The sequence below is a fragment of the Billgrantia bachuensis genome (assembly GCF_011742165.1).
GTDB lineage: Bacteria > Pseudomonadota > Gammaproteobacteria > Pseudomonadales > Halomonadaceae > Halomonas > Halomonas bachuensis.
The window spans coordinates 1-113562 of record NZ_JAAQTO010000043.1; the positions used below are offsets into that span (position 1 = coordinate 1).

At 64.6% G+C, this 113562-nt stretch carries 105 protein-coding genes, 1 tRNA gene and 1 pseudogene (1 of these 107 only partly in view); 66 read left to right on the forward strand and 41 right to left on the reverse strand.

Going from position 1 to position 113562, the window contains the following annotated elements; translation table 11 throughout:
* From HBJ55_RS15170 to HBJ55_RS15185, 4 genes and pseudogenes are all read left to right on the forward strand, one after another.
* Nucleotides 1-1646: pseudogene (locus tag HBJ55_RS15170) on the forward strand (FtsX-like permease family protein); the annotation flags it as partial.
* 156 nt (nt 1647-1802) lie between these two features.
* Entirely contained in the window at nt 1803-3218 is a 1416-nt protein-coding gene (locus tag HBJ55_RS15175; protein ID WP_167116653.1) for an aq_1923 C-terminal domain, read from the forward strand.
* A gap of 114 nt (nt 3219-3332) precedes the next feature.
* Nucleotides 3333-4598, forward strand: a complete 1266-nt coding sequence (gene glyA, locus HBJ55_RS15180; protein ID WP_167116656.1) for a serine hydroxymethyltransferase — start codon at nt 3333-3335, stop codon at nt 4596-4598.
* A gap of 213 nt (nt 4599-4811) precedes the next feature.
* A complete protein-coding gene (locus HBJ55_RS15185) occupies nt 4812-5678 on the forward strand; it encodes an MBL fold metallo-hydrolase (RefSeq protein WP_167116659.1) in 867 nt (288 codons plus the stop codon).
* Between the two features lie 37 nt (nt 5679-5715).
* On the opposite strand, the gene dsbG is transcribed toward HBJ55_RS15185, so the two are convergent.
* Nucleotides 5716-6471, reverse strand: a complete 756-nt coding sequence (dsbG, locus tag HBJ55_RS15190; RefSeq protein ID WP_167116662.1) for a thiol:disulfide interchange protein DsbG — start codon at nt 6469-6471, stop codon at nt 5716-5718.
* A gap of 201 nt (nt 6472-6672) precedes the next feature.
* Between dsbG and HBJ55_RS15195 the strand changes: the two genes are divergently transcribed.
* From HBJ55_RS15195 to lon, 10 genes are all read left to right on the forward strand, one after another.
* Nucleotides 6673-7143 (forward strand): copper chaperone PCu(A)C, encoded by a 471-nt coding sequence (locus tag HBJ55_RS15195; protein WP_167116665.1) that lies wholly within the window; start codon nt 6673-6675, stop codon nt 7141-7143.
* A gap of 147 nt (nt 7144-7290) precedes the next feature.
* Nucleotides 7291-7773 carry a transcriptional regulator NrdR gene (gene nrdR / locus HBJ55_RS15200; RefSeq protein WP_167116950.1) on the forward strand — a complete coding sequence of 161 codons (483 nt, stop codon included), beginning with the start codon at nt 7291-7293 and terminating at the stop codon, nt 7771-7773.
* Nucleotides 7774-7789: 16 nt separating this feature from the next.
* Complete coding sequence (ribD, locus tag HBJ55_RS15205; RefSeq protein WP_167116668.1) at nt 7790-8926, forward strand: bifunctional diaminohydroxyphosphoribosylaminopyrimidine deaminase/5-amino-6-(5-phosphoribosylamino)uracil reductase RibD; 1137 nt, start codon at nt 7790-7792, stop codon at nt 8924-8926.
* Between the two features lie 287 nt (nt 8927-9213).
* Nucleotides 9214-10368 carry a bifunctional 3,4-dihydroxy-2-butanone-4-phosphate synthase/GTP cyclohydrolase II gene (ribBA, locus tag HBJ55_RS15210; RefSeq protein WP_167116670.1) on the forward strand — a complete coding sequence of 385 codons (1155 nt, stop codon included), beginning with the start codon at nt 9214-9216 and terminating at the stop codon, nt 10366-10368.
* Nucleotides 10369-10476: 108 nt separating this feature from the next.
* Nucleotides 10477-10980 carry a 6,7-dimethyl-8-ribityllumazine synthase gene (ribH, locus tag HBJ55_RS15215; RefSeq protein WP_167116673.1) on the forward strand — a complete coding sequence of 168 codons (504 nt, stop codon included), beginning with the start codon at nt 10477-10479 and terminating at the stop codon, nt 10978-10980.
* Nucleotides 10977-11483 (forward strand): transcription antitermination factor NusB, encoded by a 507-nt coding sequence (gene nusB / locus HBJ55_RS15220; RefSeq protein ID WP_167116676.1) that lies wholly within the window; start codon nt 10977-10979, stop codon nt 11481-11483. Before ribH ends, nusB begins: the two co-directional genes overlap by 4 nt.
* A gap of 11 nt (nt 11484-11494) precedes the next feature.
* Nucleotides 11495-12448 (forward strand): thiamine-phosphate kinase, encoded by a 954-nt coding sequence (thiL, locus tag HBJ55_RS15225; protein ID WP_167116679.1) that lies wholly within the window; start codon nt 11495-11497, stop codon nt 12446-12448.
* Nucleotides 12445-12918, forward strand: a complete 474-nt coding sequence (locus HBJ55_RS15230) for a phosphatidylglycerophosphatase A family protein (protein ID WP_167116682.1) — start codon at nt 12445-12447, stop codon at nt 12916-12918. Before thiL ends, HBJ55_RS15230 begins: the two co-directional genes overlap by 4 nt.
* Before the next feature lie 57 nt (nt 12919-12975).
* Nucleotides 12976-14214, forward strand: coding sequence for a DUF945 family protein (locus HBJ55_RS15235; protein WP_167116685.1), 1239 nt, complete (start codon nt 12976-12978; stop codon nt 14212-14214).
* A 120-nt stretch (nt 14215-14334) separates the two neighbouring features.
* On the forward strand, nt 14335-16770 hold the full coding sequence (gene lon / locus HBJ55_RS15240; RefSeq protein ID WP_167116688.1) for an endopeptidase La: 2436 nt from the start codon (nt 14335-14337) through the stop codon (nt 16768-16770).
* Between the two features lie 23 nt (nt 16771-16793).
* Here lon and HBJ55_RS15245 read toward each other — a convergent pair whose 3' ends face one another.
* Nucleotides 16794-17522: an SDR family NAD(P)-dependent oxidoreductase gene (locus HBJ55_RS15245; protein WP_167116691.1), complete on the reverse strand. Its 729-nt coding sequence runs from the start codon at nt 17520-17522 to the stop codon at nt 16794-16796.
* Nucleotides 17523-17670: 148 nt separating this feature from the next.
* Between HBJ55_RS15245 and HBJ55_RS15250 the strand changes: the two genes are divergently transcribed.
* The 5 genes from HBJ55_RS15250 (at nt 17671) to HBJ55_RS15270 (ending at nt 24341) form a co-directional block, all read left to right on the forward strand.
* Complete coding sequence (locus tag HBJ55_RS15250; protein ID WP_167116693.1) at nt 17671-18648, forward strand: TAXI family TRAP transporter solute-binding subunit; 978 nt, start codon at nt 17671-17673, stop codon at nt 18646-18648.
* A gap of 54 nt (nt 18649-18702) precedes the next feature.
* Nucleotides 18703-20511 (forward strand): TRAP transporter permease, encoded by a 1809-nt coding sequence (locus HBJ55_RS15255; protein WP_167116696.1) that lies wholly within the window; start codon nt 18703-18705, stop codon nt 20509-20511.
* Nucleotides 20512-20533: 22 nt separating this feature from the next.
* Complete coding sequence (locus tag HBJ55_RS15260; protein WP_167116699.1) at nt 20534-21079, forward strand: amino acid ABC transporter substrate-binding protein; 546 nt, start codon at nt 20534-20536, stop codon at nt 21077-21079.
* Between the two features lie 258 nt (nt 21080-21337).
* Complete coding sequence (gene ilvD / locus HBJ55_RS15265) at nt 21338-23182, forward strand: dihydroxy-acid dehydratase (RefSeq protein ID WP_167116701.1); 1845 nt, start codon at nt 21338-21340, stop codon at nt 23180-23182.
* Between the two features lie 73 nt (nt 23183-23255).
* On the forward strand, nt 23256-24341 hold the full coding sequence (locus HBJ55_RS15270; RefSeq protein WP_167116704.1) for an oxidoreductase: 1086 nt from the start codon (nt 23256-23258) through the stop codon (nt 24339-24341).
* Nucleotides 24342-24358: 17 nt separating this feature from the next.
* Here HBJ55_RS15270 and nudE read toward each other — a convergent pair whose 3' ends face one another.
* Nucleotides 24359-24946, reverse strand: coding sequence for an ADP compounds hydrolase NudE (gene nudE / locus HBJ55_RS15275; protein ID WP_167116707.1), 588 nt, complete (start codon nt 24944-24946; stop codon nt 24359-24361).
* Between the two features lie 110 nt (nt 24947-25056).
* Here nudE and yrfG point away from each other — a divergent pair, with 110 nt between their 5' ends.
* The 4 genes from yrfG (at nt 25057) to HBJ55_RS15295 (ending at nt 28954) form a co-directional block, all read left to right on the forward strand.
* Complete coding sequence (gene yrfG / locus HBJ55_RS15280; RefSeq protein WP_167116709.1) at nt 25057-25782, forward strand: GMP/IMP nucleotidase; 726 nt, start codon at nt 25057-25059, stop codon at nt 25780-25782.
* On the forward strand, nt 25772-26161 hold the full coding sequence (gene hslR / locus HBJ55_RS15285) for a ribosome-associated heat shock protein Hsp15 (protein WP_167116713.1): 390 nt from the start codon (nt 25772-25774) through the stop codon (nt 26159-26161). Before yrfG ends, hslR begins: the two co-directional genes overlap by 11 nt.
* A gap of 48 nt (nt 26162-26209) precedes the next feature.
* Nucleotides 26210-27085, forward strand: a complete 876-nt coding sequence (gene hslO, locus HBJ55_RS15290; RefSeq protein ID WP_167116716.1) for an Hsp33 family molecular chaperone HslO — start codon at nt 26210-26212, stop codon at nt 27083-27085.
* A gap of 312 nt (nt 27086-27397) precedes the next feature.
* On the forward strand, nt 27398-28954 hold the full coding sequence (locus HBJ55_RS15295) for a phosphoenolpyruvate carboxykinase (protein ID WP_167116719.1): 1557 nt from the start codon (nt 27398-27400) through the stop codon (nt 28952-28954).
* Between the two features lie 54 nt (nt 28955-29008).
* Here HBJ55_RS15295 and HBJ55_RS15300 read toward each other — a convergent pair whose 3' ends face one another.
* Nucleotides 29009-30397 carry a PepSY-associated TM helix domain-containing protein gene (locus HBJ55_RS15300; protein WP_338072033.1) on the reverse strand — a complete coding sequence of 463 codons (1389 nt, stop codon included), beginning with the start codon at nt 30395-30397 and terminating at the stop codon, nt 29009-29011.
* Nucleotides 30398-30473: 76 nt separating this feature from the next.
* Entirely contained in the window at nt 30474-30920 is a 447-nt protein-coding gene (locus HBJ55_RS15305; RefSeq protein WP_167116722.1) for a DUF2946 family protein, read from the reverse strand.
* A 157-nt stretch (nt 30921-31077) separates the two neighbouring features.
* On the opposite strand from HBJ55_RS15305, the gene msrB reads away from it, so the two are divergent.
* Nucleotides 31078-31575: a peptide-methionine (R)-S-oxide reductase MsrB gene (gene msrB / locus HBJ55_RS15310; RefSeq protein WP_167116725.1), complete on the forward strand. Its 498-nt coding sequence runs from the start codon at nt 31078-31080 to the stop codon at nt 31573-31575.
* Between the two features lie 21 nt (nt 31576-31596).
* On the opposite strand, the gene HBJ55_RS15315 is transcribed toward msrB, so the two are convergent.
* Both HBJ55_RS15315 and HBJ55_RS15320 read right to left on the reverse strand, forming a co-directional pair.
* On the reverse strand, nt 31597-33264 hold the full coding sequence (locus HBJ55_RS15315) for a methyl-accepting chemotaxis protein (RefSeq protein ID WP_167116728.1): 1668 nt from the start codon (nt 33262-33264) through the stop codon (nt 31597-31599).
* A gap of 233 nt (nt 33265-33497) precedes the next feature.
* Nucleotides 33498-34352, reverse strand: coding sequence for a LysR substrate-binding domain-containing protein (locus tag HBJ55_RS15320; RefSeq protein ID WP_167116731.1), 855 nt, complete (start codon nt 34350-34352; stop codon nt 33498-33500).
* A gap of 108 nt (nt 34353-34460) precedes the next feature.
* Between HBJ55_RS15320 and HBJ55_RS15325 the strand changes: the two genes are divergently transcribed.
* The 5 genes from HBJ55_RS15325 to HBJ55_RS15345 all read left to right on the forward strand — a co-directional run bounded on the left by HBJ55_RS15325 (nt 34461) and on the right by HBJ55_RS15345 (nt 40262).
* The gene (locus tag HBJ55_RS15325; protein ID WP_167116734.1) at nt 34461-34712 is read left to right on the forward strand and encodes a DUF1127 domain-containing protein; all 252 of its coding nucleotides are present in this window, start codon (nt 34461-34463) and stop codon (nt 34710-34712) included.
* A gap of 71 nt (nt 34713-34783) precedes the next feature.
* Nucleotides 34784-37138, forward strand: coding sequence for a Tex family protein (locus HBJ55_RS15330; protein WP_167116737.1), 2355 nt, complete (start codon nt 34784-34786; stop codon nt 37136-37138).
* A gap of 117 nt (nt 37139-37255) precedes the next feature.
* Nucleotides 37256-38872, forward strand: a complete 1617-nt coding sequence (gene gshA, locus HBJ55_RS15335; protein ID WP_167116740.1) for a glutamate--cysteine ligase — start codon at nt 37256-37258, stop codon at nt 38870-38872.
* Complete coding sequence (locus HBJ55_RS15340; protein ID WP_167116743.1) at nt 38872-39393, forward strand: disulfide bond formation protein B; 522 nt, start codon at nt 38872-38874, stop codon at nt 39391-39393. The genes gshA and HBJ55_RS15340 overlap by 1 nt, the downstream gene beginning before the upstream one ends.
* A 17-nt stretch (nt 39394-39410) precedes the next feature.
* On the forward strand, nt 39411-40262 hold the full coding sequence (locus HBJ55_RS15345) for an alpha/beta hydrolase (protein WP_167116747.1): 852 nt from the start codon (nt 39411-39413) through the stop codon (nt 40260-40262).
* Here the strand turns inward: HBJ55_RS15345 and HBJ55_RS15350 are convergent, their stop codons facing one another.
* The 13 genes from HBJ55_RS15350 to HBJ55_RS15410 form a co-directional block, all read right to left on the reverse strand.
* Nucleotides 40263-40676: a RidA family protein gene (locus HBJ55_RS15350; protein WP_167116750.1), complete on the reverse strand. Its 414-nt coding sequence runs from the start codon at nt 40674-40676 to the stop codon at nt 40263-40265. It abuts the gene before it with no gap.
* A complete protein-coding gene (locus tag HBJ55_RS15355; RefSeq protein ID WP_167116753.1) occupies nt 40669-41094 on the reverse strand; it encodes an acyl-CoA thioesterase in 426 nt (141 codons plus the stop codon). The genes HBJ55_RS15350 and HBJ55_RS15355 overlap by 8 nt, the downstream gene beginning before the upstream one ends.
* Before the next feature lie 11 nt (nt 41095-41105).
* On the reverse strand, nt 41106-41786 hold the full coding sequence (locus HBJ55_RS15360; protein WP_167116756.1) for an ABC transporter ATP-binding protein: 681 nt from the start codon (nt 41784-41786) through the stop codon (nt 41106-41108).
* A gap of 1 nt (nt 41787) precedes the next feature.
* On the reverse strand, nt 41788-42531 hold the full coding sequence (locus HBJ55_RS15365; RefSeq protein ID WP_167116759.1) for an ABC transporter ATP-binding protein: 744 nt from the start codon (nt 42529-42531) through the stop codon (nt 41788-41790).
* Entirely contained in the window at nt 42524-43564 is a 1041-nt protein-coding gene (locus tag HBJ55_RS15370; RefSeq protein WP_240936145.1) for a branched-chain amino acid ABC transporter permease, read from the reverse strand. The genes HBJ55_RS15365 and HBJ55_RS15370 overlap by 8 nt, the downstream gene beginning before the upstream one ends.
* Nucleotides 43557-44471: a branched-chain amino acid ABC transporter permease gene (locus tag HBJ55_RS15375; RefSeq protein ID WP_167116762.1), complete on the reverse strand. Its 915-nt coding sequence runs from the start codon at nt 44469-44471 to the stop codon at nt 43557-43559. Before HBJ55_RS15375 ends, HBJ55_RS15370 begins: the two co-directional genes overlap by 8 nt.
* Nucleotides 44472-44529: 58 nt before the next feature.
* Nucleotides 44530-45672 carry an ABC transporter substrate-binding protein gene (locus HBJ55_RS15380; protein ID WP_167116765.1) on the reverse strand — a complete coding sequence of 381 codons (1143 nt, stop codon included), beginning with the start codon at nt 45670-45672 and terminating at the stop codon, nt 44530-44532.
* 103 nt (nt 45673-45775) lie between these two features.
* Nucleotides 45776-47404 (reverse strand): benzoate-CoA ligase family protein, encoded by a 1629-nt coding sequence (locus tag HBJ55_RS15385; RefSeq protein WP_167116768.1) that lies wholly within the window; start codon nt 47402-47404, stop codon nt 45776-45778.
* Between the two features lie 82 nt (nt 47405-47486).
* The gene (locus tag HBJ55_RS15390; protein ID WP_167116771.1) at nt 47487-48617 is read right to left on the reverse strand and encodes an acyl-CoA dehydrogenase family protein; all 1131 of its coding nucleotides are present in this window, start codon (nt 48615-48617) and stop codon (nt 47487-47489) included.
* A 20-nt stretch (nt 48618-48637) separates the two neighbouring features.
* Entirely contained in the window at nt 48638-49447 is an 810-nt protein-coding gene (locus HBJ55_RS15395; RefSeq protein ID WP_167116774.1) for an enoyl-CoA hydratase family protein, read from the reverse strand.
* Nucleotides 49444-49914 carry a MarR family winged helix-turn-helix transcriptional regulator gene (locus tag HBJ55_RS15400; RefSeq protein ID WP_167116777.1) on the reverse strand — a complete coding sequence of 157 codons (471 nt, stop codon included), beginning with the start codon at nt 49912-49914 and terminating at the stop codon, nt 49444-49446. Before HBJ55_RS15400 ends, HBJ55_RS15395 begins: the two co-directional genes overlap by 4 nt.
* Nucleotides 49911-50663, reverse strand: a complete 753-nt coding sequence (locus HBJ55_RS15405; RefSeq protein ID WP_167116780.1) for an SDR family NAD(P)-dependent oxidoreductase — start codon at nt 50661-50663, stop codon at nt 49911-49913. The genes HBJ55_RS15400 and HBJ55_RS15405 overlap by 4 nt, the downstream gene beginning before the upstream one ends.
* Before the next feature lie 2 nt (nt 50664-50665).
* Entirely contained in the window at nt 50666-52951 is a 2286-nt protein-coding gene (locus HBJ55_RS15410; RefSeq protein ID WP_167116783.1) for a bifunctional salicylyl-CoA 5-hydroxylase/oxidoreductase, read from the reverse strand.
* A gap of 224 nt (nt 52952-53175) precedes the next feature.
* Here HBJ55_RS15410 and rsd point away from each other — a divergent pair, with 224 nt between their 5' ends.
* Entirely contained in the window at nt 53176-53664 is a 489-nt protein-coding gene (rsd, locus tag HBJ55_RS15415) for a sigma D regulator (protein ID WP_167116785.1), read from the forward strand.
* Nucleotides 53665-53744: 80 nt separating this feature from the next.
* Here the strand turns inward: rsd and HBJ55_RS15420 are convergent, their stop codons facing one another.
* Nucleotides 53745-56828, reverse strand: a complete 3084-nt coding sequence (locus HBJ55_RS15420; RefSeq protein ID WP_167116788.1) for an efflux RND transporter permease subunit — start codon at nt 56826-56828, stop codon at nt 53745-53747.
* 1 nt (nt 56829) lies between these two features.
* Nucleotides 56830-57939, reverse strand: coding sequence for an efflux RND transporter periplasmic adaptor subunit (locus tag HBJ55_RS15425; protein ID WP_167116791.1), 1110 nt, complete (start codon nt 57937-57939; stop codon nt 56830-56832).
* A 229-nt stretch (nt 57940-58168) separates the two neighbouring features.
* Between HBJ55_RS15425 and HBJ55_RS15430 the strand changes: the two genes are divergently transcribed.
* Complete coding sequence (locus HBJ55_RS15430) at nt 58169-59143, forward strand: malate dehydrogenase (protein WP_167116794.1); 975 nt, start codon at nt 58169-58171, stop codon at nt 59141-59143.
* A gap of 123 nt (nt 59144-59266) precedes the next feature.
* Here HBJ55_RS15430 and HBJ55_RS15435 read toward each other — a convergent pair whose 3' ends face one another.
* Nucleotides 59267-59923 (reverse strand): histidinol-phosphatase, encoded by a 657-nt coding sequence (locus tag HBJ55_RS15435; RefSeq protein WP_167116796.1) that lies wholly within the window; start codon nt 59921-59923, stop codon nt 59267-59269.
* A gap of 219 nt (nt 59924-60142) precedes the next feature.
* On the opposite strand from HBJ55_RS15435, the gene HBJ55_RS15440 reads away from it, so the two are divergent.
* The 11 genes from HBJ55_RS15440 (at nt 60143) to HBJ55_RS15490 (ending at nt 72079) form a co-directional block, all read left to right on the forward strand.
* Nucleotides 60143-60634 (forward strand): RNA pyrophosphohydrolase, encoded by a 492-nt coding sequence (locus tag HBJ55_RS15440; protein WP_338072034.1) that lies wholly within the window; start codon nt 60143-60145, stop codon nt 60632-60634.
* 136 nt (nt 60635-60770) lie between these two features.
* Nucleotides 60771-63032, forward strand: coding sequence for a phosphoenolpyruvate--protein phosphotransferase (ptsP, locus tag HBJ55_RS15445; RefSeq protein WP_167116959.1), 2262 nt, complete (start codon nt 60771-60773; stop codon nt 63030-63032).
* Nucleotides 63033-63042: 10 nt separating this feature from the next.
* A complete protein-coding gene (locus tag HBJ55_RS15450) occupies nt 63043-63849 on the forward strand; it encodes an NRDE family protein (RefSeq protein WP_167116801.1) in 807 nt (268 codons plus the stop codon).
* A 55-nt stretch (nt 63850-63904) separates the two neighbouring features.
* Complete coding sequence (locus HBJ55_RS22650; RefSeq protein WP_167116804.1) at nt 63905-65281, forward strand: response regulator; 1377 nt, start codon at nt 63905-63907, stop codon at nt 65279-65281.
* A complete protein-coding gene (locus tag HBJ55_RS15460; RefSeq protein WP_167116807.1) occupies nt 65278-66072 on the forward strand; it encodes a sulfite exporter TauE/SafE family protein in 795 nt (264 codons plus the stop codon). The genes HBJ55_RS22650 and HBJ55_RS15460 overlap by 4 nt, the downstream gene beginning before the upstream one ends.
* A gap of 7 nt (nt 66073-66079) precedes the next feature.
* Nucleotides 66080-66874, forward strand: coding sequence for a prolipoprotein diacylglyceryl transferase (lgt, locus tag HBJ55_RS15465; RefSeq protein WP_167116810.1), 795 nt, complete (start codon nt 66080-66082; stop codon nt 66872-66874).
* An 80-nt stretch (nt 66875-66954) separates the two neighbouring features.
* The gene (locus HBJ55_RS15470; RefSeq protein WP_167116813.1) at nt 66955-67809 is read left to right on the forward strand and encodes a thymidylate synthase; all 855 of its coding nucleotides are present in this window, start codon (nt 66955-66957) and stop codon (nt 67807-67809) included.
* On the forward strand, nt 67806-68330 hold the full coding sequence (locus tag HBJ55_RS15475; RefSeq protein WP_167116816.1) for a dihydrofolate reductase: 525 nt from the start codon (nt 67806-67808) through the stop codon (nt 68328-68330). The genes HBJ55_RS15470 and HBJ55_RS15475 overlap by 4 nt, the downstream gene beginning before the upstream one ends.
* 111 nt (nt 68331-68441) lie before the next feature.
* Nucleotides 68442-69551, forward strand: a complete 1110-nt coding sequence (locus tag HBJ55_RS15480) for a ProQ/FINO family protein (protein ID WP_240936146.1) — start codon at nt 68442-68444, stop codon at nt 69549-69551.
* A gap of 412 nt (nt 69552-69963) precedes the next feature.
* Nucleotides 69964-71058 (forward strand): porin, encoded by a 1095-nt coding sequence (locus HBJ55_RS15485; RefSeq protein WP_167116819.1) that lies wholly within the window; start codon nt 69964-69966, stop codon nt 71056-71058.
* Nucleotides 71059-71275: 217 nt separating this feature from the next.
* Nucleotides 71276-72079 (forward strand): sulfite exporter TauE/SafE family protein, encoded by an 804-nt coding sequence (locus tag HBJ55_RS15490; protein ID WP_167116822.1) that lies wholly within the window; start codon nt 71276-71278, stop codon nt 72077-72079.
* A 91-nt stretch (nt 72080-72170) separates the two neighbouring features.
* On the opposite strand, the gene HBJ55_RS15495 is transcribed toward HBJ55_RS15490, so the two are convergent.
* Both HBJ55_RS15495 and HBJ55_RS15500 read right to left on the reverse strand, forming a co-directional pair.
* Nucleotides 72171-72428, reverse strand: coding sequence for a hypothetical protein (locus HBJ55_RS15495; RefSeq protein ID WP_167116825.1), 258 nt, complete (start codon nt 72426-72428; stop codon nt 72171-72173).
* A gap of 82 nt (nt 72429-72510) precedes the next feature.
* The gene (locus HBJ55_RS15500) at nt 72511-72876 is read right to left on the reverse strand and encodes an SPW repeat domain-containing protein (protein ID WP_167116828.1); all 366 of its coding nucleotides are present in this window, start codon (nt 72874-72876) and stop codon (nt 72511-72513) included.
* A gap of 259 nt (nt 72877-73135) precedes the next feature.
* On the opposite strand from HBJ55_RS15500, the gene HBJ55_RS15505 reads away from it, so the two are divergent.
* On the forward strand, nt 73136-73885 hold the full coding sequence (locus tag HBJ55_RS15505; protein WP_167116831.1) for a Crp/Fnr family transcriptional regulator: 750 nt from the start codon (nt 73136-73138) through the stop codon (nt 73883-73885).
* Between the two features lie 108 nt (nt 73886-73993).
* Here the strand turns inward: HBJ55_RS15505 and HBJ55_RS15510 are convergent, their stop codons facing one another.
* The 3 genes from HBJ55_RS15510 to HBJ55_RS15520 form a co-directional block, all read right to left on the reverse strand.
* Entirely contained in the window at nt 73994-74929 is a 936-nt protein-coding gene (locus HBJ55_RS15510) for a manganese catalase family protein (RefSeq protein WP_167116832.1), read from the reverse strand.
* Between the two features lie 234 nt (nt 74930-75163).
* Nucleotides 75164-75370: a DUF2795 domain-containing protein gene (locus tag HBJ55_RS15515; RefSeq protein ID WP_167116835.1), complete on the reverse strand. Its 207-nt coding sequence runs from the start codon at nt 75368-75370 to the stop codon at nt 75164-75166.
* 310 nt (nt 75371-75680) lie between these two features.
* Nucleotides 75681-76652 (reverse strand): YihY/virulence factor BrkB family protein, encoded by a 972-nt coding sequence (locus tag HBJ55_RS15520; protein WP_167116838.1) that lies wholly within the window; start codon nt 76650-76652, stop codon nt 75681-75683.
* 386 nt (nt 76653-77038) lie between these two features.
* Here HBJ55_RS15520 and HBJ55_RS22740 point away from each other — a divergent pair, with 386 nt between their 5' ends.
* Nucleotides 77039-77386: a con-10 family general stress protein gene (locus tag HBJ55_RS22740; protein WP_167116841.1), complete on the forward strand. Its 348-nt coding sequence runs from the start codon at nt 77039-77041 to the stop codon at nt 77384-77386.
* 357 nt (nt 77387-77743) lie between these two features.
* On the forward strand, nt 77744-77908 hold the full coding sequence (locus tag HBJ55_RS22655; RefSeq protein ID WP_338072035.1) for a GNAT family protein: 165 nt from the start codon (nt 77744-77746) through the stop codon (nt 77906-77908).
* 80 nt (nt 77909-77988) lie between these two features.
* On the opposite strand, the gene HBJ55_RS15530 is transcribed toward HBJ55_RS22655, so the two are convergent.
* Nucleotides 77989-78065 (reverse strand) — tRNA-Arg (locus HBJ55_RS15530).
* A 59-nt stretch (nt 78066-78124) separates the two neighbouring features.
* On the opposite strand from HBJ55_RS15530, the gene HBJ55_RS15535 reads away from it, so the two are divergent.
* The 3 genes from HBJ55_RS15535 to HBJ55_RS15545 are packed head-to-tail and all read left to right on the forward strand — an operon-like array spanning nt 78125 to nt 81540.
* Nucleotides 78125-79690, forward strand: a complete 1566-nt coding sequence (locus tag HBJ55_RS15535) for an amidase (RefSeq protein WP_240936147.1) — start codon at nt 78125-78127, stop codon at nt 79688-79690.
* A gap of 33 nt (nt 79691-79723) precedes the next feature.
* Nucleotides 79724-80533, forward strand: a complete 810-nt coding sequence (locus HBJ55_RS15540) for a methyltransferase domain-containing protein (RefSeq protein WP_167116844.1) — start codon at nt 79724-79726, stop codon at nt 80531-80533.
* Nucleotides 80530-81540 (forward strand): methyltransferase, encoded by a 1011-nt coding sequence (locus HBJ55_RS15545; protein WP_167116847.1) that lies wholly within the window; start codon nt 80530-80532, stop codon nt 81538-81540. The genes HBJ55_RS15540 and HBJ55_RS15545 overlap by 4 nt, the downstream gene beginning before the upstream one ends.
* Here HBJ55_RS15545 and greB read toward each other — a convergent pair.
* Nucleotides 81510-82058 (reverse strand): transcription elongation factor GreB, encoded by a 549-nt coding sequence (gene greB, locus HBJ55_RS15550; protein ID WP_167116850.1) that lies wholly within the window; start codon nt 82056-82058, stop codon nt 81510-81512. The genes HBJ55_RS15545 and greB overlap by 31 nt on opposite strands.
* Before the next feature lie 170 nt (nt 82059-82228).
* On the opposite strand from greB, the gene HBJ55_RS15555 reads away from it, so the two are divergent.
* The 8 genes from HBJ55_RS15555 (at nt 82229) to HBJ55_RS15590 (ending at nt 89414) form a co-directional block, all read left to right on the forward strand.
* Complete coding sequence (locus tag HBJ55_RS15555; protein ID WP_167116853.1) at nt 82229-82864, forward strand: TRAP transporter TatT component family protein; 636 nt, start codon at nt 82229-82231, stop codon at nt 82862-82864.
* Nucleotides 82865-82974: 110 nt separating this feature from the next.
* Nucleotides 82975-83619, forward strand: a complete 645-nt coding sequence (locus HBJ55_RS15560) for an NUDIX domain-containing protein (RefSeq protein ID WP_167116856.1) — start codon at nt 82975-82977, stop codon at nt 83617-83619.
* A 1-nt stretch (nt 83620) separates the two neighbouring features.
* Nucleotides 83621-84070, forward strand: coding sequence for a DUF1249 domain-containing protein (locus HBJ55_RS15565; RefSeq protein ID WP_167116859.1), 450 nt, complete (start codon nt 83621-83623; stop codon nt 84068-84070).
* Nucleotides 84070-84804, forward strand: coding sequence for a phosphodiesterase (locus tag HBJ55_RS15570; RefSeq protein ID WP_167116968.1), 735 nt, complete (start codon nt 84070-84072; stop codon nt 84802-84804). Before HBJ55_RS15565 ends, HBJ55_RS15570 begins: the two co-directional genes overlap by 1 nt.
* Before the next feature lie 120 nt (nt 84805-84924).
* On the forward strand, nt 84925-85896 hold the full coding sequence (gene cysD / locus HBJ55_RS15575; RefSeq protein ID WP_167116862.1) for a sulfate adenylyltransferase subunit CysD: 972 nt from the start codon (nt 84925-84927) through the stop codon (nt 85894-85896).
* A 164-nt stretch (nt 85897-86060) separates the two neighbouring features.
* On the forward strand, nt 86061-87500 hold the full coding sequence (cysN, locus tag HBJ55_RS15580) for a sulfate adenylyltransferase subunit CysN (RefSeq protein ID WP_167116865.1): 1440 nt from the start codon (nt 86061-86063) through the stop codon (nt 87498-87500).
* 184 nt (nt 87501-87684) lie between these two features.
* Complete coding sequence (locus HBJ55_RS15585) at nt 87685-88767, forward strand: App1 family protein phosphatidate phosphatase (protein WP_167116868.1); 1083 nt, start codon at nt 87685-87687, stop codon at nt 88765-88767.
* Between the two features lie 164 nt (nt 88768-88931).
* The gene (locus tag HBJ55_RS15590; protein WP_167116871.1) at nt 88932-89414 is read left to right on the forward strand and encodes a 20S proteasome subunit A/B; all 483 of its coding nucleotides are present in this window, start codon (nt 88932-88934) and stop codon (nt 89412-89414) included.
* Between the two features lie 68 nt (nt 89415-89482).
* Here the strand turns inward: HBJ55_RS15590 and HBJ55_RS15595 are convergent, their stop codons facing one another.
* The 6 genes from HBJ55_RS15595 to hemP all read right to left on the reverse strand — a co-directional run bounded on the left by HBJ55_RS15595 (nt 89483) and on the right by hemP (nt 95544).
* On the reverse strand, nt 89483-90244 hold the full coding sequence (locus HBJ55_RS15595; protein ID WP_167116874.1) for an ATP-binding cassette domain-containing protein: 762 nt from the start codon (nt 90242-90244) through the stop codon (nt 89483-89485).
* Nucleotides 90238-91302: a FecCD family ABC transporter permease gene (locus HBJ55_RS15600; RefSeq protein ID WP_167116877.1), complete on the reverse strand. Its 1065-nt coding sequence runs from the start codon at nt 91300-91302 to the stop codon at nt 90238-90240. Before HBJ55_RS15600 ends, HBJ55_RS15595 begins: the two co-directional genes overlap by 7 nt.
* Entirely contained in the window at nt 91299-92201 is a 903-nt protein-coding gene (locus tag HBJ55_RS15605) for a heme/hemin ABC transporter substrate-binding protein (protein WP_167116880.1), read from the reverse strand. The genes HBJ55_RS15600 and HBJ55_RS15605 overlap by 4 nt, the downstream gene beginning before the upstream one ends.
* On the reverse strand, nt 92198-93256 hold the full coding sequence (locus HBJ55_RS15610) for a ChuX/HutX family heme-like substrate-binding protein (protein ID WP_167116883.1): 1059 nt from the start codon (nt 93254-93256) through the stop codon (nt 92198-92200). The genes HBJ55_RS15605 and HBJ55_RS15610 overlap by 4 nt, the downstream gene beginning before the upstream one ends.
* A gap of 13 nt (nt 93257-93269) precedes the next feature.
* Nucleotides 93270-95267, reverse strand: coding sequence for a TonB-dependent receptor domain-containing protein (locus HBJ55_RS15615; protein WP_167116886.1), 1998 nt, complete (start codon nt 95265-95267; stop codon nt 93270-93272).
* Nucleotides 95268-95352: 85 nt separating this feature from the next.
* Entirely contained in the window at nt 95353-95544 is a 192-nt protein-coding gene (hemP, locus tag HBJ55_RS15620; RefSeq protein WP_167116888.1) for a hemin uptake protein HemP, read from the reverse strand.
* A 146-nt stretch (nt 95545-95690) separates the two neighbouring features.
* Here hemP and HBJ55_RS15625 point away from each other — a divergent pair, with 146 nt between their 5' ends.
* Nucleotides 95691-96365 (forward strand): zinc metallopeptidase, encoded by a 675-nt coding sequence (locus HBJ55_RS15625; protein ID WP_167116891.1) that lies wholly within the window; start codon nt 95691-95693, stop codon nt 96363-96365.
* Nucleotides 96366-96448: 83 nt separating this feature from the next.
* Entirely contained in the window at nt 96449-97768 is a 1320-nt protein-coding gene (locus tag HBJ55_RS15630) for an erythromycin esterase family protein (protein WP_167116894.1), read from the forward strand.
* Between the two features lie 23 nt (nt 97769-97791).
* Here the strand turns inward: HBJ55_RS15630 and HBJ55_RS15635 are convergent, their stop codons facing one another.
* Both HBJ55_RS15635 and HBJ55_RS15640 read right to left on the reverse strand, forming a co-directional pair.
* Nucleotides 97792-100347, reverse strand: a complete 2556-nt coding sequence (locus HBJ55_RS15635; protein ID WP_167116897.1) for a heavy metal translocating P-type ATPase — start codon at nt 100345-100347, stop codon at nt 97792-97794.
* Nucleotides 100348-100414: 67 nt separating this feature from the next.
* Nucleotides 100415-100612: a heavy-metal-associated domain-containing protein gene (locus HBJ55_RS15640; RefSeq protein WP_167116900.1), complete on the reverse strand. Its 198-nt coding sequence runs from the start codon at nt 100610-100612 to the stop codon at nt 100415-100417.
* Nucleotides 100613-100757: 145 nt separating this feature from the next.
* On the opposite strand from HBJ55_RS15640, the gene cueR reads away from it, so the two are divergent.
* Nucleotides 100758-101186 (forward strand): Cu(I)-responsive transcriptional regulator, encoded by a 429-nt coding sequence (cueR, locus tag HBJ55_RS15645; protein ID WP_167116902.1) that lies wholly within the window; start codon nt 100758-100760, stop codon nt 101184-101186.
* A 12-nt stretch (nt 101187-101198) separates the two neighbouring features.
* On the opposite strand, the gene cmoB is transcribed toward cueR, so the two are convergent.
* Both cmoB and cmoA read right to left on the reverse strand, forming a co-directional pair.
* The gene (cmoB, locus tag HBJ55_RS15650) at nt 101199-102191 is read right to left on the reverse strand and encodes a tRNA 5-methoxyuridine(34)/uridine 5-oxyacetic acid(34) synthase CmoB (protein ID WP_167116906.1); all 993 of its coding nucleotides are present in this window, start codon (nt 102189-102191) and stop codon (nt 101199-101201) included.
* Nucleotide 102192: 1 nt separating this feature from the next.
* Nucleotides 102193-102936 carry a carboxy-S-adenosyl-L-methionine synthase CmoA gene (gene cmoA, locus HBJ55_RS15655; protein ID WP_167116909.1) on the reverse strand — a complete coding sequence of 248 codons (744 nt, stop codon included), beginning with the start codon at nt 102934-102936 and terminating at the stop codon, nt 102193-102195.
* 238 nt (nt 102937-103174) lie between these two features.
* Here cmoA and pgi point away from each other — a divergent pair, with 238 nt between their 5' ends.
* The 6 genes from pgi to HBJ55_RS15685 all read left to right on the forward strand — a co-directional run bounded on the left by pgi (nt 103175) and on the right by HBJ55_RS15685 (nt 111514).
* Nucleotides 103175-104848, forward strand: a complete 1674-nt coding sequence (gene pgi / locus HBJ55_RS15660; RefSeq protein WP_167116912.1) for a glucose-6-phosphate isomerase — start codon at nt 103175-103177, stop codon at nt 104846-104848.
* A gap of 52 nt (nt 104849-104900) precedes the next feature.
* Nucleotides 104901-105533 carry a YqiA/YcfP family alpha/beta fold hydrolase gene (locus HBJ55_RS15665; protein WP_167116915.1) on the forward strand — a complete coding sequence of 211 codons (633 nt, stop codon included), beginning with the start codon at nt 104901-104903 and terminating at the stop codon, nt 105531-105533.
* Nucleotides 105534-105617: 84 nt separating this feature from the next.
* Nucleotides 105618-107498, forward strand: a complete 1881-nt coding sequence (gene parE / locus HBJ55_RS15670; RefSeq protein ID WP_167116918.1) for a DNA topoisomerase IV subunit B — start codon at nt 105618-105620, stop codon at nt 107496-107498.
* 178 nt (nt 107499-107676) lie between these two features.
* Nucleotides 107677-109929: a DNA topoisomerase IV subunit A gene (gene parC / locus HBJ55_RS15675; protein WP_167116921.1), complete on the forward strand. Its 2253-nt coding sequence runs from the start codon at nt 107677-107679 to the stop codon at nt 109927-109929.
* Complete coding sequence (serB, locus tag HBJ55_RS15680) at nt 109926-111146, forward strand: phosphoserine phosphatase SerB (protein WP_167116924.1); 1221 nt, start codon at nt 109926-109928, stop codon at nt 111144-111146. The genes parC and serB overlap by 4 nt, the downstream gene beginning before the upstream one ends.
* Before the next feature lie 107 nt (nt 111147-111253).
* A complete protein-coding gene (locus HBJ55_RS15685) occupies nt 111254-111514 on the forward strand; it encodes a TIGR02647 family protein (protein WP_167116927.1) in 261 nt (86 codons plus the stop codon).
* A gap of 72 nt (nt 111515-111586) precedes the next feature.
* Here the strand turns inward: HBJ55_RS15685 and HBJ55_RS15690 are convergent, their stop codons facing one another.
* Nucleotides 111587-112441, reverse strand: coding sequence for an SDR family oxidoreductase (locus HBJ55_RS15690; RefSeq protein WP_167116930.1), 855 nt, complete (start codon nt 112439-112441; stop codon nt 111587-111589).
* Nucleotides 112442-112928: 487 nt separating this feature from the next.
* On the opposite strand from HBJ55_RS15690, the gene HBJ55_RS15695 reads away from it, so the two are divergent.
* Nucleotides 112929-113562, forward strand: the 5' portion of a protein-coding gene (locus tag HBJ55_RS15695; protein WP_167116932.1) for an ion transporter. It continues 200 nt past the right edge of the window; 634 of the gene's 834 nt are visible here — the first part of the coding sequence; the start codon lies at nt 112929-112931; its stop codon lies off the right edge, out of view.

The window sequence follows — 113562 nt, forward strand, 5'->3', positions numbered from 1 at the left end:
ACGCTCTGGAGCGCGCCGAGAAGTACTTGAGTCTGGCCGGGCTTGCTGCCGTGCTGCTGACCCTGTTGACGACCTTCCTGCCGCTCAGCCTGCCGCCGCCGGGCTGGTTGCCGCTGTGGCTCGGCGTGTTGACGGCGCTGGCAGTGCTGGTCGGCTTCGCCGGCCCGACTTTGCTGCGTCTCAAGCGGGTCAGCGCGCTCAAGGTGCTACGTCGCGAACTCGACCCGCTGCCCGCCTCGGCCTGGCTGGTGGTGCTGATGGCCAGCCTGGTCTTCGGCGGCCTGCTGTGGCTCTATTCCGGTGACTTCGCGCTGGCGGCGTCGCTGCTGGTCGGCGGGCTGGTCATGCTGGTGGTGCTGTGGGGACTGGGGGCGCTGCTGCTCGGCCTGGTACTGCGGCTTGCCGCTCGTCTGCCCCAGGGCGGCAGCGACAGGGGCGAGCTGTCCCAGGCCGTACGCCTGGGCGGACGCCAGCTGGCCCGGCGCCGTAGCGCCAGTTTGGGGCAGTTACTCGCCTTTGCGGTGACCTTCTTCGCCATGGCCATGATCGCCCTGGTGCGCGGGGATCTGCTCGCGACCTGGCAGGAACAGTTGCCCGAGGACACGCCCAATTACTTCGCCATCAATATTCAACCCGGCGAGCGCGATGCCTTTGTCGAAGCCCTCGAGGCCAATGCCGACGACCGTACGGCGCTCTATCCCATGGTGCGCGGGCGTCTTACTTCCATCAACGGCGAGCCGGCTCGCGAGGCCGTGCCGACCGCGTCTCGCGGCGACGGCTCGTTGCGTCGCGAGCTCAACCTCACTTGGCAGGCCGAGTTGCCGGAGGGTAACCGAATAGTGGCCGGCCAGTGGTTCGACGAGTTGCAGGATGGCGATGGGCAGCTCGGCTGGCTCGGTGCCGTGGATACCGAGCCCCAGGACGCCGCGGTGCCGATCTCACTGGAGGACGGCCTGGCCGAACGCCTGGGGCTGGCACTCGGCGACCGGGTGGCCTTTACCATCGGCAGCGAGGAGATCGTCGGAGAGGTGGCCAGTCTGCGCAACCTGGACTGGGACAGCTTCCGGCCCAATTTCTTCGTCATTTTCCCGCCCGGGGTGCTGGAGCGCTTCGGCCACAGCTTCATCACCGCCTTTCACCTCGATGCCAGTGAGGGCGAGACGCTGCGCTACCTGGTGCGGAATTTCCCCGCCGTCTCACTGCTCAATATCGAAGCGATCCTGGCGCAGGTTCGCGACGTGGTCACCCAAGTCACCCGGGCAGTGGAGCTGGTGCTGGCCTTCGTGCTGCTGGCCGGGGTGAGCGTGCTCTACGCGGCGCTGACCGCGAGCCGTCCTGCGCGGGCGCACGAGAGCGGCCTGTTGCGGGTTTTCGGCGCCGGCGGGAGTCTCATCTCGCGCGTCCAGGGAGCCGAGTTCGCCATCCTGGGGTTGGCCAGCGGGCTGATGGGCGCGCTGCTGGCCGAGCTGGCCACTGCCGGTATCTACGTCGCCTGGCTCGACCTGACGCCGCGGTTGCACCCTTGGCTGTGGCTGGTGCTGCCGCTCGGTGGTGCGCTGCTGATCGGCGCGATCGGTCATGCCCTGTCCCGTGGCCTGCGCAAGCAGGCGCCGGCGGCGAGCCTGGGTCTGCTGGGAGAGGCTTGAATCGACCCCCACGGCGCTGGCCACTGCGTTGAAGCGACATTGGTCAGCGCCGACGCGTGAACCACAGCGCCAGCGCAATAACGGTTACACTGTGTAATCGTGGCGCGGGCTGATCGCCACTGTCCTACCCGGAGTCATTCACAGGAGGTGATGTCGATGCACTCACTTCGTCACCAGGCGACTCGCCTGGGCCAGATGCTGACCTTCGCTACGCTCATGGCCGCCTGCGGTGTCGCAGCCGCGGATGCCGAGCGACTCGAGGCCGACCTGCGCGCGCTGTTCGGCGAAGGCGGCACTCTCTCGCTGGGCGAGGTCTCGAGTGCCATGCTGCGCTCGCGGACCACGGCCGAAGATATCGTCTTCGAAGCCGAGGAGGGCGAGCGCCTGCTGATCGAGCGCTACATCGTCAGCGGCGACTACGATGCTCCCGACGAGGTGACGTTGGAGGGCATTCGCATCGAGGACAGCCTCACCGAACTGACTCTGATGAGCGTCGATCGGCTGGTGCTGGGCGAGCCGTCGCGGGCGGTCTTCCCGCTGCACGCCGAGCTGGCTCCCGAAGAGGTGAGTGTAGCTAGCCTGGCCGTCGACGGCATCGTTCTGGAACTGGCCTCGGAACTTGCCGAGGAGCTCTTCTTCGATACGCCCCTGCAGAAGGGGCAGGGGCGCATGACCATCGAACGGGTGCGCGGCGAATCGCTGACCCATGACGCCATCGGCATGCTCGAGCTCACGGGTATAGACGGAGTGGCCGAAGAGCTGGACGAGATCGGCTCGGGCTCCTTCTCCCTGGCCTCGCTGCGCCTCGAGGGTTTGACCGGCATCGATACCGAAGGCGAGGAGAAACTGGCCTCGCTGCTGCTGAGCGACCTGGCCGTGGAATCCCGTGAGCTGGTAGGCAGCCTGGCGCTGCTTGATATCGATGGCGATTTCGACGACGGCAAGGGTGGCATGCGCCTCGAGCGGCTGCATGTCGACCTGGCGCGAATGATCGAGCTCGCCCCCGAGGAGGAGCGCACCCAACTGCGTATGGCCAGCAACGTGCTGACTGACGGTAGCGGCGAGTTGCGGCTGGATGCCGCCTTCCTCGGCAGCTGGCAGGAGAAGGGCGAGCACAGCGTGCTGGTCAGCGACAGCCAGATCGACGTCCAAGATGCCCTGCGCCTGCTGCTCGACATCAACCTGCCGGTGCAACTGCCGTCAGGAGTGACACCGGCCGATGCCTTTGCCGACACCGAGTGGCTGGAAAGGGCTACCTTGCTGGGCGGCGATATGCGCCTGAGCCTGTCCGACCAGGGTCTCTTTGCCCGCCTTGCCACACTTGGCGCGGCCATGGAGGGTATTACCGAGGCGCAATACATCGAGCAGGCACGCACCCAGGCTCAGGGCCTCGGCATGATGTTCGGCCCCGAAGCGCAGGCGGTCCTGCTGGGGCTGGTGGAGCTGCTGGAGGGTTCTGCCGAGGAACTCGAGGTGCGGGCGAACCTGCCTGCGGAGAGTACCGTGGCCAGTTACAAGGCCGATCCGCTGGGGTTGCCCGAGAAGCTCAATATCAAGGTCGAGACCCGCTAAACCCGGCATGAGTATTTCTGCAAGTGCCCATGACGGCCTTTCATGTGAAAGCCGTCATGGGCTGGGGTATCATGGCGCATCCCGATTCTTCCCGTGATGCGAGGTTTCCCGCCGATGTTCCGCCGTGACATGACGATTGCCGGTTTCGATGACGCCCTGTTCGATGCGATGCAAAAAGAGGTCGCTCGCCAGGAGGCGCACATCGAGCTGATTGCCTCCGAGAACTATGCCAGCCCCCGGGTGCTCGAAGCCCAGGGCAGCCAGTTGACCAACAAGTACGCGGAAGGCTACCCCGGCAAGCGGTACTACGGCGGCTGCGAATACGTCGACATCGTCGAGCAGCTGGCCATCGACTACGCCAAGGAGCTGTTCGGTGCCAGCTACGCCAACGTCCAGCCGCACTCCGGCTCCCAGGCCAACGGCGCCGTGTTCCAGGCGCTGGTCAAGCCGGGTGATACCGTGCTGGGCATGAGCCTCGACGCGGGTGGCCACCTGACCCACGGCGCCAAGCCGAACTTCTCCGGCAAGCACTACAATGCCGTGCAGTACGGCATCGACGATACGGGGCGCATCGACTACGAGGAAGTGGCACGGCTTGCCCGCGAGCACCAGCCGAAGATGATCATCGCCGGCTTCTCTGCCTACTCTCAGATCATCGACTGGGCCAGGTTCCGCGAGATCGCCGATGAGATCGGTGCCTATCTGCTTGTCGACATGGCGCACATTGCCGGCCTGGTGGCCGCCGGGATCTATCCGACCCCGCTGCCCCATGCCCATGTGGTGACCACTACCACTCACAAGACTCTGCGCGGCCCGCGCGGTGGCCTGATTCTTTCGGCCGAAGGCGACGCCGAGATCGAGAAGAAGCTGCAGTCCGCCGTCTTCCCGGGTGGCCAGGGTGGCCCGCTCGAGCACGTCATCGCCGCCAAGGCAGTGTGCTTCAAGGAGGCCATGGAGCCCGAGTTCAAGGCCTACCAGCAGCAGGTGGTCACCAACGCCCAGACCATGGCCGGCGTGTTCATCGAGCGCGGCTATGACGTGGTCTCCGGCGGTACCGAGGACCACCTGTTCCTGCTCTCGCTGATCAAGCAGGGCCTGACCGGCAAGGATGCGGACGCCGCCCTGGGCCGCGCTCACATCACCGTCAACAAGAACGCCGTGCCCGGCGACCCCCAGAGCCCGTTCGTCACCTCCGGCCTGCGCATCGGTACCCCGGCGGTTACCACACGTGGCTTCGGCGAGAACGAGTGTCGCGAGCTGGCCGGTTGGATCTGCGACATCCTCGATACCATGGCCAAGGGCGAGGACAGCGCCGGTGTCGAAGCCGAGGTGAAGGGCAAGGTGGAGAGCGTCTGCGCCAGCTTCCCGGTCTATCGCTGAACTCGTGAGCTGAAAAAAGCTCTTCTGCGCCCCGCGCCGTTCATGACGGCGCGGGGCGTTGCGTTCTCCACTGGCTATTTGATAGACGCAACAAGTCGTCACGTGCTGGATTTCTCGGCATGAGCTAGCCTTGTCCTTGGAATTATTCCCATTAGTATATTCTTTAAGGTTATAAACAGGGGTGAATCCTAGACATCACGAGGTGAGCGACCCATGTCCAAGCCAATCGTGACCCACTTCTTCGATGAAGCGACCAATACCTTCAGCTATGTGGTACAGGATCCCGATAGCAGTGCCTGCGCCATCCTCGACTCGGTCCTCGATTTCGATTACGCCGCCGGCAGAACCGACATACGCTCCGCCGATGATATCGCCGCTTTCGTTCGCGACAATGGGCTCGAGGTGGCTTGGATCCTCGAGACTCACATCCACGCCGATCATTTATCGGCTGCGCCCTACCTGCATGAAACGTTAGGTGGCACGACCGGCATAGGCTCAGGAATCGTCGACATGCAGCAAATGTTCGGCAAGATCTTCAATGCCGGCAGCGAGTTCGCCCGTGATGGCAGCCAGTTCGACTGTCTGTTCGATGAGGGAGATACCTTCAGCATCGGCAAGCTGGCAGGGCGCGTGCTGCATACCCCTGGCCATACGCCGGCCTGTTTGACCTATGTGATCGGCGATGCCGCCTTCGTCGGCGACACCCTATTCATGCCCGACTATGGTACGGCCCGCTGTGACTTCCCCGGCGGGGATGCGCGCACCCTCTACCGTTCCATTCAAAAGGTTCTGGCCCTGCCGGACGAGACGCGGCTCTTCCTGTGCCATGACTACAAGGCGCCGGAGCGCGAGGAGTACCGGCACGAGACCAGTGTGGCCGATCAGCGCGCGCACAATGTGCACGTGCATGAAGGCATCAGTGAGGAGGCGTTCGTCAAGATGCGTACCGAGCGTGATGCCACCCTCGACATGCCAAAACTGATCCTGCCTTCGGTTCAGGTCAATATGCGCGCCGGTCACATGCCACCGGCCGAGGACAACGGTCAGGTCTATCTCAAGGTGCCGATCAACCGTTTCTGAGGTGGCGGTACATTGCAGGGCGCCCTAGTGGTGACATTCAGGGCCCCGTGCCGCCCATCATCTCCACCAGGCGCTCTTCGCTGGGCATGCCATCCACGCGCTCCAGGCGTCCGTCAAGCTGGTAAAGCGTGGTCGGCGTAGCGTACAGGCCGAGTTCCTCGAATAGCTGATTGTTCCGGTAGACCTGATCCTCGATGGCACGGGGCTGTGCTGAAGGGGCGACATCGTCACCGCCGCTATGGTTGTGTAGGGCTGCCTCCGGGTCGTCGGCGCCCAGCAGGGCGGCTGCCTTGGCGGGACTGTCCTGTTGCAGTATGCCCACCATGACATGGCGTAGCTGGACGTCGCCGGCCTCTACCCAGGGCCGGGCGGTTTCCCAAAACTGTCGGCAATAGGGGCAGTTGGGGTCGGTGAAGGTATAAAGCACGCGAGGAGCGTCAGCGCGGCCGTCGGCGATCCAGTGGCTCTGCTCCAACCGTTGCCAGAGCTTGTTCTCCTGAGGAATGCGCACCAGTTCATCCAACGAGGCCTCCGAGACGTCATTGCCTTCGGCATCGATCATGGTGCCGACCACGGCATGTTCGCCGTCGGCGGTCACGAACACGGTCATCTCACGACCTTGATGGGTGGCGGCGTAGCCGGTCAGGCCTCCTGGTGCCTGGAATTCACCATGAATCTCGAGCCCCTCCGCAATGAGGGAACGAACGGGCGCCGGCCAGTCTTCGGCTTGCAGCACCATGGCATAGGTGGAAATGGCCAGGGCGGCAGTCAATAGGGTGAGGCGGTAAACCATGTCCGTTTCCTTGAAAGTGGGGTGGCAAAGGTGAGTGACGAAGCGCCCTTGTTACGGACTCTCCTGCTCGAGGTGCGGTTAACGCTGCGGCGAGATATCTTGTTGCGTCGGGTTGACGCATCCCGGAAACCCCAATCGGCATAATATGCTATTCGCTGCATCTCCCTGATGAATGCATCACCATACTACATGGAGTTCCCTATGAAGCTGCCCCGTTCACTGCTGCTCGCTGCCGGTCTATCGCTGGTGTCGCTGTCGGCGCTTGCCGATCCGCTGGTTGTCGAAGGAGCCCAGGTACGCGCTGTGCCACCCGGTTCACAGGCCTCCGCTGCCTTCATGACGCTGCGCAACCCGGGAGAGCGGGATGTGGTCCTGGTGGCGGCGGAATCGCCGGTCGCGGAGGTGTCGGAGCTGCATAACCACGAGAACGTTGACGGCGTGATGCAAATGCGTCAGGTGCCGCAGGTCATCGTGCCGGCCGGGGGCAGCACAGAGCTGGCCCCTGGGGGACTGCACATGATGTTGATCGGGTTGACCGCGCCGCTGGTGGAGGGCGAGCCCGTCGAGATCGAACTCCAGTTCGAATCTGGCGAATCCCAGCGACTCGAGGCACCGGTCAAGCGAATCGTCGTGGAGGACGAAGGAAACCAGGGGCATGGGCACGACCACTGAAGCCGCCCTGGCGGCCGTCCGGGATGCATGGCACGCGCCTGTGCTGGGCGGCCAGCGAGGGAGCGGGTACACTATTGGGTCAACGAGTTCACGCTGATGACCATGCGCGGGCATCCGGTCGCCCCGCTTCACGTTCGGATCGATACCATGCATTGCCCCTTCTGTGGCGCCCATGACACCCGTGTGACCGACTCCCGCCTGGTGGCGGAGGGCGATCAGGTGCGCCGCCGCCGCCAGTGCACCGACTGCGGCGAGCGCTTCACCACATACGAGACCGCCGAGCTGGTAATGCCCAGGGTGGTGAAGTCCGATGGCTCGCGGGAGACCTTCGACGAGCACAAGCTGCGCGCCGGTATGCTGCGCGCGCTGGAGAAGCGCCCGGTGAGCGCCGAGGCCATCGAAGCGGCGGTGGAGCGGATTCGCCATCGCTTGCGGGCCACCGGCGAGCGCGAGATCCAGGCGCGCGATATCGGCGAGGCCGTGATGCAGGCGCTCAAGCGACTGGATCAAGTGGCCTACATTCGTTTCGCGTCGGTCTACCGGCGCTTTCAGGACATCGACGAGTTCCGCGCCGAGATCGACCGCCTCTCACAGGAACCCGGTTTCCCGCCCGGCACCGCCGACGACTAGTGCATGCAGGAGTAATATGGCCAAGCCGACCGATGCCGCCTGGATGGCCCGGGCGCTACAGCTCGCCCGTCGTGGCCTCTATACCACCCACCCCAATCCACGCGTCGGCTGCGTGCTGGTCAAGAACCAGCACATGATCGGCGAAGGCTGGCACGTGCGCGCTGGCGAGCCGCATGCCGAGGTCCATGCGTTGCGCATGGCCGGGGAAACCGTCCGTGGCGCCACTGCCTATGTGACCCTGGAGCCCTGTTCCCACCACGGGCGCACGGGCCCCTGCGCGGTGGCGCTGATCGAGGCCGGCGTCGATCGCGTCGTGGTGGCCATGCAGGACCCCAACCCCGATGTGTCCGGGCGTGGTATCGCCATGCTGCGTCAGGCCGGCATCGAGGTGGAGGTCGGGCTGCTGGAGGAGGAGGCGAGGTCACTCAACCTTGGTTTCATTTCGCGCATGACTCGCCTGCGCCCCTACCTGCGCTTGAAAATGGCCATGAGCCTGGATGGCCGCACCGCCATGCAGTCAGGGGAATCGCAGTGGATCACCGGGCCTCATGCCCGGGCCGAGGTGCAGCGGCTGCGGGCCAGCGCCAGTGCGGTCATGACCGGTGTCGATTCGATCATCTTCGACAATTCGAGGCTGACGATCAGGGCGGCGGAATTGGGCCTCGACGATGCCGAGGCCATCGCTTCGCGCCAGCCGCTTCGCGTCGTGGTCGATACCCAGTTGCGCCTGCCCCAGGCCGCGGCCTGCCTGCGCGAGCCGGGGCGCACCCTGGTGGCCACCGTGCCGGGCCACGATCCGCAGCGCCGCGCGCATCTCGAGGCAGCCGGCGCAGAAGTGCTTGTGCTGCCGGCTGGCGAGAACGGTCACGTCGACCTGCATGCGCTGCTGCGCTATCTGGCCGAGCAGGAGCTGGTCAACGAACTGCTGCTGGAAACCGGCGCTACGCTAGCCGGCGCCATGCTGGACGCCGGCCTGGTCGACGAGATGCAGCTGTTCGTGGCGCCGACCCTGCTCGGCGGCGAGGCACGCCCGCTGTTCGCCTTGCCGGGGCTGACGCGCATGGCCCAGCAGCGCCCGCTGGAGATTCTCGACATCCGCGCCATCGGCCGCGACTGGCGGATCACGGCGCGGCCGGAGCACAGGCAGGAGTGAGCCGTGGCTTCCCGGGCAATGTGCTCCGGGGCAGGCCGCTGGGGAGGTCTTTTTCCATGGATGAAAAAGTAGCGTCCAAGGAGGGATTCACAGCGCCTCCCCAGCGGCCTTTGTCCCGGAGCGGTCAGGATGTGGTGGTATGCGCCGCGCCAATGTACTCGCTACTGGCGCCCGAAGCCGCGCCAATGTACTCTGACGCCCATTCAACGTGGTGCGATATCGGCGGCAACGTTCTGTTGCGGTGCACTATCGCCCATGACGTCGTTCGAACATTCGGAGATTCCAGCGTGCAATCTTCCCCCGGGGGCCTGGCTCCCATCGAAGACCTGATCGAGGACATCCGTCAGGGCAAGATGGTGATCCTCATGGACGATGAGGATCGCGAGAACGAAGGCGATATCATTATGGCCGCCGAGAAGGTCGAGGCCGAGCATATCAATTTCATGGCGCGTCATGCGCGCGGCTTGATCTGCATGCCGATGACCCGCGAGCGCTGCGAGCGTCTCAAGCTGCCGCTGATGGTGAGCGACAACGGTTCCGGCTTCGGCACCAAGTTCACGCTTTCCATCGAGGCCGCGGAGGGCGTCACCACAGGGATCTCGGCCGCCGACCGGGCGCGCACCGTGCAGGTAGCTGCGGCGCGTAACGCACGCGCCGAGGACATCGTCCAGCCCGGGCATATCTTCCCATTGATGGCGGAGCCAGGCGGTGTGCTGCGCCGCGCCGGGCATACCGAAGCGGCCTGTGACCTGGCCGCTCTGGCCGGCTTCGATCCCAGCGGCGTTATCTGTGAAGTCATGAACGACGACGGCAGTATGGCCCGGCGCCCCGAGCTCGAGCGCTTCGCCGCCGAGCACGGCCTGAAGATGGGCACCATTGCCGACTTGATCCACTATCGCATCCATAACGAGCAGACGATCGAGCCGGTCGAGTCCACGCTGGTCGATACGGCCGTCGGCAAGCTGATGCTGCACGTCTTTCACGACCGTATTCAGAATGCCCACCACGTGGCACTGGTGAAGGGTGAGCCGAGCCCCGAGACCCTGACCACGGTGCGCGTGCATCTGGCCGATACCATGCGCGACCTGCTGGGCCTGCAGAAGAGTGAGAGCCACAACTGGACGACCCATAGTGCGCTGGAAGAGATCGCCCGGGTCGAGCACGGTGTGTTCGTGCTGCTCGACGATGGTCGTCCGCACCAGGACTTCCGCGACCAGTTGGAAGTGTTCCTGGAGCGCCGCCGCCTGCCGCGCACCAGCGATTCCGACGGCGCCGGCAACTACCTGACCATCGGTACCGGCTCGCAGATTCTGCGGCATCTCGGCGTTGGGCGCATGCGGCTGCTCAGTTCGCCGTGGAAGTTCTCGGCGCTGTCCGGCTTCGATCTCGAAGTGGTCGAGCTGATTGCGCCGGGTGAAGAGGGGGCGGCCGCCGAGGGCTGAGCCGACTCTCTTCCTATGTACCAGGGGGCCGGCACCAGCTGCCGGCCCGCTCGACTTCAGCAGAATTCATATCGTTTTCAGCAGGATCATTTTCTTCAGGAATCAGCGATGCATACCCTGTCTCAACTGGAAGGCAACTTCGTCGACGTCGATGGTCGCTACGTAATCGTGGTGGGGCGCTTCAATCACCATGTGGTCGATAGTTTGGTCGAGGGCGCCGTGGATAGCCTGGTGCGTCACGGCGTAGAGGCCGAGAATATCGATATCGTTCACGTGCCGGGTGCCTGGGAACTGCCGCTGGCGGTGAAGCGCGCCCTGCAAGTGGCACGTCCCGATGCGGTGATCGCGCTGGGCGCGGTGATCCGTGGCGGCACGCCGCACTTCGAGTACGTGGCAGGAGGCTGCAACGCGGCGCTCGGCAATCTTCAGCTCGAGTTCGACACGCCCATCGCCAACGGCGTGCTGACGGTCAACACGATCGAGCAGGCTATCGAACGCTCCGGTACCAAGGCCGGCAACAAGGGCGCCGAAGCGGCAATGGCCGCTATGGAAATGGTCTCCCTGCTGCGCGGTTTCGGTGACAGCGACAGTCAGAACGGAGAAACCTCATGAGTGCATCGCGCGCGCAACGCCCCCCTTCAGCGGGCCAGCAAGCGCGGCGTGCGGCCCGGGAACTAGCGGTACAAGGCCTCTACCAGTGGCACATGACCGGCAAGTCGGCCACCGCCATCGAGGCGGAGTTCCGTACTCAACTGCCCGACGACGATCTCGAGGATCATGAAAACTGGGCCAAGGTGATGCAGATCGCCGATCTGGCCCTGTTCCACGAACTGTTGCACAACGTGGTGCGCTATCGTGACGACCTGGATGCCTCCATCGCACCCCTGCTCGACCGTCGCCTGGTAGAGCTGGACCCCATCGAACTGGCCATCCTGCGTCTGGGTGCCTATGAACTCAGCCGTCGGCTGGAGGTGCCCTATCGCGTCGCGATCAACGAAGGCGTCGAACTGGCCAAATCGTTTGGCGCCACCGACGGGCACAAGTACGTCAACGGCATTCTCGACAAGCTGGCCGCCCGGTTGCGTAGCGCCGAGGTCAGGGCACGTCGCGGCTGAAGGTGCCACCGGTGGCCAGTGAATTCGAACTGATCGCCCGCTATTTCACTCCCGCTGCACCCGGCCCGGATGCCGGCGTGCCGCTTGGCGTGGGAGACGACTGTGCGTTGCTCGCCCCTCGTCCCGGGCGGCGATTGGCGGTCAGCGTCGATACCTCGGTAGCCAACGTGCATTTTCCTGCCGACGCGCCTGCCGAGGCGATCGGCTATCGGGCACTGGCGGTGAGCCTGAGCGACCTGGCGGCGATGGGGGCCGAGCCGCGCTGGTGCCTCATGGCGCTGGCTCTCGAGAAAGACGACGAGGCATGGCTGGCAGGTTTTGCGGGTGGTTTCCACGCGCTCTGCCAGAGCAGTGGCACGGCGCTGGTGGGGGGCGACGTGACGCGCGGGGAGCTCGCCGTCGGCGTCACGGTGATGGGTGAGGTGCCTGCCGGCGAGGAGCTGACTCGCCGCAGTGCGCGTGCCGGCGACGTGCTGGCGGTGACCGGTGCCCTCGGCGGCGGCGCGGGTGGCCTGGCACTCTGGCAGCGTGGCGAACGTGACCTCAGCCATCCCTTGCTGACGCGCTACCTCAAACCCACGCCCAGGCTGGCGGCTGGCCTGGCACTGCGCGATCTGGCACATGCCGCCATCGACATCTCAGATGGGTTGCTGGCCGACCTGGAGCACATCCTTGCCGCTTCGGGCGTAGGGGCGCGGCTCGAACCCGAGGCACTGCCGCTGGCAGCGGGTCTGAGTGAGGCGCTGGGCGAGTCGGCGGCCTACCGCGCCGCGCTGTGTGGTGGCGACGACTATGAACTGCTGGTGAGCTTGCCCGGCAGTGTCTTGAAAGAGGCCCAGCGACGCCTGGCGGGGCAGGGCCTGGCACTCACGCCGATCGGTACGGTGTGCGTTGAAGCCGGTGTGTCAGGGGTTGAGCTCGGCGGTGCCCATGGCTGGCAGCACTTCCGCGGAGGTAAGCCATGAATCGCTGCCCTCAGAGCGTCTGGCGGCGCCCCGTCCACTTCTTCGCCTTCGGCCTCGGGAGTGGCGGTGTGCCTTGGGCGCCGGGCACTTTCGGCACCCTGGCGGCAATTCCTTTCTATTGGTTGCTGTCCGAGCTGCCGCTGGGCTGGTACCTGTCACTGGTGACCGTCTCCTTTGTCGTGGGAATCTGGCTGTGCGACAAGACTTCACGCGATCTCGGCGTCCACGATCACTCCGGCATCGTATGGGATGAATTCGTCGGCTACTGGATCACCATGGCCGCCGTGCCCTTCTCCTGGGAAGCGGCGCTATGGGGGTTCGTGCTTTTCCGTATCTTCGACGTCTTCAAGCCCTGGCCGATCCGCTGGGCCGATCGACGCGTTGCGGGCGGGTTCGGCATCATGATCGATGACGTCCTCGCCGCCATTTATGCCTGGAGCACGATGCACCTCTGGCTCTGGTTGCACTAAATTAACCACTGCTATTGAACGGGCTGGCGCAAGGAAACGGACAGGGAGGCGAAAGCTATGCGCAAGGAACGGCTCATCGTCCCGCTGCTGGTCGTACTGCTGCTCGCCTGGCTGACCGGACAGGCGGTCTCCAGCTGGCTGTTCGAGCGCGAAATGGAGCGAACGCTCACTGACCTGGAAGCGCGCGGGGAGCTCGACATCGAGCGCGTGGACGTGGAACAGGGCTGGTGGTCCTCCACCGGGCGCATTCACCTGGCGCCGCTGTTCGGCCAGAGGTGGAAATTGGAGCTCACCTATCGAGCCCGTCATGGTGTACTCAGCACGCACCTCGACGGCGAGGCGATGCTGCACCGTGGCCCCGGCGGCAAGCAACCGTTCGGCGGCTCACTGGTATCTTCTCCCCCCCAGTGGGAGGCCAGTTACCACACCCTGAACGGTACTCTCGAGGGCAGGATTCGGCTTTCTCCCTTGCGTATCACCCAGCAGGAGCGTGAACTCATCTTCGAAGGCGGACGCTTGCGCTTCAGTGGCGAGCAGGGCAACTGGCGGCTGCGTGCGCAGCTCGACTCATGGACGCTCAGCGATGGTGTCGCCCGGCTGGAAATCGGTCCCGCCACTCTCAACAGCCAGTACGCCTATACCGAGGGTGCATACGCCTTCACCCAGGAAGACCGCCTGCAGATCGAGTCGCTCTCCTGGCATCAGCCTCAGCTCAAGCTCGATGCCCATGGCATACGGCTGGCGAATCGTATGGCTCTGGACGACGAGGAGCTTCGCATGCAGCTCGACCTCGATCTGGGCGAGATTCACACTGCCGAGCAGGTCTTGTTGGTCGGGCAGATGGAAGCCGAGTTGTCGCGCCTCAATGCCGATGCGATTCGCAGTACCATGTCGCGGCTGCGCGAGCTGGCCGCCGGCGGTCGGCACGGCAACGGGCGCGATGCGTTGCTGGCCGATCTCGAGCCCTTCCTGCTGGCGACACTGCAGGACTCGCCGCGCCTCGATCTGCAGCGCCTCGAACTGGACAGCCCGATGCTGGGGCTCACCGCTCGAGTCGATGGCTCGCTGTTCTTCGATGGGCGCCAGCTGGAGGCGCTCAGCCTGGTCGATCTTGAAGAGCCCGCAGTCAAGGAGCGCTGGCGGCAACGCCTCGATGGCGACTTCACCTGGCATGAGCTGCCCACCGTGGTTGCACTCTGGCTCGGCTTGCCATTGGATACCCGCACGCTGGAGATCGACATCGGGCGAGGCCAGGTCCGCGTCAACGGCCGCCCGCTGCCTCCCCTGTGGCGCTAGCCCGTCGCTGTGACACCTTTCAGCCACGAAGTGTTGCATCCGACTTGAAGTTGACCGCGGTCGCCCGCATTGCTCAGCTCAGTGTATATCTGGCTTTCATAGCTTCAGGACGAGGTGTTCATGAGCGAGCATGATCAGGACGAACAGAACTGGCAGCGGGCGAGGACGGATTCCGACGAGATGCTGGGGTCCGATGGTGAGGTGGACGAGGTCGCCAATGCCGTCATTCCGGCCAGCGACTACTTGCCCGAGCGCATCTATCTGCTGCCGATCCACAACCGCCCCTTCTTTCCCGCCCAGGTCCAGCCCCTGGTCATCAATCGTGAACGCTGGGAAGAGACCATGCGCCGGGTCGGCAACACGCCTCACCAGACGCTGGGCGTGGCCTTCGTCGGCGACAAGGCGGTGGATGAGCTCGGTCATGAACATTTTCCCGAGATCGGTACGGCGGTAAAGGTACACAAGTTGCACGGCGAGGAGGGGCAGCTGCAGTTCATCGCCCAAGGCCTGCGCCGCTTCCGTGTACAGCGCTGGCTGTCGAAAGAACCCCCTTTCCTGGTCGAGGTCAGCTACCCGCGTGAGCCGGTCAAGGCCGACGAGGACGAGACCCGGGCCTATGCCATGGCGATCATCAACGGCATCAAGGAGCTGCTGCCGATCAACCCGCTCTATGGCGAGGAGCTCAAGCACTATCTCAACCGCTTCAGCCCACACGAGCCGGGGCCGCTGACCGACTTTGCCGCGGCCATTACCTCGGCCAAGGGGCGCGAGCTGCAGGCCGTGCTCGAGACCCTGCCGGTACAGGCGCGCATGGAGAAAGTGTTGCCGCTGTTGCGCAAGGAGATCGACGTCGCCCAGTTGCAGACCGAGATCAGCGAGCAGGTCAACGCCCAGATGCAGGAACGCCAGCGCGAGTTTTTCCTGCGCGAGCAGCTCAAGGTGATCCAGCGCGAGCTGGGCATCTCCAAGGACGACCGCGAGAATGACGTCGATACCTTCCGCGATCGTCTCGAGGGCCTGACCGTGCCACCCAAGGTACTGACCCGCATCGAGGAGGAGCTCGACAAACTCTCGGTGCTGGAGACCGGTTCGCCGGAGTACGGCACCACCCGCAACTACCTCGACTGGCTCACCGCGATGCCATGGGGCGTGCGCAGCCAGGATCAGCTCGACCTGGCGCATGCCCGGACGGTGCTCGACCGCGACCACGACGGCCTCAAGGACGTCAAGGAGCGCATCATCGAGTTCCTCGCCGAAGGCACCTTCAAGGGCGACGTGGGAGGCTCGATCCTGCTGCTGGTCGGCCCACCCGGTGTGGGCAAGACCTCGGTCGGTCGCTCCATTGCCGAGGCGCTGGGGCGGGAATTCTACCGTTTTTCGGTGGGGGGCATGCGCGACGAGGCCGAGATCAAGGGTCATCGTCGAACCTACATCGGTGCCATGCCGGGCAAGCTGGTACAGGCGCTCAAGGAGGTCGAGGTCGAGAATCCGGTGATCATGCTCGACGAGATCGACAAGCTGGGCAAGTCGTTCCAGGGCGACCCGGCCTCGGCACTGCTCGAGGTGCTCGACCCCGAGCAGAACGTCGACTTCCTCGATCACTATCTCGACGTGCGCCTGGACCTCTCCAAGGTGCTGTTCGTGTGTACCGCCAACACCCTCGACTCGATCCCCGGGCCGCTGCTCGACCGCATGGAGCAGATCCGCCTGTCCGGCTATATCGCCGAGGAGAAGGTGGCAATTGCCAAGCATCATCTCTGGCCCAAGCTGCTCGAGCGCGACAATATCCCGAAGCGGCGTATCAACCTCACCGATGCGGCACTGCGCCAGGTGATCGAGGGCTACGCCCGCGAGGCCGGCGTACGTCAACTGGAGAAACAGCTGCACAGCATCGTGCGCAAGTCCGCCGTCAAGCTGCTCGAAGGCGATCAGGAGTCGGTGCGCATTTCGGTCAAGAACCTGGAGGAGTTCCTCGGGGCCCCGCTGTTCCGGCAGGAGCAGGTACTCAAGGGCGAGGGGGTGGTCACAGGCCTGGCCTGGACCTCGATGGGCGGCGCTACGCTGCCTATCGAGGCGGGCAAGGTGCACTCGCTGACCCGTGGCTTCAAGCTCACCGGCAAGCTCGGTGAGGTGATGCAGGAGTCGGCCAACATCGCCTACAGCTACACGCTCGGCCATCTCGCCGAGTACGGCGTCGACGCGGATTTCTTCGACTCCGCCTTCGTCCACCTGCACGTGCCGGAGGGTGCCACGCCCAAGGATGGCCCCTCGGCGGGCGTGACCATGACCACGGCGCTGCTGTCGCTGGGGAGGCACCAGGGCGTCGATCGGCCGCTGGCGATGACCGGCGAGCTGACGCTGACCGGCCAGGTACTTCCGGTGGGAGGCATTCGCGAGAAGATCATCGCCGCCCGGCGCAGCAGGATCTTCGAGGTGATCCTGCCGGAGGCCAACCGTCGCGACTACGACGAGCTGCCCGATTTCCTCAAGGAGGGCATGACGGTGCACTTCGCCAAGCGTTATCGCGACGTGGCGAAGGTGACGTTCGGCATTTGATGCCGGCGGTGTCGAGGGCGGTGCTACATGGCGACGTTGGCGCCGCCGTCTACCATTAGGGTGTCGCCCGTGATGAAGGTGTTCTCGGCGGAAGCGAGAAAAACCACCGCCCGAGCCACCTCATCGGCTTCGGCGACTCGACCCAGCGGCGTCGCTGCCTGCCAGCGGCGGCGCGATTGCGATTCGGCATCCTGCATGCCGGTGCTGACCGGCCCAGGCGCCACGGCATTGACCAGAATGCCATGGGGGGCGAGTTCCACCGCCAGCGCCCGGCCAAGCGCCAGCATGGCGCCCTTGCACATGGCATAGGCGGAGCGCTCGGCCGTGGTACGCAGGCCATGGGCCGATGAGACGATAACGAGATGACCGCCACCGGTGGCAATCATCAATCGTGCGGCGGCCTGCAACGCCAGATAGGTGCCGCTTACGTTGGTCGCCAATATCTCGTCGAGCGCCGTCGGTGAGACCTCGACAAAGCGCTCCCTTTGGATCACGCCGGCGGCGTTGATGCATACGTCGAGCCCGGCGCCATGCGCCTCGATGTGGGCGAAAGCCGTCGCGATGTCGTCGGGGCTGTGCAGGTCGCAAGCAATGAAGGCGCAGCTCTCTGGCCAACGGGCCACAAGGGTGGCGGCCCTGTCTTGTGCCGGCTCGCGATCCAGCAGGTAAACAAAATCCCCTCCTGCGAGCAGCAATTCGGCAATGCTGCTGCCGATTCCTCCCGCGCCGCCCAATATGGCTGCAATTCGCATGGTCATACCCTAGGTATTCTTCGTGCCAAAAAATCGGCATTATAGACGGATGCCTGACATTTCTTTATAACGAATTCACCATTCCGGCTAATCAAAACAATGTCATCGTGCCTAGATGCGATGCTGGACACCAATAACGGAGAGATACATGTCACACCGTAAGCCCGCTTTCCCTCGTGCCCTGCTGGTATCGGCGACCGCAGTAGTGTTGGGGGCAGGTGCACTCTTCGCCCAGGCTGAGACCCGGGTCACCTACAAGTCCGCCTCGGCGGGTACCGCCTATTACCAGATGGGGGTCGAGCTCTCCGAGGCCATTCGTCGGGGCACCGACGGTGAGGTCGTGCTGACCCTGGAAGAGAGCCAGGGCTCGGTGCAGAACGTCATGGAAGTGATGGCGCGTCAGGGCAACTATGTGTTCACCACGCCTCCCGGGCTGGTCGAGCAGGCCATGGCCGGCGAGGGGCCGTTCGCCGAGCGCCGGAGCCCCCGCTTCGAGGAGATTCGCGGCTTGTTCCCGATTCCTGCCATCACCATGCACTTCGTGGTGGCTGGCGACGAGGGCGTGATCGGCTTCGAGGATCTCGAGGGCAAGGAGATCCTGATCGGCCGCGGCACCTTCGGTGCTCGCGAGGCCGAACGCTATCTCGAGCTGTTCGACCTGCTGGACAAGGTGGAGGTGGCCGATGCCGAGATCGGCAGCGGTCCCGATGCGCTGAAGAACGGCCAGATCGATGCCTTCGTCACGGCAAGCTCGTTTCCCACGCCCAACGTGATCGAGACTGCCGCCAGCATGTCGATCAGTCTGGTCAGCCTCACCGACGAGCAGATCGAACAGGCCGGCGCAGCGCGCCAGACCATTCCCGCCGGCACTTATCCCGGCATCGACGAAGATGTGGAGACCACTTCTCTGCCCGTGATCGCTTACACCACCTCCGGCATGGATGAGGAGACAGCCTACACCCTGACCAAGACGTTCTGGGAGCGTCGCGAAGCCATGGCCGAGGAGTCTCCCTGGTGGGGCGGTATCACCCATGACATGATCGGCAACATCGCCGGTAGCTTGCATCCGGGTGCCTTGCGTTACTACGACGAAGCCGATATTGAGATTCCCGACGACTTGCGTTAACCCTGCCGGGCTGGCCTGACAAGCTCCTCGCCGGCCTCATTTCAAGGCTTCCTTATGCCATCGACGTTCTCTTCCCCGGCGGCCGGTTCGGCCGCCGGAGACGATCTATCGCGCGCCCATCCCGCCTGGGTACTGCTGGGTGCGGTCACGGTCGTCTTTCACCTTGGGCTGATCTTCTACGGGCTAGCCCCGGCACTGGTGAGCCGGCCGATTCATATGGCGCTGGCGCTGCCCTGGATCCTGATTCATGCGGCGCGAACACCCTTCGAGCGTGCCAGCGGTTGGCTGCTGACCCTGCTGGGCATCGCCGCCTGCGGTTACATCGCTTTCAACGAAGAGGCGCTGGCAGGCCAGTACGGTTTCATCGATACCCACTTCCAGATGCTCGTCGGTGCGTTCCTGATCATGCTGGCGCTGGAAACGGCGCGCCGTGCGATCGGTTGGCCGCTGCCGCTGGTGACACTGGCGGCACTTCTCTATGGGCTGCTCGGCGACCTCATACCCGGGCAGTTCGGCCACCCCGGGCTACCGATACGGAGTTTCGTGGGAACCCTGACCATCGCCGAAGGTGGCCTGTGGGGCAAGCTGACCGGAGTCAGCGTCGGTGTAGTGGCGATCTTCGTCATCTTTGGTGCGGTGCTCAACGCCGGCGAGGCGGGGCGCGGCTTCATGAACATGGCCAGCGCCGTCGCCGGTCGCCTGACCGGTGGTGCGGCCAAGGTGGCGGTGATCTCCTCGGCGCTGATGGGCTCGATCTCGGGTTCGGCTTCCGCCAACGTAGCCTCCACCGGTGCCATTACCATTCCCTCCATGGTGAGGCTGGGTTACCCGCGCGCCCTGGCCGGGGGCGTCGAGGCGGTGGCCTCCTCGGGTGGTCAGATCATGCCGCCGCTGATGGGAGCCGGGGCGTTCGTCATGGTCGAGCTCACCGGTACGCCCTACACCCAGATCATGGCCGCCGCCCTGCTGCCGGCGCTTCTCTATTTCGCCACCGTGTGGATGGGCATCAACGCTTATGCCACCCGCCACGACCTGCGTCCGATGGCGGCAAGCGACCAGCCCGACGGCAAGGAGGTCGCGATTACCTCGCTGTTCTTCGCCGTGCCCTTCGTGCTGCTGCTGGAGCGCATCTTCCTGGGCGGCTATACCCCGCAGTATGCCGCCAGCATTGCCATCTTCGCCGGCATGCTGCTGCTGTTCTTCGATGTGTCCCTCTCCTTCTCTCTGCGTGGCTTCGCCTCGCGCATGACCGAGGCAGTGGTCACCGCAGGGCGCCAAGTGGCGGTGATCGGTGCCATCATCATCTGCGCTTCGCTGGTCATCGGTGTGCTGTCGCTGACAGGGCTCGGCGTCAAGATCACCTCCGGTATCCTGTCGCTGTCGAACGAGATGCTGTGGCCGGCACTGCTGCTCACCGCACTCGCCTGCCTGGTGCTGGGCATGGAGGTACCGACCACCGCCGCCTATGTAATCTGTGTCTCGGTGGCAGGTCCTGCGCTCACTGCGCTGGGGCTGGAGCCGCTGCAGGCCCATTTGTTCGTGTTCTGGTTTGCGCTGCTCTCGACCATCACGCCACCGGTGTGTGGCGGCGTGTTCATCGCCGCCGGCATGGTGGGAGAGAGCTGGCTCAAGGTCGCGTTCAAGGCCATGGCGCTGGGTATCGGACTCTACATCATTCCATTGGCGATGGTTGCCAACCCGGACGTGATCCGTCTGGCCTACGATCCGCTATGGGCGGTCTTCGATGGGGTGAAGATTGCGCTGGGCCTTGCCGCGATCTCCTACGGGGTAATCGCACGCCGGGCAATCTGGCTGCGTCTGGTGCTGGTGGTGGTCGGGTCGCTGGTGATCTTCGCATTATGAGCTGAACGCCTGAGGAGATGAGATGATCGTTGCCACGCTTGGGCCCAAGGGGAGCAACCATATGCTGGTGCTGCGCCGCTATGTCGAGGCCCGCGGGCTTGCCGATGCGCAGGTGAAGCTATTCGATGATTTCCCGGCGGCCTTCGCGGCGCTGGTGGCGGGCGAGGTGGATCGGGTGCTGCAGTGCACGGCCCACTTCAGTCACGCCGACTGCGTGGGGCGCTATATGCATCGTGCTTTTCCGGTGGATGCCTTCGTCGCCGGCAGCCACCCGCTGGCGTTGCTCGCACGGCGCGAGGTCGCCGCGCCGCGGCAGGTGGCGCGTCAGCCGGCGACCCGCTACTACACCGATCTCTCCTCCTTTGCGGAAGAAATCGACGCGCCCACCACCGTGGCGGTGGCCGAGGGGCTATTGACGGGCTGCTTCGAGGCGGGCATTTGCGCCCGGCAGGCGCTGGATGATCACCCTGACAAGCTGCGCCTGCTCGAAGACCTGGGGCCGGCGCTGGATGTCTGGGTACTCTATGGTACCGAGCCGCTGGCCAACGATAGCCCGCTATTGGTCTAGCCGGCCCGGCTCGTGCGTGACAGAATCGGGGCAGACCCCATACCAGACTGTGTCTGAAAAGTCGGCGAGCGAAGGTCAGACAAGGCAAAAATCAGCGAAGAGACGGAGTTTGCGGGGTGTAAATGAGTACTTTGAGCTGATTTTTAACGCCGTATGGCCAAGCGCAGGCAGTTTTCAGACACAGTCCAGACCGTCGCCGCCCATGGGTGGCAGAGACGGCGTTAACCGTATAGCGCGAACGCGCACGAAGAGGACACCATGCCCGAATATCGCTCCCGAACCACCACCGCCGGCCGCAACATGGCCGGCGCCCGCGCCCTGTGGCGTGCCACCGGCATGAAGGACGACGACTTCCACAAGCCGATCGTCGCCGTGGCCAACTCCTTCACCCAGTTCGTGCCCGGGCACGTGCACCTCAAGGACATGGGCCAACTGGTGGCGCGGGAGATCGAGAAGGCCGGTGGGGTGGCCAAGGAGTTCAACACCATCGCGGTGGACGACGGCATCGCCATGGGCCACGACGGCATGCTCTATTCGTTGCCGAGCCGCGACATCATCGCCGACAGCGTCGAGTACATGGTCAACGCCCACTGCGCCGACGCCCTGGTATGCATCTCCAACTGCGACAAGATCACACCGGGCATGCTGATGGCCGCCATGCGGCTCAACATACCGGTGATCTTCGTCTCCGGCGGGCCCATGGAAGCCGGCAAGACCAAGCTGCTCGACCACGGCCTCGACCTGGTCGATGCCATGGTCATGGCCGCCGACGATTCGGTTGACGACGAGACACTGGCCGAAGTGGAGCGCAGCGCCTGTCCCACCTGCGGCAGCTGCTCGGGCATGTTCACCGCCAACTCGATGAACTGCCTGACCGAGGCGTTGGGCCTGGCGCTGCCGGGCAACGGCACCGTGCTCGCCACCCACGCCGATCGTCGCCGCCTGTTCGAGACCGCCGGCCATCGCATCGTCGAGCTGGCCAAGCGCTACTACGAAGGCGACGAGGCGCACCTGTTGCCCCGTGCCATCGGTTCCAAGGCGGCGTTCAAGAACGCCATGACCCTGGACATCGCCATGGGCGGCTCCACCAATACCATCCTGCACCTGCTGGCCGCCGCTCAGGAGGCGGAGATCGACTTCACTCTGGCCGACATCGACCGGCTGTCGCGGGAAGTGCCGCAGCTGTGCAAGGTGGCACCCAACACCCAGAAGTACCATATCGAGGACGTGCATCGCGCCGGCGGCATTATGGCGATCCTCGGCGAGCTCGACCGCGCCGGCGTGCTCGATACCCGTGTGCCGACCGTCTACGGCGACAGTCTCAAGGCCGCGCTGGACGAGTGGGACATCATGCGTAGCCCCTCGCCCGACGTGGTGGAGTTCTTCAAGGCCGGCCCCGGTGGCGTTCCGACCCAGGTGGCGTTTTCCCAGAGCGCGCGCTGGCCGAGCCTCGACGGCGATCGCGCCAACGGCTGCATCCGTGATCTCGAGCACGCCTTCTCGAAGGAGGGTGGCCTGGCGGTGCTCTACGGCAACATCGCCGTGGACGGCTGTGTGGTGAAGACTGCCGGCGTCGACGAATCCATCCTGGTCTTCGAGGGACCGGCCCACGTGGTCGAATCGCAGGATCAGGCGGTAGAGCACGTCCTTGCCGGCAAGGTGAAGGAGGGCGAGGTCGTCGTCATTCGCTATGAAGGGCCGAAGGGCGGTCCGGGCATGCAGGAGATGCTCTATCCCACTTCGTATCTCAAGTCGAAGGGGCTGGGCAAGGCCTGCGCGCTGCTTACCGACGGCCGCTTCTCCGGCGGTACTTCGGGGCTTTCCATCGGCCATGTCTCGCCAGAGGCGGCTGCGGGCGGGGCCATCGGCCTGGTGCAGTCGGGTGATATCATTCGCATCGACATTCCCAACCGGCGCATCGACGTCAAGCTCTCCAACAGTGAGCTGGCGGCGCGCCGCGAAGCCGAGGAAGCGCGCGGCAGTCAGGCCTGGAAACCCAGCATTCAGCGCGTGCGCAAGGTGTCTGCAGCGCTCAAGGCCTATGCGCTGCTGGCAACTTCCGCCGACAAGGGAGCGGTGCGCGACCTCTCCAAACTCGACTGACGCAAGTGACGAACCGGGCCCTGGCCCGGTTCGTCATCGCGAGCTTTTTCATGCAGCAGTAAGGAACGATGACATGCGCAAGCAGACCTTCGGTGTCGGCCTGATCGGCTTTGGCACTGCCGGCCGGATCTTTCACGCCCCGTTGATCCAGGCCACACCTGGGCTGGAATTGCTGGCCGTGGTCAGCAGTTCGGCCGAGCGAGTGCATGAAACGCTGCCCGAGGTCGAGGTACTGCCCAAGGCGGCGGCGCTGTTTGCCCGCTCGGATATCGACCTGGTGGTCATCGCCAGCCCCAACGAGACCCACTATCCGCTGGCCAAGGCGGCGCTTGCCGCCGGCAAGCATCTGGTGGTCGACAAGCCGTTCACCGTCTCGTTGTCCGAGGCGCGGCTGCTCAAGGCCGAGGCCGACAAGGCCGAGTGCATGATCAGCGTCTTTCACAACCGTCGCTGGGACAGCGATTTTCGTACCCTGCAGGCCCTGGTCGAGGAGGGCGGCGTAGGACGCCCGGTCTCGCTCGAGCTGCGCTTCGACCGCTTCCGGCCGGCGGTGGCCGATCGCTGGCGCGAACAGCACAAGCCGGGCAGCGGTATCTGGTACGACCTGGGTTCGCACCTGCTCGACCAGGCCCGTACGCTGTTCGGCATGCCGCGGGCGATTCTGCTCGACTTGATGGCGGCACGGGACGGCGCCGAGGTGGACGACGAGTTTCATGCCCTGCTGGATTACGACGCACTCCGGGTCACCCTGCGGGCCAGTTCGCTGGTGGCAGTGCCGACGCCGCAGCAGGCCCTGCACGGCACCCGGGGCAGCTTCGTCAAGTATGGTCGCGATCCTCAGGAGAACTGGCTGAAGGAGGGGCGCACTCCTGCACGCGACTGGGGCATCGATCCGCGCCCTGGGCAATTGACCTTGGCCGAGGGCGACGACGGTAAACTGGTATCGCATGAACATCCGGGGCTCCCCGGCGACTACCTGGCCTACTACGTCGGCATCGTCGAGGCTCTGACGAACGGGGCGCCGGCACCGGTCAGCGTGGAGGAGGGGATCGAGGTCATGACCCTGCTGGAGGCGGGGCTCGACAGTTATCGCCAGAACCGCTGGATCCGCCTCAAGGAGGGTAACGGCAACTTGCGCCAGCTTCACCGTCACGGCTGAAGCTGGGGACGGCACGGCTACCAGCTTAGCGGTGCCTCCTTGCCACGGCGTTCGCGCAATGTGTCGCGGGCGATGAACAGCGCGGCGATGGCCCGCGCCTCGTGGAAGTCTTCGCGCAGCAGCAGGGCGGGCAGTTCCTCGAGGGCATGGGTCTCGACCACCAGAGGCTCCGGCTCGTCACCGGGCAGGCGTTTGGGGTAGAGGTCGGTGGCGAGCAGTACCTGCATGCGGTGGCGCATGTAGTTGGGCGCCAGCGACAGCTCCACCAGTGGCTCGATGCGTCGGGCGCCGAAGCCGCACTCCTCCATCAGTTCCCGATTGGCCGCCGTGACGATGTCCTCGCCGGGATCCACCAGCCCCTTGGGCAGGGTCAGTACGTAATCCTCGAAGCCCGCCGCGTATTCACGGATCAGCAGCACGTGGTCCGGGTCGGGCATGGCGATGATCATCACCGCGCCCTGGTCGCTGCCGGTCAGGCGCTCGAAGGTGCGCTCGGCGCCATTGGCGAAGCGCAGCTCCAGCGATTCGATATGAAACAGGCGACTTCTGGCCACGGACTGTCGTGCCAGCACCTGGGGTTTCTGCAAGATCTTCTTCTCGGACATGAAGGCTCCGTTTCGTGCGTGCGGGCATGGCACCTGCCGGGAATGCGCCGCCGGTATCCATTGAGTACAATATCACGCCTTCCACCGCTCAGATGCCACCGGGAGACGCCATGATCGACTGGCGCGCCATCGATACCGTTCTGCTGGACATGGACGGCACACTGCTCGACCTGCATTTCGACAGCCATTTCTGGCTGGAGCACCTGCCGCGACGCTACGTGGAACTGCACCGCCTCGACGAGGCCAGCCAGGAGCAGATCCGTGCGCGCATCCTGCGCGAGCGGGGGACACTCAACTGGTACAGCCTGGCCTACTGGAGCCGCGAGCTGGGTGTAGACATCGTCGCCCTCAAGCGCGAGATCCAGCACCTGATCGGCCTGCGCAGCGATGCGCTGGATTTCCTCAAGTGGCTCAGAAAGGCGCACCCCAGAGTGGTGTTGGCAACCAATGCCGACCGCGAGAGCCTGGAGCTCAAGTTGCCGCTTACTGGTCTCGAGGGCTACCTGGATGCCATCGTCTCCTCGGCCGATCTCGGCGTGCCCAAGGAAGCCCAGGAGTTCTGGTTCGCCCTGCAGGAGGTGGAGCCCTTCGACCCGACGCGGACGTTGTTCATCGATGACAACCCCGATGTGCTGGAGAGTGCGCGGGAGTATGGCATCCGCTATCTGCTCGGCATCAAGCAGCCCGACAGCACACGGCCGGAAAAAGAGCTTGAGGAGTTCATCGCCCTGGACCGCTTCGCCACGATCCTGCCCGAGGAGCTACCCTCGGAAGTACGTGGAAACCATGCAGGAGAGAATGGGGAGAGAGCCGAGACAGGAGGCGATGGTGGATAGCGTACGACTCGACAAGTGGCTGTGGGCCGCCCGCTTCTTCAAGACTCGTGCCCTGGCCAAGAAGGCCATCGAAGGCGGCAAGGTGCACTACAACGGGGGGCGCGCCAAGACCAGCAAGAACGTCGAGGTGGGCGCCCTGATTCGTGTGCCCCAGGGCTGGGACGTGTGGGAGGTGGAGGTCGTGGCGCTTTCCGACCAGCGTCGCGGCGCCCCGGAGGCCCGTGAACTCTACCGCGAGACGGCCGAGAGCGCCGAGCGTCGTGAACGGGAGGCCGAAGGCCGTCGCCTGAGTAACCAGGCCATGCAGCATCCGCTCAAGCGGCCAGACAAGAAGCAGCGCCGCGAGATCCAGCGCTTCCAGCGCCAGCAGGACGAGTGAGCCCACGACCTGTTGGCCCACCCTGAACGACCTCTTTCGGAATCGATCATGACCGACCAGATCCAGCGTTTCCTGTTCGAACGTACCAACGTCCGTGGTGAGATCGTCACCCTGGAGCGAGCCTACGGCGATGTGCTCGAGCGGCATGGCTATCCGCCTGCCGTCAACCGCCTGCTGGGTGAACTGCTGGCTGCCGTGGCGCTGCTCACCGATACCGTCAAGCTCGACGGCATCCTCAGCATCGAGGTGCGCGGCCAGGGGGCTCTGTCGCTGCTGATGGCCGAATCCAACCCCGGTGGCGAGCTGCGCGCCATCGCCCGTGTGGCGGAAGATGCCACTCTGCCGGCTGGGGAGGCGAACTTCCGCGATCTCGTCGGTGACGGCCATATCGTGATCACCCTCGACCCGCGCGAGGGCAATCGTTACCAAGGTATCGTGGCGCTCGACCAGGACAGCCTGGCCGGCTGCCTCGAGGCCTATTTCTCGCAGTCCGAGCAGCTGCCCACTCTGTTGTGGCTGCGTGCCGACGACCAGCGCGCCGGTGGGTTGCTGTTGCAGCGATTGCCGGACGAGTCGCAGAACCAGGATGAAGACGCCTGGGAGCGTACCGTCCAATTGGCGAAGACCTTAAGAACCGACGAGCTGCTGGGGCTCGATCAGCGTGAGCTGCTGCATCGGCTCTACCACGAGGAGACGGTGAGGGTCTTTGAACCCAAGCCGCTACGCTTCGGTTGTACCTGCTCGCGGGAGCGCATCGGTGATGCCTTGCTGACCCTGGGGGCCGATGAACTGCGTGACGTGCTGGCCGAGCAGGGTGAGATCGAGACCCAATGCCATTTCTGTCATACCCACTACCGCTTCACCGAGAGCGAAGTCGAGGCACTGCTGCGCGCCCAGCATGGGCCGCCCCCCACCCTGCATTGACGCCAACATTTGTCGGAGCGCGAGAGACGCCGAGAGGCGTCTCGTTCGTTCGCGTGGGATTGCTGCAATGCACAAGCATGGTTGTAGTCATCCTGCGGCGATATGTCTCGATGTAGTAGTAAAACTACAAGATCTTCGGTCAAAGTTAGCGTTTCCCGACGGCTCCCTTTTTGCCATAATGTCGCCGCCTCAAGGCCGATCGCCAGAATACAAGACGGCATGCATCCGCACACGGACGATCGGAAACGCAACGCGATGGCGTATGACGCCTGGCACACGAGAGAGAACCGGCCGCAAGGCCCAGGAAACGACATGACCACATCCCAAGCCGCTCCTCAAGCACACGTCAATCTCAGCAGCGCCGAACTCATCGAGCGTGCCGTGGCACGCGGAGAAGGCCATCTGGCCGCGAATGGCGCCCTGGTGGTGAATACCGGTCAGCGTACCGGCCGCTCGCCCAAGGATCGCTTCATCGTCGACGAACCCTCCACCAGCGGTGAGATCGACTGGGGCAGCGTCAACCGTCCTTTCGATGCCGGCAAGTTCGATGCTCTCTGGGCCCGTGTCGAAGACTACCTGGGTAGCGGCGAACGTTTCGTTTCCGAGCTCCATGTGGGCAGCGACCCGACTCACTACCTGCCGGTGCGGGTAACGACCGAGACGGCCTGGCACAATCTGTTCGGCCGCACCATGTTCGTGCGCCCCGAGGGTTACAATCCTTCGGCCAAGCAGGAGTGGACCATCCTCAACGCGCCGCATTTCGAATGCGACCCGGATCGTGACGGCACCAACTCCGACGGCTGCGTGATCCTCAACTTCGCCCAGCAGAAGGTGCTGATCGCCGGCATGCGTTATGCCGGTGAAATGAAGAAGGCGATGTTCTCGGTGCAGAACTTCCTGCTGCCGGCCTCCGACGTTCTGCCCATGCACTGCAGCGCCAATGTCGGCGAGGATGGTGAGACCGCGCTGTTCTTCGGCCTCTCCGGCACCGGCAAGACCACGCTCTCCGCCGACCAGGCGCGCTATCTGATCGGCGACGACGAGCACGGCTGGGGCCCCGGCACCGTGTTCAACATCGAGGGCGGATGCTATGCCAAGTGCATCGACCTCTCCGAGAAGAACGAACCGGTCATCTGGAATGCCATCAAGTTCGGCACCGTGCTCGAGAATGTGGTGCTCGACGACCGCCGCGAACCCGACTACACCGACGACAGCCTGACCCAGAATTCGCGTGCCGCCTACCCGCTGGAGCACGTCGGCAAGCGCGTTCCGGAGAATCGAGCCGGTGAGCCCAATGCCATCATTTTTCTGACCTGCGACATGTCCGGCGTGTTGCCGCCGGTGTCGGTGCTGTCCAAGGAAGCGGCGGCCTACCACTTCCTCTCCGGCTACACCGCTAAGGTGGGGTCCACCGAGATGGGTTCCTCCTCGGGCCTGGAAGCGACTTTCTCCACCTGCTTCGGCGCACCGTTTTTCCCGCGCCCGGCCCGCGTCTATGCCGATCTGCTGATCAAGCGCGTCGAGGCCAAGGACGCCCAGGTCTACCTGGTCAACACCGGCTGGACCGGCGGTGCCTACGGCGAGGGCGGCTCGCGCTTCTCGATTCCCACCACCCGCGCCATCATCAGTGCCATTCAGTCCGGCGTGCTGCGCGAGATCGAGACCAAGCGCATCGAGGGACTCAATCTGGACGTGCCGGTTTCCGTGCCGGGAGTCGACTCCAGCTTGCTCGACCCGCGCGAGACCTGGGAGGACAAGGCCGCTTACGATCGCAACCTGCGTGACCTGGCGGCCAAGTTCGTCGACAACTTCAAGAAGTTCGAGGGCGTCAACGAAGCCATCACCAAGGCCGGGCCCAGCCTGACCTGAAGCCAGCCACCGTGGTAACGACGGGGGAGGGGCGCAGGCCTCTCCCCCGTTGCGTTATCGGCTTGATGCTTGCGTCGATGCCTGCCGGCGTGACGGCCACCAGCGCAGCAGATCCACAGCCACGAACAGGGCGAGGCTGGCGCCCAGCACCGGTAGCGCCAGTCCCAGCGCCACGGCAACGGCCAGCACACCCAATCGAGCAGACCATGACAGCGCCACGAATGTCTCACTCAGCGTCTCCCGACCACTCCGCTGAATCGCCCGCTCACGGCGCCACCACATCGTATAACCCCAGCACACCAGTACTACCAGACAGCCGGCGATAGCCGCCAGGGCCAGTTGGTTGGGCAGGCCGAACAGGCTGCCCATGTGCAGGTCGATGCCCCAGCGGGTGAGCTTGGCGGCCAGCGGAAAGGTGGTGAAATCGGTGCGATCGATAACCGCCATGCTCCGTGGATGCAAGGCGACCTGATCCACCTGGGTGGGCCAACTGCGGTCGATCTCGGCCACGCGCCAGGCTTTTCCCGCGCCGCGGGGCGGCTCGATCTGCACCAACCCGGCATCGATTCCGGCCGTGCGGGCGGCCTTCAGAGCCCGCTCGAAGTCCACCGGGTTCAAGGCCGCGTCCGGTGCGCGTGCGTGCCCGTGTTCGCCGTGCTCGTCATGGTCATGCGGTTGGTCGGATGCCGCCTCCGGAAGCAGCGTCGAGACGTTTGGCGTCCCCCAGCCCCAGGCGTGCCGCAACTCGGCGATGTTGCCGCCGGCCCATTTCGACCAGGTAAGCCCGGTAACGGCGAAGAACAGCAGGCCCAGGGCGGCGATTACGCCGAGAGTGGCGTGTCGCCGCCGCATGGCCCGAGGCCCGTTCTGAGTGCGCAGCCCCCGGCGGCGCTGCAGCCAGAGTGCCAGACCACCCAGCGCGGCGACCCACAGCCAGGAGGCGGCGAGTTCGCTGTAGAGGCGCCCTATGTCGCCCATCAGCAGCTGGCGATGGAACAAGTCGATGGTGGTGCGCAAGGGCAGCACGCCGCTGGTCCCGTAAACGGTCATGTCGCCCTTGATCGCGAGAGTCACGGGATCGATGAAGAGGGCGCGATGTTTGGATGGGCCGAGGCCGGGGGCGGCGAACATGACCCGGGTAGTAGCGCCGGGGCGTGGCGCCGGCCTGACGGCGGCGGGCAGGATAGCTTCGCCCAAGCCGTGCTGTGCTGCTTCGACCTGCTGGGCGAGTGGCTGCGGGGTGCCGCTCTGCACGCCGCTGAGGGCGTCGTGGTAGAGCCAGGCTTCGAGCGCAGGGGTGAGCGCATAGGCGATGCCGGATAGGGCCGCTACCAGCATGAAGGGGGCGACGAGCAGGCCGATGTAAGCGTGCAGCCGGGCGATCAAGGCAAGCAATAGCCTGCCGGTGCGACGAGAAGAGGTCGCCGGATAACGAGATGTCACGTGAGTGCTCCTGATCGGGGGACAGGGGCCACGGGGCCTACCGCCTGGCAGCAGATCTCATGGCAACCATATCTGTTCAGACGGAGCGTAAGGGGGGGGCGCGGCCGTGATAGCGCGGATAGTGTTCGCCAGCGCTGGGGCGCCAGGTTCCGCTGACGAGCGGGGCCCGTGACGAAGAGGGCCGGGCGGGTACATTGGCTTCTCGCACCACTGCGCCCGGTATATGCAGGAAGAAGCTACAGTAATCGCAGGCAGCGAGCGTGTCGTGGTGATCGTGGGTTTTGCCGAGCTGCGCATGACGATGGCTGTCGGAGTGAGCGGCACCATGCGCCTGGTGAGCGGCATCACGCGAGGCGTAAAGCGCGGCCGAATGACCCCCGTGGTGTGATGCGCCGTGGGCCGCATGCCCGGTCTCGAGCAGACGCTGGGTCTGGCTCAGCAGCGGTCCGGCAATGGTCAGGCTCAAGGCGAGCAGACCGAGACAGGCCGTCATGTGGCGCCAATGTGTTGCGATGCGTTGCACGAAGAAGTCCAGACCGGGGAGGCAAGTTCACGACTCTAGACGAGAAATGCTGTTGGGCCAATACTCGAACCCACTCTCGGTTGAGGGGTCTGAACGGAAGGAGGCATTACTCATCCTTGCACACTGGGGCGCCGTGCTACGGTGCTTGGGGGAGAATATGAAACGCCGTCTATTTCTCGGTTTGTTGGGTACGGCCGGCGCTGCAGGTCTGGTGCCCAGCGTCGGTTGGGGATTTCCGCGGCTGAGTCTCGAACCGGCTCCGGGCCTGGAGCGTCTCGAACTCTCACGCGATGAGTGGCGCGAGCGCCTCACGCCCGAACAGTTCGAGATCCTGCGCGATCATGGCACCGAGCCGCCGTTCTCTAGCCCGCTCGACAAGGAGTGGGGGGAAGGAGAGTACCGCTGCGCCGGCTGTGACCTGCTACTGTTCGAGAGCGCCACGAAGTACGACTCCGGCACCGGCTGGCCGAGCTTTTTCGAGCACGTCGAAGGGCACCTGCTCAGCCAGCTCGACTTCAGCCTGGTATGGCCGCGGCGCGAGTATCATTGCGCCCGCTGCGGCGGCCATCAGGGCCATGTCTTCAGCGACGGTCCCGAGCCCACCGGGCTGCGCTGGTGCAACAATGGCCTGGCTCTGAAATTCATGCCGGCATAGGCCGATGCCCGAGGCCGCCGGCTAGAACGATCCGGCGACCGTCAGTGCTGTCTGACGACCGCAGGCGGTGGTGTGTTCCCGCTTCGAGGTGGTCGGAGCGGGCAGCAAGGTCTGCTCCGTGTCGTTGGAATCGCTCAGGCGGAAGCTGGCGATCAGTTCGTTCAGGCGTTCGACCTGTTCACGCATCTCGTCCGCCGCGGCGCTGGTCTGCTCGACGAGCGAGGCATTGTGCTGCGTCATGTTGTCGAGCTCGGAAACCGCAATATTGACCTGGGCGATGCCCTGGCTCTGCTCCTTGGCGCCGGCGCTGATCTCGCCGATTACACCGGTAATGCGCTCGATGCTGGCGACGACCTCCTGCATGGTCTTGCCCGTGCTCTTGACCAGGCTCGCCCCCGACTGGGTGCGTGAAACGGAGGTGTCGATCAGCTCGCGAATACCGCGAGACGCATCGCTGGAGCGGCTGGCCAGGGTGCGAACCTCCTGTGCCACCACGGCGAACCCTCTACCGTGCTCCCCGGCGCGTGCAGCTTCCACCGAGGCATTGAGGGCGAGGATATTGGTCTGGAACGTGATGCCGTCGATCAGGCCGATGAACTCGTTGATCTGCGCCGCGGAGCGGCTGATATCGTCCATGGTGCTCTCGACCTGAGTCATGGCCTCCTGGCCGCGGCGGGCGACGCCCACCGTCTCCTGCACCAGCTGATTGGCCTGCTGCGTGGCGTCGGATGTATTGCTTACCGTTGCCGTGATCTCCTCCATGGAGGCCGATGTCTCCTGCAGGTTGGCGGCAGTCTGCTCGGTGCGCGAGGAGAGGTCCTGGCTGCTCTTGGTAATCTCGCTGGAGGCGTTGTGCACGCTCAGGGTGCTGCTGCGTACGGTCTGCAGGGTTTTGTCGATGCGCAGTATGAAAGCGTTGAACTGCTCGGCCAGCTCGCCCAGCTCGTCCTTGCGCCGGCTCTCGATACGCGCCGTCAGATCGCCATCCCCCTCCGTGATCTCCCGGATGCGCCCCGTGATCTGGCGGATGGCACGCGACATCAGCATGGGGCCGATCAAGGCAATGGCGACAGCAGCGAGAAAGACCAGGAGTGAAAAGCCGAGCACGCTGAACTGCTGCGCCCGGATGCGCGCAAGCGTCAACGCTTCGAGTTCGACGACCTTGGCATCCGCCAGTTCACCGGCTTCGTTGTAGACATCTCTCAGTTGGTTGAAAGCGGTAAGCGATGCGCCCTCGAGCTGCTCCCGGGCGGCATCGGTGTTGCCCGAGGCGTGTAGCTCCAGTACTTCGCTGGATTGGTCAGACCACTGGGAAAACAGTGACTCGAAGCCATCCAGGCGGCCGGTGATTTCCGGGTAGGCGTCGAGTAGCTGGGTAAACTCATGCATGCGGTCATAGGCCTGCTGAGCATTCTCCTCGTAGTCCTCCTGCAGTGCCTGGGCCTGCTCGGATCCGGTAGGCGCCTGCAAGTACTCCAGTTCGGCGATACGCGCCTGATAGAGATCGCGATCGGCGTTGAGGACGGCGGAAATGGCGGCATTGAAGGTGCCGCTGAATTCGGTCATGCGGTCCCTGACGGAGTGCACCAGTAGCAGATCGGCGATTACCACCACCAGCAGTGACAGGGCGACGCCGATGAAGGCGACGGCATATTTGACGCGTATCTTGTTCATGAAATTGTTGCGCATTGGTTGTGACTCCCTTGCCGGAGTGAAGCTGTTCGAGTGGCTGGCGCCATCGTAATAGTTATAGTGGCGCGAAAGGCGCGCTTTGGAGGGTGGGGCTCATTGGTATTCATCGGCATTTCGAGCCGAAACTTGAGCGCAAGGCGAAAGTGGCAAGGAATGAATTTAAATAAGAAAGAGTTAATTATTAAGTTGTTAATACTTTAAATAAGTGTTGCCCAGGCGGCGAAACACGATCAAGCCTTGAAGCCCTCGATGATGTGCTGCGCCAAGCCGTCTACCGCGGGTGATGCGGTATCGGGCGAGCGCAGCAGCACGATCGAGCCGTCGGGCAGCGGGGGGAAGCCGTCAGCCTCGCCGAGCACACGCATACCCGGCGTGACCAGGCTCTTCATCAGTGCGGAGACGGCAAGTCCGGCACCGACCACCGCCTGCAGAGTGGCCAGGCTGGGGCTCGAGTAGGCGATGCGGTACTGGCGGCCGGCACGGGTCAGGCTGTGGCAGGCATGCTGTCGACATAAACAGGGAGCCTCGAACAGCGCCAGAGGCAGTGGCGTCTGGCGATGCACGGCGTGACTTTCAGCCACCACCCACACCGTTTCCTCGCGGCGCAGGATGGTGCCGATCTCCTGACCGACCCCTCGGGTCACGATGCTCAGATCGAGGCTACCGTGAGGACGGTTGAGCAGATCGGAGGAGGGGGCGCACTGCACCTCGACATCGACCAGCGGCCAAGTCTGCGAGAACGACTTGAGAATTCCGGGCAGGAAGCGCATGACGAAGTCGTCGGGTACGCCTATCCGTACTCGCCCCACCATGTCCGGCTCGCGCAGTATGTTGAGCGCTTCGCCCTGCAGGTCGAGAATGCGGCGGGCATAGCCGAGCAGCGTGGTGCCTTCGCTGGTGAGGTGCATCTGGCGCCCCTGGCGCTCGAACAGCGGGCGCTGGATCACGTCCTCCTCGAGCCGCTTGATCTGCATGCTCACCGCTGACTGGGTGCGGTTGACCGCCTGGGCCGCGCGAGTGAAGCCGCCATGGTCGACGATGGCGACGAAGGTGCGCAGCAGTTCGTGATCGATGGTAGCGCTCATGGAGGCATCATTTCCTTTGATGTAAGGCATAAGATCTATTCGTTGGATTGATTTTATGCCAAGAGCGAGACTTTTTCCATCGCCCACATGGCCTGGAGGAAGTCCGACATGAGAACCTCAGCTACTTGCTACGATTCGTCATCCTGTGCTGCGTCAGCAAGAGTCAAGCGAGACTGGCCGATCGCCTCGCGACTGTGGCACTGGGTGAGTTACGTGAAGCATCAGGCGCAGCTGCGCCACGAACGCATCCAACTGCGGGAACTCAGCGACCATCAACTGCGCGACATTGGCTTGACTCGCGAGCAGGCGCGAAGCGAGGGTCGCCGCCGCTACTTGGACGACATTGGCTGGTGGCGTTGAACCGGGCGGCGACACGGTGGCGTTTGTGGTAACTTGGCGCGATCTTTCGAAGTCGCAATACCAAGGAAGTCATGGACGCCACGACCCGGATCATTTCACGCCTCGCCGAGGAACTCGCCGTTCGCCCGCAGCAGGTGTCAGCCACCGTGGAACTGCTCGACGGCGGCGCTACCGTGCCCTTCATCTCCCGCTACCGCAAGGAGGTCACCGGTGGCCTCGACGACACCCAATTGCGCAATCTCGACGAGCGCCTGCGTTACCTGCGCGAACTCGAGGAGCGCCGGACAGCGGTGCTCGCCGCCATCGACGAACAGGGCAAGCTGACGCCGGAACTCGACAGGCAGATCCAGGCGGCCGATACCAAGCAGCGATTGGAAGACCTCTATCTGCCGTACAAGAAGAAGCGCCGCACCAAGGCGCAGATCGCCCGCGAAGCGGGACTCGAGCCGCTTGCCGATGCGCTGCTGGCCGATCCGACCCTGGAGCCCGAAACCGAGGCGGCCAAATACCTTCGTCCCGCCGAGGGGGACGTACCGGCCGTGGAGGATGCCAAGGCGGCGCTGGACGGTGCGCGACAGATCCTGATGGAGCGCTTCGCCGAGGATCCCGAGCTGGTGGGCAGGCTGCGCGAGCGACTCTGGCAGGAGGGCGAGCTCAGCGCGCGGGTGCTGCCGGGTAAGGAGCGCGAAGGGGCCAAGTTCTCCGACTACTTCGAGCACGACGAGTCGCTGGCCAAGGCGCCGTCTCACCGGGCACTGGCCATGTTCCGCGGCCGTAACGAGGGCGTACTGACGCTGGCCATCCGTCTGCCCGGCGAGGAGGAAGCGCCGATTCACCCGGCCCAGATTGCCATCGCCAAGCATTTCGATATTCGCGACGAAGGCCGCGCCGCCGATAAATGGCTGGCCGACGTGGTGCGCTGGACCTGGCGGGTCAAGCTCTACACTCATCTCGAAACCGAGTTGATGGGGCGGCTGCGCGAGCGTGCCGAGCTGGAGGCCATCGAGGTCTTCGCCGCCAACCTCAAGGATCTGCTGCTGGCGGCACCGGCGGGGCAGAAGGCCACGCTTGCCATAGACCCGGGGCTGCGCACCGGCTGCAAGGTGGCGGTGGTGGACGCCACCGGCCAGTTCCTTGAGCATGCCACTATCTATCCTCATGCGCCGCGCAACGCCTGGGACGCCTCGCTGGCCGAACTGGCCAAGCTGGTCGAGAAACACGACGTGGCACTGATTGCCGTGGGCAACGGCACCGCGAGCCGCGAGACCGACAGGCTGGCCGGCGATCTGGTCAAGCTCTTCGCCGGCAAGAGAGTGCTTTCGAAGGTGATGGTCAGCGAGGCCGGCGCCTCGGTCTACTCCGCCTCGGAGTACGCCTCGAAGGAGCTGCCCGATCTCGACGTCACCATCCGTGGCGCGGTCTCGATCGCCCGCCGGCTTCAGGATCCGCTGGCCGAGCTGGTCAAGATCGAGCCCAAGTCCATCGGCGTGGGCCAGTACCAGCACGACGTCTCCCAGCTGCAGCTGTCGAGGAGCCTGGAAGCGGTGATCGAGGACTGCGTCAACGCCGTGGGCGTCGACCTCAATACCGCGTCGAGCGCGCTGCTGTCGCGGGTGGCCGGCCTCAACCCGGCGCTGGCCGAAGCCATCGTCGCCCGGCGCAACGCGGAAGGCGCTTTCGTCAGCCGTAAGCAGTTGCTCGACGTCAGCCGCCTGGGGCCCAAGACCTTCGAACAGTGCGCTGGCTTTCTGCGCATCATGCGCGGCTCCAATCCGCTGGATGCCAGCGCCGTGCACCCCGAGGCCTATCCGGTGGTGGAGCGTATCGCCAGCCGCAGTGGGCGCCCGGTGGCCAGCCTGATCGGCGACAGCGCCACACTCAAGGCGGTCAAGCCGGCCGAGTTCGCCGACGAGCGCTTCGGCGTGCCCACCATCAGCGACATCCTGAAGGAGCTGGACAAGCCGGGCCGCGACCCGCGCCCCGAGTTCAAGGCCGCCGAGTTCCGCGAAGGCGTGGAGACGCTCAAGGATCTGGAGCCGGGCATGATCCTCGAGGGCAGCGTGACCAACGTGACCCACTTCGGCGCCTTCGTCGATATAGGCGTACATCAGGACGGTCTGGTGCATATCTCGGCGCTCTCCGACAAGTTCATCGAGGACCCGCGTTCGGTGGTCAAGGCCGGCGACATCGTCAAGGTCAAGGTGATGAGCGTGGATATCGAACGTGCCCGCATTGGGCTCTCCATGCGTCTCGACGACCAGCCGGGCGAGGCCGAGGGTGGCAAATCGTCGCGCGCTGGCCAGGGCGAGCGGCGTGGCGGGCAGGGCAAGGCGCAGCGCAAGGGTGCGCCTCGCGAGCAGGCCCAGCCCAACCAGATGGGCGCCCTCGGAGCCGCGCTGCTGGCGGCGAAGAAGGGCAAATCTTGATCCCGGCATGCCTCTCGCCATACTCTCGACAAAAACCGCATGACTGGCCGCCATGGGTGGCCGGCATGCTTCGACCGGGAGGCCCGTTGAAGGCCTCCGAGACACGGGGTCCACGCCTTGTCTGATTCATATACCGCCACCGTTTCATATCTCGCCGGGCTGGCGACAAAGGGGCGCTTCGGGCGCTTGCGACGCGGCCTGGAGAAAGAGGGGCTGCGTGTCGATCGCCAGGGGCGTATCGCTTCCACGCCGCACCCGCATGCGCTGGGCTCGAAGCTGACCCATCCGCATATCACCACCGACTACTCCGAAGCGCTGCTGGAGTACATCACGCCGGTCTACTGTCGCCCCGCCGATGCCATCGACTTCCTGGCCGACCTGCATCGCTTCAGCTATCGCCACCTGGGTGACGAGCTGGTGTGGCCGGCCAGCATGCCGGCCAGGCTCGACGGCAACGACAGCGTGACCATTGCCGACTACGGCAGCTCCAACGTCGGCACCATGAAGCATGTCTATCGCAAGGGGCTGGATGTGCGTTATGGCCGCATCATGCAGGCCATCGCCGGCATCCACTACAATGTCTCGCTACCCGACGAGCTATGGGAGCTGCTGCGCGAGCGCGACGGTGCCACGCAGATGTCGCTCGACGATTACCGCTCGAGCCGGTACTTCGGCCTGATCCGCAACTTCCGGCGCCACAGCTGGCTGCTGCTCTACCTTTTCGGCGCCTCGCCGGCGCTGGATCGCAGTTTCCTGCCCGAGGGCAACATTCCCGACAAGCTGCGCGCGCATGGTCGCGAGACCCTGGTCTCGCCCTACGCCACCAGCCTGCGCATGTCGGACCTCGGCTATCAGAACAAGGTGCAGGAGCAGCTCAAGATCTGCTTCAATTCGCTCTCCAACTACGTGGGCACCCTGCGTCACGCCATCTCCACGCCATGGCCCGCCTACGAGGCGCTGGGCGTCAGGGATGACCTCGACTGGCAACAGCTCAACGCCAACATCCTGCAGATCGAGAACGAGTACTACAGCGACATCCGGCCCAAGCGCGTCACGCGACACAACGAAACGCCGAGCCAGGCGCTCGAGTCGCGCGGCGTCGAGTACATCGAGGTGCGCTGCCTCGACCTCGATCCCTTCCTGCCGCTGGGCATCGACGAGCCGCGCCTGCGCTTCATCGACACCTTCCTGATGTGGTGCCTGCTCTCTGAAAGCCCCTGGATTCCCGACGAGGAGTGCGATCGGCTGGACGACAACCGCCGGCTGGTCGTCGAACGCGGGCGCGACCCCGAGCTGCGCCTGCTACAGGACGGCCAACTGCGCTCCGTGGCCGAATGGGGCGGCGAGATTTTCGCCGAGCTGGCCAAGGCCGCCGGGCTGCTCGATGCTCTGGAGGAGGGCACGCCCCATGCCGAGGCCGTCGCGTCGCTCGCGCCCTGGCTCGGGGATCCTGCATTGACGCCTTCCGGCCGGCTGCTGGCGCGGTTGGAAGAGAACGGTGAGGAGTTCATCGATGCGACTCTCGCCCTCGCCGAGGAGCACGCCGTACGGATGCGGCATGAAACCGTGAGCCCGGCTCGCAAGTCCACCTTCGAGCAGATGGTCGAGACGTCGCACCAGCAGCAGCGCGATATCGAGGCGGCCGATAGCCTTCGCTTCGAGGAGTTTCTCGAGGAGTATTTTGCCAGTGCCCGCGAGCCCCGCGTGGCAATGACCAGCCAGGGAAATGCCTGATGATCGAGCGACTCCGACGTCTCTCCGTACGCCAATGGAGCCTGGCCGGGCTGGCCTTCTGTATCCTGATGATGCTCGTTGCCCTGGGCCTGGAGCACATCGGCGGGCTCGAGCCCTGCCCGCTGTGCATCTTCCAGCGGGTGGCAGTGCTGGCTGCGGCGGCGGTCTTCATCGTCGCTGCGATCCACAATCCGCAGGGCCGGCTTGGCCCGGTGGTCTACGGCGGGCTGTCGCTGACGGCGGTGCTCGGTGGCATTGCGGTCGCTGCACGCCACCTGTGGCTGCAGTCGCTGCCGCCGGACCAGGTGCCGAGCTGCGGTCCGGGCCTCGACTACATGATGGACATCCTGCCCATGCGCGACGTCATCGCGACGGTGCTCTCCGGCTCCGGCGAGTGCGCCGATATCGATTTCCTGCTGCTGGGTATCTCGTTGCCGGGCTGGACGCTGATCGGTTTCATCGTGCTGGCGCTGGCTCCGCTGGGGATCCTGTACCGTGCCGTCCGCGGTCTGTGGCCCTGAAGCGGGAGGACGACGGCATGCTCTACCGCGACTTTGCCACCCAGGAAGCGATCGATCGTGAATACGATCCCATGCGCGGCCGCGACCCGTCCGCGCTGCTCGCCGACTGGCAGGCGCGCAGCGCGGACTTCATGGCGCGCTGTCGAGTGTCACGGGATGTCGCCTATGGCCCGACGCTTGCCGAGTGCATGGACGTCTACCACGCCGAGCGTGACGATGCCCCGCTCCACCTGTTCTTCCATGGCGGTTACTGGCGTTCGCTGAGCCATCGCGAGTTCGGCTTCGTCGCCGAGGGGCTGGTGCAGGCGGGCATCAATGTGGCGGTGGTCAACTACGCGCTGTGCCCCACGGTGGCCTTCGGTGAGCTGGTACGTCAGGCTCGTGCCGCGGTGGCATGGGTGCAGCGCAACGGTTCGGTGCTGGGCGTCGATTCGGCACGCCTGAGCGTCTCCGGTCACTCCGCGGGTGGCCATCTCACCGCCATGCTGCTGGCCACCGACTGGCAAGGAAACTATGGGTTGCCCGACGATACGATCGCAGGGGCGTTGTGCGTGAGCGGGCTCTATGACTTGCGCCCCTTCCCCTGGTCGTGGTTGCAACCCAAGCTGCAGCTCACCGGGCGCGACGTGACCGACTACAGCCCGCTGTTCCTGCCGTGCCAGGTGCCCGCGCCGGTGCATCTGGTCGCGGGCGGAGAAGAGTCTTCGGAGTTCGCACGCCAGATGCAGGCCCACGCCGAGCACCTCGGGGCCCAGGGCGTAGCCGTAGGCGCCGAGCTGTTGCCCGGCGACGATCACTTCTCGATCCTCGATCACTACGCGCCGGGTGGGCTTTTCACCCAGCGCATCGCCAGCTTCCACCAGGCCTGATCAGACCTCGGGTATGACTGCGGTGGCCTCGATTTCGACCTTCGCCCGATCCTCGATCAGATCGGCCACCTGCACCATGGTCATGGCCGGGAAATGCTTGCCCATCACCTCGCGATAGGCAGCGCCCACTTCCTTGAGCCGCGCCAGATACTCCTGTTTATCGGTGACGTACCAGGTCAGGCGCACCACGTGCTGCGGGCCGGCGTCGGCCTGCTTCAGCACCTCGACGATATTGGCCAGCGCCTGGTGCACCTGAGCGACGAAGTCGTCGCTCTCGAAGACCTGGTCGCCGTTCCAGCCGATCTGGCCGCCGACGAAGATCGTGCGGCCGGTGGCGAGCACGCCGTTGGCGTAGCCCACGGCGGCCTTCCAGTGCGAAGGGTGAAGCAGCTCATGCAGGGTGGCGTTACTCATCTGGGTATCCTTGTTGGCAGTCCTTGGCGAAGTGTCGGCGCATGGCATCGGGCCAGGGCAGGGGCCGGCCGCTGTCCAGGTCGACGAAGACCAGGGTGGAATCGCAGGTCATGCGTAGCTCACCGCTGCAGTAGGCAACGGTGCGTAGAGTCAGGCTGGTGCGGCCGACGTCACGGATCGTGAGCTCGAAGGCGAGCGTCTCCCCCAGCCGGCTGGGGGCATGGAAGTCGGTCTCGATGTGGGCCGTGGGCACACCGGTGCGCGAAGTGACATGCAGGCGGTTGAAGTCGTGGCCCACCGACTCGGCGAAATAGTCCTCGACCACCGAGTTGAGCATCTCGAAGTAGCGTGGGTAGAAGACGATCCCTGCCGGATCGCAGTGCTGGAAGCGCACCTTGCGCTGGGTCGTGAACGGCATGGCGGCTTCTCCTACACGCCGAGATAGCGGTCGCGGATGGTGTCGTCGAGTGCGCCGGGTTCTCCGGTCCACACCGTGCGCCCCTTTTCGAGGATGGTGCAGCGGTCAGCCACCGGCAGCAGCTCGGCGAGTGACTTATCGACGATCAGCGTGGACTGGCCTTCCGCCTTGAGCGCGCGAATAGCCGCCCAGATCTCCTGGCGGATGACCGGGGCCAGGCCCTCGGTGGCTTCGTCGAGCACCAGCAGGCTGGGGTTGGTCATCAGTGCGCGGCCGATGGCGAGCATCTGCTGTTCACCGCCGGAGAGGGTGTTGGCCATCTGCTGGCGCCGCTCGGCCAACCGAGGGAAGAGGCTTTCCACGCGCGCCAGGTTCCAGCGGCCGGAGCGCGCCGTGACCAACAGATTCTCGCGTACCGAGAGATTGGCGAAGCAGCGCCGCCCTTCGGGAACGAGCCCGAGCCCGGCCTGGGCGATACGATACGATGGCAGGCGATGCAGCTCCTGCAACTCAAAGGTAATGCTGCCACGGCGCGGCGGGGTGAGGCCGAAGATGGAACGGATGGTAGTGGTCTTGCCCATACCGTTGCGCCCCATCAGTGCCATCATCTCGCCGGCCTGAACGCTTAGGTCGACGCCGAACAGTGCCTGGGAGGGGCCGTAGAAGGTCTCGATCGCGGTGACGTTGAGCATCTCAATCCCCCAGGTAGGCTTCGCGAACTTGTGGGTTGCCGCGGATCTCGGCACCGTCGCCATGGGCGATCACGGCCCCGGCCACCAGTACCGAAATACGGTCGGCCAGGCGGAACACGGCGTCCATGTCATGCTCGATCAACAGGATCGGCACCTCGTGCTTGAGTGCCTCGAGCAGCTCGGTCAAGTGTGCCGATCCCTCGGGGCCGAGCCCGGCCATGGGCTCGTCGAGCAGCAGGACCCGTGGCTTGAGCGCCAAGGCGCAGGCCACCTCGACCTGGCGCCGCTCGCCGTGGGAGAGCTCCGATACCGGAGTGTCGGCGCGATGCGTGAGCGCCATGCGCTCCAGCGCCTCCATGGCCGGCATAAGCAGGCTCTCGTCGCGATGCACCGGCTTCCAGAAGCGGAAGCTGTGCCCCTGCAGTGCCTGCACGGCGATCATCACGTTGCGCTTCACCGACAGCGGTTCGGCTAGCGACGACACCTGGAAGCTGCGCCCCAGCCCCAGCCGTGCGCGCTGGGCCACGCTGAGCGGAGTGATCTCCTGGCCGGCCAGCACGATGCTGCCGGAGTCGGGCTTGAGTCCGCCGGCGATCTGGCCGATCAGGGTCGACTTGCCGGCCCCGTTGGGGCCGATCAGCGCATGGATCTCGCCCGCTCGCAGGTCGAGCGAAACGTCGCAGGTGGCCTGTAGCGCGCCGAAGCGCTTGTTGAGGTTCGAGAGTGTCAGCACGGCATCACTCATGGCGCTCCCTCCCGGCCAGCCAGCCCATCACACCGTACTTGGCGAACAGTACTACCAGCAGCAGCACCAGGCCGAGGAACAGCTTCCAGTATTCGGTCAGGCCGCCCAGCAGGGTCTCCATCAATACGAACAGTATGGCCCCGGCCAGCGGGCCGTAGAGTCGGCCCACGCCGCCGAGGATGACGATCACCATTAGCTCGCCGGACATGTGCCAACTGAGCATGGTGGGGCTGACGAAGCCGTTGAGATCGGCGTACAGCGCCCCGGCAAGACCAGTGATCATCGCCGAGATGACGAAGGCCACCAGGCGAATGGGATAGGGGGCGATACCGGCGGTGGCCAGGCGGGTGTCGTTGAGCCGCGCCATGGTCAGGGCGGCACCGAAGCGCGACTTCATGATGCGCGAGACGAGGGCGAGCGATAGCACCAGCCCGGCGAAGCAGATCAGGAAGAAATTGAGAGCGTTGCCGGTGTCGACCCACGGCAGCGAGTTGCGCAGGTAGATCGGCAGGCCATCCTCGCCGCCGTAGGTGGGCCAGGAGTTGGCGAAGTAATAGATCATCTGGGCGAAGGCCAGGGTGATCATGATGAAATAGACACCGGTAGTACGCAGTGAGATGGCACCGATGACCAGCGCCAGCAGGCCGCACAGCACGATTGCCGCGAGCCAGATCACGAGCATGCTGTCGCTGCCGGGAATGGCCAGCGGCCAACCGATTACCGGGGTGAGGTCGAAGGCGTGGTAGGCGCTGATACCGGCCACGTAGCCGCCCAGGCCGAAGTAGGCGGCATGGCCGAAGCTCACCATGCCGCCGTAGCCGATGGCGAGGTTGAGGCCAACTGCCGCCATGGCGACCAGGGTCATGCGCGAGGCCAGGTTGACGTAGTAGACATGGCCCAGGAAGTAGGCCGCCAGCGGGGCCAGCAGCAGCAGGGCCAGCAAGCCGATCTGTACCAGCCCTTTGCGATCGTGCCAACTGGCTGTCGGCAGCCCCGGCTGTGGGGCGAGAGTTCGAGTAACGGGCTTAGTCATGGGCGGCAAACAGTCCCTTGGGTTTGAAGGCGAGTATCACGGCCATCAGGACGTAGATCAGCATTGCGGCAATGGCGGAGCCGACACCGGCAGCCTCCGAAGGACTCATGAAGTGTCGGAAGAAGGCCGGCAGAAATATTCGCCCCAGAGTGTCGACGACCCCGACCAGGATGGCGCCATACAGTGCGCCCTTAATCGATCCGATGCCGCCGATCACGATCACCACGAAAGCGAGTATCAGCACCGGCTCGCCCATGCCGACCTGTACCGACTGCAGCGCGCCGACCATGGCCCCGGCCAGGCCGGCCAGCGCCGCACCCATGGCGAAGACCAGGGTATAGAGCCGGGCGATGTTGACGCCCAGGGCGCCGATCATCTCGCGGTCGCTCTCGCCGGCGCGAATGCGCATGCCGAGCCGGGTGCGCGAGATCAGCAAGTACATGCCTACCGCCACCGCGATCCCCACGGCGATGATCACCAGCCGATAGATGGGATAGCGCAGGCCGCCCGGCAGGGTGACCGAACCTGACAGGGCCGCCGGCGGGTTGAGCCACAGCGGCGAGGAGCCGAACAGCCAGCGGGTGCCCTCCGAGAAGATCAGGATCAGAGCGAAGGTGGCCAGCACCTGGTCGAGGTGGGGGCGGTGATAGAGCCGGCGGATCACGATCAGCTCGACCAGGGCGCCGACGGCAGCGGCCACGGCGATGCCAGCCGCCAGGCCGACGAGGAAGGAGCCGGTGGTGGCACTGACCAGTGCCGTGGCGTAGGCGCCGACCATGTAGAAGGAGCCGTGAGCCAGGTTGATCAGCCCCATCACGCCGAAAATCAGGGTCAGGCCGCTGGCCATCAGGAACAGCATGGTACCGAGCTGAAGGCCGTTGATGAGCTGTTCGATAAGTAGTGTCATGAGATCGTCAGGCAGTTAGTGGAAGGCGGCCGGCCCGGGGAGGGCCGGCCTGGCCGGGTCACATCTCGCACTGGGTGTGGTAGACGTCCTGAATGTCCTCGACGGCAATACCCACCAGGCGGTTGGTCGGCTGGCCATCGTCGCCCTCGACCACCTCACGCACGTAGATGTCCTGAATGGGGTGGTGGTTGGGGCCGAAGCGGAATTCTCCGCGCACCGAATCGAAATCGGCCTCGCGCAGCGCCTCGCGGAAGGCATCCTGATCGTCCGGATGAGCCTTCTCCAGAGCGCTCAAGATCAGGTTGGCGGTATCGTAGCCTTGGGCCGCATAGAGAGTCGGCGTACGGCCATAGGCTTCGCGAAAGCCCTCGACGAAGGCGTGGTTGGCCTCGTTGTCGAGGTCGTAGGCCCACAGCGAGGTATTCATGGCACCGATGGCCGCGCTGCCCACCGCCTTGATGATGATTTCGTCGAAGGAGAAGGCGGCACCGAACACCGGCATGTCGACGCCCGAGTTCTCCCACTGCTTCATGAACGAGATGCCCATGCCGCCGGGCAGGAAGAAGAACAGGCTGTCGGCGTCGCTGGCGCGGATCTGGGCAATCTCGGCGGCGTAGTCGGTCTGGCCCATCTGGGTGTAGATCTCGTCGACCACGTCGCCTTCGTAGAGGTGCTTGAAGCCGGCCAGGGCGTCGGTGCCGGCGGGGTAGTTGGGCGCCATGATGACGGGACGCTCGTAGCCCTGCTCGCGCATGTAGGCCCCCATGGCGCCGTGCAGGTTGTCGTTCTGGTAGGCGGCGTTGAAATAGTTCTCGTGACACATGCGCCCGGCGAGATCGGAAGGGCCGGCGTTGGGCGAGATGTAGAAGGTACCCTGGCGCACCGCCGCCGGTACCACCGCCATGGCCAGGTTGGAGAAGATAATACCGGTGAGAATATCGACCTCGTCGCGCTGCATGAACTCGTTGGACAGGCTGCGCGCCAGGTCGGGCCGGTTACCGTCGTCCTGCACCAGCACCTCGACGTCGTCGCGGCCGGAACGTTCGATGGCCAGCATGAAACCATCGCGGACGTCCACGCCCAGGTGCGAGCCGCCGCCGGACAGGGTGGTGATCATGCCGATCTTGACCTCTTCGGCCTGAGCCGCCGCCATGGCGGTGGTCATCAAAAGGCCAAGGCCAACGCTGACTAGTCTCTTCATGGATTTACCCTCTTCGTTCTCGATTGTTGTGTTCTCAGCGCATCGTTCGGCGCTGGTGCTACGGTTGCCCGTCTGGTCGTGCCGCCGGGCCGGTTCCCCACTGTCAGTCAGGATAATGCTCCTGGCGCAGCCGGAAGCGCTGCACCTTGCCGGTAGCCGTTTTCGGCAGCGTCTCGACGAAGCGAATCGAGCGTGGATACTTGTAGGGCGCGATACGCTGCTTGACGAATGCCTGCAGCCGCTCGACGCAGGCCGTGTCCGGCTCGACACCGGGAGACAGTACCACGAAGGCTTCGACGATCTGCCCACGCTCTCCATTCGGTGCACCGATCACGGCACACTCGGCCACCGCCTCGTGGGCCAGCAGCGCCGCTTCCACCTCGGGCCCGGCGATGTTGTAGCCGGACGAGACGATCATGTCGTCGTTGCGCGCGGCGAAATGGAAGTAGCCCTCGTCGTCCTGGTAGAAGGCATCGCCGGTGAGGTTCCAGCCCTGCTGCACGTAGCCCTGCTGGCGGTTGTCGGCGAGGTAGCGACAGCCGGTGGGGCCGCGCACCGCCAGGCGGCCGATCTCTCCGCGTGGCAGCTCGTTCATGTCGGGATCGACGATCTTCGCCTCGTAGCCTGCCACCGGCCTGCCGGTGCAGGCGGGGCGGTGGTCGTCGAGGCGATTGGAGATGAAGATGTGCAGCATTTCGGTGGCACCGATACCGTCGAGGATCGGCGTTCCCGTTTTCTCGATCCAGTCGTGATAGATCGGCGCCGGCAGCGTCTCGCCGGCCGATACCGCCACGCGCAGGCTGGCCAATGCCTCGTCGCTATCCAGCGAGGCGAGCATGGTGCGGTAGGCGGTGGGCGCGGTAAACACGATGGTGGCGCGATGCTCGCGAATGATGTCGAGCATGCTGGGTGGGGTGGCCTTCTCGAGCAGCACGGCGCTGGCACCGAAACGCAGCGGGAATATCGCCAATCCTCCGAGACCGAAGGTGAAGGCCAGCGGCGGCGAACCGACGAAGACGTCGTCCGGCGTCACCTGCAGCACCTCGCGGGCATAGCCGTCGGCGATGATCAGCAGGTCGCGGTGAAAGTGCATGGTCGCCTTGGGCTTGCCGGTGGTGCCGGAGGTGAAGCCGAGCAGAGCCACATCTTCGGCGGCGGTGGTTACCGTCTCGAAGTCGGTTGGCTTGCCCAGCGCCAGGCGATCGAGTTCGGCATCGTGGTTGGCGGTGCCGTCGAAACCCACCACGCGTTTCAGGTAGGCGCTGTCGGCGGCGCAGGCTTCTAGCTCCTCGAGCAGGCGGGTGTCGCACAGGGCCAGGGCGATCTCGGCCTTGTCGACGACCTGGGCCAGCTCACCGGCACGCAGCATCGGCATGGTGTTGACGACTACCGCGCCGGCCTTGGTGGCTGCAAGCCAGCAGGCGACCATGGCGGGATTGTTGGCCGAGCGGATCAGCACCCGATTGCCTGGGCGCACGCCGAGCTCTTCCACCAGTGCGTGGGCCAGGCGGTTGGTCCATTCGGCAAGCTCGCGATAGGTGCGGCTGCGACCGTTGCCGATCAGTGCCACTCGCTCGCCATGGCCCTGTTCGACCCAGCGGTCGCAAAGCTCCACCGCGGCGTTGAGGCGCTCGGGATAGTCGAAGCCGTCGAGCCTGAGCTCGGGCCATTCATGCCCGGGAGGCAGGTTGTCCCGGGCGAAGGTATCGGCGTGGGCCGACGATGCGTTCATGACCATTCTCCGTACATCGTTGTTGTTGTGCGGCGCCGAGGCGTCGACAGGGGGATACGGTGTCTGGCGTACGTCAGTCGTTCTACTGGGTTAGACAGCTCCGGGCGATCACCACCTTCTGCACGTCCGAGGCGCCTTCGTAGATGCGTAGCGCGCGAATCTCGCGATACAGGCTCTCGACGATATGGCCCTTGCGCACGCCATCGCCGCCGTGCAGCTGCACCGCCTTGTCGATCACGTCCTGGGCGCGGTCGGTAGCGTAGAGCTTGGCCATGGCCGCCTCGCGAGTGACGCGCTCGGCCCCCATGTCCTTGGTCCAGGCGGCGCGGTAAACCAGCAGCGCCGCGGCGTCCACGTCGAGTGCCATCTCGGCCAGGTGACCCTGTACCATCTGCAGGTCGGCCAGGCTGGCGCCGAACAGCTCGCGGTTTTTGGCCCGGTCGAGGGATTCGTCCAGCGCGCGGCGGGCGAAGCCCAGGGCGGCGGCGCCCACCGTGGAGCGGAACACGTCGAGCACGGACATGGCGATACGGAAGCCTTGGCCGGGCTGGCCGATCATGGCACTGGCGGGCAGGCGCATGTCGTTGAAGCCGAGCCGCGCCAACGGGTGCGGCGAAATGGTTTCGAGCCGCTCGCGGATCTCGAGCCCCGGTGTATCGGCCGGCACCAGGAAGCAGGAGAGCCCCTTGGCCCCTGGCCCCTCGCCGGTGCGGGCAAACACGGTGTATAGGTCGGCGATGCCGCCGTTGGAGATCCAGGTCTTCTCGCCGTTGAGACGGTAGCCGTCACCGTCGCGCTCGCCGGTGGTATCGAGCTGGGCCACGTCGGAGCCCGAGCGCGGCTCGCTCAGGGCGAAGGCCGAAAGCGCCTCGCCGCGGCGGGTGCGGTCGAGCCACTGCTTCTGTTCATCGCTGCCGAACAGGCTGATCGCCCCGGTGCCGAGTCCCTGCATGGCGAAGGCGAAATCGGCCAGGCCGTCGTGGCGGGCCAGGGTCTCACGGATCAGGCACAGGCTGCGTACATCGATGGCATCGCCCGCGGTGCCCTCGAGAAACCCCGCTCGGCCCAGATCGCGCACCAGCGTGATGCAGGCGGCATCGACGTCGCTGTGGTCGCGGGGCAGCTCGCGCTGGCACCACGCCTCGAGGCGCTTGGCCAGGTCGCGGTGACGCGCCTCGAGGAAGGGCCAGTCGAGAAAACTCGTATCGCTCATTGCTAAGTCTCCCTGGACGCTCAGTCCCCCTGGAATCGGGGCTTCTGCTTGGCGGCAAAGGCGCGGTAGGCGCGCTCGAAGTCGCCGGTCTGCATGCAGATTGCCTGCGCCTGGGCCTCGGACTCGATGGCCTGCTCCAGGCTCATCGACCACTCCTGGTTGAGCTGGGTCTTGGTGATGCCGTGGGCGAAGGTGGGTCCCTGGGCCAGGCGGGTGGCGTAGGCGATGGCCTCGGCCTCGAGCGACTCCGCCTCCACCAGTCGGTTGTAGAAACCCCACTGCTGACCTTCTTCCGCGCTCATGCTGCGTCCGCTGTAGAGCAGGTCGGCGGCGCGGCCCTGACCGATGATGCGGGGCAGCATGGCGCAGGCGCCCATGTCGCAGCCGGCCAGGCCCACCCGGGTGAAGAGGAAGGCGGTGCTGGCCTGGGGCGTGGCGAAGCGGATGTCCGAGGCCATGGCGATGATGGCGCCGGCACCGACGCAGACGCCGTCGACCGCGCTGATGATGGGCTTTCCGCAGTTGATCATCGCCTTGACCAGGTCGCCGGTCATACGCGTGAACTCGAGCAGGCCCTTCATGTCGCGACCCACCAGCGGGGCGATGATTTCATGCACGTCACCGCCGGAGCAGAAGTTGCCGCCGTTGGAGGCGAACACCACCGCCTTGACGTCCTCGGCGTAAACCAGGTCGCGGAAGGTGTCGCGCAGCTCGGCGTAGCTGTCGAAGGTGAGCGGGTTCTTGCGCTCGGGGCGGTCCAGGCGGATCACCGCGACGTCGCCCTCCATGCGCCACTGGAAATGGCGCGGTGTCAGGTCGGCCAGTTTCATTGACGTTGTTCTCCCGTGTCGGCCGGCAAGCGATGCAGCAGCTCGCCGATATGATGGGCATCCTCTGCGCTGACGCCGTCGAGCAGGGCATCGACCCAGCCCTCGTGGGCTGCCGCCATGGTGGTGAAGGCGTCGCGCCCGTCGGCGGTCAGGCGTACCAGGGTGGCGCGGCGATCGCCCTCAATGGCAATGCGCTCGACCAGGCCGTCTTCGGCCAGGCGGTCGACGATGCCAGTGACGTTGCCATTGGAGACCCGCAGCCGCTTGGAGAGCTCGTTCATCTTCAAACCCTCCCGCTCGCGAAAAAGCGCAGCCATGACGTCGAAACGCGGCAGCGTGGAGTCGAACTCCACGCGCAGCTTCTCGCGTAGCGCCGCCTCCACCTGGCGCGTTACCCGCAGCATGCGCAGCCATAGGCGCAGGCGCTCCTTGCTCAGGGTTTCCGGTTTCGCCAGCGAGGCTGTCATATTTCGCCTCCCGAGATGGAGATCGCCTGGCCGTTGATGGCGCCGCTGTGTGGGCCGCACAGCCACAGCGCCGTGGCGGTCACCTCGGCGGGCTGGACGAGCCGACCGCTGGGATTGGTGGACTGCAAATGAGCGCGGGCCTGTTCCGCTGACTGGCCGGTCTTGGCCACGATGGTAGCGATGCTGGCCTCGAGCAGCGGGGTCTCGGTGAAGCCGGGGCACAGGGCGTTGACGGTGATGTCGCGGCCTGCCACTTCCTGGGCCAGGGCGCGCACCAAGCCCACCACGCCGTGCTTGGCGGCGCAGTAAGGCGCCACGTAGGCGTAACCCTTGAGCCCAGCGGTGGAGGCCACGGCAATCAGCCGTCCGCCGTCGCGCAGGTGCTTCAGTCCCTCGCGCAGGGTGAGGAAGGTGCCGGTCAGGTTGACCTCCAGCATGCGCTGCCATTGGTCCAGCTCGGTGCGCGAGAGCGGGGCGCTTTCGGCCGCCCCGGCGTTGGCGATGACGATATCGACCTCGCCCAGGTGGTCGAAGAGCGATGCCATGTCGTCTTCCTGGGTGACGTCGGCGACCGCGTAGGTGATCGCCGGGTGGCGAGTGGCCACCACTTCGAGCGGCGCGCTACGACGCCCGGTAATGACGACATCGGCGCCTGCCTCGGCGAAAGCCAGCGCCATGTCGGCACCGATGCCGCTACCACCGCCGGTGACCACTACGCGCTTGCCCAGCATCGTGGTACTCCCGTTCATGCTCATGTCCAGCCCTCGCCGCGTTCGGCCAGACGCTGCAGTTGGTCGCGGCCGGCACGGTAGGGCGCCGGCCAGTCGCACTCGCCGTCGCCGATGCCGGCCGCAGCGTGCAGCGTCCAGTAGGGGTCGGCCAGGTGCGGGCGCGCCAGGCACACCAGGTCGGCGCGGCCGGCCATCAGGATCGAGTTGACGTGGTCGGCCTGGTAAATGTTGCCCACCGCCATGGTCGCCATGCCGGTCTCGTTGCGGATACGATCGGAGAAGGGGGTCTGGAACATGCGCCCGTACATCGGCCGGGCGCGGGTTGAGGTCTGCCCGGCGGAGACGTCGACGATATCGACCTCAGCGGTCTTGAGCAGGCGGGCGATCTCGACGGCTTCGTCCGGGGTCACGCCTTCGTCGCCGACCCAGTCGTTGGCCGAGATGCGCACCGACAGCGGTTTGTGCGCCGGCCACGCCTGGCGCACCGCGCGGATCACCTCCAGCGGATAGCGCATGCGGTTCTCGAGCGAGCCGCCGTATTCGTCGTCGCGGCGGTTGGTCAACGGCGTGATGAACGACGACAGCAGGTAGCCGTGGGCAGCGTGGACCTCGAGCATGTCGAAGCCGGCACGCTCGGCCATGTGGGCGGCGGCGACGAACTCGTCGCGCACTCGCTCCATGTCGCTGCGGTCCATCGCTTTCGGCACCTGGTTGCGTGGCGACCAGGGCACGGCGGAGGCCGCCATGATCGGCCAGTTGCCTTCGGGCAGCGGCGCATCCATCTCCTGCCAGCCCAGTTGGGTCGAGCCCTTGGGCCCGGAGTGGCCGATCTGGGCGCACAGCTTGGCGTGAGTCTCGGCGTGGACGAAATCGCACAGCCGCTTCCACGCTGCCTCGTGTTCGGGCGTATAGAGCCCGGGGCAGCCCGGGGTGATGCGCCCCTCGGGCGAGACACAGGTCATCTCGATGTAGACCAGTCCGGCGCCGCCCTTGGCGCGCTCGGCATAGTGCACGAAGTGCCAGTCGGTGGGCCGTCCGTCCACGGCCTTGTACTGGGCCATGGGCGAGACCACTACGCGATTGGCCAGTGTCATCTCGCGCAGTCGGAAGGGCGCGAACATCGGCGCCCGTGCGCTGCCCTCGTTACCGGCCTGGGCCTGGAACCAGCGCTCGGCACTCGTGAGCCACTCGGGGTCGCGCAGGCGCAGGTTCTCGTGGCTGATGCGCTGGGAGCGGGTCAGCAGCGAGTAGTTGAACTGCACCGGGTCGAGATCGAGATAGCGCTCTACCTGCTCGAACCACTCGGTGGAGTTGCGCGCCGCTGACTGCAGGCGCAGCACCTCGGTGCGGCGCTCCTCCTCGTAGCGGGCGAAGGCGCTGGCCATGTCGGGTTCGCTATGCAGGTACCCGGCGAGTGCGATGGCGCTCTCCAGTGCCAGCTTGGTACCCGAGCCGATGGAAAAATGCGCGGTAGCCGCGGCGTCGCCCATCAGCACCACGTTGTCGAAACTCCAGCGCTCGCACAGTACGCGCGGGAAGTTGATCCAGGCCGAGCCGCGAATGTGGTGGGCGTTGGTCATCAGCGCGTGGCCATCCAGGTGGCGGGCGAAGATCCGCTCGCACACGGCGATCGACTCCTGCTGGCTCATCTCGCCGAAACCGAAGGCCTGCCAGGTGGCTTCGCTGCACTCGACGATGAAGGTCGCGGTGTCGGCGTCGAACTGGTAGGCGTGGGCCCACACCCAGCCGTGCTCGGTCTTCTCGAAGATGAAAGTGAAGGCGTCGTTGAAGGTCTGGTGGGTGCCGAGCCAGACGAACTTGCAGGCGCGCACCTCGATGTCGGGTTTGAAATGCTCGGCGTAACGTTGGCGGGTGCGCGAGTTGAGCCCGTCGGCGGCCAGTACCAGGTCGAACTCGCGACGCAGGTCGTCGATGCGCTCCTCGGGCACGTCGCTCTCGAAGCGCAGCTCGACGCCGAGCTCGCGGGCGCGCTGCTGCAGCAGGATGAGCAGTTGGTGGCGGCCGATGCCGCAGAAGCCGTGGCCGGTGGAGACGGTCTTGACGCCGTCGTGGATCACGGCGATGTCGTCCCAGTAGGCGAAGTGCTCGCGAATCCGCGCCGCGCTCACGGCATCGTTGGCGGCCAGGTTGTCCAGCGTCTCGTCAGAGAGTACTACCCCCCAGCCGAAGGTGTCATCGGGACGATTGCGCTCGATCACCACGATGTCGTGACCGGGATCGTGCAGCTTCATGCTGATGGCGAAGTAGAGCCCTGCGGGGCCTCCGCCGAGGCAGGCGATTCTCATGGCGTGAAACCGTTACGTTGTTGTACTTGATTGCAGGCTAGACCCGAAAAGTAGATAGTTCAAGCTTAAAATTTCAAGCTTGAACATTCCCGGCATGAAGTGAATTTTTTCGCTCTCCGAAGGATTGACAGGCTGGTTGGCAACGGCGAGTCTGGGGCTTCAAGCTCGAAGCTCGGTGGGTCCGACGAGCTGCAACAGGCTTCATAAGGGGAAGGAGGCTCACGATGCTGGAAGAGTGCAAGACAGCCAGGGAGCGCTGGGGAGGCGTGCATCAGCTGATCGACCGATGGCTTGATGAGCGCCGTGAACTGCTGGTCAGTTTCCTTGAGCTCAAGGAAGCCTGTGATACCGAGCTGGAGGCTGTGAGCAAGCCACAGATCGATCGCTTCAGCGAACTGCTGATGGATTACATCAGCGCCGGCCATTTCGAGATCTACCCGCAGTTGCGCGAAGAGGCCAACGCCTTCGGCGATCATGATGCACTGGAAATAGCCGGTAAGCTGCTGGAGCGGTTGGAGCTTTCCACCGAGCTCGTGTTGTCATTCGATGCCGACTATTCGACCCCGGTGCGCTGCCAGCACTTCCTGCCGCGGCTGCCCGCCTGGCTCGATCGCCTGGCCAAGGGCCTGACCGAGCGCTTTGCCCTGGAAGACCAGTTGATCGCCCGCCTGCATGCGGCGCATACGCCGCAGAAGGAAGTCCAGGCCGAGTAGTTGCCTGGCCTTCGGGCCGAGTTTTCTCCGACGCCGCCCCGAGCCTTGGCTCGGGGCGGCGTTTTCATGACATGTACCGTTTACGCTTCGGCGGGCTTGGCCGCTTGACGTGCCGGGGGGCGCTGCCACAGCACCAGCATGCAGGGGGTCAGCAGCAGGGTCAGCCCGGTGGCGAATATCAGCCCGCCGGCGATGGCGCTGGAGAGCTGGGTCCACCACTGGGTGGAGGGTGCGCCCAGGCCGAGACTGGGGGCGAACAGATTGACGTTGATTTCCAGCACCATCGGCATCAGGCCCAGCACGGTGGTAACGGCGGTCAGCAGTACCGGGCGCAGGCGCAGGCCGCCTGCGCCCAGCGCCGCATCGTACGGAGCCAGGCCCGCCTGGCGCAGCTCGTTGTAGGTATCGATCAACACGATATTGTTGTTCACCACGATACCCGCCAGGGCGATGATGCCCATGCCGACCATGACGATGCCGAACGGCTGACCGTTGATCAGCAGGCCCATCAGTACGCCGGCGGTGGAAAACACGATCGCCGAAAGCACCAGCAAAGCCTGGTAGAGGCTGTTGAACTGAGTGACCAGGATCAGCAACATCAAGCCGATAGCCACCAGGAAAGCGGTGATCAGGAAGCGACTGGCCTGCTCCTGGTCCTCCTGCTCGCCGGCGACGTTGACCCGTACGCCCTCGGGCGGCGGCCCCAGTTCCGCCAGCAGGGCACGCAATCGTTCGTCGGGCTGGTAGCCCGCAGTCACGTCCGCTTCCAGGGTGATGGCTCGCTGCCCGTCGATGCGATGCAGCGTACCCACTCGGGGAGCCGGCTCCAGGCTGGCGAAGTGGGACACCGGCACTTGGCCGCGCGGCGTGTTGAGGGTCAGGCGGTCTAGCTGGTCGATGTGGCGGGAGGCTTCGGGGAAGCGCACCCGTATATCGACCTCATCGGTCGCATGGGCGGGACGGTAGGTGGCCACCTGCAGGCCATTGGTGACCAGTTGAACGGCGCTGCCCACGGCGGCGACGTCAGCACCCATTCGGGCGGCGGCGGCGCGATCCACATTGAGCCGCCACTCGATGCCGGGCAGGCTGCGGTTGTCCTCGATGTCGCGGAAGCCGCCGAGCCGCTCCATCGCGCGACGAATCCCCTCCACTGCTGCTGTGCTGTCCGCTTCCTGCTGGGCGCTGATCTCGAGCACGATGGGCTTGCCGCCTCCCGGACCCTGCTCCTGCTCGCGAAATTCCAGGACGACACCCGGCAGGTCGGCGGTGCGCTCGGCCATCTCGCTCATGATCACCCGGGCCGGACGACGCTCCTGCCAGTCGATCAACTGGAACTGCACCACGCCGATCACATCGCTGCCGACTTGCTCGTTGGGTATGCCGTAGGAGCGGGCATAGAGCGCCTTCACCTCGCTCATGCCGGCGAGCCGGGCCTCGACCCGGCGCACGATGGCGTCTTTCTCCACTGCCGAGAAGTCGCCCCGGGAGCGTACCACCACCTGGGCGTTTTCCGGTTCGACTTCGGGAAAGAACTCCACCCCGTGGTTGAAGCGACCGTATCCGACGAAGATCAGTGCCATCAGCAGCAGCGCGATCAGCAGCGTCATGCCGGGCCGGGCCAGCAGCCGGGCGAGGGTGGCACGATACAGGCGCCCGCCGGCTGTGACCATTTCCTCGCTGCGACGGATCTTGCCGGTGCGCGCGCTGAAAACGCCCCCCAGGGTCGGCAGGAAGATCAAGGCCATGGCCAGCGACGCCAACAGGCAGAGTATCACCGTGGCCGGCAGGTACTTCATGAACTCGCCCACCACCCCAGGCCAGAACAGCAGCGGGAGGAATACCGCCAGGGTGGTGGCGGTGGCGGCGATGACCGGCCAGCTCATGCGGGTAGCGGCGTGAATCCAGGCTGCGCGGGGGGGCTGGCCCTCGCGCAGGTTGCGGTCGGCGAGTTCGCTGACCACGATGGCGCCGTCCACCAGCATGCCGGCGACTAAAATGAGGGCGAACAGCACCACGATATTGAGCGTGTAGCCGACCGCCCAGATCAGCAGGATCCCGGTGAGGAACGCGCCGGGAATGGTCAGACCCACCATCAGCGCCGAGCGCACGCCCATCGCCGCAAGTATCACGATCAGTACCAGAACCACGGCGGTGACGACGTTGTTGAGCAGCTCCGACAGCATCTGCTCCACAGTGACCGACTGGTCCATGATGGTCGTGACGGAGAGTTCGTCCGGCAGCAGCGGTTCGGCCTCGGCAAGAATGTTGCGTACGCCCTCGATGGTGGCGATCAGGTTGGCGCCGGCGCGCTTGGAAATTTCCAGCACCAGGGCAGGCTCGTCGTCGATGCGGGCAAAACCCTCGGGATCCTTGAAAGTGGGGCGTATCCAGGCCACGTCGGCAAAGGTCACTACGCGATCGCCATCGACCTTCACCGGCATGTCCATGACGTCCTCGAGGGACTCGATCACGCCGGGAACCTTCACCGGGGTGCGACCGGCGCCGGTATCGAGGCTGCCGGCCGCCACCAGGCGGTTGTTGCGCGTGACCATGTTGAACAGCGTATCGAAGTCCACGCCGTAGCTGTCGAGCACCAGCGGGTCGACCACGATCTCCAGCAACTCCTCGCGCTCGCCGCCGATCTCGACCTCGAGCACTTCGGGTACCCCTTCGAAGGCATCCCGCAACTGGCGGGCGATGGCCAGTCGGCGAGTCTCTTCGATCGGCCCCGAGAGGCCCACCGACAGTACGGGGAAGAGGCCGACGTTGACCTCGAAGACACGTGGCTCCTCGGCTTCGTCGGGCAGCGAGGCATTGGCGATGTCGACCCGCTCGCGCACGTCGGCGAGCGCCTGGCGCGGATCGAAGCCGGCATCGAATTCCAGCGTGACCGCGGCGTGCCCTTCACTGGACTGGGCGGTCATCTTGCGCACGCCCTCGATGGTGCGCAGCTCCTGCTCCATGGGGCGCACCAGCAGCCGCTCGCCGTCCTCAGGGCTCACGCCTTCGAGCGCCAGCGAGACGTAGATAATGGGAATCGGAACGTCCGGATTGGCCTCCTTGGGCACCGCCTGCCAGGCGGCGATACCTGCCATCAGCAGGGCAAACAGTAACAGCAGGGTCGTGCGCGACCGGTCCAGGGCGGCCTCGATCAAGGTGCGCATCTCAGAGCGACTCCCGTTCCGCGGCACTCTCCTCGGTAGCGTCCGTGGCCGGTACGGCGACCACGGCATCGCCGGGGGCGACGAAGCCACTGCCCAGGGTAATCAGTCGTATCGTGCCGGGCAGTCCGGCTACGCGGGCTTCACTGGCATCGGCGGCGACCAGCTCGACGGGTGTACTTACCACGCGGTCATCGTCATCCAGGTGCTTGACCCGCAGTCGGCCCTCGGCGTCCAGTTCGAGCAGGGCGGGAGAGAAGCGATGCACTGCGCGCTCGGGCAGGCTGATCGCCAGGGTGGCGCTGGCGCCGGACAGGCGGCGGCGCTCCGGATTGTCGAATTCGGCTTCGACATAGAAGGAGCGTGTGGCCTCGTCGGCGCTGCTGGCGACATGGGTCAACTCACCGCTCAGTCGGCTGCCGTCGAGCAGCCTGACTTCAGCGGGGAGGCCGGGGCGAAGGTCCTGGATATCGCGCTGGGCCACCCAGGCGCTGGCCTTCAGGCGGCGGTCGTCGACCAGGCGGGCGAAAGTCTCGCCGACCTGAAGTAGTTCGCCCAGCTCAACGTCCAGGCGGTCGAGTACGCCGTCGAAGGGGGCCGTCGGGCGGGTCTCGTCGAACGCCTGGCGTAGCTCGGCGAGCTCCGCCGCCGCCACGCTGACGCTGCTCTGCAGGCGCAGCAGCTCGGGCCGGGAGATCAGGTTGCGCTGGCGCAGATCGTCGGCACCGGCGAGCTCTGCCCGGGCCAGTTCCAACTGGGCTTCGGCGCGTTCCAACTGTGCCTCCAAGGCATCGCGGGACAGGGCCAGCAGGGTAGTGCCAGCCTCCACCGCCGTGCCCTGAGCCACCGGCAGCTCAGCCACCCGCCCGGCATGGCGGCTGCGCAGCTCGACCTCGCGAAAGGCCTCCAACTGACCTTGGACTATCTGCCGTGGCATGTAGGGCGTGGCCTCGCTGACGCGATACTCGACCCGTGGCAGGCTCTCTTCCTCGGGTGCGTCAGCGGGGGGGGCATCCTGTCGAAAGCGCTGCAAGTCACCGACTGCCAGCCACAGCAGAAGCGCCAGCAGCACCAGGGCGGCCAGCAGTACGGAAATGGGGGGACGTCGAAACATGCAGCCTTCCCTGGTTGAATTCGGCATTAGCTTATTCGGCACAGCATGATAGCGCATGTGCCGGAAGGTAGCAGTCGCCTCGCACAGCCAGTGTGCAGGGTTCCCCTAACCAGAGGTCGGATTGAGTTTTGTGCGGTGCAGGCATAACATCTTGGCGGTCCGGATTCCGGCCGGGGCGGATCCGCATCCGTCAGGCTCATCTTCAGGCGGCTCAACCGAAGGAGCAACAATGAAAGATCCCGTACGTATTGCCATTACCGGCGGTGCTGGCCAGATCAGCTACTCCCTTATCTTCCGTATCGCGGCAGGCGACATGCTGGGCCCGGATCAGCCTGTCATTCTTCAGCTGCTCGAGATTCCCCAGGCGATGGACGCGCTGAACGGCGTGGTGATGGAAGTCAACGACTGCGCCTTCCCGCTGGTGCAGGACATCGTAGCTACCGACGACCCCAACGTTGCCTTCAAGGATGTCGATTTCGCCCTGCTGGTCGGTGCGCGTCCGCGCGGCCCGGGCATGGAGCGCAAGGACCTGCTGGAGGCCAACGCGGCGATCTTCTCCGTACAGGGCAAGGCGCTCAACGACAACGCCAGCCGTGACGTGCGCGTCCTGGTAGTGGGCAACCCGGCCAACACCAACGCCCTGATCGCTTCCTGCAACGCGCCGGACCTTAGCCCGCGTCAGTTCACCGCGATGACTCGCCTGGACCACAACCGCGCCCTGACCCAGCTGGCGCAGAAGACCGGCAAGCGCGTCACCGACGTGGACAGCATGATCATCTGGGGCAACCACAGCGCCACCCAGTACCCCGACCTGGCCCACACCAAGGTGGACGGCAAGCCTGCCTTCGACCTGGTCGAACGCGACTGGTACGAGAACGATTTCATCCCCACCGTGCAGCAGCGCGGCGCCGCCATCATCAAGGCACGCGGTGCTTCATCAGCCGCTTCCGCCGCTTCTTCCGCCATCGATCACATGCGTGACTGGGCGCTGGGCACCGACGGTGTCGTGAGCATGGCGATTCCCTCCGACGGCAGCTACGGCATCGCCGAGGGCATCATCTACTCCTACCCGGTACGCTGCCAGAACGGCGACTACGAGATTGTCCAGGGTCTCGAGATCGACGAGTTCAGCCGTGCCAAGATGCAGGCCACGGAAGACGAGCTTCGCCAGGAGCGCGCTGCCGTCGAGCACTTGCTGGGCTGAACCCCAGCTGTAAGCTTTAAGCCGTAAGAAAACCCCGCCAGGCTATCCTGCGCGGGGTTTTTGCTTCCAGGCGCGAAGCGCCGCTCTTACGGCTTATGGCTTACAGCTCCCGACGAAGTCGGGTCAGTCCCTCAGGCTCATGATCCGCCAGCCGCGCTTTTCCGCTTCCTCGCGCAGGGTAGGGTCGGGGTCGACCGCCACAGGGTTCTCGACCAATTGCAGCAGCGGCAGGTCGTTGTGCGAGTCGCTGTAGAACCAGGCGTCGTCCAGGGTCAGGTCCCTGTCCACCAGCCACTCCTCCAGGCGCTTCACCTTGCCTTCGCGATAGCTCGGCGTACCGCTGACCTTGCCGGTATAGCGGCCGTCGCGAATCTCGGGCTCCACGGCGATCAGGTAATCCACCCCCAGCCGCTCGGCGATGGGGCCGGTAATGAAGCGGTTGGTGGCGGTGATGATCAGCAGGGTGTCGCCGCGGCTGCGATGGCGCGCCAGTAGCTCCTCTCCCTTGGGCAGGATGCTGGGTTCGATCTTGCTGGCCATGAACTGCTGATGCCACGCCGCGAGCTGCTCGGGGCTGTTATCGGCCAGCGGCCTGAGAACCACGGCCAGAAAGGCATGGATATCCAGCGTACCCGCCTCATAGTCGGCCATGAAACGGTCGTTGGCCTCACGGTAGGCATCGGCATCCACCGCCCCCTGCTCGAGCAGGAACTCGCCCCAGGCATGGTCGCTGTCGATGGAGAGCAGGGTGTTGTCCAGATCGAAGATGGCCAGACTCACGGCTTACCCCTTGCGATGTGGTGAGCTTTAGTAATGTCATGCTGCATTGCGTGAAAGCTGGCGATTATGTCAGACAACGCCTCATGCTGCTAAGCCCCGTCGTGCTTTTTCTCGTGCCGGGCGACGACTGGCGCGAGCTTCTCCCTGATCGTTGTATTGATGCGCTTCGCGCCATTGTGGAAGAATGCAGACAATGACGAATTTCACAAGGTGACGTCCGTGATCGACGCTGACGGCTTTCGCCCCAACGTTGGCATCATCATCGCCAACGCCAGAGGGCAACTGCTTTGGGCGCGTCGGGTTGGACAGAATGCGTGGCAGTTTCCCCAGGGAGGCATCAAGTCAACCGAAACACCGCAACAGGCGCTCTATCGTGAGCTGGAGGAGGAAATCGGCCTGACCGCCGATGACGTCGAGCTACTGGCCTGTACCCGGGGATGGCTGCGCTATCGCCTGCCGCGACGCATGGTGCGCATGAATTCCAGGCCGGTGTGTGTCGGCCAGAAGCAGAAGTGGTTCCTGCTACGGATTCGCTGCCAGGAGAACCGCATCTGTATGGATGGCTCGGAAAAACCCGAGTTCGATAACTGGCGCTGGGTCAGCTACTGGTACCCGCTGGGCCAGGTGGTGCCATTCAAGCGCGAGGTGTATCGCCGCGCGCTGAGCGAACTGTCCCCGCGCGCACAGCGGCTGGCGCTCGAAGGCCGCTGATCGAAGGCAATAGCGGGGCACGACATGAGGGGCTGCGCAGGGCCCCGCCACTGGGCCCGTTCTCCTCGGATGACGGTGCTTGCGTCTCGATTCCTCAGCCAGGCGAGGTAATACAACAATGGAAAGCAAGACGCCGATGCTGGAGGTACTGCGCCGGGTCATACAGGAAGTCAACGGTGCCCGCAATCTCGATGCGGCACTGGCGACCATGGTCCGGCGCATTCGCAAGGCCATGCATACCGACGTGTGCTCCTTCTATCTCTATGATGGCGAGACTCAGGAACTCGTCCTGATGGAAACCATCGGTCTGCACAGTCAGGCGGTGGGGCACGTGAGCCTGCGGGTGGGAGAGGGGCTGGTCGGCCTGGTGGCAGAGCGCGAAGAACCGCTCAACCTCGAGGATGCCCCCGCACATCCACGCTTCCGCTATTTCGAAGCGACCGGTGAGGAGCGTTACTCCAGCTTTCTCGGCGTGCCGATCATTCACCAGCGCCGCATGCTTGGCGTTCTCGTCGTGCAGCAGGCGGAGAAGCGTCGCTACGATGAAGAAGACGAAGCCTTCCTCATCACCATGGGGGCGCAGCTTGCCGGCGTACTGGCCCATGCCCTGGCCACCGGTAGCCTCAGCCGGCCCGCCTTGCCGGGAGGGCAGGCGCTGTTCACCGGTGTTGCCGCTTCGCCCGGCATGGCCATCGGCGAAGTGGTAGTGGTGGCGCCGCTGTCCGACCTGAACAGCGTGCCCGACCTGATCCCGACCGATGTCGAATACGAGATCGTGCGCCTCAAGGAGGCCATCGAGCGGGTGCGGGAGGAGATCCGCGCGGCGGGCGAGCGTCTGGCCAGCCGCATCTCGGCGCAAGAGCTGGCGCTGTTCGAGGTCTACCAGCAGATGCTCAGCGAGGCGGCGCTTTCGCAGGAAGTGGAGAAGCGCATCCGTGAGGGGCAATGGGCACCAGGCGCCTTGGCCGACGTGGTGCGGCGCCACGTGCAGTACCTGGAACGGGTCGACGACGACTACCTGCGCGAACGGGCCGCCGACGTGCGCGACCTGGGCCGGCGAGTGCTGGCGCACCTCCAGGAGGAGACGCCGCAAATTCCCCATGTCTTCCCCGAGAGCACCATCCTGGTGGGCGACGAGATCAGCGTCGCCACGCTGGGCGAGGTGCCCAGGGAGCGGCTTGCCGGGTTGGTGTCGGTGCGCGGATCGAGCACCTCCCACGTGGCGATCGTCGCGCGTGCGATGGGGGTGCCCACCGTGCTGGGCATGGTCGATCTCCCATTGCCGCGCCTCTCCGGCGCCGAGGTGGTGCTCGACGGGCATCGCGGTCGGCTGTTCGTGCGGCCCTCGGATGAGCTCAAGACGCGCTATCAAAGCCTGATAGCCGAAGAGGCGGCGTTGGTCGAAGTGCTCGAGCACGAGCAGGATCTGCCCAGCGAGACCCCGGATGGTCACGTCATGCCGCTGATGGTCAATACCGGCCTGGCCATCGATACCTCGGTATCGCTCAAGAAGCGGATCAGCGGCGTGGGGCTGTATCGCACCGAAGTGCCTTTCATGATCGCCGAGCGGTTCCCCGGCGAGCAGGAGCAGGCGCGCCTCTATCGCGACCAGTTGGAGAGTTTCGCGCCGCTACCGGTGGTGATGCGCACGCTCGATATCGGCGGCGACAAGGACCTGCCCTATTTTCCCATCGACGAGGCCAATCCCTTCCTCGGCTGGCGCGGCATCCGCGTTACCCTCGATCATCCCGAGGTATTGATGGTGCAGTTGCGTGCCATGCTGCGCGCTTCCCAGGGCCTCGACAACCTGCAGATTCTGCTGCCCATGGTGACCAACGTCGACGAGGTCGACGATGCCCTGCGCATGCTCGACCGCGCCATTCGCGAGCTGGGCGAGGAGGGCATCGTGACGCCGCGGCCCAGGGTGGGGGTGATGCTGGAAGTGCCGGCCACGCTCTACCAACTGGACGCGCTGGCCGAGCGTGTCGATTTCTTCTCCGTGGGCAGCAACGACCTGACCCAATACCTGCTGGCGGTCGACCGCAACAACCCCCGTGTAGCAAGCCTCTACGATGCCTGTCACCCCGCGGTGTTGTGCGCCATGGCAAGGCTGGCCGAAGATTCCAAGCGGCTCAAGAAGCCGATTTGCGTGTGCGGCGAAATGGCCGGGGACCCGGCCGGGGCGTTGCTACTGATGGGTATGGGCTTCGATTCGCTCTCCATGAATGCCCCCAGCCTGCCGCGGGTCAGGGCGGCGATACGTCGGGTCTCCCTCGATGCGGCCAAGACGCTGGTGCACGAGACCCTGGCCCTGAACACGCCTGGCGCAGTGCGAAGCCACCTGTTCGCGCGGTTGGGCGAATGGCAGTTGGCGCACCTGCTGCCCCCGCGGGATTGAACGCTACCTCATGTGCCTCATCGCCTTCGACTACCGTCCGGGAGCGTCCGTGCCGTTACGGTTGGTGGCCAATCGAGACGAGTTTCATCAGCGACCGACGGCGCCTCTGCAGGCCTGGGAGGGAGTACCCGACATCGTCGGCGGCCGTGACCTCGAGGCCGGGGGCAGCTGGCTGGCGGTGCATCGTCGTGGCCGCGTAGCCGCGGTCACCAACGTGCGCGACCCGGCGCTGCGAGTGTCGGCCGAGGCGCCGAGCAGGGGCCATCTCGTGCGCGAGGCGCTGGAGTGCTCCGACCTGGCCGAATGGCTGGCCAAGCTGGCAGGGGGGGATGGTTGGCGCTATGCCGGCTTCAACCTGTTGGCTGGCGACGGCCAGCGGCTGTGGCATCTTCACCGCAGCCGGGAGCGGCTATTGCTTGCCGAGGTGTCACCCGGCATCCATGGCCTTTCCAATGCCAGCCTCGACACCCCCTGGCCCAAGCTTATCGCCGCCCGGCAGGGGTTGGCGACGGCGCTGCGCCGTCGTTGGCCGGAGGATGCCCTGGACGCGCTGGCCGACGCTTGTCCGGCCGACGACGAACGGCTACCCGATACCGGCGTTGGCCTGGAGCTGGAACGCCGTCTGTCGGCACCCTTCATCGTCGGCGAGCAGTACGGCACTCGTGCCACGACCTGGCTGGAGTGGAACGTCGGCGCGGGCGTCATCGTGCTGGAGGAGCATCGCTACGGTCCAGGAGGGGTGGCGCTAGGTATGACTCGGGAAAGAATTTCTCTACAAGACGTGCACTTACGCGCTTCAGGCTGCCATGATAGCTAAGGCCCGTCGGCATAAACTCACAGCCACATAGCCTGGCACAGGGATGCGAATGCCCGTGGGAACTCGCAAGGACCGCTTCTGGTCGTACCTGATCTGGCCGCTACTCTGGCCGTTGCTGCTGGCCCAGGCGGCCCTGGTAGTGCTGTGCCTGCTGGTGGGGGTAGTGCTGTGGGTGGCCACGCCCGATCCAAGCTCCTGGGCCGAGTCCGCCTGGCTGCTGGTGGCCTTGCTGGTGGGCACCGCACTGACCGTATCGGCCTTCCTGCTGCAGTTGCGTCACAGCATGCGCGAGTGCGAGAGCCAGATCGAGAGTCGCCTGGGTCGCATCGAGCGGCTGTTGCAGGAGACCGAGCAGTCCCTTCCGCGCTGGCTGGGTGGCCCCCGGCGACAGTCGGATTACGAGGGCACGGTCACGGGGCGGTTGGAAAAGCTGCATGACGGCATGGTCGAGCTGCAATCCAGGCTTGGGCTGCTGCCGAACCTGGATGGTCTGCTGATGGCCAGCCAGCGTCCGGTTCTGCTGCTCTACCGTGGGCGAATTGTGAGCGCCAACCTGGCCATGGAACAGCTGCTTGGAGAAAGCCAGGAGACGCTGACGGGGCAGGACCCCGCAACCCACCTGATCGCTACCGAAGCGGCGGGAAGCAAGCCGGCCGAGGTGCAGGTGCTTGACGGTGAAGGTCGCTGGCGCTCCTTTCAGGTGGAGTGGCTGGATGCGTCCCCCTATCAGGTGTTGTTCTTCCAGCGTGCCGCCTCGCATGATCTTGGTGGGCTGCTGGCGGCTCGGGAGCGCGCCCGTGAGGATTCGCGCCTGAAGTCGCACTACCTGACCCTGCTGCAGCGTGAATTGGAGCCGCTGCTGTCCGAACTGTCCCGAGAGATGAAGGGCGACGGCGGCCGCGTCGACCCGCACCGACATGCCCACCTGAGTGAGCGCATCGCCGATATTCTGCTACTGATCAGCAGCCTGACCGGTGAGCAGGGAGAAGCGGCGCTGCGCGACATGCGCTTTTCGTCTGGCCAGGCTGGCTCGCTGCGCGTGCTGGTCGTCGACGATGGCCCGGTCAATCGCATGCTGGCGAGCCAGGTGCTGGAGCGGCAGGGACTGCGTGTCGACAGCGTAGCCAGCGGTCTGGAGGCACTGGAACAGCAGCATCGCTTTGCCTACGACCTGGTTCTAATGGATATCTTCATGCCCGGCATGGACGGTGTGGAGGCCGCTCGACACTGGCGCGAACAGGAGGCGCTACGGCCCGATGCCGGGCGTAGCGTCCTGGTGGCCTTGACCGCCAACGCCACCGAGAGCGACCGCCGGCGCTTTTACGATGCCGGCATGGACGACTACCTGGCCAAGCCCTATGGGCCACGCGAGTTGATCGAACTCCTCCAGCGTTGGCGTCCCGACGCATTCGAGGAATATCCACCGGCATGAGCGTTTTCCTCACACTTCTCGGTTACCTGACAGTGGGCGCTGTGGCCGGCACCATGGCCGGGTTGTTCGGCGTTGGCGGCGGCTTGGTCATCGTACCGGCCCTGGTCTTCGCCTTTGGCCTGCAGGGTGTCGATGCTGCGGTCACCATGCATCTGGCGGTCGGCACCTCGCTGGCTACCATCCTCGTTACCGGTGCCTCGTCGGCCTGGGCGCACTACCAGCGAGACAGCATCCATCGCGAGTGGTTTCTCTCCCTGCTACCCGGGCTGATGCTGGGGGCGGTCGCCGGCGTGTTCGTCGCCGGTGCGCTGTCGGGTGGGTTGCTGGGTACCCTGTTCGGCGTTTTCGTGGTGTTGATGGCCCTCAGGATGGCGCTGGGCATCGGCCCTAGGGCGGGCCGCGCGGCGCCGGGGCGGCTGGCCATGGGCCTTGCCGGCATGATCATCGGCGGCGTGTCGGCGCTGTTCGGCATCGGCGGAGGGACCCTCTGCGTGCCCTGGCTTTCCCGCTGTGGTGCCAGCATGACCCAGGCGGTGGGCACCTCCGCTGCATGCGGCCTGCCCATCGCTCTGTTCGGCGCGCTGACCTTCGTCGTGGTGGGCTGGGGCAATCCTGCGCTGCCGGCGGGCGCCACCGGCTTCGTGATGTGGCCTGCCTTCCTCGGTATCGTACTGGCCAGCGTGCCTTTCGCCAGGTTGGGCGTACGCCTGGCCCATGTGCTTTCCGCCCGCGTGCTGCGGCTCGCCTTCGCTGCGCTGCTGCTGATCGTGGGGCTCCGTTTCCTGTTCTGAGGACACCATGACCTATCCCGATATCGATCCTGTTGCCATTTCCCTCGGGCCCTTCCAGGTTCACTGGTACGGCCTGATGTACGTCGTCGGCTTCGTGGGCGCCTGGTGGTTGGGTCGGCTGCGGGCGGAGCGCTTCGGTCTGACCCGGGATGACGTCGGCGACCTGCTGTTCTATGCGGCACTCGGGGTGGTGGTCGGCGGTCGCCTGGGCTATGCGTTGTTCTACGGCCTGGGCCAGTGGGCTGCCGATCCGCTGTGGGTGCTGCGCGTGTGGGACGGCGGCATGAGCTTTCACGGAGGGCTGATCGGCGTGCTGCTGGCGGCGCTGTGGTTCGCGCGCAAGAAGCGCATGGCCTTCTTCACGCTGACAGACTTCTTTGCTCCCATGGTGCCGATCGGCCTGGGGGCCGGGCGTATCGGCAACTTCATCAATCGCGAGCTGCCCGGGCGGATCACGGAGCTGCCCTGGGGCATGCCGTTTCCCGGCATGGGGCCGGAGCCTCGTCATCCGACGTCACTCTACGAAGCCCTGCTCGAGGGGTTGGTACTGTTCGCGGTCCTGTGGTGGGTCTCGGCCAGGCCGCGGCGGCGCGGCCTGGTGTCCGGCCTGTTCCTGCTGCTCTACGGCATGTTCCGTTTCCTGGTCGAGTTCTTCCGTCTGCCGGATGCCCATATCGGCTATCTCGCCTTCGGCTGGTTCACCATGGGCATGCTGCTGACCCTGCCGATGATCGCCTTCGGCCTGGTGCTGATCGCCTGGTCGCGGCGCCAGCCGGTGGATGAAGTGCAGGTCACGCAGTGAAACCCAACGGGTGTAGGACGCCAGGCCGAGAGGCGATAGACTCTCGGCCTATCGAACATTCCATGCAGAGTCCGTCAACGATGCCAGATGACAATGCCCAGCCGGCTCACGAACAGCCTGCTCTCGAAACGCCCGCTCTTGAGCAACCCTACCTCGACCTGATGCGGCAGGTGCTGGAGCACGGCGTCGAGCGTTCGGACCGTACCGGGGTCGGCACGCGTTCGCTGTTCGGCCACCAGATGCGCTTCGATCTCTCCCGCGGCTTTCCGCTGGTGACCACCAAGAAACTGCACCTGCGCTCGATCATCCACGAGCTGCTGTGGTTTCTGCGCGGCGACACCAACATTGCCTATCTCAAGCAGAACGGGGTCGGCATCTGGGACGAGTGGGCCGACGAGAATGGCGACCTGGGGCCCGTCTATGGCTACCAGTGGCGCAGCTGGCCCGACCCCCGCGGCGGCCACGTCGACCAGATCGCCAAGCTGATGGAACAGATCCGTACCAACCCACGCTCACGGCGGCTGATCGTTTCCGCCTGGAACCCTGCGTTGGTCGACGAGATGGCGCTGCCGCCATGCCACTGCCTGTTCCAGTTCTACGTGGCCGAGGGACGCCTCTCCTGCCAGCTCTACCAGCGTAGCGCCGACATTTTCCTTGGCGTGCCGTTCAACATCGCCAGCTACGCGCTGTTGACCCAGATGATTGCCCAGGTCACGGGGCTCGAGCCGGGCGACTTCGTGCATACGCTGGGCGACGCGCATCTCTACCTCAACCACCTGGAACAGGCCGAGCTGCAGCTGTCGCGTACGCCGCGCTCGGCGCCCAGGCTGGTGCTCGACCCGAGTGTCGACGATCTGTTCGACTTCCGCTTCGAGCACATCGCCATCGAAGGCTACGACCCCCATCCCCATATCAAGGCAGAGGTTGCGGTATGACAGACGAGACCCTGGTGCCGGTGGCGATGATCGCCGCGGTGGCGCGCAACGGCGTGATCGGCGTCGACAATAAGCTGCCCTGGCATTTGCCCGAGGACCTCAAGTTCTTCAAGCGCATGACCCAGGCCAAGCCGCTGATCATGGGACGCAAGACCTTCGCCTCCATCGGCCGGCCGTTGCCGGGCCGGCTCAATATCGTGGTGACCCGCGACGAGGCCTTCCAGCACGACGGCGTGCGGGTCTGTCACGACCTCGTATCGGCGCTGTTCCTGGCCGACCAGCAGGCCACCATTGATGCGGCCGAGGAGATCATGGTGATGGGCGGCGGCGAGATCTACGCCCAGGCGTTGCCCCATGCCAGCCACATCTATCTGACCGAAGTGGACGTCGAGGTGGAGGGCGACGCCCGCTTCCCCACGCTGGACGAGCACGAGTGGCAAGAGGTGCAGCGCGTGCCGGGCACGCCCCAGCCGGGGCAGCCGAACTATAGCTTCGTCGAATACCGTCGCCGGGCGGATTGAGGATTTGTCAGCGCCTCGCTTGTGGCACACACTTGCTGGATCATGGAAGCTTGCCCACTCGAAGGTCCATCGCTGTGTCGTCAACGTGAGCCTGCCAGGAGGATGCTGGTCTTGATTGAACAAAGTTCACGTCATCTATTCAGTGCTCTGGAGGCTCGCGCCGCCGAAGCGCTCGAGGAGCTGCACGGTTGTCGCGCGAAGTTAGCGCAGTTGGAGGCCCGGCTTGCCGAGTCCGAAGCAGCGCGGCAGGAGCTGGAGGCGGCTCGTCTCGAGCTGATGGAAGAGAACCGCGAGCTCGACGAGCAGAATCGCGAACTCGAGGAGGACAACACCCGCCTGCGCGAGCGGCTGCGCAAGGGTGAGCCGGCTCCCGTCTTTCCCGGTGCGACACGACGCGCTCAAGGGTTGGCGGCGCTGATGGGCCAGCGCCCGCGTGAGGAATCGACGCAGCAAAGCGCCGAGCGTGAGCTGAGCGACAGCACCGGGCGTGAGCAGGCGCAGCCGCCGGTTGAGTCGCCGCAGGATACCGCGCCTTCCGGTCGCCTGGCGGCCTCTCGGCAGGAAGCATCGGCGCCGGCCCCGGCGGTTAACGAGCCTTCACATCAGCCAGTGGCAAAGCAAGAGCAAGCGCAGGGCGAGGAGGTTACGGCGGCCCACGACGAGCGCCAGGGGCGGCTTGCCATCGAACAGGCGCCTTCCGCCGATGCGCTGTTGAAGCAGTGGTACCAGCGCTACCCCAAGACTTTCTTCAAGGGCCACACCCGGCCGCTCAAGGTGGGCATTCACCAGGACCTCGCCGCTCGCGAGCCCTGGCCCGAGAAGCTGGTGCGCCGAGCCCTGGCGGGCTACGTCAACCTGCCGCGCTACCTCAAGGCCGTGCGCGAAGGCGCCGAGCGCATCGACCTGGATGGCGCCCCTGCCGGCAACGTCGACGACCAGGCCGCCGAACATGCCAAGCGCAAGCTGGAACGCCTGCAGAGCGAACGGCGCGAGCGTGGCCGGGCGGCGGGCACGACCCCGCGGCGCGATGGCGACAAGGCGCGCAGCGCAGGCAACAAGCAAACACGCAAGAAGACTGAGCGCAGCGCGCGCCCGGCTGGCGCCGGCAGCATGCCTGCCCCGGCCGAGTCCAGCCACGTGCAGGCCGACCCCGAGGCGCGCATGGAGGCCAAACTCTCGGCCCTGCTGGCCAAGCACAACGGCCAGGCGAGGGGGCACTGAAGGCTCGCTCCTTCAAAGCGTTAAAACCCGCCCTTGCCACTGCTAAATCAGCGGGGCATGATGTGCGGGCTCATCGCTGCCAGGCACAACTTACTGCCATTGCCTGCGGCACGCGGCCCCTGGGCGGGAGCGCCCAAGACCGCATCAGCAGGGAAAAGTTCCGTCGGGGAGGCGGGCAACGAAGGAAAACAGTGTTTTTTCTTATTGCGTTCCCATTTTTCCCGGTATAGAGTTCTACCTGCGAGCATTGGACTATAACAAGGCTTCGCTGCGGTCATGACCGGCCCAGGCCACTCCTGAGAAGGAACGAAGAGCCAAGCACGGCGGGACCCATGCCCGGCAAGCTACCTGCACCGATCACCGATCCGTGCAGTAACGATCGAAACAGTAAGCTAGTAAAGGAACTATCGTGATGAAAAAGACACTGTTAGCGACTGCCATTGCCGGTGCCCTGGGCGCCTCTGCTGCCGCTCAGGCCGCTACCGTTTACGACCAGGACGGCACTCAGCTGATCGTCAACGGCCGTATCGCCATGGGTATCGCCGGCGGCGGCCCGGAGTATGAAGATGGCGAAGCTATCGACAACGGCGCCGAGTTCGTCGACGTCTTCTCCCGTCTCGGCCTCTCCATGAGCCACCAGATCAGCAGCGATCTGAAGGCCTTCGGTCGCGTCGAGTGGCGCTTCCGTGGTGACGAGCGCACCGGTAACGGCCGTACCGGTGAGAACGACTTCAGCGGCTTCACCGAAACTCGTCACAGCTATATCGGTCTCGAGAGTGCCAGCTTCGGTACCGTGATGGCCGGTAACTACGACAGCTTCTACAACAGCCACGTCATGGCGCCGTTCGATGTCTACATCGATCAGGGCCTGAACTTCACCCTCAACGGGGATGCTGAAGAGCTGGCAACTGCTGGCGGTGCCAAGCAGGCACGCGGCGACTCCGTCGGCTATCTCACCCCTAACCTGTCCGGCTTCCAGGCCTTCCTGTCTGCCAAGTACTACAGCGACCGAGGTGAAGTCGAGCCGTCCAGCGGTTCCGAGACCGTTACCCAGGGTGGCGTGAAGTACGACGCTGCTGGCCTGCGTCTGGCACTGGGCTATGTTGACGACGACGAAATCGGCGGCGGCAACGGCGAAATGCTGTACGGGGCTTCTGCTTCCTACGCTTTCAATGATGCCTTCTCCGCTCGCCTCGGCTACGAGACTCGCGACGAGAATGATGCCGGTGTTGGCGGCTACGACAGCTGGGGCCTGGGTGGCACCTATGCCATGGGTCAGTGGGCCTTCAACGCCGACGTCTACCGTGTGAGCCCGGACAACAGCGATAATCGTACCGCCTGGGCTGCCGGTGCCTACTACAAGCTGTCCAGCAACTTCGACCTCTTCGCCGAGCTGTATCAGGGCGACCAGCCTGACATCGACGTCACAATTGGTGGCGATCCCGATGTTGAGGTTGCCGACGGCGACGACATGTATTGGCTGACCGGCGCTCGCTACCACTTCTAAGCGAGCCTGGCAGTACGGTAAGACAGCAAGATACGTCGATTTATCGACGACAGAACCGGCCCTTCGGGGCCGGTTTTCTTTTTTGAGTTTTTCGCACTGGGCCGTTGCCGCTTGGCGGGTTTCAACACTGCTGCCCGGCATCGCTGGGCCTGCGTCCTACTTGATCCGTTTCTGATAGACTGGCTCGCCTGACGTTCATGATCCGAGAGGAACGGCTTTGGAACTTATCTGGCTGGCCTACATGGCCTTGGGTGGGGTGGTCGGTATCATGGCCGGCCTGTTGGGCATCGGTGGTGGCGGCATCATGGTGCCGATCCTGACTGCGCTGTTCGTCTCGCAGGGCGTGGCGCACGAGCACTTGGCCCACCTGGCGCTGGGAACGGCAATGGCCGCCATCATTCCCGCTGCCACCGCAAGCCTTCTTTCTCATCGCCGCCATGGGGCGGTGCGCTGGGAAATCGTTCGCTACCTGACCCCCGGTATCCTGGTGGGAACCTTCCTGGCTACCTTCATTGCAGCTATGCTGCCGACTCGGGGCCTGGCCATCTTCTTCGCCGGTTTCATGATTCTGATGTCGCTGCAGATGCTGGCCAACCTCAAGCCCAAGCCGACGCGGAACCTGCCGGGACCTGTCGGCCTGGGCGGCGCGGGCCTGGGAATCGGCGGCGTCTCGGCGCTGGTCGCCATAGGCGGTGGGTCGCTCACCGTGCCGTTTCTCACCTGGTGCAATGTCAAGCTGCCCATGGCCATCGGCACTTCGGCCGCTGTCGGGTTACCCATCGCCCTGGCCGGCGCCCTGGGCTACGTGCTCAATGGCTGGGGGACGCCTGGGCTGCCCGACGCTGCGCTGGGCTTCGTCTACGTGCCTGCGCTGCTGCTGATGGCACCGTTCAGCATTCTGCTGGCGCCTGTGGGGGCCAGACTGGCGCATCGCCTGCCGGTGGCGATGCTGAAGCGAATCTTTGCCGTCATGCTAATGGGGCTGGCGCTGCAGATGGTATACACGGTATTCACCGCCTGATCCCCACCATACCGCCGGGCTTTATAGAAAACGACACGGCCACCCACAGGTGGCCGTGTCGCGTTGGAGCTGACGTGTTGTGTATACCCGGCTAGGAGCTCACTCTTTGCTCCGGGGCCGCCAATACGGCCTTGAGGTGGGCAAGGTCGCGGGACACGTCGGTTTCGACGAATTCCGCTAACAGACGCTCCGCTTCGCGCCTGGCCGTCTGCTCCACATAGTCGGCGTAGGTAGTGACGACGCCGTCGCAGTACCGGCAGTGGAGCACGTCCGTTGGTTTGGGGTTGCCATGCCAGAAATTGCTGCCATGGCAATGGGGACACGCGACTTTCCTTGTGCGTTGAAACATTCGGGCCTCCTGCCTGAACTTCCTTTGGGGAGCCTTTACCCTACCACAATTTTTCCTACCGTCTTGTGACCGTTCAGCGCTGCTATGTAGCGGCCGGCAGGTTGCGTGGCTGCTTTTCCGTGGTCAGGCTCGCGCCGATCTCGAGCAAGCCCAGGATCACGTGTGGCCAAAGGACCACGCTGGCAAAACCGAACAGCCATGGTGATATCAGAAGCAGAATGCCGCTGAGCAGGTCCATGGTGAGATGCATGGGCATGGGAATCATGCGCATCAGGCCGAGTTCGTACTTCGTCATGATGGCTTGGGCCAGCATTATCACGCCGAGTACGATCGGAACCCACTGAGCCGGCCCGCCTGTAGCGAAGCCAAAGAGGAACGGAGCGACGATGAGCAGCAAGCCCATCGCGTAATCGACCATACCGTGCACACGAGTCGAGATGAAACGCATGGTTACTCTCCTTGTACCAGGGCTTATCGAGCGAATGGTGCAAGAATCAGCATGGCACAGGAGGGGCACGATCAGCTTGTCATGATGTCTCGTTGTGTAGCGTAGCTTGAGTTTTGGTGACTGCCGTGCAACTCGAGCCGGTTGGTTGGCGCTCTCATTCTTCGCCTACACTGTAACTATTGACGCAAGATAGTATCCACAGCCACAGCCACAGCCACAGCCACAGCCACAGCCACAGCCACAGGCCCAGAGCGCAACCATGACCGCAAGTCCTCTTTCCCCCTCTCTCAGTGCCAACGCTCTGATGATCCGCAAGTTGGATACCATCTTTCCTCTCTCGAACGACGAGAAGCAGGCGCTCATGGAGTTGCCGATCCAGTTGGTGAAGATCGATACCGGCAAGGACATTGTGCGCCTGGGCGAACGCCCACAGCAGAGCTGCCTTATCCTGAAAGGGTTCACCTGTGTCTACAAGCTGAGCGTCGGGGGCAAGCGCCAGATCATGGCGCTGCACGTGCCTGGCGACATCCCCGACCTGCAGAGCCTGCATCTCGAGGTCATGGATATTAGTATTGCCACGATAAGTGCCTGTACGGTCGGGTTCCTGCAGCATGTTGACATCCTGCGCATGTGCGAGCGCCATCCCCGCCTCACCGCCGCCTTGTGGCGCGAAACGCTGATCGACGCCTCGATCTATCGTGAATGGCTGCTCAATATCGGTCAGCGCGATTCCTACGCTCGCGTCGCTCATCTGCTCTGTGAGCTGTTGATCCGCCTGAGGGCGGTGGGGCTGGTCGAGAATCATGCCTTCGACTTGCCGATCACGCAGGAGGAGATGGCTGATACCATTGGCATCAGCGCTGTCCACGTGAGTCGGACCTTCCAGGCGCTGCGTGCCAATGGGCTGATTGAAACCACCAGAACGCGGATCTATCTGCCAGATTGGGAAGGCCTGAAAGAGGCAGGGGAGTTCGATCCTCTCTACCTTCATCTGCGGAATGCACCGTGAGTCACCTTCTGCCGGCAATGAAGCGAACGCTGTACGCGTCAGGGCCCGCCATGGATGGCAGGCCCTGCAAGGAATAATCGCTGGATAACGTAAGAGCCAGGGGGGAACTTACCTGTCGTACCGGCTCCATTGGTTGCTGCCCTTGGGAACCGAGTCCTTGATTTCCCGGCTACGTAGCTGACTGACATCCTTGCTCTTCTTGTCCGCTTCCTCCATGCTCATCGAGGTCCCGGCGGGAATCTGGTCTCTAAGACCCTGGCTGCTTTCGACGTGTGATTGCGGGTCGTCGATGTATTGCCAGGTTTCGCCCAGCATGGGGCTTTCGCCTTCGTTCCACGGCCCTCTGGCTTCCTCGCCCTTGGACATGTTGAAGTAGAGGTTGCTGTAGCGTGGGTCGCCTTGCATAACCCCGGGTGGAAAGTTGGGTTGCAAGGTGGATAGTGCCGCCTCGAACATCTGATGGTGTGCCACCTCACGTGTCATCAGGAACTTCAGGGTCTCCTTTACCTCGGGGTCGTTGGTGAACTGCATGAGATATTCGTAGGTGATCTTGGCGCGTGTTTCTGCGGCGATGTCCGAACGAAGGTCGACGGTGAGATCCCCATTGGCATCGACATAGTAGCCAGACCAGGGAACGCCCTGGCTATTGGTGACGGCGGGGCTGCCTCCGCTCACTGCAAGGAACATTGGGTTCGTCATTGCATCGTGAATGATGTTTTCCTTTCCCGCTTTTCCTGTAACTATTTGCATGATTTCGGATTGCTCCGAGATGTCTTTCAACTCGCTATTCACACCGTTCATGAGCATTTGTATGGTTGCGCCCACGATTTCAAGATGACTGAACTCCTCGGTCGCTATATCCATCAGCATATCGTATATCTCTGGATAAGGCTGGCGAGCGGCGAACGCCTGGGTAAAATACTGCATGGCAGCCTTGAGTTCGCCATTCATGCCTCCAAACTGCTCAAGAAGAAGGCTGGCGAATTTAGGGTCGGGTTCAGAAACGCGAGCGTTGAATTGTAGTTCTTTGGCATGATGAAACATATAGGCCTCGTTTTACCTGTTGTATGGAATTCCCGTTCCGTTCTCAACGTAGGCGGGGAGGTGAGGCGCAACAAGTTAATTTTGGTAAAGGAAACGGCTCTTTTTAAATTAACAACTTGAACTTTAGATTTTCAAGGAGGAAAAAGTACGTAGCCCCGTAGGTGTTCCGGCATGCACAGATAAAGGCCCAGCTACGCTGGGCCGATTCTGACATGGCAAATGGGTTCTGCTTTACTACTCGGCCTCGCCGACTCCCTTGGTCACGTCGGCCATGCTGCCATACTCCTGGTCGGGCATGTTGCGTATGACATCAAGCACATCATCTCCCGCTCCGTTGTCCTTGGCGTGCCGCTCAAGGTCGGCGCGGCTTGCGGGGAAATCGATACCACTCAAGTGGTGGGTCACGTTCGCGGGAGATTGACCTCCAAGGCCTCGTGTCATGGTTAGCCTCCTTGACTCAAAAAGTCCTTGTTCAGATGGCGCGGGACCAACCCCGCCTACTGAAAATAGAAGGTGCCGATAGATGGTACAAGGAGTTCTCCGCATGATTTGTTGCTAACGTTTTTTACTGACACGTTGCCTTGGATAGCAGTTTGTGAGCACGGGTAAGAGCCAAAGAAAGTTTACCAATAATCGCGGGAAGGCATCTGAGATCGGACTTTCAGTTTGCATTAAATATTCTGACTTGGCTATGATTGCAGACTCTTATTTAACTTTTCTGCAGGCTTATTAAGCGGCAACGAATTAAATATTACTCATCTTTTCTCTCTCCAAGCGTATCCGCCACATACGCATCTCGCTCGCCCATTCGCTCATTCTCACCCACCGTGGTATCTTGCTTAGTTTGATGCTCCATTTCGCTATTGAGTTCAGCTCCCATCAGGACGATGTACGCGGAAAGCCAGAACCACATCAGCAGAATGATAACAGCGCCCAGCGATCCGTACACTTCATCGTAGCTGCCAAAGTTGCGTACATAGATCGAAAAGGCGATCGAGACTAGAAGCCATAGCAAGACGGCAACAAGAGAGCCGATGCTGGCCCACTGCCAGCGGGGTTTATTGCGATCGGGGCCATAATGATAGAGTATTGCAATCGCCAGCATGGTAACGACCATTAACAGTGGCCAGCGTGCCAAGTTGACGAGAAAGCTTGCGAAAGCCGATAGCCCGATCAGATCGGTGATGGTGGGAATGACTGTAATTACACCAAGCGTCACCAAGGTCATGAAAATAGCACCTATCGTCAAGAGCAGTTTGAGTACCGTTCTCTTCAGCACGCCACGGTTCTCTTCCTCGTCGTAGACGATATTGAGTCCTTCCATGAAGCCATTGACGCCTCGTGAAGCACTGTAGATGGCTAGCAACACACCTCCAGCCGCTGCCAGGCTCATACCTGTACCCGCATCCTGACTGGCTCGTTCCGCTTGCTGTCGAATAATGTTAGCTGCTTCTTCAGGAAGCAGGTGGCTGATGCTGGAGATTTGCTGGGTAATTTGTTGTGGATCGAAGATGATAGCCCAAAGGGAGATGGTAGCTACGATAGCCGGAACGATGGCCAGAAGCCCGTAGAAAGCAATGCCCGCAGCAACGATCGAAACATGGTCACGAGCCATCTCTGCTTTGGTGCGCTTGAGGATATCCTTCCATCCTGGCTTGGGTATCTGGCCAGGGCGAACAGCTTGTCGCCCGCGCCTGGAAGACGCCGTGTTCCGATTTGCCATGTTTCCCCCAGCCTATACAGGAAAAATTGTCAGTACAGCACAACAAAAGATAGGGAGTGCCACCAACGTAGGCAAAGCGAAAAAGGTAACGGACTGTTTGCAATACGCTCTTTTCAGGCGAGCCTGCTGTTGCCGAGCCCATCTGCTGCCAGCCAAATTTCAGCCCTCCTGATCCTGCTCGGCTTGAAAAAGCGATGAAGCTTGAGCCGTTCTGTATGGGTTGGGCTTTGGCAAAGAAAACCATGGATACATTACGATGCACTGAGCATAAATTCCTCACTTGTATAGCTCCTTGGAAGGTCCTATTCTAAAAAATGACCAAGGAGGTCACAGGCTATTGAATGGCTATGCTTTACTAGTCATGCCCCGAATCAAGGAGACTAACCATGGCAGATAAGCGCAATCAAGGAAACATGAGCGTTAACGAAGCTGGCAAGAAAGGCGGTGAAGCCACTTCGAAAACCCATGGGAAGGAGTTTTACGAGGATATTGGTCATAAAGGTGGCCAACAAAGCGGTGGTAACTTCGCTAATGATCCCGAGCGCGCTTCTGAAGCTGGTCAGAAAGGTGGCCATAACAGTGGCGGCAATTTCGCCAATGATCCCGAGCGTGCTTCGGAAGCCGGCCAAAAAGGTGGGCAACACAGCGGAGGTAACTTCGCTAATGACCCCCAGAAAGCGTCAGAGGCCGGCCAGAAAGGTGGCAAGAACAGCGGTGGAGGCCGTAATACCTAAATAAATGTCAGTCAACGCTCGCGGAAGAAAGCAGAGTACAGTTGCCTGACACAGCTGCCAGTAGCGGTTACGCTATTGGCAGTTTTATTTTGGGTACACCTTGCTGACTCGTAGAACTGTTAGCACTTGGGAAGTAGGCCTCATCGCGATGCGCAAGACAAGACCCGATATTACCATTCGGAAGCCATGGTGATGGACAGCCCCCCTTGCATGATCTGGTGCTGCATGATCTGGTGCACACGATCTGGTGCACACGGTGCTGCCACTTGCCGAGAACTCGATTTACTGTAATCTGCTTCATTATTCCCATTCTTCGGAAACTTGTGGGCGGAAAACCAAGGTGAACTCGTTGCCTTCGTGACGGGTTATCTTCATCCCAAGCAGCCCAACACTTTATTTCTCTGGCAAATCGACGTCCAGGAGCATGGGCGCGGCCAAGGGCTAGCCATGGAGGCTCATTTGCGAGGCGCTAGATTATGCCAAACTGCCCCCGAAAATAGCGCAGGCGAACGGCTTCGTTAATGCCCACGCTGGTAGGCATTAAGCGCAAAGAAGGCGCGAAGAAAATAGCGGGAGATAGATGAAGCGCTTAGGGAGAGATCTGGCGCCCCCACCAGGATTCGAACCTGGGACCTTCCCCTTAGGAGGGGGACGCTCTATCCAGCTGAGCTATGGGGGCCGTACGGCTGCGCATTATACGGGCTTGAGTTGGCGAGATAAACCGCCCTGGGGGTTACGTTGCTCCTCAAGACGCCACCCGGCATCATCGAGGTATTCGATGGGGAAGGGGAACGCATGGAGATCGAGGAGTATCGTCGGCACGATGCCCTGGGCCTGGCCGAGTTGGTTCGCAAACGAGAGGTGAGTCGCGAGGAGGTGTTCGATGTGGCCTGCCGTGCCATCGAGCGCGACAATCCACGGCTTGGGGCAGTGGTTCGCACGCGCTTCGAGCGCGCCCGGGCCGAAGCCGGTGCCGTCGCTGCCGAGTCGCCATTTGCCGGGGTGCCGACGTTGACCAAGGATCTGCTGATGGCGATCGAAGGTGAGCCGTTGGCCTTCGGCAGCGCGGCCTTGGCCGAGTGGAAGCCGCCGGTGGACTCGACCCTGGTTTCACGCCTGCGTCAGGCGGGCTTCTCAATCCTTGGCCAGACGGCCACCCCCGAGCTGGGGCTGATGGGTATCACCGAGCCGCGAGCTTTTCCGCATCCCGTCAATCCGTGGCATGCCGGCCACTCGCCTGGCGGCTCCAGTGGCGGCGCGGCAGCAGCCGTTGCTGCGGGGCTGGTGCCGCTGGCGATGGCTGGCGACGGTGGCGGCTCGATTCGCATTCCCGCCAGCTACTGTGGGCTGTTCGGTCTGAAGCCTTCTCGCGGGCGAGTACCGCAGGGCCCGATGCATGCCGAGGTTTGGCAGGGCGCCGTGGTGGAGCACGCCGTCACCCGCTCGGTGCGGGACAGCGCTGCACTGCTTGATGCCATCAACGGCATGGACGAAGGCGGCCCCTATCCGGTGAGGCGCGAGCAGGGCTTTCTCGCCGCGCTCGAGCGTCCGCCCGAGCCGTTGCGTGTGGCAGTCTCGATGGGTGAGCCGCTGGGCAAGCCGCTCGGCAGCATGCTCGACCCCGAGGTGCGTCAGGCGGTGGAAGCGGCGGCCAAGACGCTCGAAGGGCTGGGGCATCATGTCGAATGGGCCGACCCGCCGATCGACGGCGAGCGCCTGGCCAATGCCTACCTGACGCTCTACCTGGGGCATCTCAGCGCCGATCTGGCCTGGATCGCCCGCGAAACCGGTGTGCCCGTCTCGCGCCAGGACATCGAGCCTTCCACCCGCGCTACTGCCCGCCTGGGAAGTAGCCTGCCGGTGCGCGACTACGAACTGGCCAAGCGCGACTGGAATTCGGCGGCGCGCGCCATGGGTGCCTTTCACCGCCACTACGACGTGCTGCTGATGCCGGTTACCGCTGCGCCGGCGCCACGCCTGGAGGAGCTCTATCCGCCGCCGGCACATGAACGCCTGATGTCGCTGCTGGCGATTCCCGGTTTGCCGACGCTGGCGCTCAAGGCGGGCATGCTCGGGCATCTGGCGCGTGACGCCCTGGCCCGCACGCCCTTCACCCAACTGGCCAACCTGACCGGGCAGCCGGCCATGTCGCTGCCGCTGCACGTGACCGCGCAAGGCCTGCCGGTCGGCGTGCAGGCGGTCGGTGCCATGGGCGATGAGGGCCGCCTGTTGGCATTGGCGGCGCAGGTCGAAGCCGAGGTGTGCTGGGGCCGACACCTGCCCAGACCTTGGCTAGACGGGTAGAATGCGCCCACACCCCGCTACTGCAGTCCAGCCATGACCGATTCCACCCCGCTTTCGCCCGCTGGTGACCGTCACTTCGACGGCCTGGCCGAGAAATTCGCCGGCAGCCTCTATGGGGGACCGCGCGGCGCGCTGCGCCTGGCCATGCTCGACGAGCTGCTGCCGGCCATGCTCGAACTCGACGGCCAGCCGGTGCTGGACGTGGGTGGCGGGCTGGGGCAGCTCTCTGCCTGGTTCGCCCGGCGTAGCCACGCGGTTACGCTGCTGGAGCCGGCCGGCGACATGCTAGAACAGGCACGCCAGGCGCTGGGTGGCTGGTCGGTGACGTTCCTCCAGGCGCCGCTGCAGGCGTTACCGGAGCATGCCCCAGGCCCGTGGTCGCTGATCGCCTGCCACGCCGTGCTGGAGTGGCTCCGCGATCCACGCGCTGCCTTCGCCACGCTGGCGGATGGGCTCGCCCCGGGTGGCCAGCTGTCGCTGATGGTGTTCAATCGCGATGCGCTGCGCATGTCCAACGTGGTCAAGGGGAACTTGCAGAAGGCACTGGACGACCGCCTCGAGGGCACCGGCAAGCGACAGCGGCTGACGCCCATCTCGCCGCTGTGTCATGACCAGATCGTCGACTGGAGTCGCGAACATGGGCTTTCGATCCGGGCCGTGGCGGGGATTCGCATCTTTCACGACTACCTGCGCCAGCCGCCGGCGAACGAAGACGACTGGCAGCGCCTGGTGGCGCTGGAGCGGCGCTATTGCCAGACCGAACCCCATTGGCGCCTGGGCCGTTACCTGCTCTATACGCTGGTGAAGGAAAGTGAACATCCGTCCCGGGAGAACAGCCGATGAGTGCCGAGACGCCGGTCTGCCAACTGTTAGAGCGCCAGGAGGCCGATTATCGCGGCTGGCTGTGGGTGGCGCCGCCGCGCGATGCCTGGCTCGAGGAGGGGCAGGGGAGTGTCGTCAGTGCCGACCATGGCGTGCTGCAGGCGTGGCGGGAACGCGGCCGCCCAGCATTCTCGCCGTTTGATGCGCTGCAGACAGGGGAGCCGCCCGGTGCGGTGCTGTTCTGGCCCAAGAGCCATTTGCTCGGTGAGTGGTGGCTGCTGTGGTTGTGCGCCAACCTGCCGCCGGGTACGCCGCTGCAGCTGGTGGGCGAGAATCAGGGCGGCATCAAGCGCGTACTCAAGGTGCTGGCGGCACTGGGGCTGGGTTGCCGCAAGCGCGACAGCGCCCGGCGTTGCATTCTGTTCGAGACGCGGCTCGATACGGTTGGCATCGACCCCGATGCCGCCTGGACCCGTTTCGAAGCGGATGGCTTGACACTGGCCAGCCATCCGGGTGTGTTCGGCCACGGCAAGCTCGATGAGGGTACCCGGTTACTGCTCGATCAACTCGAACGGCATCTGCCGGGGCCTGAGCGGGCGCAGGCAGTGCTCGACATGGGCTGTGGCGACGGTATCCTCGCTGCCTGGCTGGCGCGCCGCGGCCACGCCGTGACGGCGGTGGACGTCAACGCCTTCGCGGTGGAGGCGACCCGGCGCACCCTGGCCGCTAATGGGCTCGAAGGGCAAGTCCTGGCCAGCGACGTCTACTCGGCGCTGGACAGGCAGCGCTTCGCCGCCATCGTCAGTAATCCGCCGTTTCACCAGGAGCGCAACATCGACTATGGCCCAGCCGGCCGCTTGATCCGCGAGGCGCCTGAGCTTCTGCTGCCCGGTGGCGAGCTGTGGCTGGTCGCCAACGCCTTCCTGCCCTATCCGGACCTGCTGCAGAGCGCCTTCGGCGACTTCGATATCCTGGCTGACGACCGACGTTTTCGGGTCTATCGGGTGGGCGTGGCGGGGTCCCGGTAGGCGATATCCGTGATGACATAGGTCGTATCGCCCGCCGGCGCCTTCACCGTGACATCGTCGTCCAGCGACTTGCCCAGCAGTGCTTTGGCCAGAGGGGCATCGATGCTGATCCAGCGCTTGGCGGTGTCGGTCTCGTCATGGCCGACGATGCGGATGTGAATCTCCTCGCCTTCCTCGTCTTCGAGAGTGACGAAGGCGCCGAAGTAGACCTTGTCGGTTTTCGCAGGCAGGCGGTCAACCACTTGCAACTCGTCGAGCCGCTTGGTCAGGTAGCGGATGCGCGCGATGACTCGGTTGAGCTCTTTCTTGTTGTAGGTGTAGTCGGCGTTCTCGCTGCGATCGCCGAGTGCCGCGGCTTCGCCCACCTTGGCCGAAAGAGCGGGACGCTTGACCCGCGAGAGGTGGTCGAGAATGCCGCGCAGGCGCGCCGCCCCCTCGGCGGTGATCAGGTTGCTCTTGGGTTCCTGGCGCGGATCCTTGGCCGGGTCGCGCCAGCGCGTCATGTTGCGGCCCTTCATCCGTCGTGCTCCTTCGTTTGTCTCGCGAGACAACATACGCCAGTGATGCCCGGGGAGCCAGCAGCGATCCTATGATCGGACTGGCGTATCATTCAAACGTTCGTTACATTCTGGAGGTCGGCAACGCTGTATCCAAGAACAAACCCCATAGTTAAGAAAGGAGTCTGGACATGCTACGACGTCAGTTACTCGCCGCCGCCCTGGGTGCTGGCCTTCTGCTCTCCCCGCTTACAGGTGCGCTGGCATGGGAGAACGAGGTGGAGGCGCTCAAGCAGCGCTGGGAGCGGATCAACACGCAGCAGGCCGAGGGGCAGCGCCGTAGCGCGCTCAAGTCGCTGGCCAACGAAGCCAAGCAGTTGACCGAGGCCAATGCCAACGAGGCCCAGCCGCTGATCTGGTATGGCATCATCGAAGCTTCTCATGCTCGCGAGCGCAGCGGTCTGGGGGCTCTCGGCAGTGCCCGTACGGCTCGCGATGCCCTGGAACGGGCCATCGAACTCGATCCCCAGGGCGGTAATGGCTCTGCCTACGTGACGCTTGGCGCGCTCTACGACCGTGCACCAGGCTTTCCTATCGGTTTCGGCGACAGCGATACCGCAGAACGCATGTTTCAGCGCGCCCTGGAGATTCGCCCCGATGGGGTCGACGTCAATTACTACTATGCCGCTTTTCTCGAGGACGAGGGGCGCCAGGCGGAGGCGCGCGAACATGCTCAGCGCGCCATCGAAGGCACTGTCCGCGAGGATCGCCAGGCGTCGGATGAGGCGCTGCGCGAGGAGGCCCGAGCTCTGCTGTCCCGGCTCTGACGCGACTTTTCCATGCATCCTTTTTTTGGTGCATGGACTCGGCCCGCGGCGGTTGGCATAGCCGGCTTCGGTCGTGATAATGGTCGCCATTAGCAGACTTGGAGGTTTGCATGACCGGTAATCATGATCGCGGCCGGGATGCCGCCCGCCTTCCCTCCTTCGGCGCTGCCGACGTCGAGCTGATCGAGCGTCGCAGCCTGCATCAGGGCTTCTTCCGCCTGGACGAGGTGCAATTGCGCCACCGTCTGTTCGAGGGCGGTTGGAGCGGTGAGGTGGTCCGTGAGGTGCATGTGCGGCATGATGCCGTGGGTGTGCTGCTCTACGACGTCGAGCGCGACAGTGTGGTGCTGGTCGAGCAGATTCGTGCCGGCGCCCTGGACGATCCCGAGTCGCCATGGAAGCTCGAGGTCGTTGCCGGCCTGGTCGAGGAGGGCGAGAGCGCGGCCGAGGTGGCCCGACGAGAAGCCATGGAGGAGGCTGGCTGCGAGGTCTCTGATCTGATCGAGCTGCACACCTACTATCCGAGCCCCGGCGCCTGCTCCGAGCGAGTGACGTTGTTCTGCGCTCTGGTCGACTGTGACGGGCTGGGAGGCGTGCATGGCCTCGACGAAGAGCATGAGGATATCCGTGTTCACGTGTTACCGTTCAATCATGCCTGGGAACTCTTGCGGGCTGGGCGACTCGACAATGCCATGTGTCTGATCGCCTTCTACTGGTTGGCGGCCGAACGAGCATCACTGCGAGCAAGGGGGTAGCGTGGCGAGAACCGCCTATGTCACCGATCTGAAAGGCCTGCAGGGCGAATGCAGTGCCAACTACCTGCGCCTGATTCGGCTGCTGGGCGATCTGGGTGCGGGCGAGACGCGCGAACTCGAGTTGACCGGCGGGCGAGGCCGATTCGGTACCCTGTGGTTGTCGGTACTGGAGCAGGCGCCCTATACCACTATCGCTCGCGTGAGCCAGAGCAGCTTGATGGATAAGGTCATCGAGCCGCCCTGCATGCGCGTCCATCTATACCATGACGTGCGCATGGCCGAGGTCACGGACTTCCAGCGCGAGCGCCACTTCAGCGGCCGCTACCGCTACCCCAACGTGCGCATGTTCCAGCCCGACGAGAAGCTCCAACTCAATCGCTTCCTGGGCGAGTGGCTGGCCCATGGCCTGGAGCATGGACACCCAACCAACGTGACGGAACTGCCGGGATGATGCGGCTGGCCCAGGTCACCGACTGCCACCTGCATGCCGATCCCGCCGCCCGATCCCGCGCCGGCTTCCCGTTGCGTCAGCTCGAATCGGTGGTCGCGGCCGTACGTGCCGAACGCCCGGATGTCGTGCTCGTCAGCGGCGATATCAGCCAGGACGAGACGGTGGCTTCCTACCAGCATGCTGAGCGGGTCCTCTCGACGCTGGATTGCCCCTGGTTCTGGCTGGGTGGCAACCACGACCAGCAGGAGCTGATGAAGGACATCCGGGCCATCCACGATGACATCGACCTGGGAACCTGGCGGCTATTGGTTGCGGATACCTGCGTCAAGGGACATGCCCATGGCGAACTGGGCGAGGAGCGGATCGGCGCTCTGGTCGAGCGTCTCGGCGAGGATGAACGTCCGACCTTGCTGGCCATGCATCATCCGCCGCTCACGGTCGGCTCGGCCTGGCTCGACGAGATCGGGCTCAAGGATCGCGATGCCCTGTGGCAGGCGCTGGCGCCGTTCCCGCAGGTCAAGGCCATTCTCTGTGGGCATATCCACCAGTCCTTTGCCGGCCGGCAGCAGCTCGAACACGGCGAGGTCATGGTCTACGGCTGCCCTTCGACCACCGACCAGTTCCTGGCCGGCTCGGACGATTTCGCCATCGATGAGGCATCGCGACCGGGCTACCGGATCCTCGACCTGCGCGGCGATGAGTGGCTGACCTGGGTCGAGCGCGTCGACCTGTGATGCTTCGATTCGTTTTTGATCTAAAAAGATAGGTAATCATTCTTTTACGTTATTATTGTCCCGGCGTTAACCTGTGCGCATGATCCTTATTGCCCATCGTCATGCGAGGTACCCGGGCCGATGACCAGTCTCAAAGCTCCCGAGCAAAAGCCGGTATCACAGGCTGCCGGCTCGCAGGCATCCCTGTCACCGCGCCGGCTGACCCATCTGCAACAGCTGGAAGCCGAGTCGATCCACATCATTCGCGAGGTGGCGGCCGAGTTCCGCAACCCGGTGATGCTCTATTCCATCGGCAAGGACTCCTCGGTGATGCTGCACCTGGCGCGCAAGGCCTTCTTCCCCGGGCCGCCGCCGTTCCCGCTGATGCACATCAACACCACCTGGAAGTTCCGCGAGATGATCGCCTTCCGCGACCGCATGGCCGGCGAGGTGGGCATGGAGCTGATCGAGCACATCAACGAAGAGGGGCGGGCCGCCGGCATCAACCCCTTCGACCACGGCTCCAGTGGCTATACCGACGTGATGAAGACCCAGGCGCTCAAGCAGGCGCTGGACAAGTACGGCTTCGATGCCGCCTTCGGCGGCGCCCGCCGCGACGAGGAGGCCAGCCGCGCCAAGGAGCGGGTGTTCTCGTTCCGCGACAAGTTTCACCGCTGGGACCCCAAGAGCCAGCGCCCCGAGCTGTGGAACCTCTACAACGCCCGGGTCAACAAGGGCGAATCGATCCGCGCCTTCCCGCTCTCCAACTGGACCGAGCTGGATATCTGGCAGTACATCTACCTCGAGCAGATCCCCATCGTGCCGCTCTACTACGCCGCCCCGCGGCCGGTGGTAGAGCGCGACGGCATGCTGGTGATGGTCGACGACGAGCGCCTGCCGCTCGCCCCCGGCGAAGTGCCGCAGGAGAAGTGGGTGCGCTTCCGCACCCTGGGCTGCTATCCGCTGACCGGTGCGGTGGAATCGAAGGCCGACACGCTGCCCGAGATCATCCAGGAGATGCTGCTGACCCGCACCAGCGAGCGCAGCGGCCGAGCCATCGACCACGACCAGGCGGGTTCGATGGAGAAGAAGAAGCGCGAGGGATATTTCTAGCCGCTGGCGAAAACTCGCTGCGCTCGGCCATACGGCGTTAAACATCGGCTCAAGATGCTCATTTACTCCAGTAAACTCCGCTCTTTCGCCGCTGTTTGCCTTGTCTGGCCATCGCTCGCTGACTTTTCGCTCAGCGTCTGATCAACAATTTTCAGGGTGTTACCATGGCCCATCAGTCTTCTCTAATTGCCGACAACATCGAGCAGTACTTGCACGAGCACGAGAACAAGGACCTGCTGCGCTTCATCACCTGCGGCAGCGTCGACGACGGCAAGTCGACACTGATCGGCCGGCTGCTGCACGACTCCAAGATGATCTTCGACGATCACCTGGCGGCGTTGACCCGCGACTCGAAGAAGAGCGGCACCACCGGCGATGCCGTGGACCTGGCACTGCTGGTCGACGGCCTGCAGTCGGAGCGCGAGCAGGGCATCACCATCGACGTGGCCTACCGCTTCTTCTCCACCGACAAGCGCAAGTTCATCATCGCCGACACCCCGGGGCACGAGCAGTACACGCGCAACATGGCCACCGGCGCCTCCACTGCCAACCTGGCGATCATCCTGATCGACGCCCGCTACGGCGTGCAGACCCAGACCCGGCGCCACAGCTTCATCGCCGACCTGCTGGGCATCAAGCATCTGGTCATCGCGGTGAACAAGATGGACCTGGTGGACTTCTCCCAGGCGCGCTTCGACGAGATCGTCGCCGATTATCGCCGCTTCGCCGAGCAGCTTTCGGTCGGCGACCTGTACTTCGTGCCGATGTCGGCGCTGGAAGGCGACAACGTCGTCAACCGCAGCGACCGCACGCCCTGGTATCGCCAGCAAGGCGAGGCGGGACCGGCGTTGCTGGAACTGCTGGAGACGGTGGAAGTGACCCGTGACCGCAATCTGGTCGACCTGCGCTTCCCGGTACAGTACGTCAACCGCCCCAACCTCGACTTCCGCGGTTATGCCGGCACCCTGGAAGCAGGAGTACTGCGTCCCGGGCATGCCATCAAGGCGTTGCCCTCGGGCAAGACCAGCCGGGTCGAGCGCGTGGTGACCTATGACGGCAACCTGGAGGCGGCCTGGCCGGGCCAGGCGGTGACCGTCACGCTGGAGGATGAAATCGACATCTCTCGCGGCGACTGGATCGTTGCCGAGGATGCCGATATCACCCTGACCAACACCTTCGATGCGGACATCGTGTGGATGCACGAGCAGCCGCTGGCGCCGGGTCGGCAGTACGACATTCGCCTCGCCGGCCGCTCGGTAGCGGGGCGGGTGAGCGCTATCCACTACCAGATCGACGTCAATACGCTGGAGCGGCACCAGGTCGACAGCCTGGAGCTCAACGCCATTGCCCGCTGCCGGGTCGAGCTGACCGCCGAGGTGCCGCTAGACACCTACGACCAGAGCCCCGGCACCGGCAGCTTCATCGTCATCGACCGGCTCTCCAACGTCACCGTGGGTGCGGGGATGGTGCGTGCCGCCGCCGACGCTACCGGCCAGCCACGCAGGGAGGTCGACTGGGCCGCCTTCGAGCTTGACCTCAATGTGCTGATCCGCAAACACTTCCCTCATTGGGAAGCCAAGGATGTCCGTGATCTGTTGCGCTAGGGGCTCCGGGCTAGGCGAACCATAGACGGTTGATCTTGCGGCAGCATCCTCCACACTAGAGACAGGGCTCGGCGCTTGCGGGCCCTGTCGAGTGTCGGGGAGGTGACATGTCGCATTGCCAGGGTTGGCCGATGGCGTACTGCTCGGGAGCATTATCGCAAGACAGCGCAGGGCAGGTGAGTAAATGACGGGTTTCGTCAGGCGCCTGTTGCGTATCGCCGCCCGCCCGATGAAACGCGATCGTGGACGAGGCGGTTATATCGTGCATCCCTACCGCGGCTACGGTTCCCGTCATGAGGCCTTTCTGATGGGGCGGGTGTTCCGTCAGGCCGCGCTGGGCGAGGTGATACCGCGCTATGGCGTGCTGCGCGACCTGGCCGATGTCGTTCGGCGCATTTTTCGTCACGGCCTGCCCGAAGTGGACGTCAAGGTGAGCCTGGGCGAGAACGTGGCCACCGTGACTACCGATCGTGACGGTTACTTCGACGTTCACATGCCCCTTGAGGCCCCCTTGCCGGCGAATAGCGCCTGGCACCATGCCGAGCTGCACGTGGTGCTGCCGGGCGTGGAGCCGGTGCAGTCCTTCACCGAAGTGTACATACCGCCGGCCGAGGCCGATCTGCTGGTGATCAGTGACATCGACGATACGGTGATGTACACCGGCGTGACCAACAAGCTGCGCATGTTGCACCGCCTGTTCGTCAAGCGGGCGCACCAGCGCATGGCCTTCCCCGGCGTGGCGGCATTCTACCAAGCGCTGCATGTCGGCAGGAGCGGCAAGGCCAGGCGGCCGATCCTCTACGTCTCCCGCGGCCCCTGGAGCATCTACGAGATGCTCGAGGAGTTCTTTCAGCTCAATCGTATCCCCGTAGGTCCCATCCTGTTCCTGCGCGAATGGGGTATCTCCTGGCGCAAGCCCTGGCCGCGTCGCGCCGAGGACCACAAGTACGATCTGATCCAGCACATGCTGTCGATGCGCGACGAGCTGCCTTGCGTGCTGATCGGTGACAGTGGTCAGCATGACCCCGAGGTTTACACACGTATCGTGCACAAGTATCCCGAGCGGATCCGGGCGGTCTATATACGTCGGGTCGAGCGTAAACCCGAGCGTGAGCGCGCCATCAATAGGCTGCGTGACGAGATTCTCCATACCAACTGCAACCTGGTTCTGGCCGACGACAGCCTGGCCATGGCGGAACATGCCTTTCGCCAAGGGCTGATCGCTGCCGAAGGGTTGGAAATGGTGCGTCGAGAATCGGATCGATAGGCCGATTTGGCGCAAACCCTACCGTCTGTTATGAGCTTCGAATGGGTTACAGAATCGTTAACCTGTGTGTCGATTTCTTGCGTTTTTCGACTTTACCATGCGCCTGACGCAAGGGGCTTCGTGCAATTTTGGAGCCTGCGCCCGATCTACCCGAGGTACTCATCATGACCACAATCGTATGGGACGGAACGACGCTCGCGACGGATTCGCTGATCAGTGTCAATGGCTCGACCTACAACCATGCGCAGAAGCTGTTCCAGCTCGACAACGGTGAGTGGGTCGCCTTCGCCGGCGAGCAGCAGGAGTGGTGGGAGGTCATGGAGTGGCTCAACGCCGGGGCGCCGCGCAACGACAAGCCCCACGTGACCCGGGTCGAGATGATCATTGCGGGCCCCGATGGTGTCTACGAGATGTTCAACAAGCTGGTGCGCATCCCGGTCAAGGGGCCTGTCGCCTACGGCACCGGCTGGAAGTGGGCCCTGGCGGCCATCGACCACGGCAAGAGCGCCGTGGAGGCGGTGGAGTATGCCAAGACTCGCGATCACGACAGTGGCGGTGAGGTGCAGTCCGTCACGCCTGCGACCAGGGCCGGCGTGCCCTTCGAGACGCTGATGCGGGACGTCGAGGCGGCACCCGCCACGGCCTGAGTGTCGCCTTGAATAGCGCTGCATGCATATCGCCCCGGCCATCTGGCCGGGGCGTTGTCGTTGTGGGGTCAAGGTGCCAGCACCACCAGCGGCGAACCATCGCCACGACGGGTCCGCACTTCCAGTTCGGCATCGAATACCCGCGCCAGAACACTGGGGCTGAGTACCTCGGTAGGCAGGCCCGAAGCTATCCGCCGGCCGCGCTCCAGCAGCCAGACCCGATGGGCGTAACGTGCCGCCAGGTTGAGATCATGCAGCACACAGGCGACCGCCAGGCGCTGCCGCTCAGCCAGCTGACGTAGCAGGCGCATCAGGCGCTGCTGCTGGCCGATGTCGAGTGCGCTGGTGGGCTCGTCGAGTAGCAGCACGCTGCCGACAGGCACGCTGGCTGCGTGGCCCAGCCCCAACTGGCACAGCGCCCGGGCAATCATCACGCGCTGGGCTTCACCGCCGGAGAGGCTCAGGGCGCCGCGCTCGGCCAGCGGCTCGAGATCGAGCATGGCCAGCACGGTCTCGACTTCCTCTGGCGAGGCTTCGCTACCCAACGCCACCAGCTCGTGCACCGGCCAGTCGAAGCCGAGGGTGAGCTTTTGTGCTACCAGTGCGCGGCGTCGGGCCAACTCGGCCGGTGCCCACCAGGACAGCGACTTGTCGTCGAGGCATACGTTGCCGCGCTCCGGGCGGCGATAGCCCGACAACAGCGACAGCAGAGTGCTCTTGCCGGCGCCATTGGGGCCAACGATGGCGAGCAGCTCGCCTGGTCCGAGGCGGTCGCTGAAGGGGGCGAGCGAAGGTGCCCGGGTGAAGCCGGCGTCGATCAGGCTCAGCATCGCGTTCTCCGCTTGAGCAGCAGCCACAGGAAGTAGGGGCCACCGAGCAGGCTGGTGAGCAGCCCTACCGGGATTTCGGCGGGGCTCGCCAGGGTTCGCGCCAGGGTATCCGCCACGATCAGCAGCAAGGCGCCGCCCAGCATCGAGGCGGGCAGCAGCAGGCGGTGCCCCGGCCCCAGCCACAGGCGCAGGCAGTGAGGCACCAGCAGGCCGAGAAAGCCGATGATGCCGGCCAGCGCCACGCACAGCCCCACGCCCAGTGCCGTGGCCACTACCACGCGACGCTTGAGGCGCGGGGCATCGAGCCCGGCACCATGGGCGGTCAGCTCGCCGAGCTGCAGCAGGTCGAGCCCTCGAGCGCAACGCAATAGCCACCACAGTGCCGGCAGGATGCCGATCAGCGCTCCCAGGGTGGCGCTCCATAGCGCATGCGACAGGCTGCCCATCCCCCACAGGCTGAGCTGGCGCAGCTGCTCGTCGCTGGCAATGAAGGCCATCACGCCGCCCATGGCGCCCGCCAGGGTATTGATGGCCAGCCCCGCCAGCAGCAGGGTGAACAGCGTCTCCTGGCCGTGCTGGCGCTCGCCCAGGGTGAACACCATCACGCATACGCCCAGCGCGCCGAGAAAACCGGCCAGGAACTGGCCATACAGGCCGAAAGCACCGGCGGCACCATCGAACAGTACGATCCACAGCGCCACGGCGAGCCCTGCGCCACTGGCGAGACCCAGCAGGGTGGGGTCGGCCAACGGATTGCGAAACAGACCCTGCATGGCTGCGCCGCTCCCGGCCAGCATGGCGCCGACCAGCGCGGCCAGGAGCAGGCGTGGCAGGCGTAATTGCCACCACACCTGCCAGGCCAGGGGCGTCGGCCATTCGCCGAGCAGCACCCGAGGCGAGAGCCCGACGCTGCCGCTCATGGCGGCGATCAACAGCGCCGCCAGCACGGCCAGGGCCAGGGCAGCAAGCACCCGGACCGGCACTGGCGTGGCTTTCCGAACTTTTGAGACACCGGCGTTGCGTCGTCGGGGCAGGACGGAGGCGAAGGCACGGCTCATGGCGTCACCCTCCAGCAGTCCTCCTCGGCGGCGTGGCGGGTGGCGTCAGCCGCTTCATGCAGCGCTCGGTGTAATGCCAGCAGGGCCGTGGGCGTGCGCGGGCCGAAGCCGAGCAGCGCCTGGTCGTCGCAGACGACCAGGTTGCGCTCGCGCCCCGCCGGCGTCATGGCAAGCCCCGGGAGCTGCCATAGCCGGGTCTCGCCGCCGATACCTTCGAGCCCGCTGCGCGTGGTGATCACCACCTCGGGGGCTTCGTCCACCAGCGCCTCGGCGCCCACCGCCTTGTAGCCACTGAAGCCGGCGAAGGCGTTGCGCGCCCCGGCTGCCGCGATCACGGCCTGGCCGGCGGTATCGCGTCCCGCCGCCATGGGCGTCATGCCGCTATGGCTGAGCAGAAACATGGCGCTCGGCCCAGGGCGTGGCCTCTCTTCTCGCAGAGTGGCGAGTCGTGCAAGCTCCGCTTCGATCTCGGCCACCAGCGCTTCGCCTTCGGCGCTGCGACCAGTGGCGCTGGCAACCGCCCGCACCTTGCCGGGCAGCGTCGTCAGGCTCGCTCCCTGTTCGACGCGCATCACCTCGACGCCGACCGCTTCGAGCTGGCCGAGCACTTCTCGCGGGCCGGCCGCAGCGGCCACGATCAGCCGCTCGGGAGCGAGTGAGAGGATGCCCTCGGCCGCCAGCTGGCGCAGATAGCCCACCGAGGGCAGGGCAGCAACCGCCTCGGGATACTGGCTGGTGTCGTCGCGCCCCACCACGCCCTCCAGGCCATCGAGGGCGGCCACGATCTCGGCCACGTCGCTGCCGATCAGCACGGTGCGTGGCGGTGCGGCCGACCCCTGGATGTGCCAGACCAGCAGGGTCAGGCTGGCCAGCCAGCTCAGCCATGACGGAAGCCTCATGCCGCTGTCTCGCGGGCGTCGAGACCATCCAGTAACTGACGCCATTCGCTTCGCTCGGGCTGACCCTCGCGGCGTTCGGCGAAGAGCTGCAGTACCAGCCCGCCCTGGGCGTCGAAGGCTTCCAGGCTGGTGACGCCGCCGTCGCGATTGGGCTTGTGCACCTGCCATACGCTGGCGATGCCGGCGTCGTCCAGATGCAGCGTGAAATTTTCGCCGAACAGGTTGAGCCAGCCGCGCATGCGCTGCGGCGCGGGAATCCGTCCGCTGCGGATCTGCACGCAGCCGGGACTGGCGACGAACAGCATCAGCGGCAGTTCGCTCGAAGCGGCTTCGAACAGCGCCCGCCCGCAGGCGGCCGGCTGAAGAGCGCGGGTGAAGCGGCCTTCCATCAGTGCGTTGGCTTCGTGACGGCGCAGCTCGTGGCGGCGCAGCAGGCCAAGAAACTGATGTACGTCGCTCATGCGCGACCACTCGTCGGCCAGGGTGGGAAGCGGCGGCAAAGGCCGCGGCGGCGGTTCGACGAATTGGGTGAAGGCGGGCGGTTCAATGATGCCCAGCGCTTCCAACTCCTGCCACGCCTCGGGGGCTTCATCCGCCAGCGAGAAGATCTTGTGCAGGGCAATGCCATGGCGATTGAAGACCTGCAGGCTCAGGCGCTGCGTGGTCTCGCCATCCTTGCGTGGCAGGCGGTCGCGAATCAGGCATGCCCAGTGCCACTGGGCCAGGTGAAGGCGCAGGTCGAGCCCGCCCGGGTCGAGTAGCAGGCCGGCCTGCTCCGAGCCGCGCAGCGCCGGATACCGGCCTTGCTGTTCCAGCACGGCGTGGCGCGAGCGGGTCAGCGCCTTGACTTCGCCCAACTGGTGGAAGCGCGAGGCCAGGGCATGGGGCGACAGTGGCAGGGTCAGCACGTCGCGGCCGAGGCGGGCGGCCTGCAGCTCGCCCTCGCTGATCTCCAGGCGCTGGGCGATCTCCAGCGCCGGCAGGTGAGGCGAGGCCGCACGGGCGGCGTCCAGGGCTTCGAGAATGGCTTGGCGGGTCTGGGTCGTGGCGTTCATGAAAGTCTCCTTGTCACCATTGCAGGCTGACGTTGGCCAGCAGGCTGCGTCCGTCGCCGAGGTTGCCGTCGGGGCGGTACCACTCCTTGTCGGCGATGTTGCGCAGCTTGAGCGAAGCGGAAAGCAGCGGAGTGACTTGCCAGGCGAGTTGCACGTCGTGCAGGCCGTAGCCGGGCAGCGCTTCATCCTCGCCCTGCTTGTCGAAGGCGCGGGCAAAGCGGCCGCGCCAGCCCAGCGTCAGGTCGCTGCCGGCGAAGCGATGATCGAGGCCGGCCAGGGCTTCCAGCGGGGTCAGGCTACCCAGCGGCTTGCCGCTGTCGCGGTCGCGTCCGTTGACCTCTGCCAGGCCCAGGAAGGCCGTGAAGGGAATGCTGGAAGGCGACCAGTCGAGACGGACGTCATACCCCCACAGCTGGGCGCGGCTGACGTTAACCGCTCGCGTAGTGCCCGCGAAGATGTCGACTTCGGTATCGATGAAATCCTCGGCCCGGGTATCGAAGTAGCTGGCGCGCAGGCCCCAGTCGCCGAAACTCCAGGCCAGACCGCTCTCCCAGCTCTTGCTGGTTTCCGGCTGTAGGTCGGGATTGGGCACCCAGAAATTGTCGGGAACGCAGACGAAGGGGCCCATGCAGAAGCCGCCGAAATGACGCTCGTCGGCATAGAGTTCAGAAAGCGTGGGGGCGCGGAAGGCCTCGGCGTAACCGGTGTAGAACATGAGGTCGCCGCTGGGGCGCCAGGCCAGGCGCAGACGTGGCGAGAGGCGGCTCTTGTCGCTCTCGCGGCCATCGGCGTCCTCGGCGCGGTAGCTGTCGTGGCGGGCACCGAGGCCGAGATCGAACTCGCCGGCACCGCCCTGGTCGAGATGGCGTCCGACGGTGAGGGTATCGTCGAGATAGAGCGCGGCGCTATCGGCCTCGGCCTCGGGGAAGCCCGATGCCGTACCGCCCGGGCGCTGAGTGGCATGGCTTGCCGCGGCGCCGAAGGCCAGGGTCTGCGACAGCCAGCCGTGCTCCAGGCGATGGTAGCCGTCGCTCTGCACGCCAAGGCGCTGCAGGGTGCGCGCCGCCTCGGATTCGTCGATGTCCTGGCGGCTCAAGGTCAAGCGAGTATCGAGCTGCGTGGCGACGGCGGGCGACCAGCGATGACCGAGCTGCAGGTTGTCGCTGGTGGTATCGCGATCGCGCATGTCATCGGGCTCGACCGTCAGGCTTTGCGGGTTGGCCGGCTGGTTGGCGTCTTCGCGATAGTGCTGCCAGCTGGCAAACAGACGATGGTCCGGCGTTAACTGCCAGCCGCCCTTGGCCAGCAGACTGTCGAGGCTGGCATCCTCCGGCGTGGTCTGGCCGCCGGCGCGGCGGATGTCGCCCGATTCACTGCGGCCCAGGGCGACCAGGCCGTCGAGGCTGCTGCCGTCGGACAAGTCGCGTTTGCCGAACAGACTCAGCGTGGCGCCGAGTTCGTCGCTTGCCGTGGCGCCGCGCAGCGAGAGCCGGGCTCCTCCGTTCTCGCCGGGGCGCAGCAGGTCCTCGGCTTCGACCGTCTCGAAGCTGATCACGCCGCCCATGGCGTTGCTGCCGTAGAGACTCGACAGGGCACCGCGGGCGATCTGCACCTCGCGCAGCAGCGCCGGGTCGAGGAAGAAGTTGCCCAGGTGGCCGGTATTGATGTCCTGGCGCACGCCGTCGAGGCGTACCAGCACGCCATTCCTGTCGAAGCCGCGCAGGCTCACGGTCTGGCCGTTGCGTCGCCCCTGGCCGGCGACGTGCAGGCCGGGCTGGTCGGCGAGAATGTCCTCCACCCGTGAAGCGGTGCGCAGCGTCGGGTCGTGTCGGTCGATCACGTCGACGATCAGCGGGGCGAAGAAGGTGTCGGTGGGGGTACGCGTACCGGTGACCACCAGCGGCGCCAGTTCGGGTGTCACGGTGGGCTGGCCGGAGGATGACTGGGCCAGAGCCAGCGGTGACAGCAGAAACAGCGCCAGGGCGCCGGTACAGCTCTTTGCTCGCTTCATGTTCCTGAAGTTCCCTTGTCGTATCAGGCGATGAGCGGCTGGCTGGGTGGCGTGGGCTACCTGGCTGGCGTTCTTTTCGTCGGGTTTATGAGGTCAATATCAACTTGCCGTTGCGCGTCTCGCGCAGCTGATATCGCTTGCCGTGATGCTCGATGATGAGCTGGCCCTGTTCATCGAGCAGCGCGCTGCTCTCGACGATGGCGGGCTGGCGCGAAGGATCGTGCTGCGTGGCGGCCTGCGCGCGGGCCGTAGTCGGGTCGGGGAAGTCTGCGCACATGGTGTTGGCCTGAATGGGTTATTGTTTCAAACGCGAATAATTATTGTTTGTGTGGGGGCTGACGTCAAGAGCCAGCGCGACAGCAAGAACCCGAACCGGGTACGCTAAGGCCTAATCAGGATCTCTGAGACGAGACGTTTGATGCCATGATCGTCGTTGTCATTGCCCTGCTGCTGGCCATCTTCCTGTTGCCCAACGCCTGGGCCAAGTGGGTGTTGTCGCGCCATTCCCGTGGCCGCGACGACTACCCCGGCACTGGCGCCGAGCTGGCCGACCATCTCCTGCGCCGCCTGGGTATTGAAGGGGTCAAGGTGGAGATGACCGAGCATGGCGACCACTACGACCCCGAGGCGCGCCGGGTGCGGCTCTCCCGCGAGCACTACGAGGGGCGCTCGCTCACTGCGGTGACCGTGGCCGCCCACGAGGTCGGTCATGCTATCCAGCACCACGAGGGCTATGCACCGCTAGCCGCCCGGGCACGCATGGTCGGCGTGGCGCAGCGGGCCGAGAAACTCGGCGCGCTGCTGATGATGGCCGCTCCCTTCCTGTTCATCCTGACCCGGCTACCCGGCGGGCTGGCCATCGTCATCGCAGCGGCAGTGATCAGCTTCGGCACGGCGGCGCTGGTGCACCTGGTCACCCTGCCGGTGGAGTTCGACGCTAGTTTCAATCGTGCCCTGCCGCTGCTAAAAGAGTACGTGCCGCCCTACGACATGCCAGGGGCTCGCCACGTGCTGACCGCCTGCGCCTTCACCTACGTGGCGGCCTCGCTGGCGAGTATTCTGAACCTGGGGCGCTGGCTGGTGATCCTGCGTCGTTAACCCTTTCCAAACCTTGAGAGCAAGCGGTCGGGGTTTCTACAGTTCTGAGAGTAGTCACAAGCCTTCATGGAGGAGGTGCGATCATGACGACTCCCCAGGATTACATCCGCGACAACGCCAAGCCGCTCGCCGGTCGTAGTGTCGATTACGACGACCTGCTGGAGCAGGTGGGTGAGCGCCCGCTGGTACTGCTCGGCGAGGCCTCCCACGGCACCGCCGAGTTCTACCGTATGCGCGCCGAGATCACCCGGCGCCTGATCCGCGAGAAGGGCTTCGAGGCGGTGATCGTCGAGGCCGACTGGCCCGATGCGCTACGGCTCAATCGTTATGCCTGCGGCGAAGGCGACGACACCCTCAAGACCGCCTTCGACGACTTTCAGCGCTTTCCGCAGTGGATGTGGCGCAACACCGAGGTGCGCGACTTCATCGGCTGGCTCGAGGAGCACAACGCCGGCAAGGAGGCCGGCGAGCAGGTGGGCTTCCACGGCTTGGACATCTACAGCCTGCACCGCTCGGCGGAAGCGGTGATCGAGTATCTCGAAGGCATCGACCCGGAGCAGGCGGGAATCGCCCGCGAGGGCTACGGCTGCCTCGACCATGGCGGCGACCCGGTCCGCTATGGCCACGATGCCGCCTTCGGTCTCAGCCGTGTTTGTGAAGAGGCTGCGGTCAGGCTGCTGGCCGACCTGCTCGAGAAGTCGACCGGCTACCTGCGCGAAGATGGCCGGCGCTCGCGGGACGAGCAGTTCTTCGCCGAGCAGAATGCTCGCGTGGTGGTCAATGCGGAGCACTATTACCGCGCCATGTTCGGCTCACGGGTGGATACCTGGAACCTGCGCGACGAGCACATGACCGACACCATTGCCGAACTGCGAGAGCACCTGCGCCGCCAGGGCGGGCAGGGCAAGGTGGTGGTGTGGGCGCACAACTCGCACCTGGGCGATGCCTCGTTCACCGACATGGGCTGGCATCGCGGCCAGCACAACGTTGGCCAACTGGTACGCCACCGCTTCGGTGCCGACCAGGCATTACTGGTGGGCTTCACCACCCATACCGGCTTCGTTTCGGCAGCCCATGACTGGGACGGTCCGGTGGAGCATCGCCGGGTGCGGCCATCCATGCAGGGCAGCGTCGAGCGATTGTTCCACGATAGCGGTGTCGGCGACTTCTATCTGCCGCTCGGCGAGGGTGCGGCCCCCCTGAAGGAACCGCGGTGGGAGCGTGCCATCGGCGTGATCTACCGCCCCGAGTCGGAGCGGGTCAGCCACTACTTCAAGGCCTCAGTGGCCCAGCAGTTCGACGCCGTGTTCCATGTCGACGAGACCCGCGCCGTGGAGCCGTTCGACAAGGGCGAGCTGTGGCGGCCCGAGGAGGTGCCGGATACCTATCCGTTCGGGGTTTAGAGCTTGCGGAACATACAATAACGTCAGCCGACTTGGGCTACCTGAAGGTCCTGCGGCTCGCCTTCATCCGCTTCGATCGGGATCGGCGGCCGGAAGCCCTTGAGGCGCAACGCATTGGTGAGCACACAGATGCTCGAGGCGGCCATGGCCACGGCGGCGAAGATCGGCGAAAGCAGGATTCCGAAGGCGGGAAACAGCACGCCGGCGGCCACCGGGATCAGCACGGTGTTATAGGCGAAGGCCCAGAACAAATTTTGCTTGATGTTGCGGATGGTGGCCCGGGACAGCGCGATGGCATTGGGTACGTTGCGCAGATCGCCGGACATCAGCACCACCTCGGCGGACTCGATGGCGATGTCGGTACCGGTACCGATGGCGATTCCCACATCGGCCTGTGCCAGCGCCGGGGCGTCGTTGATGCCGTCGCCGACGAAGGCCACCAGGCCGCCTTCGGCCTGTAGTTGCTTCACCGCATCCACCTTGCCGTCGGGCAGCACTTCGGCCACTACCTTGTCGATGCCGAGCCGACGGGCGATGGCATCGGCGGTGCGCTGGTTGTCGCCGGTGATCATCGCGACCTGCAGGCCCTCGGCGTGCAGCGCGCGGATGGCGGCCGGGGTGGATTCCTTGATCGGGTCGGCAACGGCGATGATCGCGGCCAGCCGGCCGTCAATGGCCGCATAGAGCGGTGACTTGCCCTCGTCGGCGAGCCGGTGTGCGGTCTGGGCGAAGGCTTCCACGTCCAGGCCCAGTTTGCGCATGTAGCGGTCGGCACCGACGTCCACCCGATGCCCATCGACCCGGGCCGCGACCCCGAAGCCGGGGATGGCCTCGAAGTCCTGGACACTGGCAGGTTCCAGCCCGCGTGACTTGGCCGCGTTGACGATCGCTTCGGCGATGGGGTGTTCCGACTGGCGCTCGACGGAGGCGACCAGGCCCAGGGTGTCGGACTCCTCGAAGCCATCGGCCACCACCAGGTCGGTGAGCTCGGGCCGGCCCTTGGTCAGGGTCCCGGTCTTGTCCAGCGCGATCACCCTGGCGTCGCGCAGCGACTGCAGGGCTTCGCCCTTGCGGAACAGCACGCCCATCTTCGCGGCCTTGCCGGTGCCCACCATGATCGAGGTGGGGGTGGCCAGGCCCATGGCACACGGACAGGCGATGATCAGCACCGCCACGCCGTTGACAAGGGCGAAGGTCAGCGCCGGGGCGGGGCCGAAGAGCAGCCAGACGGCGATGGTGGCCAGTGCCGCGGCGATCACCGCCGGCACGAAGTAGTGGGTGACCTTGTCCACCATGGCCTGGATCGGCAGCTTCGAGCCTTGGGCCTGCTCGACCATGCGTACGATCTGTGCCAGCAGGGTGTCGGCGCCGACCTTGGTGGCGCGGAAGGTGAAGCTGCCCGCCTTGTTGATGGTGCCGCCGACCACGTCCGTGCCGGCCTCCTTGCGCACCGGCACGGGTTCGCCGGTGATCATCGACTCGTCGACGAAGGAGCTGCCGTCGATGACCTGGCCGTCCACCGGGACCTTGTCGCCTGGCCGCACCCGCACGACATCGCCCTGGCGCACCTCGTCGATGCCGATCTCCCTCTCTTCGCCGTCGCGGACCACGCGGGCGGTCCTGGCCTGGAGCTTCATCAGCGCCTTGATCGCCTCGCTGGTGCGGCCCTTGGCGATGGCCTCGAAGTAGCGGCCGAGGAGGATCAGGGTAATGATCACCGCCGAGGCTTCGAAGTAGACGTTCACCGTGCCGGCCGGCAGTGCCTGGGGCAGGAAGGTGGCCACCACGGAATAGCCCCAGGCAGCGGAGGTGCCCAGCATCACCAGCGAGTTCATGTCCGGGCCGCCGCGCATCAGTGCGGGCCAGCCTGTCTGATAGAAGCGCAGGCCGGGGCCGAACTGCACGATCGAGGCCAGGAGGAAGAACAGGTAGAACAGATGCTGCTGCCCCAGGCTCATTTGCAGCCAGTGATGAAGCCCTGGGATGAAATGCGAGCCCATGTCCAGCACGAACAGGGGCAGGGTAAAGATTCCGGCGATGGTGACCGCGCGCTTCAGCTCGGCGATTTCCCGTTCACGGGCCTCGCGCTCACGGTCGCTGCGGTCCGGTGCGTCGCTGGTGGCTTCGGCGTCGTAGCCCGCGGCCTGTACCGCCTCGATCAGGCGTTGCGGAGTCACGGCCTCGGCGACCACTCTCAGGGTTGCCGTTGACGTGGCCAGGTTGACGCTGGCCTCGAGCACGCCGGGCACGTCGGCGAGCTTGCGCTCGACGCGGCCGACGCAGGAGGCGCAGCTCATGCCCTTGACAGTCAGTTCGATGGTGTCGGTAACGGCGGGGTAGCCGGCGCTATTCACTGCTTGTACGACACTGGCGAGGTCCGCGTGGTCGGAAGCGAATTCCACCCGGACGCGCTGGGTGGCCAGGTTGACGGAAGCGTCGATGACTCCGTCCACGCCGCGGATCGCCTTCTCGACCCGGCCGACACAGGAGGCGCAGCTCATGCCCTCGATAGCCAGGGAGTACGTGTCGCTAGCACTGGAATCGTCATGAACTGCCGTGACAGCCTCATTGGTCGACATGACTTGTGACTCCGTGTCGATGGGATTTACGATGCCTCAACCTTCCAGTGATGGGAAGGCGGTGTCGCTACGCCGCCTCACTGGGGTAGCCAGCCTCTTCGATGGCTGCTTTGATCGCCTTGGCAGGCGCGCTGCTTTCAACCTGCACCTGTCGCTGCGCAAGGTCGAAGTCCATGCTGGCGTCGTTGTCCACGGATTCGATCGCCGCAGAGATCGTCGCGACACAGTGGTTGCAGGTCATGTCAGGCACGTTGAGTTTCAGCATGTGGTCTCTCCTGATGGTGAGAGCGATGATTTGTGCGAGTATTAAGCAGCATAAACCTTCCCATTGTTGTAAGGTCAAGTGCTGACGCATGCATCCCGACCTTGGGCTGCTCCCTGCGTCCAAAGCCTCGAACAGGAGGGTTCAGATGAATATCGGACAAGCGGCGAAGGCATCCGGCATCTCGGGAAAGATGATTCGCTACTACGAGAGCATCGGCCTGATTTCACCGGTCAAGCGAACGGAGTCGGGTTACCGGATCTTCAGCGAGAAGGACGTGCACGCGCTTCGTTTCATCTCCCGGGCCCGAGACCTGGGTTTCTCGGTGGAACAGATGGGCAACTTGCTCGCCCTGTGGCAGGACCGCCATCGGGCCAGCGCCGACGTCAAGGCCGTCGCCCAGGCGCACATCGGGGAACTGGACCTCAAGATCAAGAAGTTGCAGGACATGCGCCAGACCCTGGAGCACCTGGTGGATCATTGCCACGGCGACGAGCGCCCGGATTGCCCGATCCTGAGCGGCCTGGCAGCAGATAACGTCGAAGAAAGCGCCGAGCTCGACGTCGAAACTTCCTAGCGCACCATCTCGTTACAGCGGTTTTGTCGCGATCACCACGGCGCGCCTTGGCGCCGGGTAGCCTTCGCGGGTCTTGCTCGGGTCGTTCGGGTCGAGGAAGTCGGCCAGCGATTGGAAGGTCATCCAGTCGGTGGAGCGCTGTTCGTCCAGAGAAGTGGCCGCCTCGTCCACCACCCTCACGTTAATGAGCCCGCAGCGCTCGAGCCACTGGCAGAGTGCTTTCGAAGAAGGCAGGAAGTAGACGTTGGGCATGGCGGCGTAGCGCTCGCCGGGTAGCAGTACGGTGGTAGCGTCGCCTTCCACCACCAGGGTCTCCAGTACCAGCTCGCCACCGGGGCGCAGGGTGTCCTTGAGCTGCAGCAGGTGCTCCAATGGCGAAGGGCGATGGTAGAGCACGCCCATGGAGAACACCGTGTCGAAGAAGGCCAGCTTCTCCGGTACGTCCTCGATGCCCACCGGCAGGAAGTGGGTGCGTCCGCCGTCGGCGTCTCCGACGAAATGACGCAGCGCCTGGAACTGATAGTAGAAGCGCGGCGAGGGGTCGATCACCAGTACGAAGGCGGCACCGGCGCCGGCCATGCGCCAGGCGTGGTAGCCGCTGCCGCCGCCGACGTCGAGCACGCGGCGACCGGCAAGCGGTGATAGGTGCGGGGCGACCCGTTGCCACTTCCAGTCGGAGCGCCACTCGGTATCGATATGGATGCCGGCGAGCCGGTAGGGGCCCTTACGCCATGGCGCGAGCTTACGCAGCAAACTCTCGCACTGACGGCGCCGGCTTTCGTCCAGCTCGCAGGCGACCGTCACGGTGTCGCTGCCGAGGCTTACCTCGCGCGCCTCGGGCAGTGCGGGCAGCTTGGCCACCGCCTTCTCCCAGGCCGGCAGGTCGCCGTAGCGCTTGCGGTCGAGCCCACGAGCCAGCTGTTCGGGCAGCCGGGCGAGCCAGCTATCCAGCCCCTGGTCGATGAAGGCGCGGTAGAGCGGGCGCTGTTCGACGGGTATCGCCACCTCAGGCCTCCTTGAACGCGATCAGCGAGGCGAAGTTGAGGTACTGGAACCAGGTCAGCGAACGCGGGAAGCCGGCCCGAGCCAGGCGCGCGTGGTGTGCCTCGAGAGTGTCCGGCACCAGCACGTTCTCCAGCGCCGTGCGCTTCTGGCTGATCTCCAGCTCGCTGTAGCCGTTGGCGCGCTTGAAGTCGTGGTAACGCTCCACCCGCCAGGCGTTGTCGCGCTCATCGGGGTCGATCATTTTCTCGGAGAGTATCAACACACCGCCCGGCTCCAGCGCGGCGTAGAGTCGTGCCAGCAGGGACTCACGGTCCTCTGGCGGCAGGAACTGCAGGGTGAAGTTGAGGATCACCATGCCCGAAGGCTGGTAATCGAGGGTACGTATGTCGCCTTCGATGACCTCGATGGGGTGCTTAGGGCACTCGGCGGCGAGGGTTTCACGGGCGCGGGCGACCATGGCCGGAGAGATGTCCACTGCAGTGAGGCGGAAGGCATCCGCAGGCAACTGGCCGGCCAGCGCCAGGCTGGCGGCGCCCAGCGAGCAGCCCAGGTCGTAGACATGGGCGCCGTGGCGCAGGTGGCGCCCGGCGATCAGTCCCAGCATGCCCAGTATCTGGCCATAGCCCGGTACCGAGCGGCGGATCATGTCGGGGAAGCAGGCCACCACCCGTTCGTCGAAGGAGAAGCGCGCAACCCGGTCCAGGGGTGTGGAAAAGATCGCGTCGCGATAAGATGCGTCACTCATGAGCAAGCCGGTTACGTGGAACAGGCCAGCATTCTACGCCTGCCGCCGTCCGGCTGCACGGGTAGCGCGCCGTGTCGCCAGCGGGACACAAAGAGCCGGCATGCATGCGAGACCCCGATGCGTACGCACTGTGGATTTACAGGCGGATACAAGGCTAGCCTGTGAGCGAAGGATTTCGCCTGTCTTACGCTAGCCGTCAACGACGCGGTTGCTCCGCAATACGTCAAGGAGGATTGCTATGAACCACGCCCCAATCGACCAGACTGGCGCCTGGCAGCGGCTGATGGAACACGCCGAGGAGATGCGCACCACCCATTTGCGCGAGCTGTTCGTCGACCAGGCGCGAGGTCACGCCTTCACGCAGCAGGCGGCGGGGCTGACCCTCGACCTGTCGAAGCAGCGCTGGAGCGACACGACGCTTGCGTTGCTGCTGGACCTGGCACGTGAAGCCGGGGTGCCGGAAGGGATTCAGGCACTGCTGGCCGGCAAACGGGTCAACGTCAGCGAGGATCGCCCAGCGTTGCATACGGCGCTGCGCCTGCCCGCCGAGGCTTCGCTGGTCGTCGATGGCGAGGACGTGGTACCCGGCGTGCATGCCACGCTCGATCGCATGGCCACCATGGTTGCGCGCCTGCACGCCCGGCAGTGGCGCGGCGCCACCGGTCGACCGATTCACGACGTGGTCAACCTTGGTGTGGGTGGCTCCGATCTCGGCCCGCTGATGGTGACCCACGCGTTGGCCGACTATCGGCCTGCCGACGCTCATCACGTAGAAGTGCACTTCGCCTCTACCATGGACGGCTCGCAGCTCGCCGACTACCTCAACCGCTTCAATCCCGAGACCACGCTGTTCGTGATCTCGTCGAAATCGTTCACCACCATCGATACCCTGTCGAATGCGCGTACCGCCCGCGACTGGCTGTTGGCGCGGCTGGTGAACGACGGCATCCAGGGGGTGGACGAGGAAATGGTGATGCGCCAACACTTCGTCGGCGTCTCGGCCAAGCCCGAGAAGATGAGCGAGTGGGGCATCGCCGAGGCCAACCAGCTGCTGTTCTGGGAGTGGGTCGGCGGCCGTTACTCGCTATGGGGAGCCATCGGGTTGCCCATTGCCCTGGTGATCGGCATGGCCAACTTTCGCGAGCTGCTGGCCGGCGCCCATGCCATGGACGAGCATTTCGCCAAGGCGCCTCTTGACGACAACCTGCCGGTGCTGCTGGCGCTGGCAGGCATCTGGAACGTCAACTTCCTCGACATCCGCGCCCATTCGATTTTGCCTTATGATGGCCGCCTGGAGCACTTCGCCGCCTACCTCGAGCAGCTCGAGATGGAGTCCAACGGCAAGTCGGCCACCCACGACGGCCGCCAGGTGGGCTACTCGACCTGTCCGGTGCTGTGGGGCCAGCTTGGTCCCAATGCCCAACACGCCTTCTACCAACTGCTGCATCAGGGCACCCAGCCGGTGGTGTGCGACTTCATCGCTCCGCTGACGCGTTACGACGACGTCGAGGATACGGCGACCCGCAAGCACTTGATGGCTCAGCACCGCCTGACTCTGGCCAACTGCTTCGCCCAGTCGCGCCTGTTGATGCTCGGCGACGACGCCATCGACGAACCGGGCGAGCGGCCCGGCCACAAGCGCTATCGCGGCAACCAGCCCTCCACCACGCTGTTGCTCGATCGCCTGACGCCGGCCACTCTGGGGGCGCTGATCGCGCTCTACGAGCACAAGGTATTCGTTCAGGCTGCCATCTGGGGCATCAACCCCTTCGACCAGTGGGGCGTCGAGCTGGGCAAGCAGATCGCCGGCGAGACCGAACGCATCCTGGCCGATCATCACGGTCATGAGAACATGGATGCTTCCACCCGGGCCCTGCTCGAAGCGGTCTGGCATGCCGAGCGGGGAGCGTGAGCGTTGAAGCAGATAAAGGGGAAGGGCTGGTAATGTATACAGTGGGTTCGGTATGCTGAATGCGCCCTGGGCGCCGCTGCCGGCCAGCGGCGTGCTTTACCTGCACGGCTTCAACAGCGGCTACGGCTCGCCCAAGGCGGTGCTGATGCGGGCCGCCTGTGCCGCGCTGGCGTTACCCTGCGAGACGCCGCAGCTGCCGCATCGCCCTGCCGCGGCCCTGCAGCTGGCCGATGCACTGTTGAAGGAGTTGGGCCCTAATCCGCTGCTGGTCGGCAGCTCCATGGGCGGTTTCCTGGTCACCTGCCTGGCCGAGCGTCACGACCTGTTGGCCGCGCTGGTCAACCCGGCAGTACGGCCGGCGCGGCTGGTGTCGGAGTGGGTCGGCGAGACCTTCGTCAATGAGCATACCGGCGAGCGCTTCGTCATCGAGACGGCGCATGGTGAGGAGCTGGCCGCGTTGACGCCGCAGCGTGTCTCCCCCGAGCGCTACCTGCTGCTGCTGGGGACTGCCGACGAGACGCTTGACCCGACGGATGCCTTCGCGCTTTATCGTGGCGCCAGGACACTTCTGCACCCCGGAGGGGATCACGTGTTCAGCATGCTGGAGACGTACCTGCCGGCAATACTGGCGCACGGCGGGCATCGTCTGGCGCCGGAGCGCGTGAAGGCCGCGGCGTCGGGGTGAGCCCGACGGTAGGGGACGGGCGTCAGGGAAGGAGCGGAATCCTGCTGGGAGCGCAATCGAATTCGTAATGGCTTTGGGACACGCATGACACAGTACAGTGCCAGCTCAATCGAAGTTCTCTCCGGTCTCGACCCGGTGCGCAAGCGCCCCGGCATGTACACCGACACCACACGGCCCAACCATCTGGCCCAGGAGGTCATCGACAACAGCGTCGATGAGGCGCTGGCCGGCCATGCCCGCGAAGTCACCGTGCGCTTGCTCGAGGATGGGGGCATCGAGGTCTCCGACGACGGTCGCGGTATGCCGATCGACATTCACCCCGAGCACGGTGTCTCCGGGATCGAACTGATCCTCACCCGGCTCCACGCCGGCGGCAAGTTCTCCCAGTCCAGCTATCGCTTCTCCGGTGGCTTGCATGGCGTCGGCGTGTCGGTAGTGAACGCCCTGTCGCGGCGCCTGGAAGTGGAGGTGATGCGCGACGGCGCTCGCCACGGCATGGCCTTCGAGCATGGCGACAAGGTATCGGAGCTGGCCGAGATCGGCAGCGTGGCCAAACGCACCACCGGTACCCTGGTGCGCTTCTGGCCCGACGAGTCCTACTTCGACAGTCCCAGGCTGGCCATGGGGCGGCTCAAGCACCTGCTGCGGGCCAAGGCGGTGCTGTGTCCCGGGCTCAAGGTCACCTTGGTCGAAACCGACGGCGCCGAGAGCGTCTGGCAGTACGAGGACGGCCTGCGCGACTACCTGGCCCAGGCCACCGACGGCTTCGAGGTGCTGCCGGCCTCGCCGCTGATAGGCCACTTCGCCGACGACGAGCAGGCGGTGGACTGGGCGGTGCAGTGGCTCCCCGAGGGCGGTGAAACGCTGATGGAGAGCTACGTCAACCTGATCCCCACGACCCAGGGCGGCACCCACGTCAACGGGCTGCGCTCGGGCCTGCTCGAGGCCCTGCGTGAGTTCTGCGAATACCGCAACCTACTGCCGCGGGGCGTCAAGCTCACCGCCGAGGACCTGTGGGAACGCGTCGCCTACGTGCTCTCGGTGAAGATGCTCGACCCCCAGTTCGCCGGCCAGACCAAGGAGCGGCTCTCGTCGCGCACTGTGGCGGCCTTCGTCTCCAGCGTGGTGAAGGATGCCTTCTCGCTGTGGCTGAACCATCACGTCGACCAGGCCGAGACGCTGGCCGAGCTGGTCATCAGTGCTGCCCAGCGGCGCCAGAAGAGCGCCAAGAAGGTGGCGCGCAAGAAGGTTACCGCCGGCCCCGCGCTGCCCGGCAAGCTGGCCGATTGCTCCGGCCAGGACCCGGCCCAGGGGGAGCTGTTCCTGGTGGAGGGCGATTCCGCCGGTGGCAGCGCCAAGCAGGCGCGCAACCGCGAGACCCAGGCGATCCTGCCGCTACGCGGCAAGATCCTCAACACCTGGGAGGTCGATAGCCACGACATCTATGGCTCCCAGGAGGTCCACGACATCGCCGTGGCGGTGGGCATGGATCCGGGCAGCGACGACCTCGGCCAGCTGCGCTACCACAAGATCTGCATTCTCGCCGACGCCGACTCCGACGGCCTGCACATCGCCACGCTGCTGTGCGCGCTGTTCGTGCGCCACTTCCCCGCGCTGGTCGATGCCGGCCACGTCTACGTCGCCATGCCACCGCTCTACCGCATCGATCTGGGCAAGGAAGTGCACTACGCCCTGGACGAGAGCGAGAAGGCGGCGATTTTGCGTCGCCTAGAGGGCAAGCGCGGCACGCCCAACGTGCAGCGCTTCAAGGGCCTCGGCGAGATGAGCCCGCTGCAGCTGCGCGAGACCACCATGGCGGTGGAGACCCGGCGTCTGGTGCAGCTCACCCGCGAGGGCGGTGACGGCACCATGGAGATGATGGACATGCTGCTGGCCAAGAAGCGCGCGTCGGACCGCAAGAGCTGGCTCGAAGATTACGGCAACCTGGCGGATATCGAGGTGTAAGAGGGAAGAGGGGAAGACAGCATGTGCCGTCCCTACGTAGGTCATGGGTGTTCTTCTTTCTCCCAGGCGCGAAGCGCCGATCTTCCTTCTTGCAGCGGCGCAGCCGCATCTTGTTTGATACGTTTCGTGCGGGCACGGCCCGCGATTTTTCCATGATGGCAGATAGGGCGCTAACCCCATGACCATGGATATCCAGGTGGCGGAGGGCGACGTCGAACGTCTCTCGCTGCGCGAATACACCGAGAAGGCGTATCTCGACTACTCGATGTACGTCATCCTCGACCGGGCGCTGCCGCACATCGGCGACGGCATGAAGCCGGTGCAGCGGCGCATCGTCTACGCCATGCGCGAGCTGGCGCTGAACGCCAGCGCCAAGTACAAGAAGTCGGCGCGTACCGTCGGCGACGTGCTGGGCAAGTTTCACCCTCATGGCGACAGCGCCTGCTACGAGGCGATGGTGCTGATGGCTCAGCCGTTCAGCTACCGCTACCCGCTGGTGGACGGCCAGGGCAACTGGGGCAGCCCCGACGATCCCAAGTCGTTCGCGGCGATGCGCTACACCGAATCGCGGCTGTCGAAGTTTGCCGAGGTGCTGCTCGCCGAGCTGGGCCAGGGCACCGTCGACTGGACCCCCAACTTCGACGGCACCATGAACGAGCCGGTGGTCTTGCCGGCGCGCCTGCCCCATGTGCTGCTCAATGGCGGTACCGGCATCGCCGTGGGCATGGCTACCGACATTCCGCCGCACAATGTGCACGAAGTGGTCGAGGCCACCTGCCACCTGCTGCGCCATCCAGACGCCACCACCGCCGACCTGGTTCAGCACCTGCCGGCGCCGGACTTCCCCACCGCGGCGGAGATCATCACCTCCCGCGACGACCTGCAGAAGCTCTACGAGAGCGGCCGCGGCTCGGTCAAGCTGCGTGCCCGCTATACCATGGAGGAGGGCAAGGTGGTGGTCACCGCGCTGCCCTACCAGGTCAGCGGGTCCAAGGTGCTCGAGCAGATCGCCGCCCAGATGCAGGCCAAGAAGCTGCCCATGGTGGACGATCTGCGCGACGAATCGACCCATGAGGAGCCGACCCGGCTGGTGATCGAGCCACGCTCCAATCGCGTCGACATCGAGGCCATGATGGCGCACCTGTTCGCCACCACCGATCTCGAGAAGAACATACGCGTCAACCTCAATGTGATCGGCCTCGACGGCCGCCCGCGGGTGATGCCGCTGCCGGACATGCTCGGCGAATGGCTCAGCTTCCGGCGCAAGACGGTACGTCGGCGCCTCGAGCATCGCCTGGGCAAGGTCGAGGACCGCCTGCATATTCTCGAGGGCCTGCTGGTCGCTTACCTCAACATCGACGAAGTGATTCGCATCATTCGCGAGGAGGATGAGCCCAAGAGTGCCTTGATGGAAGCCTTCGGCCTGTCCGATCGCCAGGCCGAAGCGATCCTCGAGCTGCGCCTGCGCCATTTGGCCAAGCTCGAGGAGATGAAGATCCGCGGCGAGCAGGACGCGCTGGAAGCCGAACGCAAGCGCTTGAAGGCGCTGCTCGGCAGCGAGGCCAAGCTCACCGACCTGATCGAGGAGGAGCTGCGCGAGGCAGCCCGCGAGCACGGCGATGAGCGCCGCTCGCCGATCGTCGAGCGCGAGGAGGCCAAGGCACTCTCCGAGGTCGAGCTGATGGGCGCCGATCCCATCACCGTGGTGCTCTCCGAGAAGGGCTGGATTCGTGCCGCCAAGGGCCACGATATCGACCCGGAAGGGCTCTCCTACAAGTCCGGCGACCGCTTCGCTCTGGCCGCCCGCGGCAAGACCAACCAGCCGCTGGTGCTGCTCGACGACACTGGCCGCACCTACACCTTGGCCGCTCACAACCTGCCCAGTGCCCGCAGCCAGGGCGAGCCGGTGACCGGCCGGGTCAACGTGGTCGCCGGCGCCCACATGGCCGGACTGATGCTGGCGCCGCCCGAGACCCGCTATCTGCTCGCCAGCGATGGCGGCTACGGTTTCGTGGCGAAGCTGGAGGAGCTGATCGGCAAGAACAAGTCGGGCAAGGCGGTGCTCTCGGTACCCAAGGGTTGCCGTGTCATGGCTCCGGTTCGCGTGCCGGAGGGCGAGGATCTGTGGGTGGCGGCCGTTTCCAACGAAGGGCGGTTGCTGGTCTTCCCGTTGGAGCAGTTGCCGGAGATGGCCAAGGGCAAGGGCAACAAGATGATCGACATTCCCGGTGCCCGGGCGGCCCGGCGTGAGGAGCTGATGCGCGACTATGTCATCCTGCCCACCGGAGCGGCGCTGGTGGTACATTCCGGCAAACGCCACGTGACCCTCAAGGATGCCGATCTGGATTATTATCGCGGCGAACGCGGCCGCCGCGGCAGCAAGCTGCCCCGCGGCCTGCAGAAGGTCGATAGACTTGAGACGGACCTATGACAAGACGACTGCTGATTCGCGCCACCGGCGCGGCACGTCCCGGCCAACTGGCCGGCCTGGGCCAGGCCATGGCGCGCAGCGGCGCACGGCTGCTCGATATCAACCAGAGCGTGACCTTCGGCATGGTGTCGCTCGAGGCCCTGGTCGGGCTCGACCGCGACAGCGACCTGGAAGGCGCACTCAACGAGGCCGGCATCAGCCTGGGCCTCGACGTGCAGGCGATCCAGGTCAGCGCCGAGGACTACCAGCGCTGGAGTGCGCATGCCAGCGAGCCGCGGCTGATCCTGACCCTGCTGGCACCGCACCTGCCCGCCGGCATCCTGGCCGAGGTCGGCGCTCTCACCGCCGAGCATGGCCTCACCGTGGAGTTGATCCACCGGCTCTCCGGGCGCGAACCGCTGGATGGCGGCGTGCCGCCATTCGGCGCCTGCGTCGAGTGCTGGCTGCGCGGCGAGGAGGTCGATCTCGACAGCCTGCGCGAGAAGGCGCTGGCTCTGGGCGCCATGCATGGCGTCGACATCGCGCTCCAGGAGGATTCGATCTGGCGCCGCCATCGTCGCCTGGTCTGCTTCGACATGGATTCGACGCTGATCCAGGCCGAGGTGATCGACGAGCTGGCGCGCCGCCACGGCGTCTTTGATGACGTTGCGGCGGTCACCGAGCGTACCATGCGCGGTGAACTCGACTTCCAGCAGAGCTTCCGCGAACGCATGGCCAAGCTCAAGGGACTCGACGAAGCGGTGCTTGCCGAGATCGCCGAGGAACTGCCTTTGATGGATGGCGTCGAGCGGCTGATGAAGCATCTCAAGCGGCTGGGTTATCGCACCGCGATTCTCTCCGGCGGCTTCACTTACTTTGCCCGTCACCTGCAGGACAAGCTCGGCTTCGACGAGATTCACGCCAACGAACTGGTGATCGAGAACGGCAAGGTTACCGGCGAAGTGCACGAGCCGATCCTCGATGCCAGTCGCAAGGCCGAGCTGCTGCGCGAGATCGCCGCACGCGAGGGGCTGGCCATGGAGCAGACCATTGCCGTGGGCGACGGCGCCAACGACCTCAAGATGCTCGCCACCGCCGGGCTCGGTATCGCCTTTCGCGCCAAGCCGCTAGTGCGCAGCCAGGCGCGCCAGTCGATCTCGACCCTGGGCATCGATGCCGTGCTCTATCTGATGGGCTACCGTGAAGGGGACCTGGAGGACGAGAGCCGCGCGGGTTGACGACGACACTGGTGAAGCACGAGCAAGTGGCGTACCTTCGAAGGATCTGTCGCGAAGGACTCATTTTGAAAGTCCTGTCTCGAAGGTCTATCACATCGGAGGTCGCCATGGCCCAAGCGCATTTCTCCGGCGAGTTGCTGGAAGAGCTCAACCTTCTCTGTCTCTTTAATCTCGATACTACCCATGAAGGCCTCAAGGTGCATGCCGGCAGCGCCGCTACCGGGGCCGTAGCCGCCGCCTCGCGACTGCATGCCAAGGGCCTGGTGACCCAGGCCGATGCCGGCTACCTGACCCCCCGCGGCCGCGAGGCAGCCATTCACGCACAGGAACTGGCGGGCCTGCTGGCCCCAGCGGAACTCACCACCTGAAGCACATTCTTGAAACTGCCAGAAAACGTGCGCCCGCCTGGAGGCTCCAGGCGGGCGCTGTCGCATGCATGCTCAGGTGTTGAGCACCACGCCGCCGTTCAGGTGCAGCGTCTGGCCGCTCATGTAGGAGGACTCCTCGCAAGCCAGGTAGACGTAGGCCGGCCCCATCTCGGAGGGCTGGCCGGCGCGGTTCATCGGCACCTGGCCGCCGAAGGAGGCGACCTTCTCGGCGGGGAAGCTGGCCGGGATCAGCGGTGTCCATACCGGCCCCGGGGCTACGGCATTGATCCGGATGCCTTTCTCGGCCAGTGGCTTGGCCAGCGAGCGCACCAGGCCCTGGATCGCGCCCTTGGTGGCGGTATAGTCGATCAGCGACGGGTTTCCCTTGAAGGCGTTGATCGATGACGTGCAGATGATCGAGTCCCCCTCGTGCATATGCGGCAGGGCCGCCTTGGTCAGATAGAAGTGACTGAACACATTGGTCTGGAAGGTACGCTGGAGCTGGTCGTCGGGAATGTCGGTGATGTCGTCCCAGTCGTACTGCTCGGCCGAGTTGTGCACGACGATATTGAGCTTGCCGAACTCCTGTAGCGTCTTGTCGACGATCTCCTGGCAAAATGATGGCTCGCCAACGTCGCCCTTGAGTACCAGGCAGCGGCGTCCTTCCGCTTCGATCAGGGATTGCGTTTCGCGAGCATCGGTATCCTCCTCCAGATGCACGATGACGCAATCGGCTCCCTCACGGGCGTAATGCACGGCGGCAGCGCGACCGATACCGCTGTCGCCTCCGGTGATGATCGCGACCTTGTCCTTGAGCTTGTCGGCGCCACGGTAGCTCGCGCGGATGTACTCCGGCTTGGGATCCATCTTGTACTCGGCGCCTGGCTGGTGGGACTGCTCCTGAGGTGGCTGCTTCTCTTCGCTCATGTGTCGGGTTCCTTTTCCTTGGAAAACACTGCATAAATGTCTGCGCGTGCGAATCACTGCGTTGCGCGGTGCTGGTGCGCCAGCCCGGTCGAAATCCTCACCTATACCCCATAGGCTCCGGTTGACTCGCAGCCTTCGGCTTCTCGCCCGTTCGGGGCCAGCCTACGGCTGTTTGTCGCTTCGCTCGGTACTGTGCTCCGTGCGCCTTGTGCTTCATCCCGCTCGCCGATTTATCAGCGCTTCCCTTGTGCACGTGATGATTTGAAGGTAGGCAGCGCACAACCGTCAGGACAAGGCGGGGAGCGTGAATAAAGGTTTCGCTGTCGTAAGAACTGGTGAAACCACCGGCGCCATCCAGTGTGCTCTCTTCGTTTCGCGCTCGTGATACCATCACGCCGCCTCGACCGCTGGTGTCGCCTGGTCTGCCGCCGGCGGTTCGGCTCCTGTCACTTCGGATTCCTGTCCAAGGTACTTTCGAGAATTTCCAATGAGCGCTTCTTTCGAAACTTGGCGCGACCGCTTCGAGCGACTGCGCGCCCACAAGGCCTTTGAGCTGACGGTAATCACCATCATCGTCGTCTCGGCCCTGCTGATTGGTGCCAAGACCTACGAGGAAGAGGTCAGCCCCATCCAGGAGTGGCTACTGCTACTCGACACGGCGGTGACTGTCTTTTTCCTCGTCGAGATCTTGATCCGCATGGCGGCCGAAAAGCGCCTGCGCGACTTCTTCAAGCGCGGCTGGAACGTCTTCGATTTCCTCATCGTTACCGCCAGCCTGATTCCCATGGACGATTCGGAGATGGTGCTGCTGGCGCGGCTGCTGCGCATCTTCCGCGTGCTGCGCCTGGTATCGATGATCCCCGAGTTGCGCATGCTGATCGCGGCACTGTTCAAATCGATCCCGCGCATGGGTTACGTGGCGTTGCTGATGTTCATCATTTTCTACATCTACGGCGCCATCGGCAGTTTTCTGTTCGCCAGCGTCGATGAGAAGCTGTGGGGCAATATCTCGTTGGCCATGCTGACGTTGTTCCAGGTCGCTACCTTCGAGAGCTGGGCCACGGCGGTGCTCTACCCGACCATGGAGCACTACCCCTACGCCTGGATCTACTTTCTTACCT

Coding starts and splice junctions, on each gene's coding strand:
- HBJ55_RS15175 (WP_167116653.1), top strand. CDS start 1,803: ATGCACTCACTTCGTCACCAGGCGACTCGCCTGGGCCAGATGCTGACC.
- glyA (WP_167116656.1), top strand. CDS start 3,333: ATGTTCCGCCGTGACATGACGATTGCCGGTTTCGATGACGCCCTGTTC.
- HBJ55_RS15185 (WP_167116659.1), top strand. CDS start 4,812: ATGTCCAAGCCAATCGTGACCCACTTCTTCGATGAAGCGACCAATACC.
- dsbG (WP_167116662.1), bottom strand. CDS start 6,471: ATGGTTTACCGCCTCACCCTATTGACTGCCGCCCTGGCCATTTCCACC.
- HBJ55_RS15195 (WP_167116665.1), top strand. CDS start 6,673: ATGAAGCTGCCCCGTTCACTGCTGCTCGCTGCCGGTCTATCGCTGGTG.
- nrdR (WP_167116950.1), top strand. CDS start 7,291: ATGCATTGCCCCTTCTGTGGCGCCCATGACACCCGTGTGACCGACTCC.
- ribD (WP_167116668.1), top strand. CDS start 7,790: ATGGCCAAGCCGACCGATGCCGCCTGGATGGCCCGGGCGCTACAGCTC.
- ribH (WP_167116673.1), top strand. CDS start 10,477: ATGCATACCCTGTCTCAACTGGAAGGCAACTTCGTCGACGTCGATGGT.
- nusB (WP_167116676.1), top strand. CDS start 10,977: ATGAGTGCATCGCGCGCGCAACGCCCCCCTTCAGCGGGCCAGCAAGCG.
- HBJ55_RS15230 (WP_167116682.1), top strand. CDS start 12,445: ATGAATCGCTGCCCTCAGAGCGTCTGGCGGCGCCCCGTCCACTTCTTC.
- HBJ55_RS15235 (WP_167116685.1), top strand. CDS start 12,976: ATGCGCAAGGAACGGCTCATCGTCCCGCTGCTGGTCGTACTGCTGCTC.
- lon (WP_167116688.1), top strand. CDS start 14,335: ATGAGCGAGCATGATCAGGACGAACAGAACTGGCAGCGGGCGAGGACG.
- HBJ55_RS15245 (WP_167116691.1), bottom strand. CDS start 17,522: ATGCGAATTGCAGCCATATTGGGCGGCGCGGGAGGAATCGGCAGCAGC.
- HBJ55_RS15250 (WP_167116693.1), top strand. CDS start 17,671: ATGTCACACCGTAAGCCCGCTTTCCCTCGTGCCCTGCTGGTATCGGCG.
- HBJ55_RS15255 (WP_167116696.1), top strand. CDS start 18,703: ATGCCATCGACGTTCTCTTCCCCGGCGGCCGGTTCGGCCGCCGGAGAC.
- HBJ55_RS15260 (WP_167116699.1), top strand. CDS start 20,534: ATGATCGTTGCCACGCTTGGGCCCAAGGGGAGCAACCATATGCTGGTG.
- ilvD (WP_167116701.1), top strand. CDS start 21,338: ATGCCCGAATATCGCTCCCGAACCACCACCGCCGGCCGCAACATGGCC.
- HBJ55_RS15270 (WP_167116704.1), top strand. CDS start 23,256: ATGCGCAAGCAGACCTTCGGTGTCGGCCTGATCGGCTTTGGCACTGCC.
- nudE (WP_167116707.1), bottom strand. CDS start 24,946: ATGTCCGAGAAGAAGATCTTGCAGAAACCCCAGGTGCTGGCACGACAG.
- yrfG (WP_167116709.1), top strand. CDS start 25,057: ATGATCGACTGGCGCGCCATCGATACCGTTCTGCTGGACATGGACGGC.
- hslR (WP_167116713.1), top strand. CDS start 25,772: ATGGTGGATAGCGTACGACTCGACAAGTGGCTGTGGGCCGCCCGCTTC.
- hslO (WP_167116716.1), top strand. CDS start 26,210: ATGACCGACCAGATCCAGCGTTTCCTGTTCGAACGTACCAACGTCCGT.
- HBJ55_RS15295 (WP_167116719.1), top strand. CDS start 27,398: ATGACCACATCCCAAGCCGCTCCTCAAGCACACGTCAATCTCAGCAGC.
- msrB (WP_167116725.1), top strand. CDS start 31,078: ATGAAACGCCGTCTATTTCTCGGTTTGTTGGGTACGGCCGGCGCTGCA.
- HBJ55_RS15315 (WP_167116728.1), bottom strand. CDS start 33,264: ATGCGCAACAATTTCATGAACAAGATACGCGTCAAATATGCCGTCGCC.
- HBJ55_RS15320 (WP_167116731.1), bottom strand. CDS start 34,352: ATGAGCGCTACCATCGATCACGAACTGCTGCGCACCTTCGTCGCCATC.
- HBJ55_RS15325 (WP_167116734.1), top strand. CDS start 34,461: ATGAGAACCTCAGCTACTTGCTACGATTCGTCATCCTGTGCTGCGTCA.
- HBJ55_RS15330 (WP_167116737.1), top strand. CDS start 34,784: ATGGACGCCACGACCCGGATCATTTCACGCCTCGCCGAGGAACTCGCC.
- HBJ55_RS15340 (WP_167116743.1), top strand. CDS start 38,872: ATGATCGAGCGACTCCGACGTCTCTCCGTACGCCAATGGAGCCTGGCC.
- HBJ55_RS15345 (WP_167116747.1), top strand. CDS start 39,411: ATGCTCTACCGCGACTTTGCCACCCAGGAAGCGATCGATCGTGAATAC.
- HBJ55_RS15350 (WP_167116750.1), bottom strand. CDS start 40,676: ATGAGTAACGCCACCCTGCATGAGCTGCTTCACCCTTCGCACTGGAAG.
- HBJ55_RS15355 (WP_167116753.1), bottom strand. CDS start 41,094: ATGCCGTTCACGACCCAGCGCAAGGTGCGCTTCCAGCACTGCGATCCG.
- HBJ55_RS15360 (WP_167116756.1), bottom strand. CDS start 41,786: ATGCTCAACGTCACCGCGATCGAGACCTTCTACGGCCCCTCCCAGGCA.
- HBJ55_RS15365 (WP_167116759.1), bottom strand. CDS start 42,531: ATGAGTGATGCCGTGCTGACACTCTCGAACCTCAACAAGCGCTTCGGC.
- HBJ55_RS15370 (WP_240936145.1), bottom strand. CDS start 43,564: ATGACTAAGCCCGTTACTCGAACTCTCGCCCCACAGCCGGGGCTGCCG.
- HBJ55_RS15375 (WP_167116762.1), bottom strand. CDS start 44,471: ATGACACTACTTATCGAACAGCTCATCAACGGCCTTCAGCTCGGTACC.
- HBJ55_RS15380 (WP_167116765.1), bottom strand. CDS start 45,672: ATGAAGAGACTAGTCAGCGTTGGCCTTGGCCTTTTGATGACCACCGCC.
- HBJ55_RS15385 (WP_167116768.1), bottom strand. CDS start 47,404: ATGAACGCATCGTCGGCCCACGCCGATACCTTCGCCCGGGACAACCTG.
- HBJ55_RS15390 (WP_167116771.1), bottom strand. CDS start 48,617: ATGAGCGATACGAGTTTTCTCGACTGGCCCTTCCTCGAGGCGCGTCAC.
- HBJ55_RS15395 (WP_167116774.1), bottom strand. CDS start 49,447: ATGAAACTGGCCGACCTGACACCGCGCCATTTCCAGTGGCGCATGGAG.
- HBJ55_RS15400 (WP_167116777.1), bottom strand. CDS start 49,914: ATGACAGCCTCGCTGGCGAAACCGGAAACCCTGAGCAAGGAGCGCCTG.
- HBJ55_RS15405 (WP_167116780.1), bottom strand. CDS start 50,663: ATGAACGGGAGTACCACGATGCTGGGCAAGCGCGTAGTGGTCACCGGC.
- HBJ55_RS15410 (WP_167116783.1), bottom strand. CDS start 52,951: ATGAGAATCGCCTGCCTCGGCGGAGGCCCCGCAGGGCTCTACTTCGCC.
- rsd (WP_167116785.1), top strand. CDS start 53,176: ATGCTGGAAGAGTGCAAGACAGCCAGGGAGCGCTGGGGAGGCGTGCAT.
- HBJ55_RS15420 (WP_167116788.1), bottom strand. CDS start 56,828: ATGCGCACCTTGATCGAGGCCGCCCTGGACCGGTCGCGCACGACCCTG.
- HBJ55_RS15425 (WP_167116791.1), bottom strand. CDS start 57,939: ATGTTTCGACGTCCCCCCATTTCCGTACTGCTGGCCGCCCTGGTGCTG.
- HBJ55_RS15430 (WP_167116794.1), top strand. CDS start 58,169: ATGAAAGATCCCGTACGTATTGCCATTACCGGCGGTGCTGGCCAGATC.
- ptsP (WP_167116959.1), top strand. CDS start 60,771: ATGCTGGAGGTACTGCGCCGGGTCATACAGGAAGTCAACGGTGCCCGC.
- HBJ55_RS15450 (WP_167116801.1), top strand. CDS start 63,043: ATGTGCCTCATCGCCTTCGACTACCGTCCGGGAGCGTCCGTGCCGTTA.
- HBJ55_RS15460 (WP_167116807.1), top strand. CDS start 65,278: ATGAGCGTTTTCCTCACACTTCTCGGTTACCTGACAGTGGGCGCTGTG.
- lgt (WP_167116810.1), top strand. CDS start 66,080: ATGACCTATCCCGATATCGATCCTGTTGCCATTTCCCTCGGGCCCTTC.
- HBJ55_RS15470 (WP_167116813.1), top strand. CDS start 66,955: ATGCCAGATGACAATGCCCAGCCGGCTCACGAACAGCCTGCTCTCGAA.
- HBJ55_RS15475 (WP_167116816.1), top strand. CDS start 67,806: ATGACAGACGAGACCCTGGTGCCGGTGGCGATGATCGCCGCGGTGGCG.
- HBJ55_RS15485 (WP_167116819.1), top strand. CDS start 69,964: ATGAAAAAGACACTGTTAGCGACTGCCATTGCCGGTGCCCTGGGCGCC.
- HBJ55_RS15495 (WP_167116825.1), bottom strand. CDS start 72,428: ATGTTTCAACGCACAAGGAAAGTCGCGTGTCCCCATTGCCATGGCAGC.
- HBJ55_RS15500 (WP_167116828.1), bottom strand. CDS start 72,876: ATGCGTTTCATCTCGACTCGTGTGCACGGTATGGTCGATTACGCGATG.
- HBJ55_RS15505 (WP_167116831.1), top strand. CDS start 73,136: ATGACCGCAAGTCCTCTTTCCCCCTCTCTCAGTGCCAACGCTCTGATG.
- HBJ55_RS15510 (WP_167116832.1), bottom strand. CDS start 74,929: ATGTTTCATCATGCCAAAGAACTACAATTCAACGCTCGCGTTTCTGAA.
- HBJ55_RS15515 (WP_167116835.1), bottom strand. CDS start 75,370: ATGACACGAGGCCTTGGAGGTCAATCTCCCGCGAACGTGACCCACCAC.
- HBJ55_RS15520 (WP_167116838.1), bottom strand. CDS start 76,652: ATGGCAAATCGGAACACGGCGTCTTCCAGGCGCGGGCGACAAGCTGTT.
- HBJ55_RS22740 (WP_167116841.1), top strand. CDS start 77,039: ATGGCAGATAAGCGCAATCAAGGAAACATGAGCGTTAACGAAGCTGGC.
- HBJ55_RS15540 (WP_167116844.1), top strand. CDS start 79,724: ATGACCGATTCCACCCCGCTTTCGCCCGCTGGTGACCGTCACTTCGAC.
- HBJ55_RS15545 (WP_167116847.1), top strand. CDS start 80,530: ATGAGTGCCGAGACGCCGGTCTGCCAACTGTTAGAGCGCCAGGAGGCC.
- greB (WP_167116850.1), bottom strand. CDS start 82,058: ATGAAGGGCCGCAACATGACGCGCTGGCGCGACCCGGCCAAGGATCCG.
- HBJ55_RS15555 (WP_167116853.1), top strand. CDS start 82,229: ATGCTACGACGTCAGTTACTCGCCGCCGCCCTGGGTGCTGGCCTTCTG.
- HBJ55_RS15560 (WP_167116856.1), top strand. CDS start 82,975: ATGACCGGTAATCATGATCGCGGCCGGGATGCCGCCCGCCTTCCCTCC.
- HBJ55_RS15570 (WP_167116968.1), top strand. CDS start 84,070: ATGCGGCTGGCCCAGGTCACCGACTGCCACCTGCATGCCGATCCCGCC.
- cysD (WP_167116862.1), top strand. CDS start 84,925: ATGACCAGTCTCAAAGCTCCCGAGCAAAAGCCGGTATCACAGGCTGCC.
- cysN (WP_167116865.1), top strand. CDS start 86,061: ATGGCCCATCAGTCTTCTCTAATTGCCGACAACATCGAGCAGTACTTG.
- HBJ55_RS15585 (WP_167116868.1), top strand. CDS start 87,685: ATGACGGGTTTCGTCAGGCGCCTGTTGCGTATCGCCGCCCGCCCGATG.
- HBJ55_RS15590 (WP_167116871.1), top strand. CDS start 88,932: ATGACCACAATCGTATGGGACGGAACGACGCTCGCGACGGATTCGCTG.
- HBJ55_RS15595 (WP_167116874.1), bottom strand. CDS start 90,244: ATGCTGAGCCTGATCGACGCCGGCTTCACCCGGGCACCTTCGCTCGCC.
- HBJ55_RS15600 (WP_167116877.1), bottom strand. CDS start 91,302: ATGAGCCGTGCCTTCGCCTCCGTCCTGCCCCGACGACGCAACGCCGGT.
- HBJ55_RS15605 (WP_167116880.1), bottom strand. CDS start 92,201: ATGAGGCTTCCGTCATGGCTGAGCTGGCTGGCCAGCCTGACCCTGCTG.
- HBJ55_RS15610 (WP_167116883.1), bottom strand. CDS start 93,256: ATGAACGCCACGACCCAGACCCGCCAAGCCATTCTCGAAGCCCTGGAC.
- HBJ55_RS15615 (WP_167116886.1), bottom strand. CDS start 95,267: ATGAAGCGAGCAAAGAGCTGTACCGGCGCCCTGGCGCTGTTTCTGCTG.
- hemP (WP_167116888.1), bottom strand. CDS start 95,544: ATGTGCGCAGACTTCCCCGACCCGACTACGGCCCGCGCGCAGGCCGCC.
- HBJ55_RS15625 (WP_167116891.1), top strand. CDS start 95,691: ATGATCGTCGTTGTCATTGCCCTGCTGCTGGCCATCTTCCTGTTGCCC.
- HBJ55_RS15630 (WP_167116894.1), top strand. CDS start 96,449: ATGACGACTCCCCAGGATTACATCCGCGACAACGCCAAGCCGCTCGCC.
- HBJ55_RS15635 (WP_167116897.1), bottom strand. CDS start 100,347: ATGTCGACCAATGAGGCTGTCACGGCAGTTCATGACGATTCCAGTGCT.
- HBJ55_RS15640 (WP_167116900.1), bottom strand. CDS start 100,612: ATGCTGAAACTCAACGTGCCTGACATGACCTGCAACCACTGTGTCGCG.
- cueR (WP_167116902.1), top strand. CDS start 100,758: ATGAATATCGGACAAGCGGCGAAGGCATCCGGCATCTCGGGAAAGATG.
- cmoA (WP_167116909.1), bottom strand. CDS start 102,936: ATGAGTGACGCATCTTATCGCGACGCGATCTTTTCCACACCCCTGGAC.
- pgi (WP_167116912.1), top strand. CDS start 103,175: ATGAACCACGCCCCAATCGACCAGACTGGCGCCTGGCAGCGGCTGATG.
- HBJ55_RS15665 (WP_167116915.1), top strand. CDS start 104,901: ATGCTGAATGCGCCCTGGGCGCCGCTGCCGGCCAGCGGCGTGCTTTAC.
- parE (WP_167116918.1), top strand. CDS start 105,618: ATGACACAGTACAGTGCCAGCTCAATCGAAGTTCTCTCCGGTCTCGAC.
- parC (WP_167116921.1), top strand. CDS start 107,677: ATGACCATGGATATCCAGGTGGCGGAGGGCGACGTCGAACGTCTCTCG.
- serB (WP_167116924.1), top strand. CDS start 109,926: ATGACAAGACGACTGCTGATTCGCGCCACCGGCGCGGCACGTCCCGGC.
- HBJ55_RS15685 (WP_167116927.1), top strand. CDS start 111,254: ATGGCCCAAGCGCATTTCTCCGGCGAGTTGCTGGAAGAGCTCAACCTT.
- HBJ55_RS15690 (WP_167116930.1), bottom strand. CDS start 112,441: ATGAGCGAAGAGAAGCAGCCACCTCAGGAGCAGTCCCACCAGCCAGGC.